The sequence below is a fragment of the Nitrospiraceae bacterium genome (genome assembly GCA_019637075.1).
Taxonomy (GTDB): Bacteria; Nitrospirota; Nitrospiria; order Nitrospirales; family Nitrospiraceae; genus JAHBWI01.
The window spans coordinates 399,979-513,486 of the sequence record JAHBWI010000002.1 but is presented as its reverse complement, the minus strand read 5'-3'; the positions used below and the strand labels follow the sequence as shown (position 1 = coordinate 513,486).

Genomic DNA, 113,508 nt, shown 5'->3' with positions numbered 1-113,508 from the left:
ATGAGCAATCCATCCTCGTTGCGTTTCGCGAGGTGGAGGACGCGCTGGTTGCGGTGCGCACGGCGCGGGATCAGCGTGGCGCGCAAGCGGTACAAGTCGAGGCCTTGCGGTCAGCCCTGCGGCTCGCGACGCTTCGTTATAAAGGTGGGCTGGCGAATTATCTGGATGTCCTGATCGCGCAGCGGAACCTGTTCGATGCGGAGCTCTCGCTGACGAGTACGCACCGGCTCCATCTTGTGTCGGTGATTCAGCTCTATAAGGCGTTGGGGGGCGGGTGGTCCCCGGAGGACGTCGCTCAGCAAAAGCCCGGGCGGTCGGTGGAGGTCGGCAAGGGGTGATGGTCTCGGTTCAGGCGAGGCAGAGCTGGTGTTGCCGGTGGAAGGGGCGAGATGAAGCCGAATGATTGCGCGATCGGAGTGCGATGGGACTGCCGGATGGATGGGAACTGGAATGAGGCATCTGTGCGCAAAACGTATGGCAGGCGTGCTGCGATGGATCGCCCTCGCTATCCTGCTGGTCAACGCCTCGCAGGTGACGTCGGCGCGCGCCGACGCCATCGCTCCCAGCGTGCATTGGGGCGCAATCGGCTATCCTGATTCGGAGCCGCATCTGCTGGGAGGGGCGACGTTCAATCGGTTCACCGAGCTGACGCACGACGGCAAGCGATTCGGGAACGCCAACGAAACGGCGGGATTCAATTTTGCCACGCTGATCTGGAATCAGCCGTTGCGCGCGGCAACCGACTGGGTCGCCAATTTCAGTGTCGGAGCCGGATCGACCTATCCGGAGCCGACGAGGTCGCTGCAGAACGGGTTCGCACATCCACTGCTCCGCAATGAATCTGTCCCGATTGGGAGACATCGCGAGGAGCCGGATTTCATGGTCGATGGCTCCTTGACCCGTTGGTTTACGCTGCTGGGTCAACCTTCCGCAGGCTTCGCGGGGCTGGGATTCTCGACGGGCTCTCTCTACCACGAAGCCTCAGCAGGGGTGGGCCTTCGCCGACTCTCGGCGGCACGAGCGTTGGAGCCGCTGGTCGGCAAGAGCGATCTGCTCGAGACGCTGTCCCGCTATGTGCGCTTCTCGGCGATGGGTCGGTACGGGCGGCTGTTCGGCGGAGCGGCCTATGGGGATGCCGTCATCGCGGACCATTCCTGGCTGGGACAGGCCTCGATTTCCTTCGCCGCCTATGGGGATGGGGCTGCAAGACCTGACTGGGAATTGGAGTTTGCCGCCACCATCGATTCGGGCCTGTTTACCACACTCGGGGGCCATGCGGTCGAGCGGCGTTTCGGCTCCATCGCCCTCCGCTTTCCCTACGGGGTCGTGGAAACCTGGAATGACTGGCTGGGCGGCACCGACAGCGGGCCGACCTTCGGCCTCCAGGTGATGTTCGATCTCGGCCGCCTCTATACCCTGGCGACGGCTCCATGAATCCTCCCCCAGGGACCTGGGACATTGGCGAGCTGCGGGGATTCCCACCTGGAAGGGTTGGCTGATCAAGAGCGAAAGACCGTCGGGCCGTAAGTCGGTGCGGTCGTCTGGCCTCCCAAGGGGGTGGTTATTTGCCCGTCCCCCCGGTACAATCTCCACTCACGAGGTGGCTATGATCTACACGGCGATGAATTTCGGCGACCATCGGCATTGTGAGGCCCTCTCGGGCTGCTTTCGCGGAAAACTCTGCGATCAACTCACGAACCGTCCAGGCCATCTGGTTGCCAAGGGTGAACTCGTCTACGGACTCGGCGAGTCGGCCCAAAGCGTGTTTTTTCTTCGGCAGGGCTTGGTAAAGCTGACGTCATTGACCGAAGACGGCCGCGAACTGATCCTGCGCCTCCATCAAGCCGGCGACGTGTTCGGCGAACTCTGCCACTGTACGGGCGAGCGGCGCGAGCAGGCCGTGGCGATGGAAGACTGCGACGTGGTGGAACTCGGCTTCGAGGAATTCATCGCGCATCTCCAGACCAACCGGCCGGCCTTCATGTTGTTTCTCTCCAACGTGGCGCAGCAGCTCTCCGCGGCGTACGAACAGATCCAGACTCTGTCGTTCGGCACGACCATGGATCGCCTGGCTCGAACCCTGGGCCGGTTGGCTGAAGACTTCGGGGAAGCCGAAGGCGAGTGGGTACGGTTGACCCATTACTTCCGTCAGGACGAGCTGGCGCAAATGATCGGGGCCCGGCGAGAGGTGGTTTCGACTCTGCTCAACCAGCTACGCGAACAGGGCGTGGTGTCCTACGACCGGAAGAACACGCTGCTCGTCAAGCGGGCCGGGTTGGAACGCATCACGGCGGCCTCCGACAAGACTCCCGCGCGCCTGTAGTCCTCAGGCCGGTCTTTTTCTTCCCTTGTTATCCCGCTAACAGACAATCCCGCACCCGTTCCCTATGCTTGCCGACCAGTGCAACAGTCGGCCTTGTGCCGACCCGATGAGCGCGCTCCTGCTTGCGGTCTTCCGCGTGAGGCAGGCGGAGCAGCCGTCGTTTTATTGGCTGTGTCGTTCAACCACAAGGGGTGTGTGCCATGCGTACTCAATTGCTCGTTGGGGCCCTGTCTCTGTTTGTGCTTTCCACGGCTGCCTGCTCGACCACCGGGGGAGCGTCGGCGTCTTCCGGAGCAGCGGCTGCTGCCAAATCCGCGAAGGTGACCGAAACCAAGGCGGCGCTGCGCGACCTTTGGCTGGGTCATATCGTCTCGATCCGAAACGTCGCGGTGGCGACGATGGACAAGAACGCATCGGCCCGTGAGGCGGCCGAACAGACGGTGGTGGCGAACGCCCAACAGATCGCCGGCTCCATCGAGCCGTTCTATGGAAAGCCTGCGTCGGACAAGCTCTTCACGCTGCTGGCCGGTCACTACGGCGCGGTCCGCGAGCACCTGGATGCGACCGCGGCAGGCGATGCGGCCGGGCAAGATCTTGCGGTGAAACACTTGACGTCGAACGCAGGAGAAATTTCCGCATTCTTGAGCGGTGCCAATCCGAACTGGCCCAAGGACACGGTCATGAGCCTGCTGACGGCCCATGCCGCCCATCACCTGACGCAGTTCCAGCAGCTGAAGGACGCGGATTATGTGCGGGAGGCGGAGACGTGGCGCGGCATGAAGTCCCACATCTATGTGGTGGCGGATGCGCTCACCGATGGTCTGGCCGCGCAGTTCCCGAATAAGTTCTGAGAAAAGGCGAGGCATAGCGGTCCCGAAGGTGGCCGGCATGCGCTCGATGCTCCGACGGCGATCGGAGGCCGGTAGTCGACAGCCGGGCGTCGCTTCTGCGCGCCCGGCTGTTCGGTTTTCTTCTCAGGGGATTGGGCGGAGCCGTTTCGGCTCGGGTCATCAGATGCGGCCGAGTCCGGCCTCGCTCAGCTTCTCTCAGACCGTCCGAAGATCCTGCCGCAGCGGGCCCATGATGGCAACGCGCCGGCCTATCGCGGCCGGTGCGCGGGCTGAGGTGAATCGGGTCGTGCCGGCTTCCGTGAGTCCGAAGATTCGTGTCATGAGACCGAGAGATCGTTCGGTGTGCTCTCCGGGCACGGAATTCACGCCGATGCTGTCGTTCCGTATGCGACATAGTCCCATCATGTGAGACGACGATCGGCAGGACTGCGATTCGACGGGGATGTCCATCGAATGGGAGACGTCAATGCCATGGCTGTATCGCTGTCGATAAGGTTTGTATTGCATGAGATTCAGCGGCAGGGAGGTTCCGCCCGGAGCGCGATGTATCCCACCATTTTGGTTCTGCCTCGTCCGTACTGACTTTCCCTGCGCCCCGTGCTATCCATGTGGCTTGTTCCTCGGACGAATGGCGTCTAGGGACTGAACGGGCACGTCGGCCTTTCTCCCCCTGCGAGAGGCAGTATCACATCATGAGCCAAGATCCCGCAGGCCAGGTGCGTGATCGTGTCGAAGCGATTTATCGTGAGGAATCGCGGCAAGTCCTCGCGACGCTGATTCGTCTGCTCGGCGATTTCGATGCGGCAGAAGAAGCGCTGCACGAGGCCTTTACGGTCGCCGTCGAGCAATGGGACAGGGACGGCATTCCGGCGAACCCCCGCGCCTGGCTGGTCTCCACCGGCCGTTTCAAAGCCATCGACGCCATGAGACGCCGTGCCCGCTTCGACGCTTCCCTAGAAGACCTTGCCAGGCAACTCGAATCCGCCACGGCCGGTTTCGACATGGAAGCTCCCGACGGGCCGTCGGTGGAAGACGACCGACTGCGGCTGATTTTTACCTGCTGCCACCCGGCCTTGACGCCGGAAGCGCAGATCGCGATGACCATGCGGGAGGTCTGCGGGCTCACGACCGAAGAGATCGCGCGGGCGTTCCTCACGAAACCGGCGACCATTGCCCAACGGATCGTGCGGGCCAAGGGCAAAATTCGCGACGCGCGCATCCCCTATGAAGTGCCTCCGCAAGAGGAGTTGCCGGGGCGATTGGACGCGGTCTTGCGCGTCGTCTACCTCGTCTTCAACGAGGGCTATTCGGCTTCCTCCGGGGACGCCCTGACCCGACACGATCTCTCAGGAGAGGCCATTCGCCTCGCACGGGTGCTGGTGCAACTCCTTCCGGATCCGGAGGCCATCGGATTGCTCGCCCTCCTGCTCCTGCAGGATTCGCGGCGCGATGCGCGTGCGTCCGAATCGGGTGACGTGATTCTGCTCGAGGACCAGGATCGAACGCGGTGGAATCGGGACCAAATCGCCGAGGGGACGGCGCTCGTGCAGCGGGCGCTGTCGATGGGAGAAGTGGGTCCCTACAGCATTCAATCGGCCATCGCCTCAACCCATGCCCAAGCGCCGACTGCTGCCGCCACGGATTGGGGGCGCATCGTCGGTCTGTATGATTTGCTCCTCCAGGCCGAGCCGTCTCCGATCGTCGAACTCAACCGCGCCGTGGCAGTCGCCATGCGTGACGGTCCTGCGGCCGGATTGGCCCTCATAGAGGGACTGCTCGCGCGAGGGGAACTGACGAGCTACCACCTGGCCCATGCGGCAAAGGCGGACCTGTGCCGACGGTTGGGACAGGTCGAGGAGGCCAGCCGCTCATACGAACGGGCCCTCAGCCTGACCCAACAGGAACCGGAGCGGCGGTTTCTCGAGCGCCGGCTGCTGGAACTGGCCGGCCGCCGTGCCTAATGCAGCTTGAGCGGTTGCATAACCTATTGAACAATCGAGGAAGACGATTATTTATCGAAAAATAATCGAGCCTTGTCGATTTCGGCCTTGGCCGACGACTATCTTGTGAAACGGGTGAGCATGCCAAGGAACGTCACGAGGTCATAACCGGGGGGAGGATGCCATGGCGAAGCCGAAGCAACAGCGAAAGAAACCGACCACAAAAATTCCGGCCAGTATCTGCTGGTTTGAGGTGCCGGCCGATGATATCGCGCGGGCCAAGAAATTTTACGGCGGGCTCTTCGGGTGGACCTTTGCGAAGATTCCGGCAGCGATCAATGATTACTGGCATATCGACACCGCAGGAAAGGATGCTTCGCCGGACGGCGGATTGATGCCGCGCATGCATCCGGGGCAAGGCATCACCAATTATGTGGCGGTGCCGTCGGTGAACCGGGCCGTGGCGAAAGTCGAGAAGCTCGGCGGCTCGGTGTGCAAGGCGAAGACTGAAGTGCCGGGCATGGGCTACTTCGCCGTCTGCGAGGACACGGAAGGCAATACCTTCGCCTTGTGGGAGCCGATGCAGCGGAAGGCCTAGGCAGGCTTCTAGTGTCCGTTCTGCAAGAGGGAGGGGAAAATGAAATACCTGTGCCTGGTGTATATGCAAGAAAAAGATCTGCAGGCCATGTCGGAGGCTGAACGGAAATTGCTGTCGGATGAGGCGATGGCCTATTGCGACGCGCTGGCGAAGCAGGGCGAAATGCTGTCGGCGTCGCCGTTGTATCCGGTAGAAACGGCAACCACCGTTCGTGTCCGCAACGGCAAGGTCTCGACGACCGACGGGCCGTTTGCTGAAACGAAGGAGCAACTCGGGGGGTATTTGCTGATCGATGTGCGAGATCTGAACGACGCCTTGCGGATCGCGGCGAAATTCCCCGGCGCGAAATACGGCAGCATCGAGGTCCGGCCCATCAAGGAAGATGGTTGCGCCTGATCGCTGATTCAGCCGAACGGCATGGGAGCCAACGATGAAATTTATCCTGTTGGTGCATCACGACGAAACGGTGTTTGAACAATTCGACGAGGGGCGAAAGCGCTCGTTGCTGTCGGACTCCATCGGGCTTTGCCACCAGTTGGATAAGCAGGGGCAGTATGTGCACGCCTCGCCGGTGCATCCGGCTGCGACGGCGACATTAGTCCGGGTGAAGGATGGCAAGGCGGTGGTCACGGACGGGCCGTTTATCGAAACGCGCGAGCAGATGGCGGGATACTTCTTGATCGAAGCGAAGGATCACGCAGAAGCCGTGTCGATCGCGGCCCGCGTGCCTGGAGCGACCATCGGAACAGTGGAAGTCCGGCCGGTGCGTGAAGTGACGGGTTTGCCATGAAGCGTGAAGAAAACTCGCTCACTGCCTCTTGGGAAACACGAGCTACGAATCTCGAACGACGAGATACGACTTCAAAGAGGAAGGAGCCTGATATGAGCGGCGTACGAGTGTTGGTGGGAACGAAAAAGGGAGCGTTCGTTTTGTCCTCGGATGGAACACGCAAGAAGTGGGACGTGCAGGGGCCCCTGTGGGGTGGGTGGGAAATTTATCACCTGACCGGTTCGCCCGCCGACCCCGATCGGCTCTATGCGTCCCAGACGAGTAGTTGGTTCGGGCAGGTGATTCAACGGTCGGACGACGGCGGGAAGACCTGGAATCCTCCGGGGACGAAACCCGAGGATCTGATGGGGCCAGACGGCATGCCGAAGGGCGAGAGCAACATGTTCCTCTACGACCAGTCCGCGGAAACCGGCAAGCCGCTCACGACGCACCAGCATTACGACGGCACACAGCGTCCCTGGGAGTTCAAACGTGTCTGGCACCTGGAGCCATCCCCCACGGAGCCCGACACGGTCTATGCCGGCGTCGAGGACGCGGCGCTGTTCAAATCGACGGACGGGGGGCGAACCTGGAAGGAACTGGCCGGGTTGCGCAGCGCCAAGGGAAAGCTCTGGCAGCCCGGCGCCGGCGGCATGTGTCTGCATACGATCCTGCTCGATCAACGGCAACCGAACCGCATGTTCGTGGCGATTTCGGCGGCCGGTACGTTTCGCAGCGAGGACGGCGGGCAGAGCTGGAAGCCGACGAACAAGGGTTTGCTCTCCAAATACGAGTTGCCGGACCCGGATGCGGAAGTCGGCCATTGCGTCCATCGCATCACCATGCATCCGTCCCGTCCGAATGTGCTGTTCATGCAGAAACATTGGGATGTCATGCGCAGCGACAACGGCGGCGATTCCTGGCACGAGGTCAGCGGGAATTTGCCGACCGATTTCGGATTTCCCGTCGCCGTGCATGCCCATGAGCCTGAGACGGTGTACGTCGTGCCGATCAAGAGCGACTCCGAGCATTATCCGCCGGACGGAAAGCTGCGCGTCTACCGCAGCAAGACCGGGGGCAACGAATGGGAGGCGCTGACCAAAGGCCTGCCGCAGGAACATTGCTACGTGAACATTCTCCGCGACGCGATGGCGGTGGATTCCTGCGATCCCTGCGGCATCTACTTCGGGACGACCGGGGGCCAGGTGTATGCGTCGGCAAATGGTGGCGACAGTTGGGCGCCGATTGTGGGTAATTTGCCGGGGGTTCTTTCCGTCGAGGTCCAAACCCTGTGACGGCTGCCGAAAATGGCCGCCAGCGGCGTTCTCAGTCGCGACTCTCACTGCGACGTACCCCAGAGGGTACGCCTCATTCGCGTCGCTCCCTGCGGCCTTGCTGAACAGCCATTTTGAGCAGCCTGTTCCGAAACGGACGCTGACGTTTCACCTGTGACTGTTAGATTTGTCCGTGAAGCGTGAAGAAAAGTCGCTCACTGCCTCTCGCGAAATTCGAGCGACGCTTCACGAGATACCTTTCTGATCCAATGAGATACGATCGACGTTTGGAGCCTACTTCATGGTGCGCGTGATTTTACCGCAACATTTGCGAACGCTGGCGAGGGTCGAGGGAGAGCTGTCGCTGGAGATGGTCGGGCCTGTGACGCAACGGTCGGTGCTCGATGCGCTGGAGGCGCGGTTTCCGATGCTGCGGGGTACCATCCGCGACCATGCAACCAAGCGGCGGCGGCCGTTCATCCGGTTCTTTGCCTGTGAACAGGATCTCTCCCACGAGCCGGACGACAAGCCGTTGCCCGATGCCGTGGCGCAGGGGCAGGAGCCGTTGCTGGTCGTCGGCGCGATGGCCGGCGGGTAACAGGCTGCTGAAAATGGCCGCCAGCTACGTTCTCAGTCGCGACTCTCCCTGCGGCCTTGCTGAACAGCCATTTTGAGCAGCCTGGCCCTACTATTCTGGACAATCAGCAGATAGCGTGAGGAGTGTCATGCAAAAGATTGCCACTTGTCTCTGGTTCGATGATCAAGCCGAAGAGGCGGCGAAGTTTTATGTCTCCCTGTTCAAGGACGGCAAGCTCGGCGCTGTGACCAGGTATGGAGAGGCCGGCGCGCAGGCGTCGGGCAGGCCGAAGGGGTCTGTGATGACCGTGGCGTTCGAAATCGCGGGGCAGGAATATCTCGCCCTCAACGGCGGCCCGATCTTCAAGTTCACCGAGGCGATGTCCTTGATGGTGAAATGCGAGACGCAGCAGGAGATCGACGAGATGTGGGCCTCGCTGTCTAAGGGTGGAGAAGAGGGCCCCTGCGGCTGGTTGAAGGATAAGTACGGTCTGTCATGGCAGATCATCGTTCCGGGCTGGGACGAGATGATTCGGGATCCGGACTCGGCTCGGTCCGAACGGGTGATGGCGGCCATCCTGTCCATGGGAAAGCCGGATTTGAACGCGATTCGACGGGCGTTCGACGGCCGTTAAGGCATGAGTCGGTCGTGATCGATTGTGAAAGAGGCCGGGAGCGCATGACGAGGCCGCTCGAAGGAACAGCGGCGCTGCCGGCAGGGGCCAAGGAGGATTGTCGACGGTTCGCAACCGGACTGTTGGCGGTATTTTCGCGAAGTGCATGATGCAGGAAGGCCGGCCGATGCGACCGGCTATCGTTGACCACGTCGGCGACCGATCCGGTTGCCGCTTCTGAGAAGGAGGTTCCCATGCGACGCTCATATGCCATGATCCTGTGCCTCTGTGCGTTGTTGATGGCGGCTCCCGCCACGGCCAAGGAGAAGAAGGGCGGCAAGGCCATGGATAAGGAGGCGATGATGGAACTGTGGAAGCAGATGGCCACGCCCGGCGAGCCGCACAAATTGCTGGCAAGCCTGGCTGGCAGTTGGACGACCAAAGCCAAGGAGTGGATGGAGCCGGGCAAGCCCGCGATGGAATCGGAGGGAACCGCCGAGATCAAGACCCTGATGGACGGCCGATTCATCTATCAGGAGTATCAGGGCCAGATGATGGGGCAGCCCTTCTCCGGTATCGGGATCGATGGCTACGACAACATGAAGAAGAAGTATGTCACTGCCTGGATGGACAGCATGGGCACGGGCCTCTTTATTATGGAAGGCACGGCCGGAGCCGACGGCAAAACCATCACGCTGAAGGGCTCGCATCCGGAACCGGGCGGAGGCCAGATGCATCATCGCGCGGTCTGGAAGATCGCGGACAACAACCAGACCTTCGAGATGTACGGCACGCACCATGGGCAGAAGGAATCGAAGGTGCTCGAGATCACCTACACGAGGAAGCCGTAACGGAACGAGCTATCGTCGTCACACCGGGGAGATGGCATCGCCATCTTTCCGGTGTGGCAGTAGCTCATGCCGCTACAGTCGGGTGCCACAGGTGATTCGATCCTCACCGTTCGCGGCCATTGTTGGATGCGGCAGAGCAAATGGTCACAGGAACCGCTGTGTTGTAAAGCCTGGTTGAGCCGCCCTTCTACACAATTCTCGCTCGATTCCCTCTCGCGGCAGTCTCCCCTCGCGGCATCCGACAAGTGACGTATTTGGTTCTGCCGGCGCCGGCGAAGATCCTGTCAGTGCACTTGGCGCTCACGTGGATACGCATTGAGGGACCTCGGTCTACTAGGAGCTTACTGCATCGCCAATTGCGCCTGACCGCGTACCGGAACTTGATGCACCGGGTAAGGGCGTTGGCGAGCGCCTCTCGCCTCCTGATAAGCGAGGTCGATGATGGCCCGTTTTGTGCCGTCATCAATCATGCCTAGCAGGTAGCGAAGATATCGGGCGAGCCGATTGCGGCGTCCCCTCCAATATCCGAGCAACCCCAACAGCGCAAGGATGGCGGATGAAAGGCCGATCATTTCTGAGAAGTTGCTCAAGGATTTCTCGCCGATGAGGCTCGCAAAATCCCCTTCAGACATGAGCAACAGCGTAAGACTATGTCCGACGAGATTCGAAATGAGGGCAATACCGAGCACAATGTATATTTCGTATTTGTCGGCTCTAGTTCCTACCCATGATCCGGTCAGAAACATACACGGATACACAATGGCAATCATCACGAACATTGTCTGAGCGAGCACTTGCTCGGGTGGAGGAACGGGCAAACCAGCGTTCATATTTCCGAACGCAAGAAACAATCCTGACAAACCGGCACTGAACTGCGTGATACATGTGACAATGAGCGTGCCATACATAATCATCCAATACCAGGGCAGTGCAAAGCCTTCGAGACTCACGACCTCTTTCGGTATGAAAGCCCAACCGGTTTTGTAATTTTTTTCCATATAGGAATGAACCCATGGCACAGCAACCCCAAAGATACCGGCGAGTTCGGTGGCACTCTTTACGTCCAATCCAACACTGCTTAAGCCAAAATAGGCAATGAGCACTGCCGTCAACACCACCAAGAATGCAATCAATAGTTTGGCCATGATTGGTTCCTCCTCGACGCCGAAGTCCAACATGAACGAGTGAGTCGGCCGAAATTTGAGAGGGCAAGGAGAATGCCAAGCGTAGGTTATTTTGTGTCGGCGATGTAACGTGGCGAATGTTCGCGTGGAAGAATCAGGTAATTGCGGGAAGTTACAAGGTGACGGGTTATCTCTGATGATACAACGTGTATCGTTTCCGATAATCAGCCCACACAGAGGAAACAGTGCGAGGTACCGTTATTTTTCCCTCGGCACTGACAGTCACTGCATTCTCCGCGTGACATACTTCGTTCCGCTGGCGCCGGTGAGGAGCAGGGTGCCGTCGTCGTTGAGTTCGTAGACCATCGAGCCGATCTGCCCCGATGCCTCGTCGTACAGCATGATCTGGCCCTGCGAGGGCTCTTCCCTGTTGCGGCGTCCACGTGGATTGCCTTGCAGGTAGGCCGTGCCCCGGATCGTGGCGCCATCCGGATTCGTGACCAAGCTGTACGTGGAGTCGCGGCCGATCGTGAGCGTGCGTTTCGACGCGGATGGATTGTCCGGAGCCATTTCCCATCGGCCCACTAGGCTCGGCACGACGGTCGCCAGCGGAGGAAGCCGCATCAGGGTGTGGCGAGCCAGATCCCGTTCGCGCTGTGCCTGCCGCTCTGCATTCCGTTCCATTTGCCTGCGGGCGTGCGCCTCTTGCTGTTGACGGAGCTGTCCCAGATAGTCCTGCTCTTCCTTCGGATTGGCATAGGGATCCGGGGTCGGCGTGGAAGGCAGTCGAGTCATCGCCTGGTTGATCGCGTTGATTTCCTTGCGCAGGTGGTCCGGCACCCCGTTGCCTGCCTCATACAACATGGCCCGCGCCCCTTCGACATCGCCTTTCGCAATCAATTCTTTCGCCAGGAGAATTTGAGCTTCTTGCGCCGGGGCTCCGGCGAGGCCGCTGTAATTCGTATCGCCCTTGGCGTTGCCGATCTTGGGCATGCCGGCCATCTTGAGCGGTCCGGCCATGGCGGCGCTACGGAGATGTTCGATGGCTTCTTCCCGTTTGCCCGTCGCGGCCAGGAGTTTTCCGCTCTGCAGATGAGCCTCGGCAATCAAGGTCGCCGCATTCTTGGGGACCGGCACCAGGGCTCCTCCCTCTGGTTGCTGGTCGGGCCAGAGCGCGGTGAACATTTGGCGTGACTCGAAGCCGCGGCCCAGACGCCGTTCGTAGCCGAGGATCGCTTGATAGTGGGCCAGCGCGTCTGCCTGATTGCCGGCTGCTGCCGTCAGCCTGGCAAGGTGCAATCGCGCTTGGATGGCCGCACCGAATTCCATGGCGTCCCGGCCAGGGTCGGCGCCCTTCTGACCGGACAGATCATCCAACTTGAGGCGCGCCTCTTCCAGCGCAAGTGCAACCCGATACTGTGCCCCCGCGTCGCTCGGTTTGTCGTCGCCTTCATGGACTACTCCCAGATAAGCCGGGATGCGCGCATCCACCGGGTCGATCGCGCCCGCTCGTGCGAGGTAGTTCTTGGCGCCCTGCCAGGCGGTCTTCTCGGTTCGGTTCCACGCCAGCCGAAGCAGCGGTGCCGCGGTGGTCTGGACCAGGTTCGCGGCGATCACTCGCTGTTCCTCGGCCTTCTCCATCTGCCCGGTCTGCGCGTAATGTTGGACCAGTCGATCCTGCGCTTCGAGAGACTTCGGATCGCGTTTGACCGCCTGTTCGAGATAGGCCTGCGCCTCGGCCGGCTTGCCGTCCCACAGCGCCAAGTCGGCCAGGATCATGTCGCCGTCGACCGTGCCCTTCGTGACCGCCGCGGCCTTTTCCAGTGCAGACCTGGCGCGCCGCCGCAGTTCGGTTGCGGTCGCTTCCAGTTGCGAGGCCCGTTGCAGGTCTGCTTGCGACGGCGGGTAACAGGTGGTGGAGGTGACGCGATAGACGCCGTCGCTGCGGGTTTCCTCGTGCGACGAACTGCTGCACCGTTCTTGCCTCAGCCCCCAGGCCTCGCTCGACATCTGGTTCGCGCGCATGGCTCGAAACTTCGCATAGAGCCGCAATGCGTCGGCGTTGTTCCCGGCCAGGTTCAAGGCTTGGTCGGCCAAGGTATCGGCCTGGTTGTATTGCTTCAGCGCGGTCAGGGCCACGGCTTTCTGCATCATCGCGCCGACGTGTTTGGCGTTGAGGGACAAGGCTCGATCCGCGAGTTGAATGGCCCGTTGCAATTCCTGCTCGCGCGAAGTCTGAAACCGGTAGGGCTGGATTTCCCGGCGAGGTTCGACCTTTTCGCCGCGATTGTCCGACTCGGAGACGAGATAGCCGGCCAGCTCGACCAGCCGGTCCGGGTGCTTGGGATTGTCGCGGACTGCGTCTTCCAACTCGCGAATGCGGTCTTGGTAGAGCTCGTCATAACGGCGCCGCTGCTCGCCCGCGACGCGGTGCAGGCGGGACGCAGTTTCAATCAAGACCTCCAGCGGTTTTCCCGCTTGCGCCTGCTCGTGCAGTTCCCGCAGGAGCGCCTCGCTCGAGCCTTTCGCCTTGTAGTTGCGCAGCTCGTCTTCCACCGCCGAGCGTGAGGATCTGGTGGAAAGCCAGCCGCCCTTCTTGTATACGGCCAGGTCCGCTTCCATCCTGGACTCGTCGCCCAGTCTCGCCGCGGCGGTGGCGCGCCCCAAGTAGGCGTCGGCCAGGTCGCTCTTGAACGTGAGCGCGATCGTGAATGCTTTCCTCGCGCTGGCGGGGCGGCCTGCCTCGAGCCAGGCCTTGGCTGCCTGGAGATGCGCGTCGGGATCGCCGGGGTTGGCCGCCAGGGCGCGCTCGATATGGGAGAGATTGCCCGTTGCCGCGACGGTTCCTTCCGATTTCTTCGCGCGCGCGACGTTGATCGAGCTCAGTTCGGGGCGGCGGTATTGCCGTTCGGCGAACAGCCGGCCCGCTTCACGCATGGCTTGCCGCATCTGCGGACTTTTCGTTCCTTCGGGATGCCCTGAGCCTCCGTAGTCCGCCGGCAGCCGATGTTTCTGATACTCCATGCCGAGGCGGTAGATGATGAAGGAGCCATACTCGGTCGAGTAGTCGTCCTGGCCTTGGGCAATGTGGCCGGGGATGCTCACCACTGCGGGGCGACCGGACGGCACTCCTCTCGGACCGCCCCCCAGCGCATGGTCCGGCACGGCAATGATGCCGCTCATGGCCTCGGTGACGTAGGTCCAGAGCTCCGGTTCGCGTCCGCGAGAGCCGAGGCGTTTGGCGCGCTCCAAGTCCTTCAATGCCCGGGGAAAATCTTCGGCCAGCGTTTCGGCCACTCCGCGGGCCAGCACGATATCGGGATCGTCCCCTGTCTGCTCCAATGCGCGTGAAAAGGCTCCCACCGCCTCGGGCCAGCGGCCGTCGGCGAGCGCATCCAACCCTTCCACATAGATGGGAGCAGTTTTCGGAGCGAGGGTTGCTGAGACCGGTGAAGGCCGGGCGGCGCAGATCAGCGCCAACAGCAGGAGCGCAAGACGCAGACATGAGGCCATGGACGACCTCCTCGGGTAAGTGTCGATGTCCGGAAGGCAATGTCGGGGGCTCTCCGGATCGGCGGCTTAGGGTACAGGGGCCCTCATGTTACGATCAAGGGGCCTTGTACAGGATGCGATGGGCGGGTAGGCTCACGGTCAGGAGGAGCCGGCAAGGCCATGTCGAACAAGCTGAGGGTGCAATGTTGCATCGCGGGCGGCGGACCGGCCGGGATGATGCTCGGCCTGTTGTTGGCGAGGGCGGGCGTCAACGTGTTGGTGCTGGAAAAGCACGCCGATTTCCTGCGCGACTTTCGCGGCGACACGATTCACCCCTCCACGCTCGAAATCCTGCACGAGCTCGGGCTGCTCGAGAAATTTCTGGCCCTGCCGCATCAGAAGGTTCCGCGCATCACCGGCCGGTTCGGCGATCTTGCCCTGACGGTGGCGGACTTCTCCACCCTCTCCACGCAATGCCGCTACATCGCCTTTATTCCCCAGTGGGATTTTCTGTCGTTCCTGGCGAGGGAGGCGGCGGGGTATCCGACCTTTGCCTTGAAGATGCAGGCCGAGGTGACGGATCTGATCATCGATGGAGAACGGGTGGCGGGTCTGCGCGCGATGACTGCGGAAGGCTCGCTGGTGGTTTGGGCGGATCTGGTCGTGGGGGCCGACGGCCGGCATTCGATCGTGCGCAGTAAAGCCGGGCTTTCAGTAGAGGAATTCGGCGCGCCGATGGACGTGCTCTGGTTCAGGCTCTCGCGGAAGACCGGTGATCCCGTCGATCCCGTGGGCCGTTTCGATCGGGGGCGCATTTTTATCCTGCTGAATCGGGGCGACTATTGGCAATGCGGCTTCGTTATCCCCAAAGGCACCAGGGCGCAGTTGGAAGCCAAGGGCATGGAGGCGTTTCGCGCGGATGTCGTCCGGTTGGCGCCGTATCTCTACGACCGAGTGGGAGAGCTCCGGGAGTGGGAGCCGATCAAGTTGCTCACGGTGCAGGTCGATCGGCTGCGCGAATGGTCGCGCGCGGGGCTGCTCTGTATCGGCGATGCCGCCCATGCCATGTCGCCCGTCGGCGGGGTCGGCATCAACCTGGCGATTCAAGATGCGGTGGCGACGGCCAATCTCTTGTCGGATTCACTCAGGGAAGATCGTCTCTCGCCGGATGAGTTGCGTCTTGTGCAGCAACGCCGGAGCTGGCCCACGCGGATGACTCAACGGATGCAGCTTGCGGTTCAGGATCGGGTGATCAAACGGGTGCTCGATGACCAGGCGCCGCTGGTGCCGCCGTTGGCGCTCACGCTGCTGGCCCGGTTCCCGTGGCTTCAGCGTATTCCCGCAAGGCTGATCGGCCTGGGGTTTCGCCCCGAGCACGTCCGGACCTCCACCGTCCCGCCGAGAAAAGCTCCTGCCCTGTAAGACGACCGTGCCCATCGTTCCTGTGCCTCAGCGTTTGGCGTTGGGCAACGTATCGATGTACGCGATCAGGTCCCAGATGTCCTCGTCCCGCAAGAGTTTCTTCGGGAACATGGCCGTGCCGGGGTGGCCGTACTTGATGCTGCGGAATCGCTCCAGGTCGTCGCTGGTCTTGAGCTGATCGAGATTGCGCAGGTCGGTGGGGGGCGGCTGCAGTCGCGCGAGTTCCTGGCGCAGTTTGTCGGAGAGCTTCGGTCGATTCGCAGGGTTTCCTTCCAGCCCATGGCAGATGTAGCAGCCGCCGAGTTCGTGGAACAGGCGCTGTCCGGATGCGATGTCGCCGGCGGGCGCACTGGCCGGCTTGGTCGGCGCCTCGTGTGTTCCATTCTGCCGGAGCGCGGCGAGGTAGGCCAGGAGCGACAGGATCTGTTCGTCGGACAGGGCCGCCTCGGAAATCGGGTGCATGGCGGTGCGGAGCCTGCCGTGCCGGATCACGTCGAAGCGCTGCTTATCGGTGGCGAGCGTGAGCCTTGACCGGTTCCGAAGGTCGGAAGGCGGGGGATTCATCGCCGCGACGGTTTTGCGCAGGTTCGGAGAAAGATCGGAGGGAAGCTGGTCGTGGACTGCGTCCAGGCCATGGCAAGTGGAGCAGCGCCCGACCCCGTTGAAGATGTTTCGCCCCGCTTCTGCCTGTGCCCCGAGCTGCGGCTTCTGCTCGGGGACTCCGGCATCGGTCGGCCCCGCGAGCGTCGGCCCACAGAGGATCAGCGAGAGAATCGATAGACGAGCGAATCGGCCGGCCGATCGTGCCATGGCTGCACCATCGAGGCAGCGAGAGTGTCAGCACCCCAGTCGCTTGTTCCGGGCCCCTTAGCTTCGCCGCAAAAATTCCGGTCGGTCGCGCGCGGCGGCCATCTTGACCAGATCGCGAATCGAAATGACGCCGACGATCTTTTGCTTATCCGTCACGGCCAGGTGCCGCACCTGCTGTTTGGTCATGACTTCGCAGGCGTCGCGGATGGAACGGTTCACGTCGATATCGAGCAGGGGATAGGTCAGCAGGGAACCGACCGTGACGGTCTTCGGATCGTTCTTTTCCGCCATGGCCCGGCGCACGATGTCGGTCTCGGTCAGAATGCCGACCAACTCGCCCGCTTCGCGCACGAACACGGAACCGATTTTGCGCGCCGCCATCACCTCGATGGCCGAGGCCAGCGAATCGCGCGTATCGATCGTCGCGATGTCCGTGCGCATGAGGATGCTCAAGGGGCGGTACACGTCGTTGAGTGCCTGCACGGGGCCGCTGTCGGCCTGCATGAAGTGCCGAACGAGGTCCCGCACCGAGACGATGCCGACGATGTCGTTCCCTTCGGTGACCGCCAGGTGGCGCACGTGACGCTGGTCCATCAGATGGCCGCTATCGAGCATGGGCCGATCCGCCGCGATGGTGAGGAGCGGGCTGCTCATGATCTGTCCGAGCGTGGTCGTCGAGGCGTCGAGTCCCTTCGCCATGACCTTCACGATGAGGTCGGTTTCGGTCACGATGCCGGTGATCCGGCAATCGCGTTGCGGGCGATTGAGCGACTCGACCAGCAGCGAGCCGATCCGTTGGTCCCGCATGCGGGCGGCCGCGACGGCGGCGGTGGTTTCCTCAGATAGGGTCTCCAATTGGCGGTGCATATACTCGCTGACACGCGGTCCCGATGGTCCCGTCATGACGACTCCTTTGCGACGCGAGGCCGGCCGGCTCGTGGCGCTTGCGATTGAACGGTAATAAGACGATATAGGTTTCAGAATAGTCGCGGTTCGAGAGTCAGTCAATAGGCGCAACTGCCGGCAGGCGCGCCGCGGGTCTCGCCCGCTTGTATTGACCGGCGGCCTGTGGCACAAGTGGGCGCATCGACCCGGCAAGGAGCCGGGGAAGGTACCGGACGTTACTGATGGAGGAGAGAACCGATGAGTCAGGATGTGGTGGCGCAGTTGGGGCCTTTGGCGGCCTTGGCCGGGGTGTGGGAAGGAACCAAGGGAGAGGACATCGCCCCGTCGGATGGTCGCGGGACGGAAGAGAACAAGTTTCGGGAACGCATGACGTTCGATCCGTTCGGGCCGGTGCGGAATCACGAACAGGTGCTCTATGGGTTGCGGTATGCGACGACCGCCTGGCGTGTCGGGGAAGACCAGCCGTTCCATGAGGAATTGGGCTATTGGCTCTGGGATCCGGCGGACAAGCAGGTGCTGCGCTGTTTCATGGTGCCGCGCGGCGTGACGATCCTTGCGGGAGGGACAGCCGAACCGACAGCCACTTCGTTCTCGCTGGCGGCGGACGTGGGCTCGCCGACGTACGGCATCTGTTCGAATAAGTTCTTGGATCGGGAATTTAAGACGGAACGTTATGAATTGACGGTTACGCTGCTCGACCGCGAGCGGATGCGGTATGAGGAAGATACGCAACTCCGCATGCCGGGCCGAAAAGAACTGTTCCACCATCGAGACAGCAACACGCTCACGCGGGTCAAGTCCTAGCCGGGTTCCTGGCGGTTGATAGGCCGGCGAAGGCGGGAAGCGCGCCGATTCTTGACCGGCGGGCTCTTGCCCGCTAGGCTCAGGTTGTGGAAGGGCGGGGACGGACCCGCATGGCAATCATGACCGTGAGGTAGCACTGCATGATTTTGGTGACAGGCGGAGCCGGCTATATCGGGTCGCACACCTGCGTGGAATTGCTCCAGGCAGGACATGCGGTCACGGTATTCGACAATTTTTCCAACAGCCATCCCGAAGCCCTGGCCCGGGTTGAGCGGATTACCGGCATGAAGGTCCGGCTGATTCGCGGCGATATCCGCCGGCGAGAGGCGCTGGTCGCAGCCTTGCGCGAAAGTCGCGCGACCGCCGTCATTCACTTCGCGGGGCTGAAGGCGGTCGGGGAATCGGTTCAACAACCCCTGGCCTATTACGATAACAACGTCGTCGGCACGCTGCGGCTGCTGGAGGCAATGCGCGAGTGCGGCGTGAAGACGCTCGTGTTCAGCTCGTCCGCCACGGTCTACGGCGAACCGCAGCGCCTGCCGCTGACGGAAGAGCACCCGCTGTCTGCCACCAATCCCTATGGCCGGACCAAGCTGATGATTGAAGAGATTTTGCGCGACCTGCACGGCAGCGACCAGTCGTGGCGATTGGCGATCCTCCGCTACTTCAATCCGGTCGGCGCTCATGCCAGCGGGTTGATCGGCGAGGACCCGCAGGGCGTCCCGAACAATCTGTTGCCCTTCGTGGCGCAGGTCGCGGTCGGGCGGCTGGAACGGTTGAACGTGTGGGGCGGCGACTATCCGACACCGGATGGGACCGGCGTACGCGACTTCATCCATGTGGTCGACCTGGCCTTGGGCCATCTGAAGGCGCTCGATGCGCTCGGGACGTTGCGGGAGCCTGATACCTGCCTGACGGTGAACCTCGGCACAGGCAAGGGCTACAGCGTGCTGGACATCGTGAAGGCGTTCGAGAAGGCCAGCGGCAAGTCCGTACCGTATCGCATTGCCGATCGTCGTCCCGGTGATGTGGCCTCGTGTTACGCCGACCCGGCTCGGGCCGCCGCGCGATTGCACTGGCGGGCGGAGCGCGAACTCGATGCCATGTGTGCCGATACCTGGCGCTGGCAGAGCATGAACCCGCAAGGCTATCGAGGCTCGGCGGCCTCGTGATCATGCCGATGCGGGAAGGCTGATCGTGTTCGGCGAACGGTGGCGGCGGTGGCACGAGCCGTTCCATCGCGAGCGGGACCGAATCCGAGCGGAAATTCTCTCCTGCCAGGGGCTCATGCCGCTGCTGATGAAGCAGCGAAACGGCGCGCCCTGGGCGTCCGAAGAGCGGGCGGAACTGGTCCGCCATCTCCGTCGGCTCACTTCGATCGGTCCCTATTTCCTGGCCCTGATTGCACCGGGGTCCTTTCTGCTGTTGCCGTTGCTTGCCTGGTGGCTCGATCGTCGCCGAGCGAAACGCCCCGCGCCGCCGCCCCCTGCCGCAAATCCCTGACGGGCATCTGCACAGCGACCGGCTCTCTATGGTATGGTGCGCGGATATGCCCACCGATACTTCGCTTTCGCAGACGGAATTGGCCACAGCCACGGCGAAGCGCCGCACGTTCGCCATCATCAGCCACCCCGACGCGGGTAAGACGACGTTGACGGAAAAGCTGCTGCTCTATTCCGGCATGATCCGGACGGCCGGCATGGTACGAGGCCGCAAGGGCGGCAAGGCCACGTCGTCTGACTGGATGGGGATGGAGCAGGAGCGCGGCATTTCCATTACCGCCTCCGCGATGCAATTTCCCTATAAAGACGCCGTGGTAAACCTGCTCGATACGCCCGGACACCAAGACTTTTCCGAAGACACCTACCGGACATTGACCGCCGCGGACAGCGCGATCATGGTGATCGACGCGGCCAAGGGCGTCGAAGCCCAGACCCTCAAGCTGTTTGCCGTGTGCCGCCTGCGCCGGATTCCGGTGTTGACGCTGGTCAACAAGATGGACCTGCCGGGACGTCCCCCGCTCGATTTGATGACCGAGGTGGAGCAGGCCCTGAACATCCATGCGAGCGCGGTGAATTGGCCGATCGGGTCGGGACAGGATTTTGCCGGCATCGTCAATCGCGCGGATAGTCTCGTGCATCTGTTCAGCCGCACCGCCCACGGCGGAGCCACGAAAGTCGGCGTGGATACGGTGCCGTTCGAGGAATTCGTCCGGAGCGTTCGCGTGCACCCCGAGATTCTCGATCAGGTCCGGCACGATTTGGAATTGCTCGAGATCGCCGGGAACCCGTTCGACCGCCACGAGTTCCTGAAGGGCGACGTGACCCCGGTGTTTTTTGCGTCGGCCCTGACGAATTTCGGTATCGAGAATTTCTTGGATGCCTTCGTGTCGCTCGCTCCCAGTCCCGGTCCGCGGTTGGCCGATCGCGACGACGGCAGCGAGGTCTCGGTCGATCCGATCGAAACGCCGTTCAGCGCCTATGTGTTCAAACTGCAGGCGAACATGAATCCCAAGCATCGCGACAGCACCGCCTTCCTGCGCGTCTGCTCGGGACGGTTCGAGCGCGACATGGTGGTGAAGCATCACCGGCTCGGCAAGGAGGTGCGGCTCTCGAGGCCCCACAGTCTCGTGGCGCAGGACCGCACCACGGTGGAAGAAGCCTATCCGGGCGACATCATCGGGATCATCAATCCCGGCCAGTTCGCGATCGGCGATACGATCTCGGTCACCGGCGGGTTCAACTTCAAGCCGCTCCCGCAGTTTCAGCCTGAGATCTTCGCGCGCATCCGTCCCACCGACGTCGGTAAACGCAAGACCTTCGACAAGGGCATGCTGCAGATGGCGCAGGAGGGTACCGTCCAGATCCTGCGGAGCCTCAACGAAACCGAGTCGATGGTGGCGGCGGTCGGACGGCTTCAGTTCGACGTGCTGCAGTACCGGCTCCGGACCGAGTACAAGGTCGAAACCGCGATGGACGTGCTCTCGTTTACCTGCAGCGCCTGGCTGGAGGGGGACCCCACGACGTTCAAGCCGCCGTCGGACTCGATGGTGGTGAAGGACCAGCGCGACCGCGTCGTCGTGCTCTTTAGCGATCTGCGCATGAAGGCGTTTGCCCGCAACCGCAATCCCGATCATGTGCTGCGGGATATGGGGTAGGCCGGGACCGTCCCACGCCATCCTCACCACTTCACACGGGGAGCATCGAACTCACGGTGTTCGGAACCTCCTGCATCATGTCTTTGAGCGTGATCCTGCTGTCGGCCGTCCTGATCGGCGGCTGCGGTGGTCGAGCGACCGTCGTCCCGCAAAGGTCCGGGGCCGTGGAAGACGCCAAAGTGGCCGTGGTCGATCTGCTTGCCGTCGCGGAACGGACGCAGGCCGGCGCGCGCTTGCTGGCCGGGCTGCGCGCTGAAGCCGACGAGTTCAACCTGAAGATGGCTGCATCTCGGCAGCAGCTCGATCAGCAACTCCAAGAGGGGCGGATCAGCCCCGAAGAGCGGGAGGCCGGCGAGCAGCGGTTGCGGCAGAACGCGAAAACCGTGCAATCGGAACTCCTCCAAAAACGCAAGCGAGTGTTGGCCACGTTGCACAACAAGGTCGCCTCGCTGGCGAAGGGCATGGCCGAGCAGCAGGGGTTCACCATGGTGCTCGTGAAGGGACGGCCCGAAGTCATGATGATTACCTGGCATGTGGCGCCCGAACTGGACTTGACCGATCGCATCATCGAGGAGATCAACCGGCTGTATCCGTGATGATGTCGCCTTGGATCGATCCATGACCGGAAGTATGAGCAGAACATTCCGTACCTGGTTGCGGCCGGCCGGCTGGTTGCTTCCCTTGTTGTTGTTCTGGGGATGCGGAGGCGTGCAGCCGCATGAAAAGCTCCATAGCGTCCTGTGGATGCAGCAATCGGCTGAGTATCGGGCTTCGACCCTGCAAGCTTACCGGACGGCCACGCAAAATCTGGCGCAGGCCTTGGCGGATCCGGCTGGCTGGCCGAGCGCCGTCGAGACTCAGGCTGCGTACGCCGCCAAACCTTTGGCCGTCATCGTGGATGTCGATGAGACCCTGCTCGACAACAGTCCCGCGGAGGTGGCGAACATCCTGGCGGATCGCCGCGAGTTCGATGTCGCTACTTGGAAGGAGTGGGAGCGGCGGGCCGAAGCGAAGGCGATCCAGGGAGCGGGGGCGTTCGCGCAGTGGGCTTCCTCCCACCAGGTTGCCGTGTTCTATGTCACCAATCGGTTCGACGAGGAGGCGGTGCGGAAGAATTTGATCAGCCGGCAATTCCCGATCGAGGACTCGGAGGATCGGGTCAGGCTTCCCGGGGAATGTGCCGGAGGCGACCGCTCGACGGACAAGGAATGTCGGCGGCAGGATATCGCGGCGAAGTATCACGTGGCGCTGTTGGTCGGGGATGATCTCGGGGATTTTTTCAGCGTGAAAGACCTCACGGTCGCGGCTCGTCTGGAGCGTGGCCGGGCCGCCGAGTCGCGATGGGGGCGGGAATGGATCGTCATTCCAAACCCGACCTACGGCTCGTGGGAGCGGGCTTTCTATGAACCGGGTCGAGACGACGGTGCCACGATCCTTCTGAAAAAGCGACAGGGGCTCGACGCCGGCGGGTCGCCGGCGGGTCAGCCGTGAAATCGCCACTTGCTTGGTGCCCTGTGTCTTCCGTACTAGAGTCGCACGGTGGAGACGCTCTATCCCTACCTGCTCTATTGGGCCGTCGGTCTGCTCTTCTTTTCGGCGGAGTGGCTCTATCCGGCGCGCGACGTGCCCTATCGCTCCGTCTTTTGGCGAGATCTGCTCGCGCTCGGCACCTACAACCTGTTTTTTCTCGTCGCCATTCGGATCACCGACCGGCTTCCCGTTCCACAATATGCTCCGGCCGCCCTCGTGGAGATGCCCACGCTCTTCAAGCTTATCCTGTTTTATGTGGTGGAGGATTTCGGTCTGTACTGGGTGCATCGGCTGATGCATACCCCTGCACTGTGGTCCGTGCACCGCTGGCACCATTCGCCGTCCTACATGTATTGGCTGGCCGGGATTCGCGCTACGCTGCCGCACGTGATCCTTTTCAACTGCACCTACGTCCTGGCGCTGCCCCTGCTCAAGAGTGCCTCCGGGTGGGCGTTCCAGGTCATCATGGTGGAGCACGTCATTCGCAACAATTGGATGCACATGAACGTGAGCTGGAATTCGTCGAAACTCGAATGGCTCATTGTGACCCCGCGGTACCACAGTATCCATCACAGCGCCGATCCGCTCCATCACAAGGCGAATCTGGGAGCCTTGTTCACCAGTTGGGATCGGCTCTTCGGCACCTATTACGATCCTGCCAAGGCGGCCATGCCGCTCACGTTCGGTTTCAACGAACAAGTCCCGACGGCACGGCTGGTCGCCGGCCTCTAGCACCCCGACGCGCCGACCGGCAGGAACGCTTGCCGAGGGCGCGCTCCATTTCATACTGGCCCATCCACATCCGACCCGGCTGCGGGGCTTTGGCTCGGCCGATGGGGCGACGCTCGCGCGAGGCCGCCTTCTGTTGTTCACGGGACATCGAGAGAAGGGAGGCGGCATGATTCGGCGAAAGCTGACGGACAGATCCTTCTGGGGCTATGCGTTGGCGGTGAGCGCCGCGGCATTGTGCGCGTTGATCGTCTCGCCGGCGTCGGGCCGCATCATCGAGGTGGTGCTCTCGGTGCAGAACGGAAAAGTGTCCGCCATTACCCCGACCAGCGGAACCAGGGAAATCAGTCTGGGCGTGGGCGAAACCGTCCTGAGCGCGACCGCGAGGGGCATGAACGGAATCGTCGTCAGTTCGAGCAGGCTGTTGGCCTTTTCCTCCGAAACCATGACCTGGAACGAGCAATCGCTCGACATCAGCGAGCAGGTGCTGGACCGTCGAGTTCACGGCACGTTCAGTCTCATACGGACGAATCAGCGGCTCCATGCCTTCCGCGCGACGTTGGGCCGGTGGGTGGAAGAGCGACTCGGCCCCAACGAGACCGTCAAGGCGACGAAGGGAGCCGGCCACTTGATTGCCGTGGTCACAAACGAGCGGGTGCTGGGGTTTTCCGCTTTTGCCGGGGGATTCTTCGCGAAAGACTTGTCGGGCGATGAAACGGTTTCTGCCATGGACGGGGAAACGGACGTAATCGTCCTCACGACCAGCCGACGGCGGCTGGTGTTGCGGGCTCAGCAAAACAGCTGGGAAGAATTGCAGTAATAGTCGGGGCTGTTCACCCGGCTGCGGGGCTGTCGAGCAGATATCCCTGGGGCGTTCCCTCGCTGGTCACGATGCGGCAAGGAGGAATGTCGGCCTGCAAGCGCTTGAGCAGGCGCGGGACGGTCATCGACGCGGGGTATTCGCACTGCCAAACGTGCATGCCGGAGTCCGGTTCGTCGAAATGGCGCCTGACTCGGAACCCCGGGTGTTCCATGAAATAGGCGGACAGAAATCCGGTGATGGCCTGCACGACCCACGGGTGTTCCTTCGCGTATCGGGCGCTCAGCCGCAGTTCCGCTTCCTTCAACCCATCCTGATCGGTCACGCGCGAGATCCTTTCGTACTTTCGGGCGCACACTCTACCAGGTTCATTCCCCCGAAGGAACATTGAGACTGATAGCTGGTTCTGTGTATGGTACGGCATTCAGGAGGGAAGCGCGATGCCTGAAAGCGAACACAAGACCGCCACGCCTTCGTTCATCTACGGTACGGCATGGAAAAAAGAAGCGACGACGGACCTGGTGCTGGCGGCGTTGGAGGCCGGCTTTCGCGCGATCGACACCGCCAACCAGTTGATCCATTACGATGAGGCGCGGGTCGGGGAGGCACTGCGCATTGCGGCCGGTCGAGGAATCGAACGGGCGCAGTTGTTTCTGCAGACCAAGTTTACCTCCATGAGCGGCCAGGATTCCCGGCTACCCTACGATTCGCAGGCTCCCCTGGCGGCGCAGGTCGCACAGTCGTTCGAGAGTTCCCTCGCCCATTTGCACACCGACTATCTGGATTCCTACGTGCTCCACGGGCCCCACTATCGGCGGGGGCTTGGGGAAGAAGATTGGGAGGTCTGGGGCGCGATCGAGGCCCTGTATGAGTCCGGTCGGACCAAGCAGATCGGGGTGAGCAACGTGTCGCTCGAACAGCTGATTGCGCTGTGCGAACAGGCCAGGCACAAACCCATGGTCGTGCAGAATCGCTGTTACGCGGCGTTCGGCTGGGATCAGGACGTTCGGCGCTATTGTCGCGAACAAGGCATCACCTACCAAGGGTTTTCGCTGCTCACTGCCAACCGTGAAGTGTTCGTGGAGCCGGATGTGCGGGCGATGGCGGAAAAATACGGGACCGGACTCGCGCAGATCGTGTTCCGATTCGCCATGCAGATCGGCATGGTGCCGCTCACCGGAACCGGCAATCCGCAGCATATGACGGCAGACTTGCACTGTGACCGCTTTTCCCTCTCCGAAGACGAACTCCGACGGATCGAATCGATTGGGTTGTAATGGCCCGCCACGCCGTAGTCATCAAACGGATCTATGAATCGCCGTCACGCGGCGACGGGATCCGCGTGCTGGTCGACCGTTTGTGGCCGCGCGGACTTTCCAAATCTCGTGCGAACGTGGATGTGTGGCTGCGGGATATTGCGCCGTCCACCGACCTGCGCGTCTGGTTCAACCATGACCCGGCCAAATGGAAGGAGTTTTGCGTTCGCTACCGGGCAGAGCTACGGCTGAAACGATCGCTCGTTGCCGACTTGCGCCGGCAGGTTGAACAGGGGCCGGTCACGCTCCTGTACGGCGCGCGGGACGAACGATTCAACCAGGCTGCCGTCCTTGCGCAACTGTTGAATCGTCCGAAGAGACCTCCTACCGGCGAGAAGGCTCGGAAGAAGCAGCCACCCGGCTCGTCAGGGGCGTGACGGTCATCACGACGGGATGCTTGGGGCGCAGGGTCATCAAGGCGTCCGGTTCGGTCGAGGCGCGGTCCGGAAGTTGTAAGCTTGTCCGCGACGCCAGCGTCGCCAGCACCAAGATTCCCTCGAGTTCGGCAAACGCTTCTCCCATGCAACGACGCCCGCCTCCGCCGAACGGCAGATAACTGAACGCCGGCCTGACTTGATCCGTCTGGGGCGCAAACCGCTCGGGGTCGAACCGTTCAGGATCGGGGAACCAACGCGGGTCACGGTGAATGCTCCAGGGGCTGATCAGCACGTAGGCCCCGGCCGGCAGCCGCACACCGGATGGCAGCGGATCCTCTGCCGCACTCACCCTCGTATGGAGCGACCAGGCTGGGGGGTAGAGACGGAGCGATTCGTCCCACAGCATCTTCGTATAGACCAAATGCGGGAGGTCGGCCGTCGAGGGAGCGCGGCCCTGCAGCACCGTGTTCAGTTCTGCATCCAGTTTCGCGCGGATTTCCGGCGACCGGGACAAGAGGATCCAGGTCCAGGTCAAGGCGTTGGCTGTGGTCTCATGTCCCGCCAGCATCAGCGTGACCAACTCGTCGCGAACGGCGTTTTCGGTGAGGGGATGTCCCTGTTCGTCCCGGGCGCGGCAGAGGAGCGAGAGGACGTCCTGTTGTTCACGGGGATCGGCGCGCCGTTCCCTGATTCGCTGCCGGATGAGTCCCTCCAGCGCGTCATGGAAACGGCCAAACCGCCGATGCAGTCTCGTCGGAATCCACAGCGGAGTAAGCTGTGCAAAGATGGAGTGATACTGTTTGTTGATCAGGCGATGGCCCACCTCGATGGAGGCGGCGACTCGCTCCGCTTCCTCTCCCAATTCTTGTCCGAAGAGCACCGGCCAGATGATCGAGAGTGTCAGACGACTCATAGCCTGTCCGACGTCGACCTGCTGTCCCTCCTGCCACCGTTCGACGACACGGGCGGTTTGCGTCACGATCGCCTCGGCGTAGGCGTGGATATGGGTGCCGTGAAAAAACGGCAACAGCAGCCGCCGGTGCGCATGGTGCGCGGCGCCTTCGAGATGGAGAAGTCCCTGTCCGAAGATCCTGCGTTCGACCGGCGGAACCGGACCCTTCACATAGTTGTGTTGATTGCCGACCAGCACGTGTTTGACATCGTCGGGGTGGTACAGGACATAGAGGGCCGGATCGGGCCGGCGAAGCAGCCACTCTCCCACTAGACCGACAGGCAGTTTCACCACGTCGCCGTAGCGGCGGCAGTCGACGAGGAAGCCGAGGACGTCCTTCCGAAAGTTGGGGAAAAAGCCGAACCATTTCGAGACGGGTGGGCTGTTGGGCGGTATGGTGCCTGAGGAAGCTGGGACCATCGATCGATTTTCCGTATAGTCACGGAGCATAGGGGCGGACGGAGAGCCTGTCAACGGTTGCCGGGATGGTTCCCGCCTTCGGTTGTGTTATGTTGCCGGGCGCGATGATTGCGGCGGCTGCCGACAGTCGCGCGGAAAGGTGAGGGGGGCGGATGCGGATTGCGATTATCGGGGGGGGGCCGGCGGGGCTGATGGCTGCCGAGTCGGCCTTGGCTGCCGGCGGCACAGTGGAATTGTTCGACGCGATGCCGTCTCTCGGCCGGAAGTTCCTGCTCGCCGGCAGGGGCGGATTGAATCTGACCCATTCGGAACCGACGGACGCCTTTCTGGCCCGTTATGGATCCCGGCGCAGACAGTTGGAGCCGCTGTTGACGGCATTCGGGCCAGAGCAAGTACGCGCATGGGCCGCGGGGCTGGGGATCGAGACCTTCGTCGGTTCGTCGTCCCGCATCTTCCCTGTCGACATGAAGGCTGCGCCGCTCTTGCGCGCATGGCTGCGGCGACTGCGCCAATCCGGCCTCACGGTCCAGGTGCGCCATCGCTGGGATGGATGGGAGGGCAACCAGTTGCGGTTCGTCACTCCCGATGGGGTTCGTTTGGTTCAGGCCGAGGCGATGGTGCTGGCGTTAGGCGGGGCTAGTTGGCCCAAGACCGGTTCGACCGGGGGGTGGGTGCCATTGCTACGCGACCGTGGGGTGGAGATTGCGCCGCTGAAGCCGGCCAACTGCGGATTTGATGTGGGTTGGAGCGAGTTCTTCCGCACAAAGTTCGCCGGCCAACCGGTGAAGACCGTCGGGCTTGTGGCAAAAGGGGTCGACGGCGAGGTGCTCAGGCGGCAGGGTGAATTCGTCATCACCGAGCGGGGCATCGAAGGCGGCGTGGTCTATGCGGTGGCGGCCTGTCTTCGTGACGTGATCGACGCCCACGGCAAGGCGACGCTTCGGCTGGACTTGGCGCCGGATCGGCAGTTGCCGCGGCTTATCGCGGACCTGGCGCAGCCGCGCGGCAAACGTACCGTTGCAACGCAATTGAAACGTCGCGCCCACATTGAAGGTGTCAAATCGGGACTCTTGCGGGAACTGTTGCCGAAGGATGTCTTCAACGATCCCCAACGGCTGGCCCCGGCGATTAAATCCTTACCGCTGACGCTCACGGCGGCGAGGCCGTTGGCGGAGGCGATCAGCACGGCGGGCGGCGTCCGGTTCGAAGCGCTGGATGAACGGCTCATGTGCCGGAAGCAGCCTGGTCTGTTTTTCGCCGGTGAGATGTTGGATTGGGAGGCCCCGACCGGCGGATATCTTCTGAATGCCTGTTTTGCCAGCGGCCGGATTGCCGGCGCCGGAGCCGCTGCGTGGGCCAACGAGCAAGCGGGGGCGTGATCGATGACAGGGGAATCGGTGCAGTGAGCATGGATTTGGTGTTTCCCGCCCTGATCGTGCCGGGGATCGGCAATTCCGGCGCTCGGCATTGGCAAACGCGGTGGGAGCGGCGGCATCCCTGGTGGCGGCGGGTACGCCAGCGGGACTGGGATCGTCCGGACCGGATGGACTGGGTCGGCGGTCTCGAACGGGCGCTCCGGGCCTGTGTGGCGCCGCCGGTTCTGATCGCCCATAGTCTCGGGTGCCTGACCGTCGCGCATTGGGCTGCCCAAGCCGATTGTCCCGTGAAGGCTGCGTTTCTGGTGGCTCCGCCTGATCCCAGCTCTCCGAGCTTTCCAAATCAAGCGCATGGTTTCCATCCGGTCCCGTCAATGCGCCTGCCTTTTCCCAGCTTGGTGGTCACCAGCAGCAACGATTCCTTGGGAAGCGCGACCTTTGCCCGTCGCTGTGCAAGCGCTTGGGGCAGCCTATTTTTCGATATCGGCGCCGCCGGCCATATCAATGCCGACAGCGACTTGGGGGATTGGCCGGAGGGCCTGCGTCTTCTCGCGCGCGTGGTCGCGACGGCTGACTCGGACCTCGAACCGTGACCGGACCATGGTTGATTCGGGACTGACAACCGAAATCTGCATCATCGGGGGCGGCGCCGCCGGTTTGGCTGCAGCCATCTTCGCGGCGGAACAGCCTGGGCACCCGTCCGTGCACGTACTCGACGGGGCCAAAAGTTTCGGCGCTAAGATCCTCGTCTCCGGCGGCGGCCGCTGCAACGTGACGCATGCATCGGTCTCGGCCGACGATTTTTTCGGCACCAGACATTTGGTGCGCAACGTGCTCGCATCATTTCCCGTGTCGCGGACGGTCGAGTGGTTCGCGTCGCTTGGGGTGGAACTCAAGCAAGAGGAAACAGGCAAACTGTTCCCCGTCACGAACAAGGCCCGCACGGTTGTCGAGGCGCTGCTGCGCCGTTGTCGCCAGGTGGGCGTCGTATTGCGGCCGGATCATCGCGTGCGGACGCTGACACGAACCTCGAGCAGCGGTGAGAGCGAGATGGACGACCTGCCCTCGTTCGTCGTCGGGCATAGGCATGGCGAGCTCCTTGCGAAGCGCGTCATTCTGGCAACCGGCGGACGGTCGCTCCCGCGCAGCGGCAGCGACGGGGCCGGTTATGATCTCGCGCGAAGACTCGGCCATCAGGTGACTCCCATCTCGCCGGCGCTGGTCGCGCTGACGCTCGAGGGCACGTTCTTTCACCGGTTGCTGTCCGGCTCCTCGCAGGAAACGGAATTGACGACGATGCTCGGCGGAAAGGTGTCGGATCGGCGGACCGGCAATCTCCTATGGACCCATTTCGGTGTGAGCGGCCCGGTCGTGATGGATGCGAGCCGCCTCTGGACCGAGGCCCATCGCGAGGGGCGTCAGGTTCAGGTGTCCGCCAACTTTCTTCCCGGTATGAATTTGGAGCAGGCGAGGGACTGGTTTTTGGCCGAGGCCGCGGCGCATCCCAAACGATCGCTGCTCAAGACATTGGCTTGTCTCTTGCCGGAGGGATTGGCTGAAGCGATCGCGCGGCGGGCGGGGTGCGATTTCCAGCAAGCCACGGCCCAGGTGCCTCGGCCGGCGCGGGAGCAGCTGCTTGCCTGGTTGACTCGTTGCCGGCTCCCGGTGACGGGCGACCGAGGATGGAATTTTGCCGAGGTCACGGCCGGCGGAATTCCGTTGGAGGAAATCGACTATCGCACCATGGAATCGAAGGTCGTGCCGGGGCTGCACCTGGTCGGCGAGATTCTCGATTGCGACGGGCGTATCGGCGGGTTCAATTTTCAGTGGGCCTGGGCGACCGGCTATTTGGCCGGCCGAGCGGCGGGCGTTGCGGTGGGGAAGACGTGAACTGACGTGAGACGGCAGACGGAGGATTTTCGAGGCTCTTTCGTTTCACCTCTCTCGTCTGCCGTCTCACGCCTGGTCTACGCCGCCATCGCCATGGCTTTGGGATAGATCAGGTTGAGCACGTCGCGCAGCTGGCTATGCACTGCCTCGATCGCTCCGCTCGCCTGTCCCAGCGTCAGGCGAATCGGCGCCACCGTGGCTTGGATGACGTCCTGATCTACTTCCTTATCGGCCGGCAGGTTTTCGAGATAATCCGACAGCGCGCCGCTCACCCCGATGACGCCTGCGATGCCCTCGTGCTCACCGGCTTCCGATGGGGTGAGTTGATGGCGGATCGCGGATTCGATCGATGCGGGCATGCCCCACTTCTTCAGCAACTCGCCGCCGACCTCCGTGTAATCGCACCCGATGTTCGATTGTTCTACTTCCGCGATCGACTGGCTCAGGTGGCCCGCTTCGACCAGCGCCGACTGTGCCCGGGCCGGGACGGTCTGGTACATGACCAAGTGGCCGACGTCGCGCAATAGGCCGATCACGAAAAGCCCTTCAGGATCCTCAAGGCGGGCGAGTTTACCGAGGCTGGTGGCGAGCAGCCCGCAGCGCACGCTTTTCCGCCAATAGGCCGTCACGTCCATCACAGAGGCCTCGATTCGAGGGAAGGCCTTGGCGACCGACGTGGCGAATACGATGTCTTGAATCGGTTGCATGCCGAGCAATCCCACCGCCTGGCTCAAGGTGCCGATTTTTTTCGGGAGTCCGTAGAGCGGGCTGTTGACCACTTGCAGGATGCGGGCGGTAATCGCGGGGTCAAGTGCCAACACCTTGGCAAGGTCATTCATCGATGAATCCGGATTGTCGACGACCTCGCGGACGCGGAGATATATTTCCGGCAATGAGACAAGACAATCGCAGGATTCGACGAGTTCTTGAGCCGATGGCATGAACGGGCCTCCTCGTGGCAGCGGTGGTCGGTCGACCTGGAAATGGAAGCTTGTGAAGTTCTTGTCGGTTGGTACAGATCGAATCTAAAGTGCCATCCATACATAGGCCGATTGGTCTCAGGCTGGCATCGAGGGTGGCATATATGGGGGATCTGACCAGAAGATCGGCTCTATATTGACAGTCGTCGGCCGAGCGGGTAGCGTGCGAAGGGCTACGCGCCGCGAGGAGTGGGATATGGCGACCCTGGGCCGTGTGTTGTTGGGAGCGGTGACTGGCTATCTGGTTGGATTCTTCGGGGGAATGCTGCTCATCCAGCTGCTTTCCTCCAATACCCACGACAAGTCGCTAGAGGCCGCGATGACCGGAGCCTTCGTGATCGGGCCGGCCTGCGCCCTGCTCTCCGGCATCATTGCCCTCATGGTGCGATCCGGACGCACCCACGCACCAGCCGGGCGGTCATGAGCAAACGGGCTGTTAAAATCGACCGGGTGCGTTGTGCCTGGGCCGGCGAAAAGCCGCACATGATCCGCTATCATGATGAGGAATGGGGACGGCCGGTCCATGACGATCGCACTCACTTTGAGATGCTGCTGCTCGAAGGGGCGCAAGCGGGATTGACGTGGGACACGATTCTTCGGCGTCGGGACGGCTACCGCCAAGCCTTCGCCGGATTCGATCCTCTTGAGGTGGCCCGGTTCGACGCCAAGAAGCAGGCGGCCTTGCTCCAGGACTCAGGCATCATCCGCAATCGGTTGAAGATCGATGCCGCGGTGACGAACGCCCAGGCATTCTTGGTGATCCAACGGGAGTTCGGTTCGTTCGACCGGTATGTCTGGACGTTCGTTGGAGGGCGGCCTCAGGTGAACCGCTGGAAGACAATGCGCGAAGTGCCGGTGACCACGCCCCAAAGCGACGCGCTTTCGAAGGACCTCAAAAAACGGGGCTTCCGTTTCGTCGGCAGCACGATCATTTATGCCTACATGCAGGCGATCGGCATGGTCGACGACCATACCAGAGACTGTTTCCGCGCCCGCCGCACGTAATGCCTCCGCCTATTCCGCCGTATGCGTGCCGTCGAATTGATCCAGCGCCTGGCCGAGCGCGGCGCGTAATTCTTTGAGATCGGCGGCGCTGTCCGAGCGGGCCTGTTCCTGCACCGCGCGGTTCAATTCTTTCAGCGGTGGGAGAATGCGCCGGTCGGGGGTACGGCCAAGGGCGCGGACGATCTCGATTTGCTCGACGATCGGCTCCTGGGGCAATCGGGCTAGGAGGACAGGCACGATGTCGCTGGTCGGGTACAGCGGAGCGAGCCGTCCCAAACCTTTGATGGCGGCCAGTCTGGTCTTGGGCTCCGTCGAGGTCAGCGAGTTCAACAACATCGGAATGCATTGTTCCTGGCCGATATTGCCGAGCGCGATCAACGCAGCCTGTGATACCTCCACGTGGGGACTCTGGGCTGCCTTGCCCAAGGCAGGAATGGCTTCGACGGCGGGCATGTTTCCGAGCAGGGTGGCGATGGCTGCTTGTCGCGGGGGTTCGGCCTTGCTGTCCAGCAGCACCGGGAGCAAGCGTGCTGCCTGCTGCCATTCAGCCGCCAACAGGTAGGGAAAATCATCCTCACGCAGTCGGGCTGCGAGGTTGGCTCCGGCCTGCTTGCCCCCGTCGGTGGCTCGCTCCGTACGGACCTCGTATCGCCAGTCGGCCCATTGTTGATTCAACCGATAGAGAAACTGGCAGGCCGGGCCTTTCCACAATCGCGACGCGGCATCCGGTTGATCCGCGTCGCCGCCGGACCGAATCGGTCCTTCCCAGGTCTTGCGTTCTTCGCACTTTATCTTCACGGTGAGGTCGATGGGTTGCGAGGAATCGCCGACGATCGTGTAGCCCAGGCTGCGCAAGCGCTGCGACAAGACGGCTTCAATGGCGGCGCGATCACTGTCCGCTTGCGAGGTGAGGACGATGGTTTCGAGGAACAGCCGATCGGCCTGCTGCAGCTTGGATTTTTGGTCGTTAGTCCAGACCTCCCGACGGGCCTCGGCAGGGGCTGCGATTATAAAGGGCAGGAGGCATAGACCAAGGGTGAGCAGCGCGGCGCTTCGGCGAATCGGTGTCATGGCGAGGGCGATCCTTTCGTTCGTTGGTCTGAGAACAGGCCGTTGAATCCGTATTATGGCACGTGTGCCCCGCCCGTTGAGCAACGATCATGAGGGGAGTTCTCACGATCGGATGAACGATCCTTCGCGTTGCTATGGTATGCTCAGCGCCGATCTTGTGACGGAGACGAGTGCGATCTGATTCGATGGCCATCGAGCTGCAATGGGCACGAGCGGAGGATGCGCCGGACATTGCCGCGTTGATTGCGGAATTGCTCGAGGAGATCATGGCCGTGATCGGGCAGCGCGCCTTCGATGTCGATCGTGCCCGGACGATTGAGTTGGCGCGCGAGGGGCTGGCCACCGGGCAATGCCGAATTCTGCTCGCCCGAGACGTGGGCGCCGGTGCAACGGTCGGGCTCCTCAGTCTCTGTGAGGGCTATGCGTTGTATGCAGGAGGAAGATTCGGGACCATGCCGGAGGTCTACGTGCGGCCGCTCTACCGCTCGCAAGGCGTGGGGGCGAGGCTGATTCGCGAGGCAGTCCGGTTCGGACGAGCGCGACAGTGGACAAGGTTGGAAGTGAATACGCCGCCGTTGCCCGCGTTCGAGCGCTCGCTTGTGTTTTATGAGCGGCAGGGGTTCAGCCCGTCCGGCGGACGAAAACTGAAGCTGAGTTTGTGATGCAGGCGGTGGTCCAGGAAGATCGAACCGGGTGCGGGATCGCGAGCGTGGCGGCGCTGACCGGACAGTCCTATCGCCGGGTGCGGAAGAAGGCGGCGCGGCTCGGGATCGCCGTGTCAGACGAGCGACTCTGGTCCGAGACAGGCCACGTTCGACGACTGCTGGCGTCTTATGGGCTTCATGCGGCCCGGTCGGAACGGCCCTTTCGCGACTGGACAACGTTACCGTCCGTGGCGCTACTGGCGATCAAGTGGCACCGCCGCGGTAACCGTGCCTTCTGGCATTGGGTCGTGTATTCTCAAGGTCCGGACGGGCCAAGAGTTTTAGATTCGGCATCCTCGATCCGGCGGCCGGTGCGAACGGATTTCGGGCGCATGCGCCCGAAATGGTACATCGAAATTCGAGCGGGTCGAGGGTCTTGCGGTTCGGTCACGGCGCGGCGATGAGCGTCAGGTGGAAAGGCGAGTCATGACAAGAGTGCCTCATGGCGGTTGGATGTGGATCGCTGCCTGTTGCGTCTCGGGGATGCTGACCGGTTGCGGTGGCGCCGCCAAGATTCTCCCGAACCTCAGCATCGAAGAGCTCAAGCCGGTTCCCGGCATCGTGCAGAGCGGCCGGCTGGTCAAGGGGACCATCGTCTCAATGAGCGGAGATCAGGTCTATGTCGACACCGGCGAACGGGCGCAGAGGATCCTCTCTCTGGAAGCGGGAGGCGACGAAGCCCGCGGGTTGGGGATCGGTCATCCGGTGGAGATTTTACTGAACAGCGCCGACGAGGTGGTCGCATACCAGAAACCTGCACCGACGCCGCCCACGAAGATCCTGCGCGCCTCGCTGGGCCGGAAATTTCAGGTGGACAAGGAGCGGGTGACGATTCGCCTCGAAACCGGCCGCGACGTGGGGTTTTATGCGCGGCGGGTCGTGATGGAGAAGTTGGCGAAGTTCGAGGTGGGGGAAACGGCCGATTTTGCGATTGACCGTTCGTACCTCATCGTCGATGCCCACTCGCAGGGCAAGCCGAGGGATCTGGCCTCCGGGACATCGCCGCAGGCGCCGCAACGTCGTTTGGAGGGGGCGTTCGTCGCGATCGGCGACGGACGGGTCCGACTCCGAACGAAGATCGACGAGATCCTCACCTTTCCCGTTCGCCCATTGCTCCAACCGGCGATCGAGCAACTCTCGCCAAACGAAGTGGTCTGGCTCTACCTTGACGGCCAAGGCCTCGTCATCGATATGACTCGTGTGCCGCAGACCTGATGCCCTCGATCATGCCAACCGTCCGAGCAGGCCGAGGAGCCAGGGCAGGGCCGGCAGCAAGAGCAGGCCGATGCCGATGGAGAGCGTGATCATCGCCGCGGCCAAGTCCTGATCTAACTCCTCTTCCGCCGCAAACACCAGCGTGTTGAGACCGACCGGCATGGCGGCGCTCAGCGTTACGATGGTGCGATCGAAATCCGACAGTCCCAAGAGCCCGCTCCACCACCAGCCCATCACGCCGCCGCCTCCCATGCGAAGCATCACGGCCGCTGCGGCAACGGCGACGCGTTGAGACAACGTCTGCATGTCGATGGACAATCCGAGGATCAGGCTGGCCAGCGGCATGGTCGTCAGGTGAAGCGGAAACAGAAGCCCGCGTCCCCAGTCGGGCAAATGGATCTCGCAGGCACGGAGCCCGGTGCTCACGATGATGGCCCAGAGGGGAGGCGAGCCGAGAAAACGCCCGATCGCGGCGGGAGGGGAAGTCGCGCGACCGCCGAACCGAACGGCGATGCCATAGATCAGCGTGAACACCAGCAGCCCGTGGCCCAGATCGAAGAAGAGGGCTCGTCCCAACCCCGCCTCGCCAAAAAGGCTTAGGACGACGGCATAGGCGAAGAAGGCCATGTTCATCACGCTGCTGCCGACCAGTACGGTGCCGGCGGCGGCGCGGGGCAAGTCGAGCCTGCGGCTCAAGAGCCAGGCACAGGGCAGGAGCGAGAGGATGACCAGCCAGGCGGTAACCGGGAGCCTCCACAAGTCCGATGCCACCGTCAGGCGATCGATGGAGACCAAGATGGTGGCGGGGAGGCTGATCCGGAATACCAGGTGGACCAGGCGTTCGAGATGGGATCGTGTCAGGATGCCGGCCCGCCTCAGGCCCGCTCCGAGCAGGGCGATCACCACCATGGCGAGGAGCTGCGGCGGCATAGGGGACCGGCCTCGTTACCGTCGGGGTGGGAGTTTGACGATCCGGGTGATCAGCCAATCGTTGAGCAGATCGGGCAGCAACGCCGCGAGGCGGGCGCGAATCTTGGCGTCCGACCCGACGAGGTATCGTGTGCGAGGAAATCGCGACCGCAAGGCATGGATGACGGCTTCCGCCACAAGGCCGGCCGGCTGCGCCCGCTCTCCCGCCTCTGTGGCTGTTTCTTTGACGAGGCTGAAGCCTTCCTGGTAGAGCGATTTGAGTTCAGGACTCCAGGATGTGTCCCATGCGTCGGTTTCTTTTCTCGTCTTTTTCCAGATCGGTGTCGCGATGGCGCCGGGCTCGATGATCGCGACGCGAATCCCCCACGGTTGCACTTCGATTCGAAGCGCGTCGGTCATCGCCTCCAGCGCATACTTGGACGCGGAGTACGGAGCCATGAAGGGCATGGCGGCTCGGCCTGCGATCGATCCCATGTTGACGATGCGTCCGCGTCCTTGCCGGATGAGCGGCAGGAAGGTTTGCGTGACGCGGATGAGGCCGAACAGATTGACCTCGAATTGCCGGCGCCAGTCGGCCAACGGCAGCGCTTCGATCGGACCGGCGACCCCGATTCCGGCATTGTTGACGAGTCCGGCCAAGCCTGCGTCTCCCATCATCGCGCGGATGGTGTGGCTGGCGGCGAGCATCGTCGTCTCGTCGGTGACGTCGAGACGCACCGGCATGAGCCGTGGGCCCGCCTTTTGTTGGAGCGCCTCACCGTCCGCGGATTTGCGGACGCCGGCGAAGACACGGTAGCCGATCTTGTCGAGGGCCAGGGCGCAGGCGGCGCCGATACCCGTGGAGGCGCCGGTGATCAACACGGCATCGGATCGGATAGCGGGGGAAAAGAGTCTGAACACGTCGGGTTCGTCCCTTCGGCAGCAATGCGGGCCGTACCCTACCATACTTTGCCGCTTCCCCCAATGTTTCTTGAGCCGAACCCGCCGCACCGTCTTTGGCCGCCCCGACATCGCTCACCGGTTCAACCGTGACAATTGGGTCGGTTGACAGAGTCGGGGGAACGGCATAGCCTGTGCGCGTTTTCCGGTCGTATCGGTTTCGTTCGGGCTTGGGGGGCAGTGGTGTCCGACACCGAGGGAGGTCCCATGACGCGAAGAGGTTTCGGGAACGTGCTGCTCGCTGCAACACTGCTGTGTCTGGCCGGTTGTGCGAAAACGGTTGCGGGTCCTCCCGGCCCTCCAGGGCCGACCGGCCCCGTCGGTCCTCCCGGCCCTCCCGGCGTCGCAGGGCAGACGGCGATCACGAATGCCGTCGAACGTCCGCTCTCAGCCGGACGCTATGAAATCGTCGCGGCGGGTTTGGTGCGTGGGGACGGAAATGCGCGACAACCGGTGTACAACGCCTTGCGTGCGAAGGCTGAACGGGACGGCGAAGTGCTGCTTACGTTTGCCGGCTATGCCCTCCCCCAGGGTTCGTCCTTCCAATACGTCGTGAAGGTCGTCGGTCTGGGCACGGCGGCCCGGACGGTGCTGGTGACGGTGGATCGTTTCGAACAACGCGGGATGGTGTTGCGAGTGACCAACTCCAGCAAAGGCTCTCCGGTCCAGAAGGAGATCTTGCTGAAGACGGAGTTCAGTGTGGAGATCAGCCGGTTCGAGTAGCGGATGGAGGCGGTGACTCACAGGACAAGGGGCTTGTCGTTCGGCGGTCATGCGGCCTTGACGCGATGCGTCGCAGGGGGACTGTTGATCGGCCGGTTGATGCTGGGCGGCATTCTTGCTCATGCAACCTCAGTCGATAGCAGCTCGGTTTCCAGCGGCGCTGGCGGCGCGAGCGCTCATGTCCATACGACCGTGAGGCCTCGGGAGGTCAGCGATCTCCTCTACAATCCTGGAATGGGGTTCGCCGATTTTCATTTCGGGTTCGGCCATCCGCCGTCCGCGGCGGAGTATCCAAAAACGACGGTCGCCTATTTCCGTTGGTCCTGGGCCGAACTGGAGCCGGAGGAGGGTCGGTATAACTTCGCGCTCGTCGATCGCGTGATCAGTGAAGCGAAGGCGAAGGGGGAATCCCTCGCCATTCGAATCGTTTCGGAGTACAAGACCGGCACCCCACAATGGCTGCTCGATAAAGGCGTGGCGAGCGTCAAGGAATCGGACGGGACCTTTCCCGACTACAACAACCCCACGTTTCTCGAATATCACCGGCGACTGCTCCGGGCGTTCGGTGAGCGATACGGTCAGACTGCGGTGCTCGACCATGTGGACATCGGTTCCGTGGGATGCTGGGGCGAGTGGAACACGGCCTGCTGTCCCGGCGAAACCCAACCGATCTGTCGCGACTATTTCCCAACCGAAGCCAATCAGCGCGCGATTATGGATTGGTACTTCGAGTATTTTTCGGGCACCCCGCTCGTGATGCTCCACAACGGGCCGTTACGGTATGCCGCGTCGCGTGGAGCCGGGTGGCGCGGGGACTGCTACGGGGATTACGGGTACTTCGGACCGGACTGGAACCATATGGAGCACGCCTATCCGCCCGCATTGGAAGATTCGATCGTGGCCGGCGCATGGAAACGCGGGCCTGTACAGTTCGAGGTGTGCGGTTACATCCAGGAGTGGTATGAGCGCGGGTTCGACCTCGACAAAATCTTACAGCGCGGCCTCGACTGGCACGTCTCGGTGCTGAACGCCAAGTCGAAACCGGTTCCTGCTGCCTGGCGATCCCGGTTCGAGGAGTTTCTGCGGAAAATGGGTTATCGATTGGTGCTTCGCAGCCTCACGCATGAGGCGCGCCTCACCGCCGGTCAGCCGTTTGTCCTGCAGTCTCGCTGGGAGAACATTGGCGTGGCGCCGGTGTACCAAGCCTGGCCGCTGGCCTATCGACTGCGCAACGAGTCGGGGGATGTGGTGGGACAGTGGGTGAGCCAGGCGCAGCTTCGGGATTGGTTGCCCGGCGGTCCGCATGAAGTGTCCGACCGGATCGAGCTTCCCGGGAGACTCCCGTCGGGTGAGTACAGCTTGGATATCGCAGTCTTGGACCGAGACGGCGGTGCGCCCCATCTGGACTTGGCGATCGAGGGGAAGCGGCTTGATCGTTGGTACGGTGTTTCGAAAGTGGTGCTGTCGAACTAGGCAGGTGTCAGGCAGCGAAGCATTTCGGCATACTTTCCAACCGCAGAACCGCCAGGACCTCGTTGCCCTTCCCGAGATACTCCAGTTGGTCGAAGCTCAGCTTGTTGGCCATCGCGATTCCCCTGCCGTGCGTGTCGCACGCCCGCTGGGGATCAAAGTCGAGAAAGCGGTGCCATTCGAAGCCCTCTCCCTCATCGAGAATCTGAAGACAGAGACGTCCGGCTTGGCGGGCAAACTGCGCCGTTGCCGTTCGAGACGCATAGCGCGGATCGGCCAGTCGGCGTGCGATCTCCTCGTCGAGACAGTCACAATTCAGGAGCCGGGATTTCTCCGCGTACCCGATTTCCAGGTTGCCATGTTCGATGGCGTTGAGCGCCAATTCCAGGATGCCCATCACCACGCGTTGCGGATCCGGATAGGCATGCGACAGCAACGTGGCCAGGTCCTTGGCTTCTTCCGGAGTGCGGAAATGAAAGGTCGCGGAATCGAGCAGTGCCATCGTGGCGTTGGTTCTGAGCAGGCTGCTCCTTACCTCCAGAAAGCCGGTGCGATCGCGAACGGCAGCGTCGACGATGGCTCGAAGCGTGTCCTTGTCGAACGGTTTGGTCAAAGAATAATAGGCCCCGGCCTGTAGGCCCTCCAGCATTTCTTGCGGTTCCCTCGACGCCGTTTGTATAAGCACCGGGACTTGGCAGAGCGTGGGGTGTTGCTTCATCTTGCGGAGAAGGTCGATGCCGCTCATGCCTGGCAGGACACGGTCGAGAAGGACCGCATAATAGCAATCCGGGTTCTGTTCGAGTAATTGCCAGGCCTGGGTTCCGCCCCGCGCCGTCACGAGCGCGTAGGGAGTGTCCTTTAGATAGTCCAACAGCAGGTCGAGGTTGACCTGCGAGTCGTCGACGAGGAGTAGGTGTATATCCGGCGATCGCATAAGGGCGAGCCTTTGTTCCGGACCGCGCCATCCCGGTCGTGAACATCGGCACGGGTGTATTCGTGGCTGTCGGCCTAGTCCGGCGCCATGAAATTTCCCGGCAGGGCAGGGTTGCCGCTGCCGGGAAATCAGATTCGTTCGGCTTTGACCATTTCGGAACGAGGCAGGAAAACCTTAAGTGTTCGATCACAGGGGAAAAACATCCGATGGCTGCGTCGGTGTTTATCCTACATCTTGGGAGGCTACTGTTTCGCGATTTCCAAGAGCTCTACTTCGAAGACCAGTGTAGAGCCTGGCTTGATGACCGGTGGCTGACCGCGATCGCCATAGGCGATACTGGAGGGGCATACCAGCCGGCTTTTCCCACCGACCTTAATCTGTTGCACGCCCTCAGTCCAGCACTTGATCACCTGATTCAGGGGGAAGGTCGCCGGTTCACCGCGTTTCACTGAGCTATCAAACACCGTCCCGTCGATCAGCGTGCCGTGGTAGTGCACCTTGACGGTATCGGTCGGTTTCGGCGTGGCGCCCTTTCCTTCCTTGATCGTCGTCACGATAGCGCCGGACTCGGTTTTCTTGGCTCCGGACTCCGCCGCGGCCTTCGCCACGAACGCTGCGCCTGCTTTCTTCTCAATGTCGGCCAGGGCGGTCATGCGGGATTGTCCCAATTGGTTGATCTTCGGGACGAACGCTTGAAGATCCACCTTCTGCGGCTTCTTGAGGACGCCGTCGGAGAGGCCGGCTTTCACGAATTCCAATTCTGCCTCGGTCAATGTGAAGGTGCCGAGCGACTGGCTCACGGCCAGGCCAAGGGCATACAAGGTTTTTTGGTCGTCGGTGGTCGGATCAGCCGATGAGGCTGGAGTGGCGGACGTCGCGAACAGCGTCAACAGGGCGAAGGCGGCAACGATGAGGCGCATGAAACATCCTTTCTGCTGGTGGCATAGCTAATCCACCATACGGCACCAACCACATACGGTACAAGACAAATTTCCGATCATCCGAGACGATCCCGCCCGTGCGGCGCGCTCAGGTCCTGAATGGGGCCCAGCGGCACGATGCGGGTCGGATTAATGTCGTCGTGGGTGACGTAGTAGTGCCGTTTGATGTGGTCGAAGTTGACCGTCTCGGCGATGTGGTTCGTTTGGTAGAGGTCGCGCAAGTAGCCGAACAGGTTGGGATAGTCCACGATACGCCGAAGATTGCATTTGAAGTGACCGTAGTAGACGGCATCGAAGCGTACCAGGGTCACGAACAGCCGCCAATCGGTCTCCACAAACTGATTGCCGAAAAGATAACGCCGGTCGGCGAGCCGGGCATCCAGGGCCTCCAGCGCTTCGAACAGGGGGCGAATCGCCTGCTCGTACGCGCGTTGAGAAGTGGCGAATCCCGCGCGGTAGACTCCGTTGTTGATGCGTTCATAGATGAAGTCGTTCAGTGCGTCGATCTCCGCTCGGAGCGCCGTGGGATAGAGATCGAGGTGGCTGTCGGTAAACCGGTCGAATTCGCTGTTGAACATGCGCATGAGGTCGTCATCCGAATTCGTGACGATGCGTCGGCTGACGGTGTCCCACAGGACCGGAACCGTCACGCGGCCTCGGTACGTCGGGTCGGTGGCCCGATAGGCTTCGCTGAGAAAATGAAATCCGTTGATGGGATCGGGAGAGTAGCCGGGTCCCTGACGGAACGCCCAGCCCCGTTCGTCCCTGATCGGATCGGTGACGGTCATGCCGATGGCAGGTTCCAGCCGCTTCAGCTTGCGCACGATGATGGTGCGATGGGCCCAGGGACAGGCGAGGGAGACGTACAGGTGGTACCGGCCCACGGCGGCCGGATAGCCGGATGAACCGTCGGCCGTCACCCAATCGCGAAACGCATCGGCTTGACGCTTGAACTCTCCGCCCTCCGTTTGTTCGTCGGGAAACTGTGCTGGAGGAATGCTGCTCATGTGTGCTCCATCTTCACCTTACTGAGAACCTTGCGAGCCCGTCAATGAAGCGGGGGTCCCGAGGATGATGATCGTGACGCTCCCTGCGGTGCCGCGGGGTCCCACCCTATGGAAAAGAGAACGAGGAGGCCGGCGGCGGTCGTGTGTTTAGTCCTAGCCGAACTTTCATGCGGAGGGAGCGGCTCGTTGGCAATCAGCCCGTCTCCGAGCACGCGGGCATCCAGGTCCAGGACGCCACCGAGGCCGAGATTGAAGCTGTAGTGATCGGCTGGGCTCGGGCGGTAGCCCAACATCAGCCCGAAACCGACCGCATCCACCACGCGCGATCCGGGCGCAAAGGCCAGAAAAGGCCCCCAGCTCCAACGTTGTTCGTCCCAACGGTCGAGCCACACGTGCAGCTCCGGCATGAACCGCACGAGGTCGTTTCGCTCCTCATCGATCCGGACGATACGATTGATGGTCGTGACCGATTCGATCCGTCGGGGACCAAGATTGTGCGTCCATCCGAGGCCGAGGCCGAACCCAACATTCCGGAACAGCCAGGGGCTCTGCGACGGTTCAGAAACGCGCGCTTCTTGCTGTAGGTCTCTTGGAACGGGCCGGGCCGATACTTCCGATGGCTCTGCAGATGCCACGGCTGCTGCACCGGTCGCTTGAGCGGTCTGAGTCGACTCTCGGTGACTAGGCGTGGGACGGTCGCGTTCCAACGCTGGTGCAGGTTGCTGTGGAAGCGGTTGCGAGGCGGTGGCCGGAACGGATTCTGCGAGCGCACTGGGTTCGATCGGCTCGGTCCGCTGAATCGCCGGGTCCCCTTGCTGTTCGGAACTCGCTGATTCAACCGACGACCGTTCCGGCTTCGAGGCAGCGGCCGGCACCGGAGGAGACAGAGGGAAGCTTCCGGATGAGGCGCCGAGCGTGGGGGCAGCCGAGGCCGGTGAGGAGAGGACCGGTCCCGGAGGGGCGGCCGGATCTGGACCGGACAAGGCTTGCTGGCTTTGTGCATCGGATCTGCTTTCCGTCTCGGTTGCCTGCGCTTGCGGGCCCGTATCGCTCGCGGTTGTCCTCGAGGCCTGTGTTGTGGCTCCCTTCGCTGACCGGTCGGCCAATGTCGCTGGTTCGATCGATGGAGGCATTGAGCTTGATGGCGCTGCCGGTGGTTGTTCCGAAGGAGCGGCAGCCGGAGGGATCGGACTAGTCGCCGCAGGCGGTTCCGGTTGCATGATTGGAGGGCTCTGCGCAGCGGCAGAGTCTTGAAGGACCGCCGGCTGAGGCTCTTGCCTGATAGGAGCTGTGGCGGATGTTCCGGCTCCTGAAGGAACCACGGCTGTTTCCAATCGATCTTGATTCGGCGCCGGGGCCTGACCGTTCCCTGAGAGCGACTCGGGCTGGTGGGATTCTACTGCCGGCTCGCGTGTGATCAAGCTCGCGCGCAGCGCGCCGTTGTTACTTTCCATTGCCAACGTAGCAGGCGTTCTGCCGGAGCCATCCTGCGAATCGAGGGACGCTCCCTGTTGAAGGAGGAGTGCGATGATGTCTCGTTGCCGGTGGAGGCGGTCTCGGTTGGTTTCGCCCGGCAATTCCCAGAATCGCCGGACGGCCTGGTGGAGCGGAGTAAACCCGAGTGTGTTTCGGCTGTCCGGTGGAGCTCCGGCCTGCAGCAAGGCGTCGACGCAATCGACGCATCCGGCCAAGCTGGACAGGTGGAGTGCGCTGTCGCCGTCCCTGTCGCGCGCATCGACCCGCGCCAGACGGCTCAGCAGCAGTCGAATCAATGTGATGTTGCCCCTGGCCGCGGCGGTGATGAGCGGAGTGGCTCCCGTGGCATCGCGCGCCTCGATGTTCGCACCATGCGCGAGTAGCTGGCCGACGCGGAGGAGGGGAGCTTCCGTGAGGGTCTTATGGAGTTCGGGCTCAGGGCGTTCTGTTGGAGCTGTCGAAGCGCGTGGTCGGTCCGATCGTGCCTCTGCCGCCAAGCTCAATCCCAGGACGAGGACCAGCTGCCATGCGATCAATCCGGTCTGGAACCAGGGGCGCCGCATCGGTATCCTATGTGAAAATTCAAGGCGTTGGCACTGAGTGTATGGTTTAGCATACGCCTTGGTCCGGCGTCACTGTTCTTTCAGAGATGCCCAGGTGAATCGGCTTGGAATTTTGCGGTGACTCCGCTAGATGGGTTGCCGGATTGTGGGAAAGTGGACGGCAAGAGGAAGGAGTCGAACATGGCGCAATTGATTCAGAAGCCAACGAGGATTGCAGCGGCCGGCAATAAGCCCAAGCTCATTGACGAATACATCGGCAAGGTCAACAGCGGGACCGAGGCCATCAGCATTGCACGGATGCAGAGTCCGTCCGGTTGGCAGGAGCCTGGTCAAACACCCGAGTTTGACGAGTACACGGTCGTGCTTCGCGGGATGCTGCGAGTGGAAACCAAGGCCGGTGTGATGGATGTGCAGGCTGGTCAGGCGGTAATCACGAGGCGAGGTGAGTGGATTCGTTACGGCACTCCCGGTCCCGAGGGGGCCGAGTACATTGCCGTCTGTCTCCCGGCTTTCACACCGGGCACCGTCCATCGGGATCCCGCCTAGCGTGCGTGCCCTCGGGACGCTGGATTACCAGCGGCGATGCCAGTGGCCGTAATAGGGGCGGTAATAGCGAGGCCCCCAGAAGTGCGGGCGAACGTAGAACGGGGCTCCGTACACCCAGGGACGACCGAAGTAGAGTTCCACGCCGGCGGGCGGATACAGGTAGAGCCCGGCTCCCGATGTCACGTAGTTGTAGGTGGTGGAGGAGGATTGGTCTGCCATCTGGCGCTGGAGGTCGGCCGTCGCGGAGGCCTGCCGATCGACCTGGTCTTTCAGCTGACCCATCCGGCCCTGCTGGAGCTGCACTTCCGCTTCGAGTTTCGAAATTTTCTCGCGTTGGATTTCGATGAACGCTTGGAGGCAGCGCGTATGGGCTTCGCCTTGGTAACCCGAGCATTCCCACGGGCCTGAGGTGTCGGCGGCTTGAGCAGGACCGGCGAGGCCACCTGTTGCGAGCGCGAATAAGAACGAAAGAGCGAGCCAGGTGTTCCGAGGGGATTCCATTCGATCGGTGGAATGACGCATCATGGTATTCCTCCCAGGCTAGCTATCGATAGCCTAACATGTTGGGGCGATGCAGACCAAGCTGGATTCACCCCCTAATCGAAACGCGTGAGGGGGCGCGTGGTTGACAGCCGGTGTGAGAGAAGGAGGAAACGCAGAAGATGGCACAGAAACAGGTCGTTGTAGTGGTGGGAGCAACGGGCATGCAGGGGAACGGGTTGGTACGGGCTATTCTGGCCGATCCGGCTTCCGGATTTTCGGTTCGGGCACTGACCAGGGACGTGAATGCCGACAAAGCCAAGGAGCTTGCGCGCCTCGGTGCGGAAGTCGTGGCGGCGGATGTGCATGATCCGGAGAGCCTGAAGCGGGCGTTTGCCGGGGCGTATGGGGCGTTCTGCGTGACGTTTTTCTGGGCGCACATGTCCCCTGAAAAGGAATTCAGCGAAGCCCAGGCGATGGCGCAGGCGGCGAAGTCTGCCGGATTGCAGCATGTCGTGTGGTCGACGCTCGAGGATTCCCGTCGGTGGGTGCCGCTCTCGGACAACCGGATGCCGACCCTTATGGGCAAATACAAGGTTCCTCATTTCGACGCAAAGGGCGAGGCGGACGGTGAATTCAAGCGTCTCGGGGTGCCGACGACCTGTTTCCTCACGTCATTTTATTGGGATAACTTGATTCATTTCGGGATGGGACCCAAGCCGGGGCCGGATGGGGTCTTGGCCTTCACTCTGCCCATGGGCGAGAAGAAGCTGCCGGGGATTGCCGCCGTGGATATCGGCAAGTGCGCGCTCGGTGTGTTCAAGCGGCGTGATGCCTATCTCGGGAAGACCGTGGGAGTGGCGGGGGAGCATCTCACCGGTGGGCAGATGGCCGCCGCGCTCACGCGACATCTCGGCCGTGAAGTGCGATACAACGCAGTGCCGCCGGAGGTCTACCGGACCTTCGGGTTTCCCGGTGCCGACGATCTGGGAAACATGTTTCAGTTCAAGCGAGACTTCAACGAGGTATTTTGCGGCAATCGCGACCTTGCGATCTCTCGGGCGCTCAACTCCTCTTTGCAGACCTTCGACCAGTGGCTCGGAGCCAACAAGCAGCTGATTGCCCTCTCGTGACGCGATCATGAAGCGCCTGGGCCATGGCATCACGGGGCGGCCGTGGCCCAGCCTGCCTCCGGATGAGGGGTGTCTCGATGTCTAGGCCGCGGCCCTGTGATGGGGCTTGGGACGAGCCAGGTGACAGGACGGCTTCGCCGGATTGCAGCGCCCGCGGTGGACCTTGACGACGCGGGGCAAGTCGATGTGCGCCACGGTTTTCACGGAGGTGCCCCGGTCTTCGCTCATGAACCCGCGAAGCGACGCGAGGATCGTGAAGACGCAAATCGACAGGACCGCGACGATCCAGGTGAGACAGATGGAGAGTCGCATACCAGGATTCGTAACATAGGGCTGTCAGAAGTCAACGAAACTTCGCCTCTTGCGCGGGCGCCGCGTCAACGCCTCGCACCGTCCCTTCGCAACGGGAATGCCGGTCCGCCGCTCATTCGACGTACCATAGCCCTGCACCTTGTCTCATGACCCACCATCTTGGTTCGTCGACGCATCGTTACGGCAGCAGCTTCTGGTGGAGACGGTCGAGATAGTTCTTCATATAGTGATCGGGAACGTCGTGGTCGGACATGTGTTGCCAGAATGACATCACCGACATGCGCTCGGCATCATGCCCGTTGTAGTAGCGGAATGCGGCGCCATCCTCCAGGACAACCTCCGGTCCGAGATGGCGGAAGGATCCCTCGTCCAGAATGGCGAACAGCTCGAGCGGAGGCAGGAGCGGAACCGGGTCCTTGTCGTTGATGACGCGGAGCAGCGGGAGTTCCTGATACTTGCGTACGCCTGCCCGGTTGGTCACCTTCGGCTGGCCGAACGTAACGGCTTGTCCGAGCGTCGCGCCGTCCTCTTTCAACAACATCAGCACAATCACCGCTGCGGCCCCGCCTAGGCTGTGACCCGTCACCCGTACCTCGTACCCCTGCTTGAGCCGCGGTTTCACAAACCGGTAGGCATCCATCGCCAGGTCCGCGAAGCCCTTGTGGAGGGGGATCCGCAGGCGTTCGTCGACCACCTTGTTATAGTCGACGTCGAGTTTGATGTTGTTGAGATTGGCCGTGCCGCGAACGGCGATCCACTGGAGATGTCGTGCATCGTCGGTTTCCAGGAAGACCTTGCCGCCCAATGCGTCGAGCGGACTGGTTTCGTAGCGGTGATCGGCGGTGTTGCGTGCTTCGATGGTCTCGGTGCTTTCGTAGACCAGTGCGGCGCGGTCGGCATATTCGATCGTGCGGGCGAAGTCGATCGGGGCCGGTGGTTTGCTGGGAAAGATGGAGGCGCCGCTGCAGGCTTGAAGCAGGCTGATGCAAGCGGCCAGCAACAGAATGGACGAAACAAGGTGACGGTTGCCTTGGCGTTGAGTCATGTGCATGCTCCGGTTCGTACGAAGTGTCTTCGGCTCACCTGGTTGCGCGGCGCGTTGTAGCCGGTCGCGGCAGCCAAGTCAATGCGTGCGGCGCTCTGCTGTTGCGTGGCGCGAAGCCGCTCGCTACAATCGCGCTCCGGGCCCGCCGATTCTTCCGTCACCGTCACCCGATCGTTGATCGCGGAATGCTGCTGACCTTCGTCATCCTCTACCTTGCGCTGTCGGTCGGTATCGGACTCTACGCGGCCATGCGCGTTCATACTGCCAAGGATTTTGCGGTGGCAGGGCGCTGCTTGCCCCTGCCGGTCGTGACGGCCACGGTGTTCGCCACCTGGTTCGGCGCCGAAACGGTCTTGGGCATCTCCGCCACGTTCGTGAAAGACGGCCTGCGGGCCGTAGTGGCAGATCCCTTCGGGTCGAGCCTTTGCCTCATCCTGGCCGGTCTGTTTTTCGCGAGCCGGTTCTATCGCCTCAACCTGCTGACGATCGGCGACTATTACCGCCTCCGCTACAACCGCAGCGTTGAGGTGCTCTGTACCCTCTGCATCGTCGCCTCCTACCTGGGGTGGGTCTCGGCACAGATCAAGGCGCTCGGCTTGGTTTTTTCGGTCGTGACGGACGGAGCGATCTCGCAACCGACGGGCATGGTCCTCGGCGCCGTCATTGTGCTCGCCTATACCGTCTTCGGGGGGATGTTCTCGGTCGCGATCCTCGATTTCGTGCAGATCACGATCATCATGGGAGGGATGTTGTATATCGCCTCGATCATCAGCGGGTTGGCCGGCGGCGTCGATCAGGTCATCGCGCACGCCTCCAGGGCGGGAAAACTGGATTTCTTTCCACCCGCGACCTTCGAGGCCTGGATTCCGTTTCTCGGGGCCTGGATGACGATGATGCTGGGCTCGATTCCCCAGCAAGACGTGTTTCAACGGATCACGTCCGCGCGGGATGAGCGGACGGCCGTCCGCGGATCCGTGCTCGGCGGATCGCTCTATTTCCTCTTTGCGTTCGTCCCCATGTTCCTTGCTTATTCCGCGACCTTGATCGATCCGGCCCACGTGGCCGGGTTGCTCGAACGCGATTCTCAGCTGGTGTTGCCCACGTTGATCCTCGAACATACGCCCTTGGCTGCACAGATCGTATTTTTCGGGGCCTTGCTCTCGGCGATCATGAGTTGTTCATCGGCCACGCTGCTGGCCCCGTCGGTGGCATTCAGCGAGAACGTGCTGAAAGCGTGGTTTCCCCGGATCGCAGACGACGAGTTTCTGCGGCTCATGCGGGTGGTGCTGGTCTGTTTTGCCGCGACCGTGCTCGGATTCGCCCTCAATTCAGAGGCATCAATCTTCAAGATGGTCGAAAATGCCTACAAAGTGACGCTGGTGGCGGCATTCGTACCGCTGGCCGCGGGACTGTTTTGGAAGCGAGCGACGACGCAGGGGGCGTTGCTGGCAATCGGTGCAGGATTGGTGACCTGGGTCGTGCTTGAAGCCTTCGGCGGGTCCGATTCGATCTGGCCGCCGCAGTTGGTCGGATTTTTGGCCGCAGCGGCAGGCATGTTCGTCGGCTCCCTCTCGCCGCCGTGGATCGGTGCATCCGTTCGAGCCGACGAGGCCGCGGGCTGATGGACCGCTACCGCTGAGGCGGGCTCAGCGCGGCGGGCGCCGCCGTCTGGAGGAGCTGGCGGATGGTGCGGATCAAGTCTTCCGGAGAAAAGGGCTTCGCTAAGAACGCAGATTGTCCATCCGCATCGTCTCCGACGATCGGGGCCGAATCGCTGTATCCGGACACGTAGACGGCCTTCAGCGGACCGAGCTTCCCGCGCAACCGTTTCGCCAATTCCTTCCCATTCATGCCGGGCATGACGAGATCGGTGACCAGGACGTCGACGTGTACCGGATGTTGCCGGATCAGGTCGAGGGCGTGGATACCGTCCGCCGCCTCGTACACCAGGAACCCGTGCATTCTGAGCACATGCTGCGTCAGGAGCCGTACGGATGGATCATCCTCCACCAACAGCACGGCTTCGGTGCCCGGTTTGGTATCCGGAGGGAGAACTGTGGCGGGCATCGGCGGACCGACCGGCGTCACTTGAGGGAGGCAGATCGTCATAGTCGTGCCGAGCCCCGGTTTACTGTCGACGCTGATCGTCCCGCCGCTTTGGTGTACGATTCCGTAGACCGTGGCAAGACCGAGACCGGTTCCTTGCCCTTGCGGTTTGGTCGTGAAAAACGGTTCGAAGACGCGCGCCTGGGTGTCCGCGTCCATGCCGATGCCGGTGTCATGCACGCGAAAGCGAACGTAGGGCCGATCCGTGCGGCTGCCGGTTCCCGCTCCGCGCACCTGAGAAAGGGGGATTTCGTCCGTTTCGATCGTCAAGGTGCCGCCTTGCGGCATCGCATCCCGGGCATTCACGGCCAGGTTGATGATCACCTGTTCCATTTGAACCGCATCCACCTTGACCCAGCGGGGAGTCGGGTCCAAGCGGAGCACGACGGTGATGTGTTCGCCAAGCAGGCTCCTGAGCAGGGACATCAGATCGCGAATGACTCGGTGGAGGTCGAGCGACACGGGGTGCAACATCTGCTTGCGGCTGAAGGCCAAGAGTTGACTGGTCAGGGCGGCGCATCGTTCACCAGCCCGCTGGATTTCCTGGACGAAATGGCGGGCGCTCGATTGCTGGCTCATTTCCTGGAGAAGAACGGCGCTGTAACCGAGAATGACGGTCATGACGTTGTTGAAGTCGTGGGCGACGCCCCCCGCCAGGCGGCCGACCGCTTCCATCTTTTGCGCCTCGCGCAGGCGTTGTTCCAACGCTCGGGACTCGGTGATGTCCTCGGTGATGCCGCTGATCTGGTCGACCGTCCCGTCGCTCTTATGGTGGAAGACCACGCGATCATGGATCCAGCGTACCGCCCCGTCGGGATGGACGATCCGGTAGAAGAGGGCGAGGTCTTTGGTGTCAGGCGCGGCCAGTGCCGCATCGTAGGCCTCGTTGACCGACGCGCGATCGTCCTGGTGCAGGCACTCCCGCCACAAGCGAGGGTTTTCGTAGAATCGATCGGCAGGAAGTCCCCAGATGCGTTCGAAGGCGGGATTCACATAGAGCACCTGCGGCGGTTCGACTTGCGCAAACCAGACGCCCTGGTTGAGGTTGTCGGTCAGGTGATTGAAGCGCTTCTCGCTCGAGAAGAGCGCCCGCTCGGTACGGCGCCGCTCTTCGACTTCCGTGAGCAGGCTCTCGTTGGCCTGCGCTAAATCCGTGGTGCGCTCGGCGATCCGGCGTTCCAGGTCGCCCTGAGTTTGCCGGAGTTCTTCTTCAACCAGCCGGCGTTCCTGAATCTCTTTCGTGACATCCCGGTTCAGCTGTTCTATCGCCGTCGATCGTTCGGTCAGCGAGGTGACCAGCGCCTGGTTTTGGAGCCTGAGCCGCAGGGAAGTCAGGACCGCATGGTTCAGGTTCCAGGCGGAATAGGTCGTGGCGGAGACGAATAGGATCGTCATGCCGGCCAGCGTCCAGTGGAACGGATCGCCGGCTGTGGCAAAGTGGTAGAGCAGGGGAATCGAGACCGTCGCGTTGAACAGCAGAAAGGCCGGCAGCACAAGTGCCAAGATTGGTACTGCCCCCGCGACCATTCCGGTCATCACGAACAGCAGAAGCAACTCATTTGCCCGGGGTACGTCCGGGCCCAAAAACCAGGTGCTGGCTCCCCAGGCCAGGCCGGTCGCCGTGACGCCGCGGAGCGCCCAGCGATACCAGTCGGCTGTGGTCCAGCCGGCCGGGGTGTGGTTCCAGTAGCCCCAGACGATGCCCGCGCGCAAGGCGGTGACGCTGCAGACTGTGCCCAGCCACCAGAGCAGCGGAGTTTGCGGAAAGACGTCCCATTCCAATACGACGATCAACGTCGCATTGATGACGGACACCAGCAGCCCGAAGGCGGCACTCCGATAGAGAACTTTCGTCTGTTCGTCTTGAAGCGAGGAGATGGGGGTTGCCTGCTGAGCCTGTGTCACGGGGGATCCCTCAGCCGAGCAATGAATCCCATCCCGTTTTGGCGGGATGGGTGGCGACTCGCAGCTTGTACGTACCTAGAACTGTAGCATGATCGGGGGGGCCATGGTCAAAAATTCATCCGAATATTCACCGATCCGACGTGCAGCGTCGTGCGGTAGGTTCCGTTGACGGTCGGGTTCACGTTCCCGGCCACTGTTCGATCTTCGTACAGCACGGCCTTGTAGGCCACATCCAATCCGAGGCCCTTTGGCCGGAAGGCCTTGTCCGATCCGCCGCAGGGGATCAGGCCGAGGAAATGCCCGTTGCCGGTGCACATGAAGCCCAGACCGCCAGCGATCGCATGTTGGTCGCCATCCGGAATGGCCGGGTTGAAGGTCAGGTCGGGGATGACCTTCGGCGAGTGCCAGTAGCCGGCTCGCACCGCGATGTCCCAGTCCGGCAGCGGTTCCGGTTTGAGCCACTTGTACTCCGTACCGATCATCACCGTGTATCCGCTGTTCCAATTGGCCGGCGTCGCGATCGTCACCCCGTTCGAGAGCGTGCTGTCGAGGTTGCGGACGGATTTCCAGCCTGTATAGTCGACGTCCAACTCCAGTTTCCACTCGCGACTCTTGTTGCGGACCGGCCAAAGCGCCACGCCTCCGGTGAAGACTTGGGGGACGACAAAGGTGGTGCGCGAGTCGGCAATCGGTGCGCCGTTGACCATGAATTGCCCGTTCAGGTGCAGCGTGGCTTGGCTCCGGTAGATCAATCCCACATTGACGAGCGGTAACCCGTCCTCGTTCCGGATCGGGGTATAAAGCATGCTGACGTTGAAGCCCGCGGCTGTATCGCGGCCGGTGAGCTCGATGCCGGAGCCGGCCGGGATCCCGAGCCCGCCGGGCCATCGAAGTTGCCGTTCAACTTGTCCCTCCCCGAGGAGGCCGGAAAACGTATAAATGTCGGCGCCGACGCCGATCGCAAAGTCAGGGTGGAGTTTGAGGGCGATCGACGGACGGATATCGAGCAATTCGAAGGCGGCTTTGGTCGTGGCGCTGGAGAACTGGCTGCTGTCGGGCCAGCGCGTGATCGTGCCGAACGGATTGAACGCGGCCAAGCCGACGACCAGGCCGTCGACCGATCCGATGCCGAGATCTTTGAGATTCGCCGTGGCGTAGAAACTGGATGGCGGCGGGAGGGCGACGCTGCCGCGCAAATCTCCCGGGGTCGTGGCGCCTCCGGCATTTTGGAATGAGAAGCCGCCGCCGATAAGGGTCGTGCCTGCCGACAATTGGACACCGTGGAGCTGGGTCATACCGGCCGGGTTGTAGTATGCGGCGGAGGCATCGTCGGCTTGCGCGGTGAAGGCGGAGGCCTGACCCGCCGCCGAGGCGCTGTGGTCGAATATCCGAAAGCTTCCGGCCCAGAGCATGTCCGGCACGGTAAGGAATCCCAACAGGATCACCAGGAGTCCGACCCCGCGCCCGATCGTACTGGACGATGTCTGGGGGCATGGTTGGCGGACAGGAAGGGAGGCGGGCATCATGTCCACGGAATTCTCCTTGTCGGTTGTGAATTACGTATCGCGTCCTAGGAATAGAGCAGTTGGGCGCCATCTAAGGGGACTGTCGCATTTTTGTCAAGCTGGTGGACGTACGAGTCGTGATGTGTTCGAGCCATCCGGCCGTATGATTTCCCCTGCAGGATCGCGTATGCTGCGCGCATGAGGAGCCGGTGGTAAGCGTACCGCTGCGTTGGGCCAAGCGGGCCTTCTTGCTGTTGACCGTCGCGATCATGCTCACGGTCGGCCTCGGCGTTGGATACGGGCTGTACTTGTCGGCCAGTTTGGCACTGCCGAAGGGAGACGAACACCGCCCGCGCCTGGTGTTCGGCGCTCCGTTTCTTCTGAAGCCCGACCTCGATGTGACTTCCTCCCGCTTGCTCGAGCGGCTGCAGCAACTTGGTTATAAGTCCGTCGAGCATCCGGTGCGCGCGCCCGGCGACTATCGCAGCACCTCCTCGGAATTGGACATCTATCTCCGTGAGGTGCCCGACCAGCATGTGCGGGCCTCAGCCGTGCGGCTCGTGCTGGAACAGGGCCAGGCTACCCGAGTCGTCTCGCTCGAGCATGGAGGGGACGTATTTCCCGTCTATCTGGAGCCGCAGTTGATCAGCGGACTGCGCGGTGATTCGAGGCAAGTGCGGGAATGGCTGCCCTATGCCAAGACACCGGCCCGCTTCGTCGACACCCTCTTAGCCATCGAGGATCGACGGTTCTTTAGCCATCCCGGCATCGATCCGGTGGCGGTCGGCCGGGCCCTGTGGCGAAACCTGGTCCGCGGCGACGTCGTTCAGGGGGGCAGCACGATCACGCAGCAACTGGCCAAGAACCTCTTCTATTCGCCGCGCCGCACCTTCACCAGAAAGTTGAAGGAGTCCGTCGCCGCACTGGTGTTGGAGGCCAAGTATCAGAAGAAGGAGATCCTCGAGAGCTACCTCAACGAGATCTATCTGGGGCAGATCGGGTCCGTGTCGATCTACGGGGTGGGGGAAGCGGCTCACCGGTATTTCGGGAAGCAGGTCGACGAACTGAATCTTCCGGAGATCGCCCTCCTGGTCGGGATGATCAAGGGACCGAACACCTATTCACCGCTCAAGAACCCCGCCTCCGCCAAGCAACGGCGCGATGTGGTGTTGGGGCGGCTTCGCGAGCAGGGATTCATCGCGGAGGAGGATTGGCGGGAGTCCGTCAATGCGAGGGTACAGGTGCTCTTGCCGCAGGAAACCTTGGCTGACGCGCCGTTCTTCGTCGATTACCTTCTGCGCCAAACCGAGGAAGCCGTGGGGGCGCCGCTGCCGGACGGTGTGAAGCTCTACACGACATTGGATCCGATGCTGCAACGTACGGCGACGGATGTCCTCGGTACCGGCCTCGCAAAATTGGAAGCGCAACATCCGGCATTGAATGCGCGGGACGAGACGCTCCAGGGCGCGATTGTCGTGCTGGATCCTTCGACGGGGGCTATCCTCGCCATGGCCGGAAGCCGGGACTACCGCGCGAGCCAGTTCAATCGGGCGGTGCAGGCCAAGCGCCAACCGGGGTCGCTCTTCAAGCCGCTGGTCTACTTGGCGGCGCTCGAGGCGAAGCGCGAACCGGGGAGCGGGCAACCGGTGACGGCGGCGACGCGCATGAAAGATGAGCCGGTCAGCTTCGAGTCTTCCACCGGTACCTGGTCGCCGCAAAACTATGACCGTCAATTCCATGGAACGGTGTCACTCCGCGCGGCGCTGGAGCAGTCCCTGAACGTTCCGGCCGTGAAATTGGCGCAGTCGGTGGGCACCAGGCGGATTCTTCAGACCGCGCAGAACCTCGGTATCCGGAGTCCCCTGGCGGACAATCTCTCCATTGCGCTCGGCACATCCTCCGTCTCGCTCCTCGAGATCACCTCGTCCTACGGCGTACTGGCCAACGGAGGCGTGGCGGTGACGCCGACGGCCTTGCAGTCGGTGCTGACCTCCGACGGAGATTCCTTGTGGCACCATACGCCGGAGCGGCGCCAGGCGGTCTCTCCCCAGGCGGCCTATGTGGTCACGAGTCTTTTAAAAGGCGTCGTCGAACGGGGCACGGCGGCCAAGGCCAAAGCGATGGGCGTCCGCAGCATCGTCGCCGGCAAGACCGGCACCACCGATGGGTATCGGGACGCCTGGTTCGTCGGCTACAGCACGGACTATGTCGTCGGGGTCTGGGTGGGATTCGACGATGAGGAGCCCCTGCGATTGACCGGCGCGCAGGCGGCGCTGCCTATCTGGGCGGACTTCATGCGGCAGACGTCATCGCCGGTCTTGAGGGATTTTCCGATTCCCCCCGGCATCGTCACGCGGGAGATAGATCCGAAGACCGGACAACTGGCGACGTCCCGTTGTCCCGAACGAATGGTCGAGGTGTTTATCGAGGGCACCGAGCCGACCGTCGCCTGCGAAGTGCACGGCGAAGGGCTCTGGGAGCGGCTCAAACGAAGTTTTGGTTTTTCCTAGGTGCCTGAAAAAACCTGGTGTAGGCTCAACTCATGTTTGGATGGTCCACCAGCCCAGCCCTCCATGAGAAGGAGCCTGCGATGAAGAAGAGCGGTTTCGTCGAAGATGACAACATCACGTTGCTTGCCCGGGGTGTGCTCCTCAAGGGCGAGATTCGCGTGGAAGGCACCGTGCGTATCGATGGGCGGCTGGAGGGGGACATCCAGACCAAGGGTACCGTGGTGATCGGCGAAGACGGGGTCGTGCAGGGCACGATCACGGCGGGCGTGATCATCAACAGCGGGAAGATCAAGGCGACGGTGACGGCAACGGAACGGTTGCAATTACTCAAGACCGGCATCCTGATCGGCGAAGTGCATACTCCGGCCCTGTCCATGGAAGACGGATCGAAATTCCAAGGCACGTCGGATATGGGCCTGTCCTCCTCATGGGGAGAGGAACCCAAGACGCTTCCCAACAATGTTCGTGAATTGCCCGCGCAGCGCCCCAAGTCGGTGGCCGTAGCAGGCGAGCATTCCTAAGCGCCGGGGCGCGGCCGCCGCTGCGCCCTCCGGCCGCTGTTTCCTCCGTGCCGCCCCTCTGACCATTCTCCGAGCCCGATCCTTGCGTGACATCAGCCGGCGTTTCTGTTATCACCGGGGTCGGGTGACGCACGGGGAATTGGTTTCAGGATGAATCGCCGCCAGGTCTTCTCACTCTGCTTCTTCGCTGTTTTCCTCTGGTTGCTGTATCAGATCGCCCTGATCTTCAAGCCGTTCTTCCTTCCGGTCCTGTGGGCGGCGATCCTCGCGCATCTCAGCTTTCCATTGCATGTGCGCCTGACTGCGTGGCTCGGCGGGAAGGAATCGCGGTCGGCCGCGCTGCTGACGTTGGGCGTCATGGCATTGGTCGTCGTGCCGTTGATCGTCTTGACCGTCATGTTTGTGAACGAGGCCGGTTCGGCGGAACAATCGATTCGCGCATGGATTGCGTCGGGAGGAGTGCAGCGACTGCCCGAGCATTTGTCCAAGCTGCCGGGAGGAGGACTGGTCCGGCAGTGGCTCGAACGTGTCAGCGGGCGTGAGAGCGATTTGGAGCAATTGGTGCTGTCGAGCGCCAAGACGTTCAGCCGCTACATCGTGGGAGAGCTCAGCGAGTTGGTCCGGGATGCCTTTCTGCTCGTGGCCGATTTTCTCGTCATGATCTTCACGTTGTTTTTCTTTTTCAAGGACGGCCGGGCATGGCTCCAGGCCCTCTACGCCCTCATTCCGCTCGAATCCTCGCACAAGGTGAAGATTCTGGCACGGTTGGATCAAACGATTCGCGCCGTCGTGAAGGGCGTCGTCTTGACGGCGCTGGTGCAGGGGCTTTTGGCCGGCGCCGCCTATGCCGTGCTCGGAGCACCGTTTCCATTGGTGCTGACGACGCTGACCATCCTGCTGGCGCCGCTGCCTCTCGGCGGGACGGCCCTGGTGTGGGGGCCGGTGGCTGTGTATTTGTTTTGGATCGGTCCGATCGGGAAGGGCGTCGCCATGTTGGCCTGGGGGGCCGGCGTTGTTTCGACGGTCGACCAGATCTTGAAGCCGCTCTTCATCGGTCAGGGGGCGCAGATCCCGGTCCTACTCCTGACATTCAGTGTGCTGGGTGGGTTGGCGCTCTACGGCATCATAGGACTTTTCCTTGGCCCGACGCTCGTCGGCCTCTTTCTCACGGCCGTTCAAATCTATCGAGACGAATACCAGCAACCGCCGCCGAATCTGCCTCCCATGATCCCGTGAACCTCACCCGTCAACTCCCGACGATTGTCTCGGCAGCGTTTGTCGTTCATCCCTCGTGATGCGTATCTCGCTATCCTGGGGAGGAGGGCGGTGACCATCGTTCGATTCGGCGGGAGACGAACTGCGAGATACGCTTCGCGTACACGACCGCGTGCTCAATCCAGCGGAATCGTAATCGCCATGCCGCCCATGATGTCGTTCACGGCGAAGTCACGCTTGGGGCTCAGCGGATGACTGTTGTGGCAGTTCACGCAGGCGGCTGAGATGGCGCGGTCCGGGTAGATGGCCTGAAAGTACTGTTTTCGTCCGCTGGTGACGATGCCGGTCAGCGGGCGATCCGGACTCTGCGCGAATCCCTCCAGCGCGCGGCGTTCAAGATCCGTCGCCGGAGCGTTGCGTTGGTAGATCGGCCACTGACTGATCAGGCGGTAACGGATGCCGCGCCCGGATTCCGCTACGAGCTTGCCGGAATGCTGGAGGAATTGGGCTGGGAGCGGTAAGGCATTCTCGTTCTCCCAATGTTCGGCAGCGGAGACAATCCCCTTGGCCTGCATGCGATTGACGACGTGGTTGGTATAGATCGTCCGATCGGCCTCAAGTACGGCATGCACGTAGTCGGCGACTTTCTCCGGCGCGATACCGGAAGGCGGCGGCGGGTCCTTGGCTTGGAGAGAGTAGGCCATGCCCGTGGCAAGCATCATCGCGAGCCAAAGCGAAAGCCGGTAGGGTCTCATGAGGTTGCGCATGACTCCTCCTTTCGCACCCCGGACTCCACGGTCGGCAATGTGATCGTGCAGGTGGTGCCCTGGCCTTCGATGCTCTCGATGCGGATGTCCCCGCCGAATTTTTTGATCAATCGCTGCGCGACCGTAAGGCCCAGACCCGAGCCTTCACCCTGCCCCTTCGTGGTGAAGAACGGATCGAAGACTTTGCCGAGATGTTGCTTGGCGATGCCCGGACCATTGTCGCGGATCGTGATCGTTACCGCTCCCGGCTGTTCCGCCGTACTGACCCAGAGATCCCCTTTGCTGTGCATGGCCTGTAAGGCATTCGTGATCACGTTGATGAAGACCAATCGGAGTTGGTCCGGCAACGCGCTCACCTGCGGCAGCGCGACGTAGTGCTTTCTCACGTTGAGCCCCAGGCAGTCCTGGGAGGTTTGCGCGATGGCCAGAGCCTGATCGAGTTGTGCGTTTACGTCGACGGGGACGCGTTGATCTTTGGATTCCCTGGTGGCGACGCCGGTGAAGTCGCGGATGATCGCTGCCATTCGGCGTCCATGTTCCAGGATATCGCGCGCATAGGCTTTGGCTCTCGTCAGGTCCGATTCTTCCTGGATGGCTTCGCCCAGGCCGAGAATGCCGAACAGCGGATTGTTCAGTTCATGACCGATGCCTGCCGTCAGCACGCCCAGGCTGCCGGACTTCTCCGCCTGGACCAGCTGGTCCTGAAGCCGGCTCTCGTCGGTGGTGTCGCGGAGTACGAGTCCGAAGCGACGGCCTTCGCCGCTTCGGGCTTGCAGCGAAAACCATTCGTAGCGGTAGAGGCGTCCCTCGATCGTCAATTCGCGTCGGGCATCGTGGGTCGGTTGTTTCAGCAAGGGAGCGAGCGGGTCCCTGGCTTCTTTGATCAGATCGTCCTCCGCGCGAGCGGGGCCTCGGAGCGAGGCACCGGTCTCGAGATCGAGTGCGTGTTCCAAGTGCTCCTGCTGCGCGTGGCTCAGATTCAGGAGCTCAAAAAGCGACGAGCCGGTCTTGCCCTGGCCGTCCGTTCCCAACAGCTCGCGGGATGCCTGGTTCATATACTGGATGTCCTGATGTTGGTCGATCAGCACGATCGGCGTCGGAACCGCATCGAGCACTTGGTCGGTCGCCTTTTGCAGGTACTGCACCTCTTGGGTTTTTTCTTCGACCTGCGTGGCCAGGCCGGCAAAGGCGGCTTCCAACTGTGTATTCATCCGGTTGAACTCGACGGCGAGTTCCTGCAGCTCGTCGCCGGTTTCGATTCGAATCGGTTCGCGCAGTTCGCCCCGCCCAACCAGTCTCGCTGCCTCCTGCAGTTTGCGAACCGGAGTCACGATGCGGCTGGCGGCGAAGTAGCCCAACGTGGCCAGCAAGCCCACTGCAACCAATGCAAGGATCGACATCCATTCCAATAAGTGTTCGATGGGAGCGAACAGTTCGGCGGATGACTGCCAGACGAACGTGTGCCACCCTCCCTGTTCCAGCGATCCATTCGTAGCACGGCTCGTTTCCGGCAGCGGAGCGAATCCGATGATGGCAGTGCCATGTCCCCCATGTCCGTCACTGGCGGCGCTGACCCAACCTGGCTGAAGGGGAGTGATCAGCGGAATCAACGAAGGATCCGACAACCGGACACCGGTCGGGAGGATGGGACAACTCATGACGACGCCGCGGCTATCGATGAGCATGACGTGGCCGGTTTTCCCGAATCGGATCGGATGGGTCGAGGGAGAGAAAAACTCTTTCGCATCGATGACCCGATGGATCACGCCGACGACCTCATACCGCAGGCTGTCCATGACGGGAATCGAAATGGTGAAGACATAGGAGTCGGCCGCCTTGTCGAAGGCCACATCCTCAATGAAGAGTTGTCCGACGCCCTTGTTGTAGGCGCCTTTCCACCAGATCCGGTCGGAGCTGTTGAAGGCCGGCCTGGTGGTCAAGGCTGCGACCAAATGCCCCTGCATATCCGTGACGAAGAGCATCTTGGTGGCGGCCCGGACGACTTGTGGAAGCAGTTGGTCCGGTTCGTTGTGCGACCCCGCGTAGTGCTCGCGGAGCAGGAGCGCAACCGAGTTTCCCGTAATGGCCTTGGTGCCGGCCGGATCCCCGTTGTCCCATCGCGTCCGTTCATCCTCCAACGATTTCTTGAGTGCGGCCGGCTCGCCGGTTTGCAGGTGATCTCGGCGTTTTTCCAGTTCGCGGATGATGATGGGGTTGATTGCGATGCGCGATGTGCGCGACACTTCTTCGGCGACCAACAGATCCAACTTCCTGGCCGCTTCGGTGGCCAGGGCCTTAAAGCTTTCTCCGCTGACTTCGTGAATTTCCTTCGAGCCTTGAAGAAATGCCAGGCCCAGTCCAAGCAGGAGAGGTACCACGCCCACCAGAAGCATCGAAACGATCAGCTTCCGTTTGAGCCCCCAGCCGAGTGCCTTGCCGAGCGCGGAGCCTTCAGTCGTCATATGGGCACATATTCAATCGGTTGACTCACCACGGGAAACTCGATCCGGAATGTCGATCCCTGGCCGACCGTGCTGTTGACGCAGATATGACCCTGCATCTTGGAAATGACCGACATGACATTATAAAGCCCCAGCCCCGTGCCTTTCCCCGGCGGCTTCGTCGTGAAGAGCGGCTCGAAGATCTTGGGGAGCGCTTCAGCGGGAATGCCGCAGCCGGTGTCGGTCACGCTCACCGCGACCGACTCATCCTCGTTCACCGATGTGCTCAAGGTCAGCGTCCCTCGATCACTCATGGCATGGACCGCGTTCGTGATGAGGTTCACGAACACATGCAGGAGTTCATCGGGATTTCCGCGGACCTGAGCCTGATCGGCATAGTCCCTCACGACCGTAATGTCCTGCAGGGTGACGGCATACCGGGCGATTCGGAGCGCTTCCTCCAGCTTGGTGTTGAGCGCGACCAGCATGTCTCCGTCGCCGCCGTCTCGCCGCGCGTAGCGAGTCAGGTCACGACAAATGGCGCTGGTGCGTTTGACGGCATTGACGATGTCATGGGCCTGTTCGTGGACGGCCTTGAGATCACCTTCTTCGGTCAGATTCTCCGCCAACCCCAAGATCAGCTGCAGGGGGTTGTTGATGTCATGGGCGATGCCGGCGGCGAAGGAGCCGAGCCCCGCGAGCTTTTCCGCGTGCAAGAGTTCCGCTTCCAGTTTCCGCTCGTGCTGCACGAGTGTCCACAGCAGCCGTGCGGTCGCGCCGCTGAGGACTTCAGCCTCGGGTCGTTTGTTGGCCCCGACCGTCTGCGCCATGTTCGGATCGCCCGTCACATCGACGATCAGGCTGGCCCCCGCATGGCGGATAAGATCGGGTACGTGGTCGGCGACCGGGACATTCAGCTCTCTTGCCCGTTTCAGCCCCGGTGCGGCCGGATCTTTGTCGGCGATGCCGACGATCGTGACGTCCGGCATCTGATGAAACAGCTCGAGCAGGACCGTGCCGCCTCGTCCCGCTCCCAGGATGGCGATATGCGTCGGCTTTCGTTCCATCTGCGTATCCTGTCTCCTCCCTCTTCTCCGTCCGGGAAAGCGGCTGTGCTTTCCCGAATCGGAGTCGAAGGGTCGGATGCTTCTCGCGATCAGAGGCGGGCCAACTCCCGCTGTTCCATGGCGCGAGCCACGGCCGACCGGAGCTTGTCACCTTCCACAGGCTTCACCAAGTAGTCTACGACGCCGCTCCGCAAAAAGGTCGTGGCCATGTCGGTGTCGGGGAAGCCCGTCAAGACGATGATCGGTACGCGGGGCCATTCTTTCTGGAAGTAGGCGATGGCTTCCACGCCGTTGATCTTGGGCATTCGGATGTCGCACACCACGACGTCGAGCAGGAGGCGGTTTTCACCGGAGTTGATGGCCTCGATGGCCTTTTCTCCGTTCTCTGCCTCGAGCACTTCGTAACCGGCCTTGGTCAGGGTCATCTTCACGACCTTGCGGATATCTGGTTCATCGTCCACGACGAGCACTCGACCGTTGCATTCCGACTCGCTCAGGAAGAATCCGGATTTGAACTCCATGGTGCCCTCCTTGTGGTTGTCGACCGCCGCGACTGGCGATGTCTTCTTGCCCAAAGAGAATGGCAACAGGCATGCCATGCAGGCGGCCTGGGGAAGCGACAGGATTTCAATCGGTTTGGTCGAGCAGGCTATGCGTGCCGCATCGAACGGTGGTTGAGAACCACCACCAGCGCGTGAATTCCACCACCACGAGAGACTGGGAAAGGGAGGCAGCCTGCGGCAGGGGATCTGTGAGCAGATCCCCTGCCGAATCGAGAGAAGTCGGTTACTTGGTTGGGGCGTTCCCGAAGAAGTGCAGGTCCTTATCACCTCGAATGTGCTCCGGGGTGATGACATATTCCCCGCCGAGAGTCGGGCCCCAGATTTTTCCGGCGGTGACCTTATCGCCACCAGTGAAGATAAACCCCATTCCCCCCGCAAGGGCTCCCATCACGGCCACGGCCATCTTGATGCCGCCGTAGGGCATGGTCAGGAAGTAACTGGCGAGGCCTTGGACGGCTTCCGTGCCAGGCCCGGCTGCAGAGGCGGGGCGTACAGAGGTGGCGCATTCGATGCCAAGGATAAGGCTTAGGGCGATGATGGTCGTTCGGGCAAAGTTCGTCATGCGGTTCGATGGTTCAGCAGACATTAGATCCTCCTTTGGTGTTTCGACCGCCCAAGCGTGATGGGCGGAGCACGTAGTCTAACGAGGGGAACATTTGAAATGCCAGACCCCGGCCAGGATTCGCCATGCCTTCCATGAGCCTGTCCGGGGGGAATTGCCTCACGGGCCTTTCCTGCGCTATGGTAGCTTCACGATTATGATTAGTGCGGAATCAGTCACGAGTATCGTCCGTGAAACCTTGCCGGATGCCGCTGTGACGGTGATCGATAAGACAGGCACGCAAGACCATTTGATCGTCCGCATCGTCTCGGACCGCTTCAAGGGGATGAATTTGCTCGACCGGCATCGGTTGGTCTATCAGTCCCTGGCAGCGCCCATGAAGGATGGGCGTATTCATGCGCTGGAGATAACGGCCAAGACAAAGGACGAAGCATAACGCAGGAGGATGCCATGGCGGATCCTATCGAAGAGGAAATCCACAAGGAAGTGAAAGCCCATAAAATCCTCATCTACGGGAAGGGCACCAAGACCATGCCCATGTGCGGCTTTACCCGTGAGACGATGCAGTTTTTCAATAAATACGGGTATCCGTATGAGGTGATCGACGTCCTCTCGCAGCCGGCGAAGCGGGAGGCCCTGACAAAGATGACGAATTGGCCCACCCTGCCGAAGGTCTTCATCGACGGGCAATTTTACGGCGATACGGACATCTTGGATCCGATGGAAGCCAAAGGAGAAGTGGAGCCGTTGCTGAAAAAGGCGTTCGGCGCCAGCTGAGTGGGTGAGGTGGGCTAAAGGCCCCAGGCGCCGCTGATCTGGATGTTGGCCCCGTTGACGTAGCGAGCCTCGTCGGAGAGCAGATACCGGACTGCGTGCACCGTGTCCTCTACCGTGCCCAAGTAGCCTGCCGGAATGCGTTTGACCACCCCTGCCAGTTCTTCAGCCGGAGCGCTGCCGGAATCAATGAAGCCAGGCGAGATGGCATTGACCGTGATGCCGTGCGGAGCCAGGAGCTTGGCAAGCGTGCGGGTCAGGATCAACACGCCCGCCTTCGCAATGTAATGCGCGGTGACATCCGGCTGGGAAACCATCTGGTCGGCGTTGGCCATGCTGAAATTGATGATGCGCCCACGTTTGCGTGCCTTCATCCCCGGTACGACCGCCTGTCCGAGATAAAAAATCGGATGCAGGTTTCCGTCGAACATCTCCCGCCAGCCTTCTACGCTTTCTTCGAACAGATTGATGCGATGATAGGGGCCTGCGCCGTTGATCAACGCGTCGATATGTCCCCATTCCTGTTCGACTCGTCGGACCAGTCCGCGCGCCGCTTCAGGATCGGACACGTCGCTTTGTAAGGAGAGGGCGCGGCCACCGCGGGCCACGATCGCCGCACTCGTCTCCGCCGCCGCATGCGCGCTTGTACGGTAGCAAATGGCGATGGACCACCCTTGCGCCGCCAGGTCGAGCGCGATCGCCCGTCCGATGCCCTTGGCACCTCCCGTGATCAAGGCGACATTTTGGTCCATGGTGGTGAGTCCTTTCTCTGTCCTACGTGCGTCGTTCGCGCAGGCGTTTGCCGGTCAACTCGAGTGCGCCCGCGGTCCGCGATGAAAAGAGTTGCTCCCCCTTGGGGCGTTTCCGGTCCGCTGCGGCGTCATCAATCAAGATGTTCAAGTCGTCGAGGGTATCGACATCCCTCCAGACCGGTACCCTGGCACGGCTGACGCCGGCTTCCGCAGCCTGTTGATCGCTGCGGGCAAGGACTTGATCCGTCGACCACGGAATCCCCCGGAACAACTGCGGCACCGGTTTTCGCAACCCCAAAAGGTAGTATCCGCCATCCTGCGCCGGACCGAAGACCACATCGTGCTGCTGCAGTAGGTCGAACGCCTGGCGATAATGTGTGAGCGGGAGGTTCGGCACATCCGTCCCGACCAGCACGATCCGTTGATAACCACGGGCGAAGAGGTCGGCAAATACCTGTTCCATGCGGGTGCCGAGGTCATCTCCCGTTTGGTCCAGTAGGCCGACGTTGTGCCGAGCCGAGAGGATCTTGAAGAACACGTGCGCGGACGAGGGGGAACAGGCGACGAAGCGGTCGACAGGCAGCTTGAATTTGGTGATGGCCGCCTTGGTCCGTTCCAGTTGATCGAGCACGAAACTCCCGTGCAAGGTCGCCGCCTCGTCCGAAGTCAAGGGCGGGCACAGCCGGGTCTTGACCTGACCGGGCACCGGTGCCTTGGCGAATACGACGAGGGCGTTTACGGCACGCGGGCCGGTCGGCGGACGGTGCGCGGACGAGGGTTGTGCGGTCATGTCAGCGAACTACCTGATACATTTTGTGAAGGGTGAAGGGATTGACGCCCAGCCAGTACAGGAGTCGGAGCGTCCACATCAAGAGAATGGTCCGGATCGGGCCTTGGGTTTGCCAGCGGCGGTAGGCCGTGACGACTTGGTCACGCAGCGCAGCCACGGTGCCGGCCCGCTTGAGGCGGCGCGAGAACTCGATATCTTCCATCAGCGGAATGTCCGCAAACCGCCCGAGTTCCTCAAACACCCGGCGGCGTACGAACAGAGCCTGATCTCCCGTGGAAATCCCGCTGAGCCTGGAGCGTAGGTTCATGAAGCGGGCGACGGTGCGGGCGATCGGGGTGTCCGTATCGAATCGGACGTCGAAGCGGCCGCCGACGCAGGCACGGTCGCCGAAGGTTTTTTCGACGACGTCGCGGGCGTTCTCCGGAAGCCGCGTGTCCGCATGCAGGAACAGGAGGACCTCGGAATCGGCGGACGCAGCCCCGGCGTTCAATTGTCTGGCCCGGCCTTGGGGGGCCGTCAGGAGACGAATCCTCTCGCCGGCCGGCACCATGGCTGATTCGACTATCTCGCGCGTCCGGTCGGTGCTGCCCCCATCGACGACGGTAATCGCATCGAATCCCAGCCGCCCCGTGTGCGAGAGCGTGCGGCCGATGACTCGTTCTTCATTGAGCGCTGGGATGATGACTGTGATCGTCATCGCGGTAGGGAAGCGGAGGCCGACATCCGTCAGGCCGGTTTCTTGGGTTCGTTGAACATGAAGTACATGACGACGACCACCGTACCCCAGAAGACCACCTGCTTATGCCAAAACAGCACCTCGCCGTAATGAGCCAAGGCCAGCCCAAGGAGCAGGGCAATGCCGATGACGGAGTAACGCATGGTGAGGTTTTCCACGACGGAGTTGGCCCAAATGGCGAGCCCGCCGAAGTAAATCAGAAACGGTACGACGTTGATTTCGAACCCGCCGCTGATCGACAGGAATATGTTGAGAAAGCCGATGAACATGAGGGCGGTGCCCACCATCATGCCGATGACGTTGGAGTGCCGCTCCCGCTGCCGCTCATCCTCTTCGGCATCTTGAGGATCGTTCTGCGGCGTCGGTCTTGTGGACGGATCGGGAAGATCGCTGGGTGGAGCCATTGCTTATGCCTTGAAATGTTTGCTTAGGGTGAGGGCCTGCCGTTGGTATGAAGAGCCCAGGCCGGATCCATAGACCTGCGTCGGGACATCCAGCATACGATCATACACGACTTTGAAGAAGGTTTGTCCGTCGTGAATGAGAAAGGGGACATCGTGCGGCCGAACTTCGAGCACGACCTGGGTGCCGCGCAGTTCCCCGGCCCCGTAGCCGAAGCCCGGATCGAAGAAGCCCGCATAGTGTGTGCGCAGTTCGCCGCAGGCGGCTTCGTAGGCCACCATTTCGGCGGCGTATCCCGGCGGCACGCGAATCCGCTCTTTCGAGGCCAGGATGTAGAACTCTTCCGGTTCGAGCAAGAGGCTGTCGTGCCGCTGCGGCTTCAAGGGCTCCCAAAAATCCTGTGCGGCGTAATGGCCGATCTTGGAGAGGTCGATGACGTGGCTGTTTTTCTTGGCCCGATAACCGATGACCCCGTCCTTCCGGTCCCCGCCGGTTAAATTGATTCGGAGGAACAGTCCGCGGTCGGTTCGAAAGTCCTTGGCCGCGACAGGCCTCGGGGGTGCGCTGTTGTGGTACAGCAACGGCGCGCCGGTATGGACCTTTTGCAGTGCGCCATCCGCCACCGCGGCATCGCCGCGCACGAATCGAATTTGGTTCAGGCAATAGCCGGTCTGCACCTTGATGGCAAACGAGCGGGGCACCACTTCCAAGAAGAGGGGGCCGCGATAGCCGGCACGGATTTCGTCGAACCCCGAGGTCAGGTCGGTCACGATTCGGGTAAACACATCCAGCCGTCCCGTCGTGCTCTTGGGGTTGGCCCGTGCGCGAACGGTTGCGGGAAGGTTCAAGGTTTCAAGCAGCGGAACCAAATAGACGTGGCCCTTCTCGAGGATGGCCCCCTTCGTCAGATCCATCTCGTACATGACGAGGTCGGACTGGTAGAAATCGAGCACGTTCAGGCGGCTGCTGATGGCGGAGAGTTCCGGGAGAAAGCTGCTGATGAGCCGGTACGCTTTGGCACCCAACCGAAGGTCGAGGCTGGCTGGTTGGATTTGCCGACTTTCGACGGGAGGGTCGGCCTTGATGGCGCCCTTCGCGATCAATTGCGTGATCTGCTGGTAGGGCAGAATGCCCTGCCCGCTGCGTGCGCGTGTCACAAGTCGTCCGGATCCCCGCCGCAGCTGTTTCCCCAGGCCGCATACCCGTCACGGTCTGGGTAGCTGTTTTCGCTCAGGGAGTCGTAGCTCGATCGGACCCCCACCATAGGCAACTCACGGCCGGTTCCCTGCTTCGGTTGAGGGTAATGATAGGTCTTGTTTTCGTAGTTGCGGAGTACCACGCTGTCTTCGTCCGCATGCACCAGGTAATCGGCCGGTAACAAAGGAATCTTGCCGCCTCCGCCGGGAGCGTCGATCACGAAGTGCGGCACGCCCATCCCGCTGGTATGCCCCTGAAGAGCCTTGATGATCTCGAGCCCCTTCTCGACCGGGGTTCGGAAGTGATTCGTTCCCTTGGTGAGATCCGCTTGGTAGAGGTAATAGGGTTTCACGCGGGCCAACAGCAGTTGATGCACGAGTCGTTTCATAGTGTCGGGATCGTCGTTAACTCCTTTGAGTAGCACAGTTTGCGCCCCCAGGGGAACCCCGGCGTCGGCCAACATGCCGCACGCCCGCTTTACGTCCGGCGTCAGCTCGTCCGGATGGTTGAAGTGCAGGTTCATATATAGGGGATGGTATTTCTTGATGATCTCGCACAGTTTCGGCGTGATTCGTTCCGGGAGCGTGCCTGGCACCCGTGAGCCGATGCGGATGAGTTCCAAATGGGGAATCGTGCGCAGGGCCTTGAGGATGCGCTCCAGGAGGTGATCGGGCAGAAGCAGCGGATCGCCGCCCGACAGAATGACGTCGCGAACTTCCTGGTGTTCGCGGAGATAGGCGATGGCGCGGTCCAATTCCCCCTTCTTAAGGAAACCGGGCTTTCCGACGAGGCGCTTTCTCGTGCAGAAGCGGCAATAGATGGGACATTGGTTGGTCACCATCAGCAGCACTCGATCCGGATACCGGTGGACCAGGTGCGGCACCGGGCTCATCAGGTCTTCTTCGAGAGGATCATCTTCCGCATCGGCATCGGCCATCTCGGCGCGGTCCGGCACGACCTGTTTCCAAATCGGGTCGTCCTTGTGTTTGATGGTCGCCAGCACCGTCGGCGTAATGCGCATGGGATAGTCGCCGACGATGTCTTCGACTTCCTTCGGATCCACACCGAGCCGTTCCGCCAAGTCCTTCGGCTTGACGACGCTGTCAGCCAGAATGCGTTTCCAGTCGTCCACGTCGATGTCCTTTCGCTTACGGAATCCTCAAGCCGGACACGCGAGGCCTCGGTTGCCGAACGGAAGGATTGTTCCGTTGTTCTTCGTCCAGTTGTCGGTCCGGGATCCCGTGGTCACGAGTCTGCCTTGGCGTAGTGGGTATCCAGGTGGGCAAGAATGTCGTGGGTTTCCGTCAGGATCGTATCGCCGTCTTTCAGCACGGGCACATAGTATTGGCCGGAAACTTCGTGCACCAGTTTCCGCATGGGACGGAAGTCCGGCACGATGATGCCTTCATAGGTGAGGTTCAATTCTTCGAGCCGATCGCGCACGACGGCACAATCGGGGCACCATTCGACATGATAGAGCGTCAAAGCCATGAGTACCACGTATCAAGAACTGGCGAAAAAGGCAAAGGTCGGGTCATCGCGTAAGGGCTAGACCTCAAGGGCGCAGGGCGCCATGATTGCGTCGACCATGCCGTGAATGATCTTCTTTTCGGCAGAGCACAGGGTAGCCAGCATGCCCCCGAGCTCGACCTTTTCTCCGACCACGAAATAATACGGCGAGAGGCGCGCTCGCGCCGACATCGAAGCGATCTGATCGGTCGCCTCGTCGTAGTATCGGCATTCGAACTGCCGGCCTTTGTGAAACTCTTGCAGCACGGAGGGGGTCGTCGAGAAACGCTCCAGCGCCTGGTCCAGCGCCTGCGCCCATTCCGACTGAGGGAGATCGTGGCCGATCGAGACCCCCCGGCTGCCCCAGGCCAGCTCGGAGAAGCCGGACGGCTTGATCACGAGGTGCCGCTCCTTCTGTGTTCCATCGGCCAATCGGCGGAAATCCGAAATGGCTTGGCCTCCCATCTGGAGGTGCGGGATCACGGCCGACGGGGGCACCGGACGCGGATCAAGGATCCATGTGCGGGGCAATAGTCGATGCAGGGTCGTATAGGCATCCTGATCCAAGGTCTTCTTCCAGAATGGTTCGAGCTCAGGATGGTGGAACAGCCCGAAGGCCAGCTTTTCCTCCAGGGCCGGTTTGTAGGGCGGCGTGACGGCAACCGTGTCTTTCTTGACGGCGTACATCGTCAGTTCGGACTTCGGGATATTTTTCAAATCGAACAGCTCGTAGAACCGGTAGATCAGCCCGATCGGGCGCACACCGGCTGGCCTTTCAAGCGATAAGCCCGCCTCCGAAAACCGCACCGCCTTCGGCTCGGCGCAGTACGCCTCGCACCCAATCTCGCGGAGCTGTTCCGCCATCCACTGCATCTCCGGCCGATAGTCCTTCGCCTCTTCGGACACGACGATGGCGATACAGCCTGGGTGGTCGGCTTGCTGCGAGCGGAGCATGGCGGCGAACTGTTGGATCATCCCGTCTGGGCCGGCCGGATTCGTCGAACGGGTTGCCGATGCCGTCTTGCCGCGCTGCTCATCATAGGCTGCCGTGAGGCAGGCCGTGAGCCCGATGCCGCCTGGGACGGAATCGAGTTCTGTGATGACCATTCCGTCGGCGGTGGGAATGATGTCGGGCCGGATGACGGCCGGGAGGTGGTTACGGAAGCGATTCATGCGGCTGTAGGCGATCAACGATTCCGGTTTGCCCTGGTCGAGGTAGGAGGCGACCCAGCTCGGTTGCAGGTTGCGTGTGCTGTCGACATAGAGCCGGTTCAACGCCCGATAGAATGAGAGGAGCAGCGGCCCGAGGTTTTGAAGAAACGTAAAGTCCGAGGCGGAGAGGGAAAAGGGGTCGGGCGCGATTCGGAAGCCGGCTGGACCACCGGTAGGCGCAGTCGCACCGGTCCCGGGAGGGTAGAGCCCCGCTCGGATCAAGGCGTCACGGATTGCCAGGCAGCGCCGACGGCTATCGGTGGAATGCAAGAATTCTTCGGAATGCTGTGCTGGTGTCAAAGCCATGCCCTCGACGCGAGTGGCTCGCCCGTGCGACCCGCGCGCGGTCCGACTCGAGGCGAAGGAAATCGTAACATGGGTTTTCGGGTGGGTACAAGAGCGGATGGGGTGTGCGCGATCCTCGGGTGAACAGGTCTGAGGGGAACCGGACGGTGACGTGCTCAGGTGCGGGACGACGGGGCTGTTCGTTCGGACGCTTCGGCGCAGACGCGCACGCAATTCCGTCCTGCGGCTTTGGCGGCATAGACCGCCCGGTCGGCGGCGATGATCAACTCGCCGGGCGACTTCGCGTGAAGCGGCAGGCCGGCGACGCCGATGCTTGCCGTCAGCGAAAACGCAGCGTCGGTCAACGTCGAAAACTCCGGGAGCAGCATCAAGGTGGCGATGCGGCGGAACAACCGCTCCGCCAGGATCACGGCGCCATCGATCGGCGTGTTGGGCAGGATGATCGCGAATTCGTCTCCGCCGTAACGAGCCGGGACGTCGGACGACCGCCCGATATGCGCGCCCGGCTCCAAGGTTTGACGGCTGTCAAGCAGCCACCCCATGCCCCGCAACACCTCGTCGCCGGCCTTGTGGCCATAGCGGTCGTTGATCTCTTTGAAGTTGTCCAAATCGATGAAGATCAACGAGAGCGGGCTGTTCGTGCGTTCCGCGGTCGCCGCCAGCTGCGCAATCGATTCTTGGAAGTAGCTATGGTTGTACAGGCCGGTGAGTCCGTCGCGAACGGACTTATCCCTGAGTTGCTCGTTCAGGTGTGTCAATTGTCGATTGGCTTCTTGCAGTTGGATGTTGAGCGAATTGGTCCGAGCCTGTTCCTGTTTCAGGGCGGTAATGTCCGTGATGGATTCGGCCAGGTGCACCTGCCCATCGCCGGTCGGCACGCAGCTCCATTGGATGAGCACCCAGGTGCCGTTGCGCAATTGCACTTCGTTGGAGGTTGTGTGTCCCGTCTGAAGCGCTGCAGGAGCCTTGCAGTAGGCGCAGGGGGTGGCGCAGCCGGCGATTTCCTGGTGGCACGTCCGGTCGATCATCCGGCCGAACCGAGCTTGCGAGGCGGAATTTTGATAGAGCACCCGATAGCTGGCCGGTTCAATGATGATGAGGCTGACCGGCTGGGCATTCAGTAGCGCCTGCGGATCGTACTGTGGGGAATCAGGCTGGTCGGGCACGCCCATGGATGACCTTTAAGGTAAATGCCTTAACGTTTTAAGTATCACAGCGATGCCGCAGGCGGTCAAGTGATTGGTCGTTTCGAGAGGGCATGGCGGAAATCCGCGCGGGCCGATAGGCGCGCTGAGCTTGTAGTGATACAATGTCGGCACATCTCATGGCTGGCACAACCGTTCCGGTCCCGCTCAGGCCGCCCGCAGAATCCATGGCTGGTTCACCGCTGCAAATCGTCCCAAGCCGGGTTTGTCTCCAGTGTGACGTGTGTTGCCGATTTCCCGAGCGGGACAGTTTTCTCCGTCCCTACTTCTCCGCAGAGGAACGATCGCAGGCGATTGCCGCCGGACTCTCAGCCGACGTGCTTCCCCATCAGGGCGGCGGACAGGTGGAATTGGTGCCGCATCCGCATGGAGAGGGATACCTCTGTCCCGCCTTCGATCCGACCACCGCCCACTGCAGGATTTATGAATCGCGTCCGCTCGACTGTCGGCTCTATCCCTTTGCGCTCATGTGGGATGCTGCCGGTAAGCGGGTCCTGTTGGGGTGGGATGCGAAGTGCCCGTACCTGCTGGACTCACCGCCTCCCGGGTTGGATCAAGCAGCGGAGCAATTGACCCGCTGGCTCGAAGAGGACACGCAGGTGGACCTGTTGGCGCGGAACCCTCGATTAGTTGGGAGATTTCAGGACGATATCGTCGGAATGCGAAAGCTTGATCGGGTGACGGAGCGATTGACCTCGCTTGGGAAATTCCACCGGTCTTGGCCCCTTCGGTTGCAGGATCGCGACCGCTTTGAGTCGGCCGCTCGACTTGCCTTGCGGGGCGTCGAGCAGCCACTTGCCGCCTATTCCTTTGCCTACCATTATATGTGGCGTCGAGCACTGGCCTATTCCTGGCGCGAGGTGAAGGAGCGGTTCTGTCTCTTTGGACATTCTCCTGACGGTCTGTTCCTCGCCCTGCCTCCTCTCGGGGAAGGGCCGATCGCGTCCTCGCTGGCTGAGGCTTTTCGAGGGATGAAGGAGGAGAACCAGGGTCGACCAGTGACACGGGTGGAACATCTCCCTGCGGAATTGGTTGCCGAGGTGCGCGCGCTGGGCTATCGCGTCACGGCGCTGGAGCCGGATTATGTGTACGAGGCGGCGGCGATGGCGGATTTATCCGGCGACGCCTACAAATCGCAGCGAGCAGCCTGCAATCGGTTTGTACGTGAGCAGGCCGGCCGCTTCGAGCGCTATCGATCCGACGATCGCCACGATTGTCTTGCGCTGTTCCGAGACTGGGTCGGACAAAAACATGCAGCTGGCGCCGACGACTACGGGCGCGCGCTCCTGGAGGATGCGGCGGGGGCCCATGAGGAAGCTCTGTCGGAACATGCTGCGCTTGGCTTGATCGGGGGTGTCGTGCGTGTCGGCGGCCGGATTTGCGCGTATACGCTCGGGACGTGGCTCACGCCGGCCGTGTTTTGCGTGCTGATCGAAGTAGCCGATCGGACGGTGACCGGTCTCGGTCCGTTCATATTTCGTGAATTCTGTCGCCAGGCGCGCGCGGATGGGGCACTCTGGGTGAATACGATGGATGACTCGGGGCTTCCGCATCTTGCCAAGTCTAAGCATTTGTATCATCCTACGCACCTTCTGCCCAATTATTGCGTGACGGAGTCGTGACGATGCCCACGCCTTCCTCCGGTGCCGCCGATCGCCGATCCTACGTCTGGCTTCCCGTTCTCATCGTGGGCATGACGATCGTCGCCTTCGTCATCGGTGCGGTGATGCTCCGATCGATCGAGGTGCGCCTGGTCGAGGCGACCGGAGAAAATCTCACCCTTGCATCCGCAGAAATCGCCGACAAGCTCGACCGGTTGATGTTTGAACGGTACGGCGACATCCAGATGATGGCCCGCGCTTTTTCCGGCCGCACGCTCGACAAGCGATTCATCGACGAATACCTTCGATGGATGAAGTCGACCTACTCGCCCATGTATATCTGGCTGGGCGTGACCGACAAAGATGGACGCCTCATCACAGCCACCGATTCCTCGATCATCGGTCAGGACCACGCCAAGAGCGGTTGGTTCGAGGCCGTGGTCCGCACCGGCAAGGTGCAGGTCAACGAGGTGGAGACGCACGAGCCTAACAATACGGTCGAAGCCATCGCGTTTACCGCACCACTGATAGGCCTGAAAGGCGAATTTCTCGGCGTGGTGACGTCGCGGATCGGTCTGGCGATGTTGGAAGACGTTTTGATCGAGACCGTGCGGGAAATCCAGAATACGGACAAGGCGGCAGGTCCCTTCGAGTATCAATTTCTGACCAAGGAAGGCATGGCCTTTGTCGACTCCGCGGTGCCGACCGTCGTGCGGGCTAACTTGAAGCGGGTCGGGCTCCCTTCGGCGCTCCTCAGTGACAGCGGCACGCCTGGCTATGTCGAGGAACAGCACGTGCGCCGCAGCGTGAATGTGGTGACGGGCTACTCCCAGACCAAAGGGTACAGCGACTATCCGGGATTGAACTGGACGATTCTTCTGCGCGTAGACCGGGACGTCATTTTGTTGCCGATCCGGGCGATGATGTGGAAATTGGGCATCGCGGCGGCAGTCGTCTGGCTGCCGATGCTCGGCTTGCTGCTCTGGGCGACAGGTCGCCTCCGGAGCGAGTATCAGCAGGCCCAGCAGGAGAGTGAATGGGCGCGGGCGGCTGAGGCCGCCTTGCTGCAAAGCCAAGAGCGTAACCGGGTGATCGTCGATACGGCGCTGGACGCTGTGATTTCCATGGATGCGTCAGGGATCATCACGGATTGGAACGCGCAGGCCGTCAACATTTTCGGTTGGCAGCGGGAGGAGGCGCTCGGTCGACGGGTGTCGGAGACCGTGGTGCCCGTTCGCGATCGTGACGCACATGAGCGCGGCCTGCAGCACTTTTTGGCAACGGGCGAAGGACCGATCCTGAACCGGCGTATCGAAATGACGGCCTGTCATCGCACCGGTTATGAGTTTCCGGTCGAGGTTGCGATATCTCCGGCCCGTTTGGGCGATGCCTATATCTTCAGCGCGTTCGTGCGGGACATCACATCACGGAAAAGATCCGAACGGCAATTGGCGTCGCAGTATGCCGTCACGCGGGTGCTTTCCGAATCGCGGACGCTCGAGGAAGCCGGGCCGATGATTCTGCAGGCGATCTGTGAAAGCTTGGAATGGGAACTGGGTGTCTTCTGGCGGCTTGATCGACAGGGGAGCGTATTGCGTTGTCTGGAGCTGTGGCAGTCGCCGGCGCTGAATGCGGACGAGTTCGTGTTGGCTACGTGGCAGCATGCCTTTCCGATCGGGGCGGGGCTGCCTGGGCGGGTCTGGCAGACCGGCCAGCCGGCGTGGATTACCGACGTGGTGCGCGAGCCAAACTTTCCGCGCTCCGCCGCTGCCGCCAAAGCCGGGTTGCACGGCGCGTTCGGGTTTCCCATTCGTGTGGGGACGGAAGTCGAAGGGGTGATCGAGCTGTACCGTCGAGAAATTCGGGAACCGGATGAGCAATTGCTCAAGATGGTCACCGACGTCGGTTTGAAGATCGGACAATTCGGCGAGCGAGCGCGTGCCGAGGAGGCACTGCGCAGGACGGAGGTCCAGCTCCAACAATCTCAAAAAATGGAAGCCGTGGGCCGATTGGCCGGCGGTGTCGCGCACGACTTCAACAACATGTTGACCGTCATTCGCGGGTACAGTGAGTTGGTTCTGAGTCGCCTGGCTCCGACCGATGCGTTCCGCAAGGAATTGGAGGAAGTGAAAAAGGCCGCCGACCGAGCCTCTGGGTTGACCGGCCAGCTGCTGGCCTTCAGCCGCAGGCAGTTCATCGCGCCCAAGGTTTTGGACATTAATGCGGTGGTCCACAACATGGAAGGGATGCTGCGCCGACTTCTGGGCGAAGACATCATCGAACTCTGTACCGTGCTCGATCAGGACGTCGGTCAGTTCAAGGCCGATCCGGGACAAATCGAGCAAGTCATCATGAATTTGGCGGTCAATGCGCGCGATGCCATGCCGAGCGGCGGACGGCTCACGGTCGAGACCGTGAATGCGCAGTTCGGATCGCGGCGCAATCGTCCCCCAATGGGAGCCGATCCCGGAGCCTATGTCGAGATTATCGTGCGCGATACCGGACACGGCATGGATGAGGAGACCCAGTCCCACATCTTCGAGCCGTTCTTTACGACCAAAGAGAAGGGAAAGGGCACCGGTCTCGGGCTGTCGACGGTCTATGGGATCGTCAAGCAGAGCGGCGGGTTCATCGAGGTAGAAAGCAAGCCGGGACGCGGGGCCACATTCAAGATTTTCTTCCCGCGAGTGGACGGAGTGACGCAGGGCCTCGAGCCGGCGAGCGGCGGAGTGGAGACCATCAAGGGACGAGAAACCGTCTTGCTCGTCGAGGACGAGCCGGGCGTGCGCCGGCTGGTCAATGAAACGTTGCGGTTGCACGGGTACACGGTGCTGGAAGCTCGGCACGGGATCGAAGCGCTGCTGACGGGCGCCAAGTACATGGGTCCCATTCACCTGCTGCTGACGGACGTCGTGATGCCGCAGATGAGCGGTCCGGAGGTGGCGGAAAAGTTGGCGTCGGTGCGACCCGAGGTCAAGGTGCTGTATATGTCCGGCTACCCGGACCACCCGGCCTTTTCGAAGGGCGGGTTGGATACGGAACGGTCCTTCCTTCAGAAGCCCTTCACCCCCACGGCGCTGGCGCAGAAAGTGCGCGAGGTGCTCGACGGCACTAAGGTGGCGTAGGCCCGGGGTGTCGCCTGCCGCGTCGAAGTCACAGGACGATTCGCTCGATACCTTGATCTTCCCGTTCGGTTCCGTTTATCGTGCCTGACCGTTGGGGGCGTCCATTTTTTGGGGTGAAGGTGTGATCATGAGCGAACAGGGTTCCTCGGCAGCGAAAGGACAGGAGCGCGAGATCGATCGGTATCGGATTGAGCGCGAGCCGTTTTACGCCGACGTCCGCGGCGAGGTCGGGTTGTTTACGATTGCGGCAAAGACCCGTATGCCGGTCATGCTCAAGGGGCCGACCGGTTGCGGCAAAACGCGCTTCGTCCAGCACATGGCGTTCCGCTTGGGACGTCCGCTGATCACGGTGGCCTGCCACGAAGATCTCACGGCCTCCGACCTGGTCGGACGCTATCTTTTGAAGGGGCAGGAGACGGTCTGGATGGACGGACCTCTGACGCTGGGGGTCAAACAGGGCGCGATCGTATACCTCGACGAGATTGTCGAAGCGAGAAAAGACACGACCGTGATCATCCACCCCCTGAGCGATGATCGACGACTCTTGCCGATCGAGAAGAAGGGACAGGTTGTCGAAGCGGTGGACGATTTCATGCTAGTGATCTCGTACAATCCCGGCTATCAAAGCATCTTGAAGGACCTCAAGCAAAGTACCAAACAGCGGTTCATGGCGATCGAGTTCGATTATCCGGCTCCGGACGTGGAGGCCCGCGTCGTGGCGCATGAGGCCGGCGTTGGCGCGGATGTCGCGCAGCGGCTGGTCAAGGTCGCGGGAAAGATCCGGAACCTCAAGAACCATGGCTTGGAGGAAGGCGTCAGCACGCGGCTGCTGATCTATGCCGGGACCTTGATCAGGCAGGGGGTGCCGCCGGATCAGGCCTGCGACGTGGCTCTTGCCAGACCGATCACCGATGATCCCGACATGTTGCGAAGCATCCTCGAGGTCGTAAAGGCCGTATTCTAGTCAAACGTGTTCAATGGGCAACGTGCACCATGGCCGGGCAGGGCTCCGACAGGGATTGGGCCTGTTGAACGGTCGATTCTGGATCGCCATCCGGCGGGAATCGTGTGAAGCCATCCAGTTTGCCTACTCCTAAGCCTACGTCTTCATCCGTCAATGTCATGCGGGACACGGCTCAGGGCGTGCTGCTCTCCGTGCACGTGCAGCCCCGGGCCTCATCCACCGGTTGCGTCGGTCTACATGGCGATGCCGTGAAAATTCGCGTGGCGGCACCGCCCAGCGACGGGGCGGCCAACGACGAACTGCGCCGCTTTCTCGCTCAGCGTTGTCGGGTTCCACTTGGGGCCGTCGAGTTGGTGGCCGGTGCCGGAAGTCGCCAGAAGCGCCTCATGATCCGCGGCGTGACCGCTGAACAACTTCGAGATCTGTTGTTGGAGTCGTGATAGCAACCGAACTGTGCTCGGCCGGTTCATGTTGTTGCGGAACCAAGGGCCTGAGCGGGGGAGCCGGACGGTGGGTCGATCGGAGGCAGTAGCGTGCTTGAGGTCGTACCGCAGGGAGAGAAAGAGGCCTGACGTGATGATGCATGCAGCCAATCGCAGAACCGGGCTTGTGTTCGTAATGACGTTCTGCAGCCTCATCGGCTGCGCCGGCCCTGAACCGGTCTTGAAGTCCAATCAGCAACTGCTCTTGCAGGGGAAGGATCAGGCTGAACGGGAAGTGGATCTCTGCCGCTACAAGGCCGAGCAGGCCGGGCTGCGTCACGGCACCAATCGAAGCAGCAACGCCGCCGCCGGCGCCGTCATTGGCCTCCTGGGTGGAGCCGGCGTGGGGGCGTCGAGCGGAATAGTCGGTGGCCCCGGCGGTGTGGCAATTGGGGCTGCGGCAGGAGGGGTCGTGGGCGGGGTTCTCGGTTTCTTTGCCGGGGCGTATAAGCCGGTCGATCCGCAACCGGACTATACCCAGTTCATTGAACGGTGTCTCAAGGAGAGGGGCTACGAGACGGTCGGTTGGCAATAGTTCATGATTCGATTCCTACCTGTATGTCGCAGCTAGAAGGTAAAGCAGCCTGAATAGTCGGCGAATAGGCACTGAAACCTGACCGAAATCCGTTCCAGCCGTTCCTGATTCTCGCTCGATGGCGTTAGGGCGTCGGGTGAATGAAGCCATTCCCGCTCTTCGTTCAACTTCCAGAGTGACCAGCGTGAGGTCCCGGGAATCAGGCTGCGTGGGTTCGTCGCGTCCGTAAGGATCGACCGGAAAGTCGCGATCTCATCCGCAAATTCGAGACCATTCGGATCGAACCGGTAAGGGGCATCGTCCAGGTCCATTGCGGCCAGGAGCCGGATCAGCCAGTCGACCGTCGCCGCCATCCGTTCGTAATGGAGCGTGTCCGCGCGGTCTTCCGTCGTGTGATAGCGAGGGGTGCGGGCGGTCGACAGAAACAAGAACGGCACCTGGCGGTTGCGGAAGACGTGGTAGTCGCTGAAGCTTTCGTGGCCTCGTCCGGGAATCTCCTCCACAAGGTGAATCCCAACCGGAAACACTCTGAGCGCCAAGTTCCGAGGTAAGGATTCCTTCAGTCGCCGGTAGAGGGTCGGGCTTTTTTCCGCCCCGATGGCGAAGACGGTGTCCTTCAGCGGCTCCCATTGGACTCCCCCCATCAGGTCCATGATGATGGCGGCCTGAATGCGGGTGGTGTCGCCGATTTCCGGCGGTAGGTGTTGAACAAACCACTCGGACCCCATCCGCGGGGTGTTGAAATAAGGCGGTTCCTCGCTGTTGAAGGCCAGCACGGCGACCGAGATGTGAGTGAGGGCCGCGATGCGCCGAGCGGTTTCGATGAGGATCGCTAGGGCTGAGGCATTGTCGTCTGCGCCGAGGAACCCCTTGCCGAGGTGATCGAAATGGGCGCCGAGCACGATCCATCGGCCGTTGGGTGAAGCGTCGGATGCCGGAAGCATGCCCACGACATTGTCGCCGATTTCGGGCCCGATGGGTTGGCGGTAACTGCCGAGAGAGGGAAAAACTTTTACGCCGACGGCTTGAAACTGTTGCTCGATATAGGCTGCCGCCAGAAGATTGCCGGTCGTGCCGGGTTGCCGTCCTTCCAGAGTCGGACTGGCGAGGGAGTGGACGTGACTCGAGAGCTGCTGGGCTTCGTGTGAGGTGACCGGTAGGAGGTCCGGCCGCACGGGCGTCATGGTCTGCAGGCAGCCCGGTAGACCGAGCAACAGTAGAAGGAGTGAGGAGCGGAGCCACGCAGAGCCGCGCCGAACTGTCAGCGGCGTCGTCACGCTCCCGTCACGATTTCTCGGATTGGTCTGTTCCGTCGCCGGGTGACGAGGCCTGCGGAGCCATCGGCAAGGGGGCCTTGTGGCGGAGTGCCCGTCCCTTGTCCGGTGTCGGGTCGGTGATCAGTCCGTAGCACTGGCGCCCTTCATGATCTTCCGGAAGGTACTCGGTGATCGGCATGCCGTCCTCACGAACAAACAACAGACAGTGGCAGTACTTGTAAATTTGCATTTCATCGCACGCGCACATCCAGCGGCGCAGCTTCGCTTCGGCCTGTTTGTCGGGATAGAAATTACAGGGACAGAGCGGCTTGCCTAGCTCATCGATATGAGCGGCCAGGCCCTTGACGACGGCCTCGCTTACCGCAGGGTTGGGATGCATGGCGGTGCCGCTCTTTTCGGCGAAGCCCTTCACGTATTTCCACATCTTCTCGAGCGATTCTTTGCTGGGTTCGGCCATCGGCGGCTCCTTGGGAATTCGGCGCTGTGACTCGGCGGCCGGTGCGGACGGGGAAACCGGCCGGCACCTGGGCGCACAGTTTACAAGCGAAATTGCGTCCTTTACAATCCACAACTTCCACTAAATCCGGCTCAATCGACGCATGGCCTCCCTAGCCGTACAGCAACGACTTCGCGCGCAACTGGCCGATGACCTCGGGTCGGCGGCGGACGGCCTCGTGCAGGAAATCGCACGGGTGGCCCCACGTCCCGATACGCTCGAAGGGCTGTCCCTGCTGTTGGACGAGTTGGCCGAGGATGCCCCGAAGGCTGCCAGGGGCGCGGTTGCCGCGCTCCCGGAATTGCAGCGCCGCGGTGTGTTGCGCGAGGCCCTGGCATGGATCGATTTCGGGGTCGCGCTTGCCGGATCATCGGGAGCGGTGGCCCTGCGCTATTTCAAAGAAAGTCCTGTGCTGCTGGGGGTGATGGATCAAGCGGCGCGGCCGACGGTGCTGGCAGCTGCGCTGGAATTGGCCGACCACGATGCCAATGTGGCCTGGGAATTTTTTCGTGTCTCCCCCGAGTTGGTTACGGTGCTCCCGCCCGAGGCCTGGCCGACCTGGATGGCAGTTGCCTCCGAGCTGGCCGAAACGGATTTTACGCTTGCGGTCGAGTATGTCCGGCAGCTTGCGGCGATCGCTCCCGTGCTCCCAGTCGAGGAGGTGCGCTCCTGGGCAGCCCTGGGTTTGAAGTTGATCACCCAGAACAGTTTGGGCAAGCCGGACTATCTTGGGGTGCTGGAATATTTCCGGACGAGTCCCGCCATCCTAGCTGATATCCCTGAGCCCTCGGTGCGACCAGCAGTCATTCGTTTGAGCGCGCAGGCGGCGCAACAGTCGCCCGAAGCCGGAATTGCCATTCTGGCCGAGGCTCCGGCGATCATCCGACGTCTTCCTACGACTGAGTGGCGCCAGGATGTCCTGCGGTATGGCGTCTTGGTTGCAGAACGGGATGCCGACGCCACTTTGGCGTATATGCGCCGCAGCCCGGAATTGGTGGCCTTGATCGGAGACGCACCAGGGGCGCGAGACAAATTCCAGGCCTGGTTTTCCGCTGGGATGGAAGTGCTTGAATACAGCAACGAAGCGGGGCGCGCCTACTTTGCCGTTGAGACGGAAAAGGCGTTGGGTGCGGTTTCGCAGGCCTTGAGCGGGGTACCGCTGCGCCAGGTGGCCCGACGGGTGAAGCTGTTTGTCGAGGCCCTCTGCGGCAGAGATGTTCGCATCCAGGAAGTCCCGGAATCACTGGAGCCCGCGACGCAGCTTACCAGGGCCACGATTACGGACGATGGCCATGGGATCGGACTGCCGTCTCTGGTCCGCCGGTATGAAACATACGACGAGAATGTCCGCCTCTACATGGTGATGGCAGCCCATGAGGCAGGTCATCTCGAATTCGGCAGCTTCGATCTCTCCACGGCGGTGTTGGAAGAATTGGCCCAGACACTTGCTGGGCGATATGCCAAGCCGACAACCGGGTCCTGCCTGCGCCTTGGCGAATTGTTCTCCCGTTATCCTCAGCCGGGATTGATCAAGGATCTCTGGACGGTCGTGGAGGACGCGCGGGTCGAGTTCCTCTTGCGGCAGGAATATCCGGGTCTTGCGCGCGACCTTGCCGCCGTGGCGAAGGATGCCGTGGCCACACGGTCGTTTTCTCACGGAGTCACGGTGCGGGAAATGGTGGTCGATCAGCTGCTGCTCCTCTCGACGAGCGGACCTGAGGCAGTCGCGGTGCCGGAGCCGGTCAAGGCCGAGGTCGAGCAATTGTGGTCATTGTTTCAGGAGATCTACAGTCCGTCGGCGACGGCCGAGTCGGCAGTGCGATTGGCGAATCGTCTATATGAGGAAATGGATCGCCTCTTGGCACGGCGGGTCGAGATGATTCAGGGCGAAGCCGAGTCCGACGATCGGAATGAGTCTCTGCCCGCGCCGCGAGCAGCCGAGGACCTGTCGGACACCTACAGGCCGATGGAGAATTGGGACTACCGCGGCGCAATGGATCCTGATCTCGTGCGCGACCGCAGCGACTCGGCTCCACAGCCTGCCACGTCCGGATCCCAGGGGGATGCGGAGAGTGGGGGTGGGTTGGCCGGGGCGTCGGGCGGCGGGCCGTCCGGCGCAGGGACTGCGCGGTCGCAGCAGGTTTCGAACGAGCAGTTGGCGCCGGGGCGCCGACAGCCTTCGTTGGTGGAAGAGGTGCTGGCCCTGGAAGGGGAACGGCCCCGCTCAGATGACCAGGCGCCGGCCGGGTCCCATGTGGTTCGGTATCGGGAATGGGATGCGGCGATCCAAGATTATCGCCTGAACTGGTGCCACGTTATTGAACGGGAGGCGGAGGAAGGCTCATCCGATTTCGTCGAACAGACCTTGGCCGATCAACGCGGGGTCGTTGGAATTCTGCGACGCTACTTTGAAAGTCTTCGTCCGCCAGGGCTTCGGCGTGTGCCGGGACAAGCCGATGGCGAAGAACTGGACATGGACGCGGCTGTGGGACGGGTGGCCGATCTTGCGGCGGGGATGGAACCTTCCGATCGTGTCTATGTTCGCCGCGAGAAACGCGAACGGGACGTGGCGGTGGCGTTTCTGGTCGATCTCAGCGGGTCGACGAGCCGCCAGATCGAGCAGGGGTGGCGGGTGATCGATGTGGAAAAGCAGGGCCTTGTGGTACTCTGCGAGGCGCTGACGGCGATCGGCGACCAGTTTGCCGTCTACGGCTACTCCGGGCAAGGGCGCCGCCAGGTGGACTTCATCGTCATCAAAGACTTCGATGAGGCCGTGACCGGGCGCGCCGGTGCGAAGTTGGGGGGCATCGCACCGCTCCACCAAAACCGGGACGGGGCCGCCATTCGCCACGCCGCTCACAAGCTGCTGGCGCGCCAGGCCAGGACGAGGCTGCTGATCGTCCTCAGTGACGGTCGGCCGTTGGACGACGGATACAAGGACGAGTATTCGCTCGAAGATACCAGGATGGCCCTCCGGGAAGCGCGCGCCCAGGGCATCGAGCCGGTGTGCATTACGGTGGATCGCGAGGCAGACCCCTATGTCCGGCGGATGTACGGAGATGTACGCTTCGTGGTGATCGACAGGCTGGAGGGCTTGCCGGAGAAGCTGCCGAGGATTTACCATCGGCTCACCGCGTAGGGATTCCGAATGGCGCACTGCTCGAGATCGTGGGTGCGAGAGATCGATATGGAGAAGCAAGTGGACAAACCGACCGTACCGCCGTGGCTGTACAAATTGTTTACCGGGCATCAGTACCCCTACGTCCGGCGCCAGGCGAAGTTCGCCAATCGCGATACCAAGCCGGGTGAGGAGCGGCCGGAACCGACGCGTGAGGAGATTGACGCCAAGTTCTGGGAGATCTATCCGCGCTGCACGGCCAAGATTCTCCAGGAAGTCAAAAGCGGGATGATCGTGGTGTTCCACGAGTTGGGTGATTACCCGCCCGGGGGGTTCCAGGAGCTGGTGGATACGCCGGAGGAGTTTCTGGCAAGGACGTACGGGAAGAAGAAGATCAAAGTGAATTTCTACGATGGAGAGAACTTCGTCTGCACGATCAATTTTAAGGTCGGCGGCTGGACGGGACACGATCACACGTAAGGGCGTGCCAGTGAGGCGTCTCGTCGACACGCTTCACGTTTGGCGCTTCACGTTTCACGAGGTGGGATGATGGGACGACCGAAGATTACGGTAGTAGGTGCGGGCAATGTAGGCGGAACGGCTGCTCAGCGGCTGGCGGAGAAGAACGCGTATGAGGTCGTCCTGGTCGACATCGTCCCGGGGGTGCCGCAGGGGAAGGCGTTGGACATCACCCAAGCCGGTCCGGTTTGTGGCTACAGCACCCGCGTCGTCGGCACCAACGGCTATGATGAAACAGCCGGCTCGTCGGTGGCGGTGATCACCTCTGGTATCCCTCGCAAGCCCGGCATGAGTCGTGACGAGCTGCTGGCCACCAACGCCAAGATCGTGCAGTCAGTGGTCCGCGAGTTGGTGTCGCGCTCTCCCGATGTCATCCTCATCCTGGTCACCAACCCGCTGGATGCGATGGTGCATGTGGCGAGACAAATCAGCGGGCTGCCCAAGTCCCGTGTGCTCGGCATGGCCGGAGTGTTGGATTCGGCTCGGTTGCGGTCCTTCGTTGCTGAGGAATTGAACGTGCCGGGAACCGACGTCGAAGCGATGGTGTTGGGGGGCCATGGCGATACGATGGTGCCCTTGGTCCGCCAGACAACCGTTGCGGGCAAGCCGATCACGGAGCGACTGTCTGCGGAGCGACTGCAGGCCTTGATCAAGCGTACCCAGGACGGGGGCGCCGAAATCGTCGGACTGCTCAAGACCGGCAGCGCGTTTTATGCGCCCTCCGCTTCGGCCGTGGATATGGTTGAGGCGATCATGAAGGACCAAAAGCGCGTCCTCCCCTGCGCAATGCTGTGTGAGGGAGAATATGGATTGAAAGATGTTATCGTCGGCGTACCGGTCCGTCTCGGGCGGAAGGGCGGCGAGGCGATCATGGAATATGACCTGACGGCCGAAGAGCGGAAGGCGCTGGAGACTTCGGCGGGTGCGGTGCGGGACCTGTGCGCCGTAGTGGATCGCTTGCTGAAGGCTTAGCGGGAATTGCCCACCGCCATTTTCAACATCCTGACCGCGAAGCTCGGGCGGCTCGCTTGACAAGCTCGTCGGGGCTACAGTAGACAACGCGGTTACGCAATAAACCAATAGAGTTGGGGGAGAGCCATGAAATTTCTCGAAGATCCGATGCAGACAATGGGCGCGGGGTTCGCGCTTGCTGTCGTATTGATACTGGTGTTCCTGGGTATGGGCGGCGTAGGGGCCGGTGACGTGGATTGGCTTGGCATGATCGTCCGCTGGGTCCACTTCCTCGCCGGCATCACGTGGATCGGGTTGCTCTATTTCTTCAACCTGATCAATGCCGGTTTCCTGAAGAGTCTGGATGGACCGACGAAGAACATCGTCATCCCGAAGCTGATGCCGGCGGCGTTGAACTGGTTCCGCCACGGGGCCACCGTGACGGTTCTGGCCGGGATCATCCTCTACTTCTATCTCTATGCGAAGGGGGGAACGGGGGCAATTGCGTTGGGGATCGGCGGGCTGCTCGGTATCATCATGATGGGGAATGTGCACGGCGTGATTTGGCCGAATCAGAAGAAGATCATTGCCGCTGTCTCGGCAGCAGCCCAAGGTACCCCGGCACCGGCCGAAATGGCACAGTGGGGCAAAACTGCGTTGATCGCCTCGCGCATCAACTTCCTGTTGTCCATTCCCATGTTGTTTTTCATGGGAGCTGGCAGCCACTTCAAGTAAACATCAGATCCCGAATTCGGCTCGAGGCGGTCTCCCAGACTGAAGGGGGACCGCCTCGGTCATTTTGGGCTGGCGTGACCCTGTGGTGCGAGGCGACTGACCACACGAGTCTTTGGGCCGATATCAGCTAGGTCTATCAGGCCTAACTCTTTGAGATTCAGCCCTAATCTCGCCTACTTGGCTTGACGGCTTCCGGCGGGCCGCCTTATAGTAAGCGCCTGTTAACCTGGGGGTGTTGCCCCCGAAAGGGAACCTATCGTGACCCTACCTCAACCACGGGTATTGCAGAAGCTTGACGGGGCACCCTGGGACATCGAGCCCTATTTGAAGGCGGGCGGCTATGAGGCCTGGCGGAAGTGTTTGAAAGAACTGACGCCGGAAGACATCGTCGGCGAAATCAAGAAGGCCGGCCTGCGGGGGCGTGGCGGCGCCGGGTTTCCCACCGGAACGAAGTGGGACAAGGTGCTCAACCACCGTGTGAAGGAACGGTACTTCGTCTGCAACGCCGGCGAGCACGAGCCGGGAACGTTCAAGGACCGTGAACTGTTGAAGTATATTCCGCACCAACTGATCGAAGGTTGTCTGATCGCGTCCCGCACCGTCAACGCCAAGGCCTCCTACATATACGTCAATCATGAATATGAGTCGGAGGAAGCCAACCTCCGCAAGGCCATTCAACAGGCCCGAGAGCGCGGGTTGCTCGGGAAAGATATCCTCGGGACTGGGATCGATCTGGACCTGGAAGTGTTTTCCGGGCACGGCAGCTACGTGGCTGGTGAAGAGACGGCGATGCTGGAATCGATGCAGGGTCGTCCTGCGATGCCTCGCCAGAAGCCCCCGTTCTACCCGACCGACTTCGGCCTGTACGGCAAACCCACTTTGGTGAACAACGTCGAGACGTTGTGCAATATCCCGAAGATCCTGCGAAACGGCGCAGCCTGGTTTACGCAGGTGGGCACGGAAAAGTGCCCCGGCACGATGTTGTTCTCGCTCAGCGGTGCGGTGAATCGCCCCGGCGTATATGAAATGCCGATGGGAGTCACGATTAAGGACTTGATCGAGCAGGCGGGTGGCGGCGTGCCGAATGGACGTAAGATCAAGGCAGTCTTTCCGGGAGGGCCCGCCTTCTCGATGGTGACCGCCGATCAGCTTGACCTGCCGATGGACTTCGATTCCCTCAAGAAGGCCGGAACCGGATTAGGGTCAGCCGGTACGATCGTCATCGACGATGCGACCTGCATGGTCGCGGCTACCCTTAAGTTTTCGAACTTCTTCAAAGGCGAAAGTTGCGGGCAATGTCCGCCTTGCCGAATGGGCACGCTCAACCTGGCGACGATCATGGATAAGATCGAGCGCGGGCAGGGGACCGAAAAAGACCTGGAGTCTCTGTTGCAGCTCTGCGGCTTCGTCAAGGGAACCGGCTATTGCACGCTGGTAACCGGCGCGGCGGTGCTGGTGCAGAGCAGCCTGAAGTTGTTCCGGCATGAATTCGAAGAGCATATCCGCCTGCAACGCTGTCCCTATCAGCCGGCGAAAGCTGAAGCGGGCGCCAACGCGTAGAGGTATCGGATGCCGCGTGTGAGTTTCTTGCATTCGCAGGGGAAATGCGGCGAGGTGGACGCGAACCTCACGTTGTTGGATGCGGCAAAAGCTCTGGGCTTTCCGCTGAACCACGACTGCGGCGGCAATGCGTCTTGCACGACCTGTCGGGTCGAAGTTCAGATCGGCGGAGAGAATCTGTCCGAGATCGATTTCGACGAGCAAGACCTGTTGGACCGCGAGGCGCTGTCGGAGCCCTGGCATCGGCTCGGTTGTCAGGCGAGGGTGTTGGGCGATGTGGTCGTCCGAGTTCCGGAGACCAAGTGGGCGGAGCCGACCACGGCTGCGCCGGGCGAGGCCGGGAAAAAGGAAGTCGGGCTTCCGTAAGGCCGGAAGAGGTGGTAGACTAACTCAACGTGCCGAACACGTAGACTGGAGGAGGAGATACGATGATTACGATTACTCAAGTGGCCGAGCAGAAGATACGGGAACTCATGGCCGAAGAAAAAGATGTGGTCGGGCTGCGGATTTACGTTCGTGGCGGCGGCTGCCACGGCTATCAATACGGCATGGCGTTCGAGTCCAAGATGGCCGATGACGACACCGTCATTGAGAAGGGCGAAGTGAAGGTCATCATGGATTCGCAGAGTGCGCCGTTGCTGCAGGGCGCCGAAGTCGATTACGTCGACAGCCTGCAAGGATCCGGGTTCTCGATCAAGAATCCCCAAGCGAAGACCACTTGCGGATGCGGCAGCTCATTCAGTGCGTAACGTGAGCCTGATCGAGCCGCGTTCCCTCGTGAGATAAGAGCACAGGCCGGGAAGGGGTCCAGAGGGGCCTTTCCCGGCTTGTTCGTTTTGAGAAAACCACCAATCCGATTTCGATGACAGCACAGGCTTCCATCACCCGCCGCTACCGATTTTGCGCCGCGCATCGGCTTCATACCGAGCAACTTACGGCGGAAGAAAACTGGGCTGCGTTCGGGAAGTGCAACAATCCCAACGGGCACGGGCACAACTACGTCGTCTATGTGACGGTCATTGGTCCCATCGATCCAGCCACACATCGCGGGATTGACGTCGGGCACCTTGATGCGGTGGTGGAACGGGCCATTGTGCGGCGTTTCGATCATCACGATTTGAACCTCGATCCGGAGTTTGCCGAACGGACCACCACCGGAGAAAACCTGGTGCTCCTGATTTGGGATTTGCTCGTGAAAGAGATTCCCGAAGGTCGGCTTGAGAAGGTCGGCGTAATCGAAACGAGGGACAATTATTTTGAGTATTCGGGGCCGTCGACCGGAACGGCGATGACCAGGAAGGCGGAGCATGGCTAAGCAGTCGAGGGGCGGGCGGCGGAAGTCGGTCGAGGATGTCAACGGCAGTGGGCGCCCGCCGGATATCGACGTGCTCCAGTCCCTCGTGACGGAAATGCTGCTGGCTCTCGGTGAAAAGCCTGGGCGGAACGGGCTACTCAAGACCCCGGAACGCGTTGCCAAGGCGCTGGCCTTCATGACGCAGGGCTATCACCGAGACATCGATCATCTCCTAAACGGTGCGCTGTTTCCCATCGAGTATGACGAGATGGTTATCGTGAAGGATATCGATTTCTTCAGCATGTGCGAACATCACCTGTTGCCGTTCTTCGGGAAGGTCCACGTTGGCTATTTGCCCAATAAGAAGGTCGTCGGGCTCAGCAAGATTCCGCGCATCGTCGATGTGTTTGCCAGACGACTCCAAGTGCAGGAGCGGCTGACCGTTCAAATCGCTGAAACGCTCAAGTCGAAACTCAACGCGCACGGGGTGGGTGTCGTGGTCGAAGCCAGGCACCTATGTATGATGATGCGAGGCGTGGAGAAGCAAAATACGGTGGCCGTCAGCAGTTCGATGCTCGGTGCCTTTCGCAGCCAGCAACAGACCCGCTTGGAATTCTTGAAGCTGATCCGTCGAGGCAGCGTCGGCGACTCCGACTAAATGCTCGCCTCGGAAACCCACCTGTCATATCCGCATTCCATCCTGCCGGACCGAGGTTTCGCTCGCGCGTTCCCTGCTGCCATGATCCATCCCTGAATCGGTTTGCGTGCGCAACCTGGAGGTTTCACCCTGCCAGGGATTGAAGGAATTCGCGCAGGACCCGGTTAAACGTTGTCGGCTGTTCGACGTTGCTCAAGTGTCCGGCTCCGGGAATGATCGCCAGCTTGGCCCCGGGTATCCTCTCTGCCATCAGCGTTGCATCAGCCAGCGGTGTCGTATGGTCTTCGTCACCGATGATCACGAGCGTCGGTGAAGCGATGGTCCCAAGCAGGGGAGTCGAATCCGGTCTTGCCGCCATGGCCATGAGGTCCACTACGATGCCGTTCACCGGATTGGAGAGGACCATCCGGCGCACGCGCTCCACCACCTCGGATCTTGTCTGAATTGATGTAGCCCCCAGCAGTTTGGGCACCATCATGTCTGCTACTGCGGCGGCTCCCTGCTTACTGGCCGCTTGTGCCAGGTTGAAGCGCCCGGCTCTCCCCTCGGGACTGTCGGCTTGAGCTCGGGTGTCGCAGAGTACGAGCCCCTTCACGCGTTGCGGATATTTCCGGCAAAAGGCGAAGCCGACGTAGCCCCCCATTGAGAGTCCGATCAATACCGCTTGTGGAATCTGCAGGCGGTCGAGCAGGGCTCGGACGTCATCGGCATAGTCGTCGAGCGAATACGACCAGAGCGGGGCGTCCGATTCCCCATGGCCGCGGAGATCGATGGCGATGGTCCTAAACTGCGACGATAGGTCGGTTATCTGATCCCGCCACATCGTGCGATTGACCGGGAACGCGTGCAGAAACACCAACGGAAGTCCCGCGCCCTGGTCCTCATAGCCAAGTCGAATGCCTTGATGATCGAAGTGCATGGTTGTCTCCCAAGAATGACACGAATGGTCCTCGTAGCATCCTCGGCGCGGGGAATCAAGCCGGGAGCCCAATCTCAAATCTCGTTACCCGCGTTTGCGGTGTTTCCGGTTCGGCGTATAGAATGCATCTTTACCGAGGTGTCCGCATGGGGCCGTCCCGCGAGTCGACCGGCGATCTGTTCAGCCTCCCCGTTGGAGAGTCACGACCGGCCAAGGTGCCGTTGGCGGAACGGATGCGTCCTCGCACCTTTGACGACCTAGTGGGGCAGGACGACATCATCGGGTTGGGCCGGCCGCTCAGGCAGGCCATCGAGCGGGACGAGCTCTCTTCCGTCATATTCTGGGGACCGCCTGGCTGCGGGAAAACGACGCTCGCCAGCCTCGTCGCCTGCCATACCAAGTCCGAGTTCGTGCCCTTCTCTGCCGTGACAGGCGGCATTCCGGAGCTACGCGAGATTATCAAGGCCGCCGAGCATCGGCGGGCCATGGGGCGTTCGACGATTTTGTTCGTCGACGAAATCCATCGCTTCAACAAGGCGCAACAGGATGCCTTTCTCCCGCATGTCGAGCGTGGGACCGTGGTGCTCATCGGGGCAACCACGGAGAATCCCTCGTTCGAGGTCATCAGTCCGCTGCTATCCCGCTCGATTGTGATTGTCCTGAATCCGCTCACGGACGAGGCGCTCGATCAGATTCTGGAACGCGTGCTCCGCGATGCGGAGCGGGGACTGGGGCGGCTCAAGATCAGCATCGAGCCCGAGGCTCGTCGCAGGCTGGTCGCATTTGCGAACGGCGATGCACGCAGCCTCCTGACGGCATTGGAATTCGTGGCCGGCCAGGCAGCGGTCGCACAGGACGGCACGCGAACCATCGATGCGGACGGGTTAGAGGCGGCGCTGATCAGGAAGTCCCTCCGATACGACAAGACCGGGGAGGAGCATTACAACCTCATCTCCGCGTACATCAAGAGTCTGCGTGATTCGGATCCCAACGGCGCGCTCTACTGGCTGGCTCGCATGCTCGAAGGGGGGGAGACGCCCAGGTTCATTGCCCGTCGAATGGTGATTTTTGCATCGGAGGATATTGGAAATGCGGATCCCATGGCACTGGTCGTCGCCAATGCCGTGGCCCAGGCCGTTGAATTCGTCGGCTTACCTGAAGCCCAGATCAACCTGGCCCATGGAACCACCTACTTGGCCTCACGCCCCAAGGACAACGCCTCCTACGTCGGTCTGATGGAGGCTCGCGAGGACGCGCGGAAGCATGGGAATCTGGGGGTGCCGCTTCACCTGCGGAATGCCGTCACCTCGCTGATGCAGGGTTGGGGCTATGGCAAAGGCTATCGGTACGTGCACGACGACCCCACGGCTTCCGGGGACCAACAGCACCTGCCGGACCAACTCAAGAACCGGCGGTACTACCGTCCGAAAAACACCTAAATTTCCCTCATTTTCTTGAAGAAAGGGTATGGACAAACCGGTGTAAATCTTTATACTTACGAGAGAGGCTATGGAATGAGTAAACCCTCCTCGGCAGAAAGTGCCAACGAGCGGCGCAAGTTCGTACGAGCGACGCTGGTAGGGTCGGCTTTGGTGATTCCCAAGAGCGGGACCAAGGGGTTCACGGCCGTCCTCGACAACGTCAACAAGATCGGCGCGGGCCTCCATTCGAAGGAAAAGTTGCCGGTCGGGGAGAAAATCACCGTCTCTCTGGCCTTTCTGGATCCGGACAAGGTCGAGCAACAGGAGAAGCTCGGCGCGACTGTGGCCTGGGTCAAGCCCTGGGAAAAGGGATTTCTACTCGGGGTAGTCTGGGACGATCTGGTGACGAAAGAGACGAACCGCTGGCTGTACTACTATCTGGAAGAGACGCTGAAGTCGACGGTTTAACCTGTCTGGGCCAATTTCCCCCTGACTTCCTCCAATTCCGCAGACAGTGATTCCCATCGCGCGTTCATGCGTTCGAGATCGCGCTTCCATTGCTCCTGTTCCACATGGAGTGCGTTCCAGCGCGGAAAATCTTGGTACAGCACCGGGTCCGCCAATTCCTGTTCCCGGCCCTTGAGCTTGCTTTCCAACTCGGCGATTTCTCCCTCGGCGCGTGAGACCTGCTTCTCCAGGCGGGCCTGGGTTTTGGTCAACTCGCGGCGTTCGCCGCCGGAGGGCTTCTGCTGCTGAGTTTGCGAAGCCATGGCCTTGGTCGGTCCCGCACCCTTGGCTGCGGCGGCAAGTTCCTCGGTGTTTTCCTTAATCGACTCGAACTCCTGGGCCTTCTTCCACAGGAAGTATTCATAATCGCCGAAGAAGTTCTTGGCCTGCCCGTCGTCGATCTCAACCACACGGGTCGCGACCCGTGTCAGGAAGGTCGGATCGTGCGAAATGAAGATGATCGTGCCGGGAAAATCTGTGAGCGCGTCCGTGAGCATGTCGACGGAGGCGGGGTCCAGGTGGTTCGTGGGCTCATCGAGCAGAAGCGTATTGGCCGGTTCCACCAGCATACGGGCCAGTGCCACTCGGTTCCGCTCGCCGCCGCTCAGGGCCTTGATTGGCTTTTTTTGATCTTCTCCCGAAAAGAGGAATGCGCCGGCAATGCCGCGCAGAAAGTTCGTCTCCGCCGTCGCCGACACTTCCGCCAAGGATTCGAGAATCGTGTCCTCGGGGTTCAGGGATTCCGCCTGATGTTGGGCGAAGTAATGGAGCGTCGCGCCGTGGCCGACGTGTCTTGTGCCCTTGTCGAAAGGGAGAACCCCGGCCAGCATCTTCAGTAGCGTACTCTTACCCGCACCGTTTTCACCGACCAGGGCGATCCGCTGGCCCCGCTCGACGGAGAAGTCCAGGTGCCGATAAATTACTTTTTCCCCATAGGCTTTCGCGACGCCCTTCAAGTCGAGGACATGGCGACCGCTGGCAGCCGGCAGGGGGAACTTGAAGCGCACACGTTTGCTGTCTCGTTGCCGCTCGATCAGTTTGACCTTCTCAAGCTGTTTGATGCGCGACTGCACCTGCCGAGCCTTGTTGGCCTGGTAGCGGAAGCGGTCGATGAAATTCTGGACGCGAGCCACCTCTTTGGCCTGCCGATTGGCCGCCGATTCGACCTGCGCATCGCGCGCGGCGCGCAGTTCCTGAAACTTCGTGTAGTTTCCGCGGAATTCCTGGATCGTGCGGTCGCGGATTTCCCAGATATGCGTGGCGATCTGGTCCAAAAACTTGGTGTCGTGGCTGATGACCAACAGCGTGAGGTTCGAGTCGAGCAGGAACCGCTCGAACCAGCGCTGGGTGGGCTTGTCGAGGTGGTTGGTCGGCTCGTCGAGCATCAGCACGTCGGGATTCGAAAGCAGCAAGTGCGCCAACGCTACGCGCATGCGATAGCCGCCCGAGAGGTTCTCGATGGGGCGTGAGAAATCGGCAACCGAAAAGCCCAGGCCCATCAGAATGCGTTCGGCCTCGTGCTCGGGGTAGATGTCCCGATGGACGGCGTCCAGCACCGTCTTGCCCACAATGGTCTCGAGTTCCTGGGGCAGATACCCCACCCGCAGCCGCGGCCGTTTCCGGATGTTGCCCTTATCGGGGGAGTCTTCCCCTAGGATCATGCGGAACAGCGTGGTTTTTCCGACGCCGTTCGGTCCCACGAGCCCCACGCGTGTGCCGGGGCGGAGGTGGGCCGTGGCCCCTTCGAGCAAGACCTTGGTCGAGAACTGTTTATGGACGGATTCGAGTTGCAGCATGGTGCGATGTTAGGAGGTGTGACACGGTGCCGTTGCGCAGGTGTCGCTTCAACCTGATCGAGGTGGTACTCCGCGGAGCGTTGTTACGAGTCTCTGACAGCTGACACCGGCGCCGCGTATCGCCTGAGCACGGATTCTCGCTACGACGGTGAATCGCTCGGGTCAACCGAAGGTTGGGTTGGTGGAGCTGGCCGGGATTGAACCGGCGACCTCGTGAATGCCATTCACGCGCGCTCCCAACTGCGCTACAGCCCCACTCCAGACACAATCCAACTGATCAAATGCAAAAGGAAAAAAACAAAACGGAGTGAACGTAATTGTGCAATGTAGCACGGCGGGATTTTGTCCGTCAAGAAAAGGGTGGGATAGTCCGGTCCCCATGCGACTTCCTTGCTTGCAGAGCGCGCACGATCAGAATGTGCCCGCTGCGTTGCGCGCAGTGAACGCCTCATAGGAGCCGGCTGTGTGGGGTAAAATACTGAATCTCACCGGGGCTGCTCCTTGGAATCGAGAGCAGGAAGAGAGTGCTGCTTGGTGAGGGGCTGGACCGTGATCGTTGCCTGAAAAGCTTGCTTGACAAACAAAGGGGCTCCCCATACCATGATGCCCCCACAGCTCTGATCAGTGAGAGGTCAGGGCTGTTTTTTTTCGGGCTGAACAGGAGTTGATGCGGAGACTATGGCGAATCTGGTCATCATCGGTACCCAGTGGGGTGACGAAGGAAAAGGGAAGATCGTCGACATCCTGGCGAAGGATGCGGATGTCGTGGTGCGTTATCAGGGTGGATCTAATGCGGGACACACTGTCATCAACGCCAAGGACACCTTTATTTTCCACTTGATCCCGTCCGGTATCCTCTATCGTGGCACGCTCTGCCTCATCGGCAACGGCGTGGTGGTCGACCCCGGCGCTCTCATTGAGGAAATGGATCATCTGCAGGGGCAAGGGGTGAAAATTGCCAAGAACTTCGCCGTAAGCGATCGGGCGCATCTGATCCTGCCGTATCACAAGGCGATCGATAAGGCTTCCGAACAATCCAAAGGTGTGCGTCGGATCGGCACCACCGGCCGCGGCATCGGGCCGGCCTATGTCGACAAAATGGCGCGTATCGGCATCCGCATGGGCGATTTGCTGAATCCGGCCTTGTTCAAGCAAAAACTGGAAGAGAATCTGGTCGATATCAATTGGTTGCTCGAGCAGTTGCATAAGGTCGATTGCTTCGAATTGGAGAAGGTCTATCAGCAGTATATGGGGTACGCCGATCGGTTGAAGAGCTACATCACCGATACCACCGTGATCGTGAACAAGGCTATCGACCGTGGCAAGACCGTATTGTTCGAAGGGGCGCAGGGTACGCATCTCGACGTGGATTTCGGAACGTACCCCTATGTCACGTCCTCCAGTTCTGCGGCCGGCGGCGCCTGCACCGGCACCGGAGTGGGGCCGACAAAGATCGACGGGGTCATGGGGATTACGAAGGCCTACACGACGAGAGTCGGAAGCGGGCCGTTCCCGACGGAATTGACCGACGAAGTCGGCGAAGGTTTGCAGGAGCGGGGCAAGGAGTTCGGTGCGACTACCGGCCGAGCCCGGCGCTGCGGCTGGTTCGATAGCGTCCTGGTGCGGCATGCGACGCGTGTGAACGGGTTGACCTCGCTCGCCGTGACCAAGTTGGACGTGCTCGATGGATGCAAGGAACTCAAAGTCTGCACCGGCTATCGCGTGAACGGGAAGGTCCACCGGGACATGCCGTCCGATCTGGAGTCGCTCACGAAGTGCGAACCGGTCTACGAACGCCTGCGTGGCTGGAATGCGCCGACGACGGGTGTAACGAACTACAAGCAACTGCCGGCGGAAGCGAAGCGGTACCTTGCACGCGTGGAAGAGTTGACTGAGTGCCGCATCGACATGATTTCCACCGGTTCCAAGCGGGACGAAACCATCATCCTCCGCAATCCGCTGAAGCCAGGCAGTCGAAAACGGCGGTAGATCTCTCCTCCGCCCCCTCGTCAATCTCAACTTCGCAGTGGTAAGATTGGCGCCGTCGGCGGGGTCGATCAATGGCTCCAGTCAGGTAGCGCTAGATAGTCTAGCCTCAGGTGAGTCGGTAGCTCAGTCGGTAGAGCATCGCCCTTTTAAGGCGAGGGTCCTGGGTTCGAATCCCAGCCGACTCACCATCTCTCTGTACACAGGTGCGGAAGCTAAGGCTCTACGGAATACACCTAGGGAGCGCTCTGCACCAGCTTGTAACTGTCTCAGGGGGCTCTTCCTGAGCGAGGTTCTTTCTCTCCTCTCAATCTCTTTCGAAGGCCGTGGCTGAATCATGCTGCGGTGCGTTTTGTGGCAGCGTCGAGTCGCGCGCCACACTCTTTTCTCCTAGCTTGCAGAAACATATTGGGTCCGCCCGGGGTTGTGGTGCACATGACCATGCAGGCCTGTAATGCTCGAGCGGATACCTGTCGGTTCTTGCCTGTTATGCGCAAATGGGCGTGAGGACCTGCCCCAGGGAGAACAGAAACTGCTGTCACTGAACGGTCAACCGTACACAGGCGGGCATGGGGACTACTATTCCTGGATGGAACAAGGACTAAGCGGTTGGAAAAGTTAATGATCTCCGATCTTCTGGGGCAGGTCTCTGGTATTCCGGTTGCTCATGTTATCCACAGCAAGGAATGGAGGTGCCGCCACGCTTCGACAGCTGCTGTTGGGATGTGCCGTGATGGGGTTGATGGGGCTTGTGCCTGCTCCCACTAGTTGGGCTGTCGACGCGAGTCCTTCGGGTCTCAGTTTCTCGGCGATTCAGGGCGGGCCGAGCCCCGCGGCTCAGAGCACAGTTATTTCCAAAAGCACGAGGCGCAGTACTGGCTGAAGAGGTGGGGACAATGCCTCATGGCTGAGCATTTCTCCGGCTTCCGGAGTGCTGTACGGAAGCAGCTGGATTAGCGTGCAGGTGAACCAAACCGGCCTGGCCGCCGGTACCTATTCCGCGGTGGTCACCGTTTCGATCAGCAAGGAAGGAACAATTTCCATTCCAGTGACGTTGACGGTCTCGCCTGTGAGCGCAGCGCTCACGACATCAAGCGGGACTGTTGCGACCCTCTCGTGGGCCCCCAACGCAGAGATTGATCTGGCCGGTTATCGGTTGTACGTCGGGACAACTTCCGGCGTCTATGGTGCGCCGATCTCCGTCGGCAATGTCACGACCTACACGGTCGCGAATCTTCAATTGGGCCGCACGTACTATTTTGCGGTCTCCGCCGTCGATACTGCCGGGAACGAGAGCCAAAAATTCGGTGAGTTGACCAAAAGCATCTATTGAATAACAGACCCGATGCGGTGCTTCCTTGTGTTGCATGCCGCTGGTTCACTTTTTCTCTCCCACCGCCTGTGAGGGGCGCTGATCATCCGCGAGCATGATCGAGCCCCTCGTCCTACTGTTTTCTTCTCAGTCTTGTCGCCGCCCTGCATCATCAATACGTGGATTTAAATGGATTGACGGCCGTGTGCGCTTCAGGCACCGTGGGGCCATGTTCCTTGCGCGCGAACGGCCCTGAATAGATGGTGCCGAACATGGAGGTGTGACGATGCCTGATGCGAAGAAGTCCTGGACCGTCATGGTGTATCTCGCAGGCGACAACAATCTGGATGAGAACGGGGTGGATGATCTCAAGGAGATGAAGAAGGTTGGGACGACCTCAGGTGTGAACGTGGTGGCGCAGTTTGATCGAGCCGGCGCAGGTCAGGACACGACGCGATACTGTCTCCGCAAAGGTACCACGATGGAAGCCGATGCGGTCGAGACGTTGGGCGAAACCGACACGGGTGACCCGGCAACGCTGATCGATTTCATCGACTGGGCGGTCGGGAGCTATCCGGCGGATCACTACCTCTTGGTGCTCTGGAACCACGGACAGGGCTGGGATGACACCGATATCTATGCGGGCGAGCGGGCTCGTGGGGTCAGGCGTGGCCGCCCACGGCAAATTCGGCACGCGCTGTTCAGAACGTCCGTAGTGGGCGCTGCCAAATTGTCCGCACGGAACGGGAAGGTTTCGCGGGCGATCCTCCTCGACGACAATGCCAAGGACTTTCTCGACAACCTCGAGATGAAGAAAGTCGTGGCTGCAGGAAAGAAGCGCCTGGGTCGGAAAATCGACATCCTTGGAATGGACGCCTGCTTGATGAGCATGGCCGAAGTCAGCTTTCAACTGCGGGACAGCGTGCAGTACACGGTCGGTTCCGAACAAACCGAGCCCGTTGATGGCTGGCCCTATGACAAGATATTGAAAGCCCTCTCGAGCACTCCTGACATGGATCCTCCGGCATTGGCTCAGCTCATCGTGAAACAGTACCTGGCATCGTACAAAGGGTCGGATGAGGCGGTGACGCAATCGGCGATCGATCTGTCGAAGGCTTCCGTTCTGGCAGGGGAGTGCAAGGCCTTGGCATCGGCGCTCAAGGGAGCCGTTGCCGACAAGGCTGCACGTGCGGCCGTCGTCGATGCGCGCAACCGAGTTCAAGAGTACGAGGTGCAGGACAACGTTGATCTGGTGGATCTGTGCCGTTTGCTGAAAGGGGCAGCGGTTCCTTCGGCCGTGAAGCAAGCTTGCGGCCGCGTGATCGCAGCGGTAGAGGGGCAGTCGAAATTCGTGATGGCGGCAGGCTATTACGGTTCGCCCATGAAGGGCTCGCATGGCTTGGCGATCTACTTTCCGACTCGGGCGGTCTCGCCCTTGTATGCCAAACTGGATTTCGTGAAAAAGACTGGGTGGGGTGCGTTTCTCACGAAGTACCTCGATGCAACCAGGGCACGGTAAGCAGCTTGAAGGGCGGAGACTGATTGCTCGGGAATGTGACGCGAGGACGGAAGGTTGCCGGATCGGCTGACGGTTCCGAGACTAGCCGAACGCCAGGATCTCCTGTGGCACGGCGTCCAGCGCGATTTCCCGTTCCGTCGCCCCGCGTTTCATCGCTTCTTTCGGCATGCCGTAGACGATGCAGGTGGACTCGTTCTGTCCCAAGGTCCTCGCGCCCGCGCGGCGCATCTCCAACAAGCCCGCGGCGCCGTCATCGCCCATACCGGTCATGATGATGCCGAGCGCATTACGGCCGGCGAACTTGGCGGTCGAGCGGAAGAGGACGTCCACCGAGGGGCGGTGACGGTTCACCAGCGGGCCGTCCACGACTTCGACGTGGTACTGCGCGCCGCTCCGTTTGAGCATCATGTGCCGCCCCCCTGGGGCGACGAGGGCCCGTCCGGGAATGACGCGGTCTCCGGTTTTCGCTTCGAGTACTTCTATCTGGCAAATGCTGTTCAACCGTTCGGCGAACGCCGCCGTGAACTTTTCCGGCATGTGCTGGACGATGACAATGCCGGGGCAGACCCGCGGCAGTCTGGTCAGCACGGCTTCGAGTGCTTGGGTGCCGCCGGTCGAGGTGCCGATGGCGACGATCCGGTCGGTCGTGGCGGCCATGGCGCTGGTGCTGGCGGTGAGGATCACATCCGCGGTCAACTTCTGCGTCACGGTCGGCGGCGGCACGGTGACGGTCTTCACGCATTTCATGTTCGCCCGAGCTGCGGCTTTGACCGCATCCACCAGCTGAGCGGCCGATTCCTCCAGAAACGCCTTCACGCCCATCTTGGGTTTCGTGATAATGCTCACCGCGCCGGCCGATAGCGCTTGCATGGTGGTTTCCGTAGCCTTTTCCGTGAGCGAAGAACAAAGCACGACAGGGGTGGGGTGCGTCGACATGAGATGTCTGAGGAACGAGATGCCGTCCATACGGGGCATTTCCACATCGAGCGTGATGACGTCCGGCCACTGCTTCTTCATGTGTTCCATCGCGAAGATGGGGTCGGAGGCCGCCCCGATCACCCGAATTTCCGGGTCCTTCTTGAGTAGGTCCGACATCACTTGCCGGACTGTGGCGGAGTCGTCGACGACTAGCACGTTGATAGGTTTCATTCTACACCGGTCCTTTGCCGTCCTGTGGCCTGAGGCCGACGAGCCGTTGATGCTTGACCCAGACGTCCCCGCTCCAGACATCGAAAATGATGTGCCGATGGCCGGCATCTCCCACGTGTTGCGCGGTTACGGTGGCGCCTAACTCCACCAGCGCTTTGCGGGCCAATTCGATGTTGCGGGTTCCGATTTCCAGCGCCGTCCCCTTCTTTCCGAGCGAGGGAAACATGTTGCCGCCGCCGAACACCTTCACTTCGTATTCGTGAATCTTGGTGGCGCGCCGCCCCATCTCGTATTGGAACAATTGCAGGGCTTCGTTGCCGTAACGGCCGTCCCGTTCGCTGGCCCCGCCTTTCTCCCGAGTCGGCAAGAGGTAGTGGCACATCCCTCCGACGCGCAGCATCGGGTGCCACATCGTGATCGCCACGCAAGAGCCGAGGATCGTTTTGATACGGGTGTTCGCATGGCCGAAGTGAAAGTCGCCCGGCTGTAGAAACACCTCAACGACGTTGGCAGGCTGCGCCATGGCTCAAGCCTTACGGTAAATGGATGAGCGAACCGCCTTGAGTTGATCGGTCACCCCGTGCAGGGTCTCCGAGTGGCTGACGATGAAGTGTCCGTTCGGCTTCAACACGTTCAGGAGCCGCGCGACCACCTGCTGCTTCGTCTCCATGTTGAAATAGATCAGGACGTTGCGCAGGAAGATCACGTCGAAGGGGCCGATCTGCGGCAACGTGGCGTTGAGATTGATCGAGGTGAACTGGATTTTGTTGCGGAGCGCCTGGTCGATGAGGAAGGTCCCGTGCTGCGGTCCGATCCCCTTCAGGCAATAGGCCTTCAAGTACTGCTGAGGAATGCGCTCAGCCCGCTCCATGCTGTAATGACCGGTCTGGGCTTTGGCCAAGACGCGCGAACTGATGTCCGATGCGAGCAGCTCCCACGACCTTGTCCCAAGCGTGTCGGCAAGAACCATGGCCAATGTGTACGGCTCCTCGCCGCTCGAGCAGGCGGCGCTCCAGATGCGGACCAGTTCGCCGGGCTTGCAAGCCGGCAGGATGGACGTCCGAAGGTACTCGAAGTGTTGCGGTTCCCGGAAAAAATACGTCTCGTTGGTCGTGAGCAGGTCGAGCGCGGTTTGCAGTTCTTTGGGTTGTTCGCCGCTCGTCATCAGGTGGAAATAGTCGCGATAGGACGTCAGCTGGTAGTGGCGCAGGCGCTTGAGGAGTCGACCGGAGACCAGCGCCTTCTTCGTGGGGGACAAACTGATACCGGCCGTTTGATAGACGAAATCCCGGAACGACTGAAATTCCTTCTCGGAGAGGGGAATCTCGGCGGATTGGCTATCGGGTTCGACGAGGTGCATGATTATATCGATGACGCCGGCATCGCTCTTGGCTCAACCGGTCCGTTCCTTTATGTTATGCAGCCGCTAGGTTGTGCGACGGCGCTGGTTCGTTTCGGTCCAATGTATTCAGGCCTCTTTGATGCAGTCGCGTATGCGTAGCTGGCGAGGCGGAGCCGGACCTATGCCGAGTGGTGCTGAAGAAGGCGATGGCTTGCCGGAGTTGTTGGGCCTGACCGCTCATCTCCTCCGACGTTGCCGCCAATTGTTCCGAGGCCGATGCGTTTTGTTGGGTGGTCTGGCTGAGCTGCGTCATGGCCGTGTTGATTTGCGAGACGCTCGACGCCTGCTCGCTGGAAGCCGAGGCGATTTCCTGGACGAGGTCCGATGTCTTCTGGATCGCCGGCACCATCTCCTGAAGCAATTGGCCCGCGCGTTCGGCCATGCCGACGCTGTCGCCGGCGAGGCTGCCGATCTCGTGCGCCGCGACCTGGCTACGCTCAGCCAGTTTCCGCACTTCGGCCGCGACGACCGCAAAGCCCTTGCCGTGGGCCCCGGCCCGCGCGGCTTCGATGGCGGCGTTCAAAGCCAGAAGGTTGGTCTGGTAGGCGATATCGTCGATGATACCGATCTTGCTGGCGATCTGCTTCATGGCGATGACGGTGTCCTGAACGGCCTGGCCCCCATCGGTCGCTTCCTTGGAGGCTTGGGTCGCCATCCTGTTGGTGACCTTGGCATGTTCGCTGTTCTGGTTGATGGAGGCCGTCATCTGCTCGATGGAGGCGGAGGATTCTTCCACGCTCGAGGCCTGCTCGCTGGAGCCTTGGCTCAAGGACTGTGCCGTGGCGCTGACTTCCTCGGAAGCCCCGGCCAGCGCATCGGCCGACTGCCGAACCTGCGAGATGACCTGGCTCAGGTTACCGGCCATGGTTTTCAAGGCCAGTAGGAGGCTGCCTTGATCGTGGCCCTGTGTCCGGATCTCGACGGTCAAATCGCCCTCCGCAATGCGTTTGACGCAAGCCGCCGCATAGGCCGGCTCTCCCCCGAGCTCTGCGAGTAAGTTGGAGATGATGCTCCAGGCGAAAAGAATGAGCAGGCAGACCCCTGCAGCGATCGACCCGATCGCGAGCCAGCGAGCCTGGGCTGTTGTCGCTTCCGATCGATCGTAGTCCTGCTTGGCGACCCTCAATTGGAGGTCAATCAGTTGGGCAAAGAGGTCGGAGAGCGGGTCGATGGTCTGGTAGAGCTCTCCCACCGCAAATGCGTCCAGCGCCGAGGCATTCTGCGCGTCCACGATGTGCTGAAGCCGGTTCAGCGCCGGCTCGGCCTTGTCCATCAGACCGGTTGCACGATCTGCAAACAGGCGCTCCTCTTCTACCAAAGTCGTGGCGAGGTAGGCGTGCCATGTTTGCGCGATTGATTCTCGAGCTTGCCGGACATGGTCCCGCCCCTCGCTCCAGGACAGACCATGATTGCGGACCTTGTGGGTGGTATCGACGATATCGACGGCATAGGCATCGGCAATTCGTTTGAGGTCGCGTAACGGCACGACACGGTCGTGATAGACCCCTTGCAGCGCTCCCAGCACGGTCTGTTGATTGTACAGGCCGATCCCGCCGACCAGGAGTAACAGCAGGGCGGCGATGCCCACCAACAGCAAGAGTTTGAGGCGAATCGGCATGTCTTTCAGTATGCTCACGGTGTCTCCCATTCAGCGCAGGCTTCCACCACTCTGTAGTCTTCGGGCCGTCGGTGTCGGGGGCCGACTACGTCTTGGCGATGCCGCTGGTTGGGGCCTCGGGAGTGGAGGTGACTACCTGTGCCATTTCGTCGATCGAGAGCACGCGGCCGATTTCGAGAATGATGACGAATCGACCATCGACCCTCCCCATGCTTTGGATGAATTCGCCGCGCAGGTTGGCGCCGAACGCAGGCGCGGGCTCGATATCCGCAGGGAGAATTTCGATCACCTGGTTCACCGCGTCGACGATGATCCCGATATCCCGATGGTCGCCTTCGGACGAGACTTCCACGATCACGATGCAGGTCCGTCGTCCCGGCTCGGTCAACGGCCGTCCGAATCGAACGGCCAGATCGACCACGGGAACGACTCGCCCACGCAGGTTGATGACGCCGCGCACACAGGCGGGCATCATCGGCACGGCGGTCAAGGCTCCGAATTCGATGATTTCCTTCACGCGAAGAATACCGATCGCGAAGGTTTCCTTGGCCAATAGAAACGTGAGGTACTGGTGCTGTTCTTCCGCCGTTTGGTCCTGTTCGGCCGTTTCCGGCCTCTGTAGGGTGTTTCCCATGGCGTCCTCCTAGAACCGCACGAATTGGGCAGGATCTGGTTGCCCGATGACCTCGTTGGATGCAGCGGAGGCCGATGTGGGCGGCGGGGCCGATTCCTTCCGGCCCGTCGGCTTGACGGTCGAGCGGTGCTTGTCCTTACCCACTGCGTGGGCAGGGGGCATGGACTCCTGCATGCCGACCTTGAAGAAGGCGATGGCTTGCTGGAGCTGTTGGGCCTGGCCGCTCATCTCCTCCGACGTTGCCGCCAATTGTTCCGAGGCCGATGCGTTTTGTTGGGTGGTCTGGCTGAGCTGCGTCATGGCCGTGTTGATTTGCGAGACGCCCGACGCCTGCTCGCTGGAAGCCGAGGCGATTTCCTGGACGAGGTCCGATGTCTTCTGGATCGCCGGCACCATCTCCTGAAGCAATTGGCCCGCGCGTTCGGCCATGCCGACGCTGTTGCCCGCGAGGCTGCCGATCTCTTGCGCCGCGACCTGGCTACGCTCAGCCAGTTTCCGCACTTCGGCCGCGACGACCGCAAAGCCCTTGCCGTGGGCCCCGGCCCGCGCGGCTTCGATGGCGGCGTTCAAAGCCAGAAGGTTGGTCTGGTAGGCGATATCGTCGATGATACCGATCTTGCTGGCGATCTGCTTCATCGCCGTCACGGTCTCCTGTACCGCCTGCCCGCCGTCGGCCGCTTCTTTTGAGGATTGGGTCGCCATGTTGTTGGTGACCTTGGCATGTTCGCTGTTCTGGTTGATGGAGGCCGTCATCTGCTCGATGGAGGCGGAGGATTCTTCCACGCTCGAGGCCTGCTCGCTGGAGCCTTGGCTCAAGGACTGTGCCGTGGCGCTGACTTCCTCGGAAGCCCCGGCCAGCGCATCGGCTGACTGCCGGATCTGCGAGATGACCTGGGTCAAACTCCCCACCATCGCTTTCAACTCGGTCAGCAGGCTGGCCTTGTGGGATTCGTTCACGGCAATGTCGATCGTGAGGTCACCCTCTGCGATCCGCTTGACGCAATCCCTGGCGTACGCTGGCTCGCCGCCCAAATCCTTCAGGATCGAGCGCGTGATCAAGAGTGCCATGGCGGCGCCCAGGAAGAGTGCGAGCACCGTGGCGCCGATCAACATCGTACGGGCATTCTGATAGTCGACTTCGGTCTGTTTGGCCTGCTGGTCCATGACCTCTTGCTGGAACTTGGCCATGGCTTCCAAAGATTCCCAGAAGGCGTTGTTGGCGGGAGAGAAATCCGTCTTGATATATGCCGCCAGCTTGGTCCGGTCATTGGCCTTGATCAGCTTTTCCGTTTCTGCGTATTTGGTGCCCAGGAAGTTGCGTTTGTCCATGATGTCCTTGTAGAGCTCACGGCCTCGCGGCAACGACAACATCTTCTCCAACTTGTCGAGGTTCTCTCCGTTTTTCTGCCGGTTGGCCGTCATCTTCTTGAAGAGCATCTCAACCTCATCCTGGCTGGTGGCCAGGGCGATGCTGCGGACGGATCGGCCGTTGTCCAAGGTGTTCTTGATCGTATTGTTGACGAGCACGATCTTGGGCACGCCCCAGTAGACGATTTTCGTCATCTGCTCGTTGAATGCGCTGAGGTTCATGATGCCGATACCACTGGCCACCAGCATCAGAACCAGTATGGCTCCGAAGCCCAGCCCCAACCGCATCGCCAATGTCATCTGCTTGCCCATGACCCGCCTCCTGTAGAAGTACAGCTCACGCTGCTTGTTGATACTCGGTGTCCGCCGAAGGGCCCACGGCCCCGACGGCGGAATTGCTTTCTGCTCGCACGACGGAATGAATCAGGGCCGGCACGTCGAGGATCAGCGCGACTTCGCCGCTTCCCAAGATCGTGAAACCTCCGAAGCCCTTGAGTTGGGCAAACAGCTTGCCCAAGGGTTTGATGACGGTTTGGAATTCTCCGAGCAGCGAGTCGACCACCAGGCCGATCTTCTGCCCGCCGTATTGCACCACCACGATATTCTCGCGGAGGCCTGCCTCTCCCCCGAGGTCGAACAGCTGGCGGAGCCGCAGGTATGGCAACACCTGACCGCGCAGGCTGATGTGGCCTTCTCGGGCCGACGCCTGACGTTCGGAGTGAGGCAGTTCAACGCATTCGAGGACCAGATCGAGAGGAATCACATAGCGATTGTGCCCGACGCCGACCAGGAAGCCGTCGATGATCGCCAGTGTGAGCGGGAGGCGAATCTGCACGGTGGTGCCGACGGACTCCTTGCTGATCAGGTCGACGGTGCCCCGCAACGCTTCGATGTTCCGTTTCACCACGTCCATGCCGACGCCGCGTCCGGACAAGTTGGAGATCTGCTGCGCGGTCGAGAAGCCCGGTTCGAAAATGAGATTGTGGGTCTCGCGATCGCTGAGGACCTGCGAGTCGCCGATCAGCCCACGTTCGCGAGCCTTCTTGAGGATCCGCTCGCGATTCAAGCCGCCGCCGTCGTCGGTCACTTCGATAACGATGCTGCCGGAGTCATGGTAGGCGTTCAGGGTGATGCGGGCCTTGGCGGTTTTCCCCCGTTGGAGCCGGACTTCGCGCGGTTCGATCCCATGGTCCATTGAATTGCGCACGAGGTGCATCAACGGATCGCCGATGCGCTCCACGACGGATTTATCGAGTTCGGTATCCCCGCCGGTGATGACCAGCTCGATCTCCTTGCCGAGTTCCTGGCTGACGTCGCGCACGACCCGTTGGAACCGCTGGAAGGTGGCACCGATCTGCACCATGCGCAATCCGAGGGCATGGTTTCGGACCTCTTCCAAGAGCCGGCAGACGGTCGAGGCCGATTCCAAGACGTCGCCTTCTCCGCTCCGTTTGGCCAGCAGGTGTGTGCCGGCGCCGGCGATCACCAATTCGCCCACCAAGTTGATGAGTTGATCGAGTTTCTCCGCTTCGACGCGGATGAATCGGCTTTCCTGGGATTTGTGTTCCTTGACCAGTTGTTGTTTGTCCAACGCGGCATGGACCACCGTGGAGTTCACGACGCCTTCCCTCACCAAATGGTTGCCGAGTTGGGTGCTGCCTGGCGGAGCGGTGTCCAGCACATTCGCGTGATCGTCTCCGTGCTGTGCGCGTAGGCTTCGCTCCAGTTCCGCCCGAGTCAGGGCGCCGCTCTTGACCAGAATTTCACCCAGTCGCATCGTGTCTTCCGGCAATTCCTGAATGAGCTTGATGTATTCCGAATGTTTGCTCCGCGGGGGGAGTATGCGCAGGCTGCAGTCATCCTTGACGAACTCAAACACGTTTTCGATGGTCGTCTTGTCTGCTTGGGTGCGCAGCCTGATCTCAAAGCCGAGGTAGCAGCTCTCCGCATCCATGTCTTCGGCAGTGGGGATCGCGTCGGCAATCGTGGTGACATGCAGCACGTCGCCGATAGTGCGGAGATAGCGGATGAAGGAAAGCGGATCCATGCCGTTGCGCAGCACATCGCGGGTGAACCGCAGCGAGAGATGCCAAGCATAGTCGGCTGTGTTCCGTTCCGATTCCGCCTCCTCGGGGCTCGATGTGGCGAGGGCCGTGGTATCCGGCATCGCGTGGTCCGGTTGAGAGGACGGTGAGAGTCCCAGGTGTACGTCCAGGCGAGCCGAGAGCGTGCTCCAGGTGGCCTTCGCATCGGCGCTCAAGGGTTCGTTGCCGGCGATATTTTCGATCAACGTACGGGTATGGTCGCAGCTTGCCAGAAGCAGGGCGATGCAGTCGGCATCAAGGCCCATCTGCTTGTCCCTCAGCCGGTCGAGGAGGTTTTCCACCTTGTGGGTGAATCGGACGATGTCATCGAAGCCGAACAGTCCGGCCGAGCCCTTGATCGTATGGGCGGCCCGGAAAATGGCGTTGATGTCGCCGTCCGCTCCGGGGTTGGATTCCAGATGGAGAAGTTGCTCCTCCATACTATCGAGCAGTTCACGACTTTCCGCCAGGAACGTTTGTACCGCAGCATCCAAATTCATAGGTGATCCGTCATGTGTGCGCTAAAGATGGTCCAGTTGTTCGTTGAGGAAGCATTGCCCCAGGGCTTCGCGCAGGGACTGACTGGGTGTCATGAGACTGAGCTGTTTTCCTGCTCCCGCCGCTTCGCGCTTGGCCAGCAGCAGCAGCTGGATGCCGGCCGTATCGACTTCCGTGACGTTCCCCGCGTGGATCTCCAGCGCGCTTTTCTGCGCCAGGGCCCCCAACAGGCGGGGTTTCAGTTCAAGTGCGGAGTAAATCGTCAGCTCCCCCGCGATGTGCAGGCGGTGAACGGTTCCAGCGGTGTCTTCACGCAGTTCCATGGTCGGTTCCTCGCGTACGGCCAGTGGCTAGGGGAGAATCAATTTGGAGACCGCCATCAGCATGGTTTCAGGCTTGAACGGCTTGACCACCCAAGCCTTCACGCCGGCTTCCTGCCCTTCGGCCTTCTTCGACTCCTGCGATTCCGTGGTCAACATGATGATCGGGGTGAACTTATAATTGGGCAGCTTCTTGACTTCTTTGACGAAGGTGATGCCGTCCATATTTGGCATGTTGACGTCGCTGATGATCAGGTGCACCTTCTGCCCCGTGAGTTTGGACAAGGCATCCTTGCCGTCCGCGCCCTCGATGATGTCATAGCCGGCCCCCTTAAGCGCGATCGATACGACCTGTCGAAGTGATGCCGAGTCGTCGACTATGAGAATGGTCTTGGCCATGATTCCCCCTAGAAAAAAGTGATTTCCGCCGATTTATTCTGCGCCGCCTGGCCTGACCCGTGCCTGCTGTGTTCTTCTTCCATCGTGTACGAACTCTTCAGCGCCTGTGCGAGCGCGGCCACATCCGACGCTCGCAGGGCTCCCTCGAGCGTCACCAGTTTTCCACAGAGTTGGTCGATGTTGCTTTGGACGTGCATGAGGATCTGATTGACTCGATCCTGCACCTGCAGTTGGACCAAGGCTTCCGACACCTCCAATGTGATGCTTTGGCTCTCTCGCTGCAGCAGCCCCATCGAGTCCTCGAGGCCCTTGGCGGCGGAACCGAACTCGTCCAGCACCTCGCGGATCTTCCCCATCGAGAATTCGAGCGAGCGGGAGTCCCGCTGCACTGAGGTTTCCACCATCGTCGTCGACGACAAGATGGCACTGTTGATCACTTGAACCTTGCTGTTCATGCGTTTTCCGTTTTCACCCGCACGGGTCGAGAGTTTGCGGACTTCGTCGGCGACGACGGCAAACCCTCGGCCGGCCTCTCCGGCCCGCGCCGACTCGATCGCGGCATTCAGCGCGAGCAAATTCGTCTGGTCGGCGATGCTCTCCACTTCTTCCGCCATCAGCTTCAGTTCTTCGACGACCTTTACCATCTTTCTGGATTCCGTGAGCAGGTGTTCCTTGTCCTGCCGTGCTTCATTCAGCGCCGACACGATCGTGTTGAGCCGGCGTTCGCTGCTCGCCAGCATGGTCACCATTCCATTGGCGGACCCGTTGGTGGTTCCCGCACCGACCGCTTTCTGCGAGGCAGTCACCGCGTCGTTGAGCCGGTTGACGATCTCCGAGAACCTCGAGGTGAGCGCCACGAAGGCATCCTCCATGCGCTTGCGCGAGCCCTCGATGTGCTGGCTCCAGACAGACAGGACTTGCGAGGTCAAGGCGTGCAAGCCGGTGCGGAGTTCCTGCGTGGCGGTTGCGCGATCCTCGGCCGACAGCGCCGTGCGCTGTTGCTCGATCGCCGCAATGGCCGCGGCATGATCGGCGGAGAGTTTCCAGCCGGTGGCCGAGCCGAGTGCGACCATCACGGCACCGGAAAGCATAACGGGCCAGTGCAAGCCGCCGTGAGTCAACAGCAGTGCTGTCCCGATTACGCTTGAACCAAGCGGCAGTATCTTATCGAGCGACTGATTCGACATCATGGTGATTCCTGGTGAGCATCCTGGTCCTCCCGCAACGCGTGAGGTGCCTGAGTCTTATCGGAAGAGGTCCCTAAAACTTTATCGGCCAATACGTACGTCGTAATAGATCTGGTAGTGGTACGGAAGTATGCGGCTGACGGCGTTTCTTGATATCGTCGCCATCTGTCGGGATACGGATGACAAACAAGAGGCGTTGTCGTGGGGAATATGGCAACGACCGCTGCCTGCGGGGGATTGCGATGCCTGACCGATCGAACAGTCTGACGGAGTCACGTGAAGGGTGTGGCGAATGTCTAGAAGCTAAGGCGCAATGGTACCGCCCATCTGACGGATCGATATCCCGCGGTCTGTGACCCAGGTCACGAGTGCAATCGCTATGCGTGTGCCTCCCGAACCGCTCGTGATGATCGCGGATCGATGCTGATCAACCAGACGAGGGGTGGCTCCATTGCAGCGATCTGACGGGCTGGAAAGGCCGAGAAAAATCGGAGTGTTACGGACACCAAAACCATGCTATACGGATCGGATCCGCCTGCATGAGTCGGAGGCGTCGGAGGGGTGAAATGGTCGACTTGCCGGCCGTGTGAAGAGCCTGGCTCAGCAACGGTACGAAGCCTCCTCTATATGGAACGGTTGTTCAGCTAGTCGTATGGGTATCTCAGTTGATATTCGCAGTCTGGATCTGTCCATGAGGATCCCGCGTCTCGTTATCGCCGGCACCGGGAGCAGCGTCGGCAAAACCACGGTGACTTTGGCGCTGCTCTCCGCGTTGGCCGCCAAGGGGCGGGTGGTACAGCCATTCAAGGCTGGGCCGGATTTCATCGATCCCGCCCACCACACGGCGGTAACCGGTCGCCCGTCGAGGAACTTGGATGGGTGGATGCTCGATGCGGAGATGAATAGGGCCATCCTTACCCATGCGTCGATGGGGGCGGACCTCGCGCTTATTGAAGGGATGATGGGCTTATTCGACGGCATCGGTTCAACGAACGATGAGGGAAGCACTGCCGAACTGGCCAAGCAGTTGGGTGCGCCGGTGCTGCTGGTGGTGGACGGGGGGGCGATGGCCAGGTCTGCGGCCGCCCTTGTTGAGGGGTTCGCGCGGTTCGATCCGGACCTCGCCATCGCCGGGGTCCTCTTCAACCGTGTCAACAGCCCAGGCCACTACCGGTTGCTCAAGAACGCGGTCGAGCAGCGGATGAGCATCCCTGCCGTGGGGTACCTTCGGCAGGATGAGGTGGTCATTTCTGAACGTCACCTGGGATTGGTCGGGGCCGGCGAGGGGAGTTGGTGCGAACTGTATCGCCGGTTGGGCGCATCTGCCGAGGCGACGGTCGATCTTGACCTGTTGGAGCGCGTGGCAGCTACGGCCGCTCCCATCGAGAGGCCCCATCCGTCCCCCGTGCAACCGACTCCCAGCCGAACAGTGCGGATTGGTGTTGCACGTGATCCCGCCTTCTGCTTTTATTACGCGGACAATCTGCAGTTGCTTGAGTCACAGGGGGGCGAACTCGTCTATTTTTCTCCTATTTTGGATGCAGCGTTACCCCACGTAGACATGCTATATCTTGGCGGGGGTTACCCTGAATTGCATGCCGCGGCCCTCTCGGAAAATCGCAGCATGCGCCGGACTGTTGCGGCCTTTTCCGAACGGGGCGGGACGATATTCGCTGAATGTGGAGGAATGATGTACTTGACGGACGGTATTCGCGATTTCGAAGGGCGGGTGCATGAGATGGCGGGGGTCTTTCCGGCCCTGGCGGTCATGCGAAAGACGGGACTGACGCTGGGCTATCGTCGGCTTGAGTTGTCCCGCCCATGCATTCTGGGAGAAGCGGGGACGGTTGCGCGCGGACACGAATTTCACTATTCCGTCCTGGAACCGACCGGGGCATTGGCCTATGCCTATCAGGTCGCCGATGCCAGGGGTGAGCGCAAAGGGACGGATGGGCTTGTCACGAAAAATACGTTGGCCGGATATACACACCTTCACTTTGGGAGCCAGCCGTCGATGATCAGCGAGCTACTGCAGTCTGCTGGTAGGGGCGTGCAGGACAGTGTGACGCATGACTGAAGACAATCTCAAGCCATCAACCAAGAGTGCCCTGCAACAATGGGACAACCTGCCGTTTCTGGCGATTCACCTCATGTGTCTCGGTGCCCTGTTCACGGGCGTCACGTGGGAGTGGGTGCTGTTGGCGGTAGTCAGTTACTACATCCGAATGGTCGGGGTCACCGCCGGGTACCACCGGTATTTTTCCCATCGTTCCTATAAGACCGGGCGTGTGTTCCAATTCCTCCTGGCCTGTCTGGCCATGACGAGCGCGCAGAAGGGCGTGCTCTGGTGGGCCGCCCATCACCGGCATCACCATCGTCATTCCGATCGGCAGCGGGATCTCCATTCACCGGCGCAGCAGGGGTTTTGGTATTCCCATGTGGGTTGGATTCTCAACCCCAGTTCGACGGCGACGCAGTTCCATCTCGTGAAGGATTTGGCGCGCTATCCGGAACTGATGTGGCTGAACCGCTTCTATGTCGTGCCGCCGTTCCTGTATGCCGCCCTCATGTACGGGCTCTGGGGCATGCCGGGTCTCATCTGGGGATTTTTCATCTCCACCACCGCCCTGTATCACGGCACCTTCTTCATCAATTCCCTTTCCCACCTGATCGGCCGCGTGCGTTATAACTCGGGCGACGACAGCCGCAATAGCGCGCTTCTCGCCATCTTGTGCTGTGGGGAAGGGTGGCACAACAACCACCATCACTATCAGCTGGCGGTCAACCAGGGGTGGTTTTGGTGGGAGGTGGACCTGTCCTATTACATTTTGCGGGCGTTATCATGGACGGGGGTGGTCTGGGACCTCCGGATGCCCCCTGAATCCGTCAAACAGCAGACGATCGCGGCCAGTAGCCTTCGAAATTAAGCCGCGACCATTGACAGCGCGTCATGTTCGATCCCTCCGGGGGGAAAGGACGGCTTGGCGATGGATCACAAGCAAGCGGTGCTGCAGCTTCTCAACCGTGCCCATGTTCACGTCGGAGGGGATGAGCCGGGAGACATCCGAGTTCACAATGATGCGTTTTATGACCGGGTACTCTCAGACGGCTCGTTGGGGCTCGGCGAGTCTTACATGGAAGGCTGGTGGGACGCCGCCCAGTTGGATGAGTTTTTTGACAAGGTCCATCAGGTGCAGTTAGACGAAGCGATTCTGGACAAGAACCTGATCCTGAATGCGCTCAAGGCGAAGTTCTTCAATATGCAGAACAGGCGGCTCTCGAGGAGAGTCGCTGAGCAGCATTACGACCTGGACGAAGAGTTCTATCGTGCGATGCTGGGCCCCACCATGCAATATACCTGCGCCTACTGGAAGCGCGCTTCCAGCTTGGATGAAGCCCAGGAACACAAGTTGGACCTGATCTGCCGAAAGTTGCAACTGAAGCCGGGAGATCGGGTGCTGGAATTGGGTTGCGGGTGGGGTGGGTTTGCCCGTTATGCGGCTTTGCACTATGGCTGTTCGGTCGTGGCCTACAATATTTCGGACAAGCAGGTGGCGTTTGCCCGCCGCTGGTGTGCGGGATTGCCCGTCGAAGTCATTCAGGGAGACTATCGTGAGGCCACAGGGGAGTTCGA

At 61.3% G+C, this 113,508-nt stretch carries 109 protein-coding genes, 2 tRNA genes and 1 pseudogene (2 of these 112 cut by a window edge); 64 read left to right on the top strand and 48 right to left on the bottom strand.

Going from position 1 to position 113,508, the window contains the following annotated elements; translation table 11 throughout:
* The 12 genes from KF814_06685 to KF814_06630 form a co-directional block, all read left to right on the top strand.
* A protein-coding gene (locus KF814_06685) for an efflux transporter outer membrane subunit (GenBank protein MBX3235819.1) crosses the window boundary here: on the top strand, positions 1–338 show its 3' end. The gene continues 1,114 nt to the left of window position 1, outside the view; 338 of the gene's 1,452 nt are visible here — the last part of the coding sequence; the start codon falls outside the window, past its left edge; the stop codon is at positions 336–338.
* A 112-nt stretch (positions 339–450) separates the two neighbouring features.
* Positions 451–1,434: a hypothetical protein gene (locus tag KF814_06680; protein MBX3235818.1), complete on the top strand. Its 984-nt coding sequence runs from the start codon at positions 451–453 to the stop codon at positions 1,432–1,434.
* Positions 1,435–1,606: 172 nt separating this feature from the next.
* Entirely contained in the window at positions 1,607–2,323 is a 717-nt protein-coding gene (locus tag KF814_06675) for a Crp/Fnr family transcriptional regulator (GenBank protein ID MBX3235817.1), read from the top strand.
* A gap of 200 nt (positions 2,324–2,523) precedes the next feature.
* Positions 2,524–3,174: a hypothetical protein gene (locus tag KF814_06670; protein ID MBX3235816.1), complete on the top strand. Its 651-nt coding sequence runs from the start codon at positions 2,524–2,526 to the stop codon at positions 3,172–3,174.
* Between the two features lie 692 nt (positions 3,175–3,866).
* Complete coding sequence (locus KF814_06665; GenBank protein MBX3235815.1) at positions 3,867–5,135, top strand: RNA polymerase sigma factor; 1,269 nt, start codon at positions 3,867–3,869, stop codon at positions 5,133–5,135.
* Positions 5,136–5,298: 163 nt separating this feature from the next.
* Complete coding sequence (locus KF814_06660) at positions 5,299–5,712, top strand: VOC family protein (GenBank protein MBX3235814.1); 414 nt, start codon at positions 5,299–5,301, stop codon at positions 5,710–5,712.
* Positions 5,713–5,751: 39 nt separating this feature from the next.
* Positions 5,752–6,108 (top strand): YciI family protein, encoded by a 357-nt coding sequence (locus tag KF814_06655; protein ID MBX3235813.1) that lies wholly within the window; start codon positions 5,752–5,754, stop codon positions 6,106–6,108.
* Positions 6,109–6,142: 34 nt separating this feature from the next.
* Positions 6,143–6,502 (top strand): YciI family protein, encoded by a 360-nt coding sequence (locus KF814_06650; GenBank protein MBX3235812.1) that lies wholly within the window; start codon positions 6,143–6,145, stop codon positions 6,500–6,502.
* Positions 6,503–6,594: 92 nt separating this feature from the next.
* Complete coding sequence (locus tag KF814_06645) at positions 6,595–7,776, top strand: exo-alpha-sialidase (protein MBX3235811.1); 1,182 nt, start codon at positions 6,595–6,597, stop codon at positions 7,774–7,776.
* A 280-nt stretch (positions 7,777–8,056) separates the two neighbouring features.
* On the top strand, positions 8,057–8,353 hold the full coding sequence (locus KF814_06640; protein ID MBX3235810.1) for a MoaD/ThiS family protein: 297 nt from the start codon (positions 8,057–8,059) through the stop codon (positions 8,351–8,353).
* Between the two features lie 127 nt (positions 8,354–8,480).
* Positions 8,481–8,966 carry a VOC family protein gene (locus tag KF814_06635; protein ID MBX3235809.1) on the top strand — a complete coding sequence of 162 codons (486 nt, stop codon included), beginning with the start codon at positions 8,481–8,483 and terminating at the stop codon, positions 8,964–8,966.
* A gap of 233 nt (positions 8,967–9,199) precedes the next feature.
* Positions 9,200–9,796 (top strand): DUF1579 domain-containing protein, encoded by a 597-nt coding sequence (locus KF814_06630; GenBank protein ID MBX3235808.1) that lies wholly within the window; start codon positions 9,200–9,202, stop codon positions 9,794–9,796.
* A gap of 341 nt (positions 9,797–10,137) precedes the next feature.
* Here the strand turns inward: KF814_06630 and KF814_06625 are convergent, their stop codons facing one another.
* Positions 10,138–10,941, bottom strand: a complete 804-nt coding sequence (locus KF814_06625; GenBank protein MBX3235807.1) for a hypothetical protein — start codon at positions 10,939–10,941, stop codon at positions 10,138–10,140.
* 261 nt (positions 10,942–11,202) lie between these two features.
* The gene (locus KF814_06620) at positions 11,203–14,433 is read right to left on the bottom strand and encodes a tetratricopeptide repeat protein (protein MBX3235806.1); all 3,231 of its coding nucleotides are present in this window, start codon (positions 14,431–14,433) and stop codon (positions 11,203–11,205) included.
* 159 nt (positions 14,434–14,592) lie between these two features.
* On the opposite strand from KF814_06620, the gene KF814_06615 reads away from it, so the two are divergent.
* Positions 14,593–15,834: an FAD-dependent oxidoreductase gene (locus tag KF814_06615; protein ID MBX3235805.1), complete on the top strand. Its 1,242-nt coding sequence runs from the start codon at positions 14,593–14,595 to the stop codon at positions 15,832–15,834.
* A gap of 27 nt (positions 15,835–15,861) precedes the next feature.
* Here KF814_06615 and KF814_06610 read toward each other — a convergent pair whose 3' ends face one another.
* Both KF814_06610 and KF814_06605 read right to left on the bottom strand, forming a co-directional pair.
* Positions 15,862–16,644, bottom strand: coding sequence for a cytochrome c (locus KF814_06610; GenBank protein ID MBX3235804.1), 783 nt, complete (start codon positions 16,642–16,644; stop codon positions 15,862–15,864).
* A gap of 57 nt (positions 16,645–16,701) precedes the next feature.
* Positions 16,702–17,547 carry a CBS domain-containing protein gene (locus KF814_06605; protein MBX3235803.1) on the bottom strand — a complete coding sequence of 282 codons (846 nt, stop codon included), beginning with the start codon at positions 17,545–17,547 and terminating at the stop codon, positions 16,702–16,704.
* 240 nt (positions 17,548–17,787) lie between these two features.
* Between KF814_06605 and KF814_06600 the strand changes: the two genes are divergently transcribed.
* From KF814_06600 to KF814_06565, 8 genes are all read left to right on the top strand, one after another.
* On the top strand, positions 17,788–18,354 hold the full coding sequence (locus KF814_06600) for an FABP family protein (GenBank protein MBX3235802.1): 567 nt from the start codon (positions 17,788–17,790) through the stop codon (positions 18,352–18,354).
* A gap of 140 nt (positions 18,355–18,494) precedes the next feature.
* Positions 18,495–19,526 (top strand): UDP-glucose 4-epimerase GalE, encoded by a 1,032-nt coding sequence (gene galE / locus KF814_06595; protein MBX3235801.1) that lies wholly within the window; start codon positions 18,495–18,497, stop codon positions 19,524–19,526.
* Between the two features lie 25 nt (positions 19,527–19,551).
* Positions 19,552–19,857: a hypothetical protein gene (locus KF814_06590; GenBank protein ID MBX3235800.1), complete on the top strand. Its 306-nt coding sequence runs from the start codon at positions 19,552–19,554 to the stop codon at positions 19,855–19,857.
* A gap of 46 nt (positions 19,858–19,903) precedes the next feature.
* A complete protein-coding gene (locus tag KF814_06585; protein MBX3235799.1) occupies positions 19,904–21,511 on the top strand; it encodes a peptide chain release factor 3 in 1,608 nt (535 codons plus the stop codon).
* Positions 21,512–21,588: 77 nt separating this feature from the next.
* The gene (locus tag KF814_06580; GenBank protein MBX3235798.1) at positions 21,589–22,107 is read left to right on the top strand and encodes an OmpH family outer membrane protein; all 519 of its coding nucleotides are present in this window, start codon (positions 21,589–21,591) and stop codon (positions 22,105–22,107) included.
* Positions 22,108–22,141: 34 nt separating this feature from the next.
* Positions 22,142–23,002: a hypothetical protein gene (locus KF814_06575; protein ID MBX3235797.1), complete on the top strand. Its 861-nt coding sequence runs from the start codon at positions 22,142–22,144 to the stop codon at positions 23,000–23,002.
* 48 nt (positions 23,003–23,050) lie between these two features.
* The gene (locus KF814_06570; GenBank protein ID MBX3235796.1) at positions 23,051–23,773 is read left to right on the top strand and encodes a sterol desaturase family protein; all 723 of its coding nucleotides are present in this window, start codon (positions 23,051–23,053) and stop codon (positions 23,771–23,773) included.
* Between the two features lie 166 nt (positions 23,774–23,939).
* The gene (locus KF814_06565) at positions 23,940–24,590 is read left to right on the top strand and encodes a hypothetical protein (protein MBX3235795.1); all 651 of its coding nucleotides are present in this window, start codon (positions 23,940–23,942) and stop codon (positions 24,588–24,590) included.
* 13 nt (positions 24,591–24,603) lie between these two features.
* Here KF814_06565 and KF814_06560 read toward each other — a convergent pair whose 3' ends face one another.
* Positions 24,604–24,915, bottom strand: a complete 312-nt coding sequence (locus tag KF814_06560) for a hypothetical protein (GenBank protein MBX3235794.1) — start codon at positions 24,913–24,915, stop codon at positions 24,604–24,606.
* A 115-nt stretch (positions 24,916–25,030) separates the two neighbouring features.
* On the opposite strand from KF814_06560, the gene KF814_06555 reads away from it, so the two are divergent.
* Both KF814_06555 and KF814_06550 read left to right on the top strand, forming a co-directional pair.
* Positions 25,031–25,867, top strand: a complete 837-nt coding sequence (locus KF814_06555) for an aldo/keto reductase (protein ID MBX3235793.1) — start codon at positions 25,031–25,033, stop codon at positions 25,865–25,867.
* Positions 25,867–26,283 carry a DUF488 domain-containing protein gene (locus KF814_06550; GenBank protein ID MBX3235792.1) on the top strand — a complete coding sequence of 139 codons (417 nt, stop codon included), beginning with the start codon at positions 25,867–25,869 and terminating at the stop codon, positions 26,281–26,283. The genes KF814_06555 and KF814_06550 overlap by 1 nt, the downstream gene beginning before the upstream one ends.
* On the opposite strand, the gene KF814_06545 is transcribed toward KF814_06550, so the two are convergent.
* Positions 26,231–27,655, bottom strand: coding sequence for a cytochrome P450 (locus KF814_06545; protein ID MBX3235791.1), 1,425 nt, complete (start codon positions 27,653–27,655; stop codon positions 26,231–26,233). The genes KF814_06550 and KF814_06545 overlap by 53 nt on opposite strands.
* A 152-nt stretch (positions 27,656–27,807) precedes the next feature.
* On the opposite strand from KF814_06545, the gene KF814_06540 reads away from it, so the two are divergent.
* From KF814_06540 to KF814_06530, 3 genes are read left to right on the top strand one after another with little or no spacing between them, the layout of a single operon-like run.
* The gene (locus KF814_06540; GenBank protein MBX3235790.1) at positions 27,808–29,034 is read left to right on the top strand and encodes a TIGR03862 family flavoprotein; all 1,227 of its coding nucleotides are present in this window, start codon (positions 27,808–27,810) and stop codon (positions 29,032–29,034) included.
* Between the two features lie 29 nt (positions 29,035–29,063).
* Entirely contained in the window at positions 29,064–29,624 is a 561-nt protein-coding gene (locus KF814_06535; protein ID MBX3235789.1) for an alpha/beta hydrolase, read from the top strand.
* A 7-nt stretch (positions 29,625–29,631) separates the two neighbouring features.
* A complete protein-coding gene (locus KF814_06530) occupies positions 29,632–30,921 on the top strand; it encodes an NAD(P)/FAD-dependent oxidoreductase (GenBank protein MBX3235788.1) in 1,290 nt (429 codons plus the stop codon).
* A 77-nt stretch (positions 30,922–30,998) separates the two neighbouring features.
* On the opposite strand, the gene KF814_06525 is transcribed toward KF814_06530, so the two are convergent.
* Positions 30,999–31,862, bottom strand: a complete 864-nt coding sequence (locus tag KF814_06525; protein MBX3235787.1) for an HDOD domain-containing protein — start codon at positions 31,860–31,862, stop codon at positions 30,999–31,001.
* Positions 31,863–32,097: 235 nt separating this feature from the next.
* On the opposite strand from KF814_06525, the gene KF814_06520 reads away from it, so the two are divergent.
* Both KF814_06520 and KF814_06515 read left to right on the top strand, forming a co-directional pair.
* A complete protein-coding gene (locus tag KF814_06520) occupies positions 32,098–32,325 on the top strand; it encodes a hypothetical protein (GenBank protein ID MBX3235786.1) in 228 nt (75 codons plus the stop codon).
* On the top strand, positions 32,322–32,906 hold the full coding sequence (locus KF814_06515) for a DNA-3-methyladenine glycosylase I (GenBank protein ID MBX3235785.1): 585 nt from the start codon (positions 32,322–32,324) through the stop codon (positions 32,904–32,906). Before KF814_06520 ends, KF814_06515 begins: the two co-directional genes overlap by 4 nt.
* Positions 32,907–32,915: 9 nt before the next feature.
* Here the strand turns inward: KF814_06515 and KF814_06510 are convergent, their stop codons facing one another.
* Entirely contained in the window at positions 32,916–33,977 is a 1,062-nt protein-coding gene (locus tag KF814_06510) for a HEAT repeat domain-containing protein (GenBank protein MBX3235784.1), read from the bottom strand.
* 185 nt (positions 33,978–34,162) lie between these two features.
* On the opposite strand from KF814_06510, the gene KF814_06505 reads away from it, so the two are divergent.
* Genes KF814_06505 through KF814_06495 form a run of 3 tightly spaced genes read left to right on the top strand, consistent with a single transcriptional unit; the run spans position 34,163 to position 35,896 of the window.
* Entirely contained in the window at positions 34,163–34,639 is a 477-nt protein-coding gene (locus KF814_06505; protein ID MBX3235783.1) for a GNAT family N-acetyltransferase, read from the top strand.
* Positions 34,636–35,085 (top strand): hypothetical protein, encoded by a 450-nt coding sequence (locus tag KF814_06500; GenBank protein MBX3235782.1) that lies wholly within the window; start codon positions 34,636–34,638, stop codon positions 35,083–35,085. The genes KF814_06505 and KF814_06500 overlap by 4 nt, the downstream gene beginning before the upstream one ends.
* Positions 35,086–35,107: 22 nt before the next feature.
* Positions 35,108–35,896 carry a hypothetical protein gene (locus KF814_06495; GenBank protein ID MBX3235781.1) on the top strand — a complete coding sequence of 263 codons (789 nt, stop codon included), beginning with the start codon at positions 35,108–35,110 and terminating at the stop codon, positions 35,894–35,896.
* Between the two features lie 9 nt (positions 35,897–35,905).
* On the opposite strand, the gene KF814_06490 is transcribed toward KF814_06495, so the two are convergent.
* Complete coding sequence (locus tag KF814_06490; GenBank protein MBX3235780.1) at positions 35,906–36,826, bottom strand: AEC family transporter; 921 nt, start codon at positions 36,824–36,826, stop codon at positions 35,906–35,908.
* A gap of 15 nt (positions 36,827–36,841) precedes the next feature.
* Positions 36,842–37,771 carry an SDR family oxidoreductase gene (locus KF814_06485; protein ID MBX3235779.1) on the bottom strand — a complete coding sequence of 310 codons (930 nt, stop codon included), beginning with the start codon at positions 37,769–37,771 and terminating at the stop codon, positions 36,842–36,844.
* 201 nt (positions 37,772–37,972) lie between these two features.
* On the opposite strand from KF814_06485, the gene KF814_06480 reads away from it, so the two are divergent.
* Together KF814_06480 and KF814_06475 are read left to right on the top strand one after the other, a co-directional pair.
* Entirely contained in the window at positions 37,973–38,488 is a 516-nt protein-coding gene (locus KF814_06480; GenBank protein MBX3235778.1) for a hypothetical protein, read from the top strand.
* A gap of 12 nt (positions 38,489–38,500) precedes the next feature.
* Entirely contained in the window at positions 38,501–39,961 is a 1,461-nt protein-coding gene (locus tag KF814_06475) for a DUF4832 domain-containing protein (GenBank protein MBX3235777.1), read from the top strand.
* 7 nt (positions 39,962–39,968) lie between these two features.
* Here KF814_06475 and KF814_06470 read toward each other — a convergent pair whose 3' ends face one another.
* The 4 genes from KF814_06470 to KF814_06455 all read right to left on the bottom strand — a co-directional run bounded on the left by KF814_06470 (position 39,969) and on the right by KF814_06455 (position 44,879).
* Positions 39,969–40,892 (bottom strand): response regulator, encoded by a 924-nt coding sequence (locus tag KF814_06470; GenBank protein ID MBX3235776.1) that lies wholly within the window; start codon positions 40,890–40,892, stop codon positions 39,969–39,971.
* A 242-nt stretch (positions 40,893–41,134) separates the two neighbouring features.
* Positions 41,135–41,812, bottom strand: a complete 678-nt coding sequence (locus tag KF814_06465; GenBank protein MBX3235775.1) for an FKBP-type peptidyl-prolyl cis-trans isomerase — start codon at positions 41,810–41,812, stop codon at positions 41,135–41,137.
* Between the two features lie 77 nt (positions 41,813–41,889).
* Positions 41,890–42,840 (bottom strand): glutathione S-transferase family protein, encoded by a 951-nt coding sequence (locus KF814_06460; protein MBX3235774.1) that lies wholly within the window; start codon positions 42,838–42,840, stop codon positions 41,890–41,892.
* A gap of 41 nt (positions 42,841–42,881) precedes the next feature.
* Complete coding sequence (locus KF814_06455; protein MBX3235773.1) at positions 42,882–44,879, bottom strand: ankyrin repeat domain-containing protein; 1,998 nt, start codon at positions 44,877–44,879, stop codon at positions 42,882–42,884.
* A gap of 180 nt (positions 44,880–45,059) precedes the next feature.
* Between KF814_06455 and KF814_06450 the strand changes: the two genes are divergently transcribed.
* Positions 45,060–45,425, top strand: a complete 366-nt coding sequence (locus KF814_06450; GenBank protein ID MBX3235772.1) for a hypothetical protein — start codon at positions 45,060–45,062, stop codon at positions 45,423–45,425.
* A gap of 24 nt (positions 45,426–45,449) precedes the next feature.
* Here the strand turns inward: KF814_06450 and KF814_06445 are convergent, their stop codons facing one another.
* Positions 45,450–45,950 carry a hypothetical protein gene (locus KF814_06445; protein MBX3235771.1) on the bottom strand — a complete coding sequence of 167 codons (501 nt, stop codon included), beginning with the start codon at positions 45,948–45,950 and terminating at the stop codon, positions 45,450–45,452.
* A gap of 137 nt (positions 45,951–46,087) precedes the next feature.
* Here KF814_06445 and KF814_06440 point away from each other — a divergent pair, with 137 nt between their 5' ends.
* Entirely contained in the window at positions 46,088–47,038 is a 951-nt protein-coding gene (locus KF814_06440) for an NmrA/HSCARG family protein (GenBank protein ID MBX3235770.1), read from the top strand.
* 81 nt (positions 47,039–47,119) lie between these two features.
* Here KF814_06440 and KF814_06435 read toward each other — a convergent pair whose 3' ends face one another.
* Both KF814_06435 and KF814_06430 read right to left on the bottom strand, forming a co-directional pair.
* Positions 47,120–47,350, bottom strand: a complete 231-nt coding sequence (locus tag KF814_06435; protein MBX3235769.1) for a hypothetical protein — start codon at positions 47,348–47,350, stop codon at positions 47,120–47,122.
* Positions 47,351–47,528: 178 nt separating this feature from the next.
* Positions 47,529–48,395 (bottom strand): lipase family protein, encoded by an 867-nt coding sequence (locus tag KF814_06430; GenBank protein MBX3235768.1) that lies wholly within the window; start codon positions 48,393–48,395, stop codon positions 47,529–47,531.
* A 185-nt stretch (positions 48,396–48,580) separates the two neighbouring features.
* Between KF814_06430 and KF814_06425 the strand changes: the two genes are divergently transcribed.
* Entirely contained in the window at positions 48,581–50,017 is a 1,437-nt protein-coding gene (locus tag KF814_06425) for a sodium:solute symporter family protein (GenBank protein MBX3235767.1), read from the top strand.
* Positions 50,018–50,024: 7 nt separating this feature from the next.
* On the opposite strand, the gene KF814_06420 is transcribed toward KF814_06425, so the two are convergent.
* Together KF814_06420 and KF814_06415 are read right to left on the bottom strand one after the other, a co-directional pair.
* Positions 50,025–52,406 carry a PAS domain-containing protein gene (locus tag KF814_06420; GenBank protein MBX3235766.1) on the bottom strand — a complete coding sequence of 794 codons (2,382 nt, stop codon included), beginning with the start codon at positions 52,404–52,406 and terminating at the stop codon, positions 50,025–50,027.
* A gap of 107 nt (positions 52,407–52,513) precedes the next feature.
* A complete protein-coding gene (locus tag KF814_06415; protein MBX3235765.1) occupies positions 52,514–53,818 on the bottom strand; it encodes an outer membrane protein transport protein in 1,305 nt (434 codons plus the stop codon).
* 302 nt (positions 53,819–54,120) lie between these two features.
* Here KF814_06415 and KF814_06410 point away from each other — a divergent pair, with 302 nt between their 5' ends.
* The 3 genes from KF814_06410 (at position 54,121) to KF814_06400 (ending at position 58,178) form a co-directional block, all read left to right on the top strand.
* Positions 54,121–56,421: a PBP1A family penicillin-binding protein gene (locus tag KF814_06410; GenBank protein ID MBX3235764.1), complete on the top strand. Its 2,301-nt coding sequence runs from the start codon at positions 54,121–54,123 to the stop codon at positions 56,419–56,421.
* An 80-nt stretch (positions 56,422–56,501) separates the two neighbouring features.
* Complete coding sequence (locus KF814_06405) at positions 56,502–56,942, top strand: polymer-forming cytoskeletal protein (protein MBX3235763.1); 441 nt, start codon at positions 56,502–56,504, stop codon at positions 56,940–56,942.
* A 150-nt stretch (positions 56,943–57,092) separates the two neighbouring features.
* On the top strand, positions 57,093–58,178 hold the full coding sequence (locus tag KF814_06400) for an AI-2E family transporter (GenBank protein ID MBX3235762.1): 1,086 nt from the start codon (positions 57,093–57,095) through the stop codon (positions 58,176–58,178).
* A 155-nt stretch (positions 58,179–58,333) separates the two neighbouring features.
* Here KF814_06400 and KF814_06395 read toward each other — a convergent pair whose 3' ends face one another.
* The 5 genes from KF814_06395 to KF814_06375 form a co-directional block, all read right to left on the bottom strand.
* Positions 58,334–58,924, bottom strand: a complete 591-nt coding sequence (locus KF814_06395; GenBank protein ID MBX3235761.1) for a DUF3365 domain-containing protein — start codon at positions 58,922–58,924, stop codon at positions 58,334–58,336.
* Positions 58,909–61,386 (bottom strand): HAMP domain-containing protein, encoded by a 2,478-nt coding sequence (locus KF814_06390; GenBank protein ID MBX3235760.1) that lies wholly within the window; start codon positions 61,384–61,386, stop codon positions 58,909–58,911. Before KF814_06390 ends, KF814_06395 begins: the two co-directional genes overlap by 16 nt.
* Positions 61,383–62,432, bottom strand: a complete 1,050-nt coding sequence (locus tag KF814_06385) for a hypothetical protein (GenBank protein ID MBX3235759.1) — start codon at positions 62,430–62,432, stop codon at positions 61,383–61,385. Before KF814_06385 ends, KF814_06390 begins: the two co-directional genes overlap by 4 nt.
* A gap of 89 nt (positions 62,433–62,521) precedes the next feature.
* Entirely contained in the window at positions 62,522–62,953 is a 432-nt protein-coding gene (locus tag KF814_06380; protein ID MBX3235758.1) for a response regulator, read from the bottom strand.
* A gap of 265 nt (positions 62,954–63,218) precedes the next feature.
* Positions 63,219–63,581, bottom strand: a complete 363-nt coding sequence (locus KF814_06375) for a hypothetical protein (protein ID MBX3235757.1) — start codon at positions 63,579–63,581, stop codon at positions 63,219–63,221.
* A 172-nt stretch (positions 63,582–63,753) separates the two neighbouring features.
* On the opposite strand from KF814_06375, the gene KF814_06370 reads away from it, so the two are divergent.
* Both KF814_06370 and KF814_06365 read left to right on the top strand, forming a co-directional pair.
* Complete coding sequence (locus tag KF814_06370) at positions 63,754–63,993, top strand: BolA family transcriptional regulator (protein MBX3235756.1); 240 nt, start codon at positions 63,754–63,756, stop codon at positions 63,991–63,993.
* A 14-nt stretch (positions 63,994–64,007) separates the two neighbouring features.
* Positions 64,008–64,334: a glutaredoxin gene (locus KF814_06365; protein MBX3235755.1), complete on the top strand. Its 327-nt coding sequence runs from the start codon at positions 64,008–64,010 to the stop codon at positions 64,332–64,334.
* A gap of 14 nt (positions 64,335–64,348) precedes the next feature.
* Here KF814_06365 and KF814_06360 read toward each other — a convergent pair whose 3' ends face one another.
* From KF814_06360 to KF814_06320, 9 genes and pseudogenes are all read right to left on the bottom strand, one after another.
* Complete coding sequence (locus KF814_06360) at positions 64,349–65,083, bottom strand: SDR family oxidoreductase (GenBank protein MBX3235754.1); 735 nt, start codon at positions 65,081–65,083, stop codon at positions 64,349–64,351.
* 22 nt (positions 65,084–65,105) lie between these two features.
* Positions 65,106–65,873 carry a TIGR04282 family arsenosugar biosynthesis glycosyltransferase gene (locus tag KF814_06355; GenBank protein MBX3235753.1) on the bottom strand — a complete coding sequence of 256 codons (768 nt, stop codon included), beginning with the start codon at positions 65,871–65,873 and terminating at the stop codon, positions 65,106–65,108.
* 1 nt (position 65,874) lies between these two features.
* Positions 65,875–66,570: a TIGR04283 family arsenosugar biosynthesis glycosyltransferase gene (locus tag KF814_06350; GenBank protein ID MBX3235752.1), complete on the bottom strand. Its 696-nt coding sequence runs from the start codon at positions 66,568–66,570 to the stop codon at positions 65,875–65,877.
* A gap of 29 nt (positions 66,571–66,599) precedes the next feature.
* Positions 66,600–67,013, bottom strand: coding sequence for a hypothetical protein (locus tag KF814_06345; protein MBX3235751.1), 414 nt, complete (start codon positions 67,011–67,013; stop codon positions 66,600–66,602).
* Between the two features lie 3 nt (positions 67,014–67,016).
* The gene (locus KF814_06340) at positions 67,017–68,168 is read right to left on the bottom strand and encodes a 2'-deoxycytidine 5'-triphosphate deaminase (GenBank protein MBX3235750.1); all 1,152 of its coding nucleotides are present in this window, start codon (positions 68,166–68,168) and stop codon (positions 67,017–67,019) included.
* A 98-nt stretch (positions 68,169–68,266) separates the two neighbouring features.
* Positions 68,267–69,340: pseudogene (locus KF814_06335) on the bottom strand (KamA family radical SAM protein).
* Between the two features lie 113 nt (positions 69,341–69,453).
* The gene (locus KF814_06330; protein ID MBX3235749.1) at positions 69,454–69,699 is read right to left on the bottom strand and encodes a glutathione S-transferase N-terminal domain-containing protein; all 246 of its coding nucleotides are present in this window, start codon (positions 69,697–69,699) and stop codon (positions 69,454–69,456) included.
* 57 nt (positions 69,700–69,756) lie between these two features.
* Positions 69,757–71,235: a hypothetical protein gene (locus tag KF814_06325; GenBank protein MBX3235748.1), complete on the bottom strand. Its 1,479-nt coding sequence runs from the start codon at positions 71,233–71,235 to the stop codon at positions 69,757–69,759.
* 155 nt (positions 71,236–71,390) lie between these two features.
* Positions 71,391–72,407, bottom strand: coding sequence for a diguanylate cyclase (locus KF814_06320; GenBank protein ID MBX3235747.1), 1,017 nt, complete (start codon positions 72,405–72,407; stop codon positions 71,391–71,393).
* A 200-nt stretch (positions 72,408–72,607) separates the two neighbouring features.
* On the opposite strand from KF814_06320, the gene KF814_06315 reads away from it, so the two are divergent.
* The 5 genes from KF814_06315 to KF814_06295 all read left to right on the top strand — a co-directional run bounded on the left by KF814_06315 (position 72,608) and on the right by KF814_06295 (position 79,147).
* Entirely contained in the window at positions 72,608–74,062 is a 1,455-nt protein-coding gene (locus KF814_06315; protein ID MBX3235746.1) for a DUF2156 domain-containing protein, read from the top strand.
* Between the two features lie 2 nt (positions 74,063–74,064).
* Positions 74,065–77,166, top strand: coding sequence for a PAS domain S-box protein (locus KF814_06310; GenBank protein ID MBX3235745.1), 3,102 nt, complete (start codon positions 74,065–74,067; stop codon positions 77,164–77,166).
* A 127-nt stretch (positions 77,167–77,293) separates the two neighbouring features.
* Positions 77,294–78,130 (top strand): CbbQ/NirQ/NorQ/GpvN family protein, encoded by an 837-nt coding sequence (locus tag KF814_06305; GenBank protein MBX3235744.1) that lies wholly within the window; start codon positions 77,294–77,296, stop codon positions 78,128–78,130.
* A gap of 158 nt (positions 78,131–78,288) precedes the next feature.
* Entirely contained in the window at positions 78,289–78,570 is a 282-nt protein-coding gene (locus tag KF814_06300) for a YggU family protein (protein ID MBX3235743.1), read from the top strand.
* Between the two features lie 133 nt (positions 78,571–78,703).
* Positions 78,704–79,147, top strand: a complete 444-nt coding sequence (locus KF814_06295) for a hypothetical protein (protein MBX3235742.1) — start codon at positions 78,704–78,706, stop codon at positions 79,145–79,147.
* Between the two features lie 32 nt (positions 79,148–79,179).
* On the opposite strand, the gene KF814_06290 is transcribed toward KF814_06295, so the two are convergent.
* Positions 79,180–80,424, bottom strand: coding sequence for a M28 family peptidase (locus KF814_06290; protein ID MBX3235741.1), 1,245 nt, complete (start codon positions 80,422–80,424; stop codon positions 79,180–79,182).
* Between the two features lie 7 nt (positions 80,425–80,431).
* Positions 80,432–80,881, bottom strand: a complete 450-nt coding sequence (locus tag KF814_06285) for a ferredoxin:thioredoxin reductase (protein ID MBX3235740.1) — start codon at positions 80,879–80,881, stop codon at positions 80,432–80,434.
* A 142-nt stretch (positions 80,882–81,023) separates the two neighbouring features.
* On the opposite strand from KF814_06285, the gene KF814_06280 reads away from it, so the two are divergent.
* The 9 genes from KF814_06280 (at position 81,024) to folE (ending at position 89,755) form a co-directional block, all read left to right on the top strand.
* Positions 81,024–84,059 (top strand): VWA domain-containing protein, encoded by a 3,036-nt coding sequence (locus KF814_06280; GenBank protein MBX3235739.1) that lies wholly within the window; start codon positions 81,024–81,026, stop codon positions 84,057–84,059.
* A 48-nt stretch (positions 84,060–84,107) separates the two neighbouring features.
* Entirely contained in the window at positions 84,108–84,518 is a 411-nt protein-coding gene (locus KF814_06275) for a hypothetical protein (protein MBX3235738.1), read from the top strand.
* 69 nt (positions 84,519–84,587) lie between these two features.
* Entirely contained in the window at positions 84,588–85,529 is a 942-nt protein-coding gene (gene mdh, locus KF814_06270; GenBank protein ID MBX3235737.1) for a malate dehydrogenase, read from the top strand.
* A gap of 246 nt (positions 85,530–85,775) precedes the next feature.
* Entirely contained in the window at positions 85,776–86,243 is a 468-nt protein-coding gene (locus KF814_06265) for a urate hydroxylase PuuD (protein ID MBX3235736.1), read from the top strand.
* 258 nt (positions 86,244–86,501) lie between these two features.
* Entirely contained in the window at positions 86,502–87,803 is a 1,302-nt protein-coding gene (gene nuoF, locus KF814_06260) for an NADH-quinone oxidoreductase subunit NuoF (protein MBX3235735.1), read from the top strand.
* Positions 87,804–87,812: 9 nt separating this feature from the next.
* Positions 87,813–88,169 (top strand): (2Fe-2S)-binding protein, encoded by a 357-nt coding sequence (locus tag KF814_06255; protein ID MBX3235734.1) that lies wholly within the window; start codon positions 87,813–87,815, stop codon positions 88,167–88,169.
* A 62-nt stretch (positions 88,170–88,231) separates the two neighbouring features.
* Entirely contained in the window at positions 88,232–88,552 is a 321-nt protein-coding gene (gene erpA / locus KF814_06250; protein MBX3235733.1) for an iron-sulfur cluster insertion protein ErpA, read from the top strand.
* A gap of 113 nt (positions 88,553–88,665) precedes the next feature.
* On the top strand, positions 88,666–89,118 hold the full coding sequence (locus tag KF814_06245) for a 6-carboxytetrahydropterin synthase (protein ID MBX3235732.1): 453 nt from the start codon (positions 88,666–88,668) through the stop codon (positions 89,116–89,118).
* Entirely contained in the window at positions 89,111–89,755 is a 645-nt protein-coding gene (gene folE / locus KF814_06240) for a GTP cyclohydrolase I FolE (protein ID MBX3235731.1), read from the top strand. The genes KF814_06245 and folE overlap by 8 nt, the downstream gene beginning before the upstream one ends.
* 124 nt (positions 89,756–89,879) lie before the next feature.
* On the opposite strand, the gene KF814_06235 is transcribed toward folE, so the two are convergent.
* Positions 89,880–90,674, bottom strand: a complete 795-nt coding sequence (locus tag KF814_06235) for an alpha/beta fold hydrolase (protein MBX3235730.1) — start codon at positions 90,672–90,674, stop codon at positions 89,880–89,882.
* A gap of 146 nt (positions 90,675–90,820) precedes the next feature.
* Between KF814_06235 and KF814_06230 the strand changes: the two genes are divergently transcribed.
* Positions 90,821–92,113 carry a replication-associated recombination protein A gene (locus tag KF814_06230; protein MBX3235729.1) on the top strand — a complete coding sequence of 431 codons (1,293 nt, stop codon included), beginning with the start codon at positions 90,821–90,823 and terminating at the stop codon, positions 92,111–92,113.
* A gap of 75 nt (positions 92,114–92,188) precedes the next feature.
* Positions 92,189–92,563 carry a PilZ domain-containing protein gene (locus KF814_06225; GenBank protein ID MBX3235728.1) on the top strand — a complete coding sequence of 125 codons (375 nt, stop codon included), beginning with the start codon at positions 92,189–92,191 and terminating at the stop codon, positions 92,561–92,563.
* Here the strand turns inward: KF814_06225 and KF814_06220 are convergent.
* Together KF814_06220 and KF814_06215 are read right to left on the bottom strand one after the other, a co-directional pair.
* Positions 92,560–94,398 carry an ATP-binding cassette domain-containing protein gene (locus tag KF814_06220; GenBank protein MBX3235727.1) on the bottom strand — a complete coding sequence of 613 codons (1,839 nt, stop codon included), beginning with the start codon at positions 94,396–94,398 and terminating at the stop codon, positions 92,560–92,562. The two genes, KF814_06225 and KF814_06220, sit on opposite strands and share 4 nt — an antisense overlap.
* 179 nt (positions 94,399–94,577) lie before the next feature.
* Positions 94,578–94,653 (bottom strand) — tRNA-Ala (locus tag KF814_06215).
* 423 nt (positions 94,654–95,076) lie between these two features.
* Here KF814_06215 and KF814_06210 point away from each other — a divergent pair.
* The 4 genes from KF814_06210 to KF814_06195 all read left to right on the top strand — a co-directional run bounded on the left by KF814_06210 (position 95,077) and on the right by KF814_06195 (position 99,215).
* Positions 95,077–96,387, top strand: coding sequence for an adenylosuccinate synthase (locus KF814_06210; GenBank protein MBX3235726.1), 1,311 nt, complete (start codon positions 95,077–95,079; stop codon positions 96,385–96,387).
* 112 nt (positions 96,388–96,499) lie between these two features.
* Positions 96,500–96,575 (top strand) — tRNA-Lys (locus tag KF814_06205).
* Positions 96,576–97,348: 773 nt separating this feature from the next.
* A complete protein-coding gene (locus KF814_06200) occupies positions 97,349–97,717 on the top strand; it encodes a fibronectin type III domain-containing protein (protein MBX3235725.1) in 369 nt (122 codons plus the stop codon).
* A 265-nt stretch (positions 97,718–97,982) separates the two neighbouring features.
* Entirely contained in the window at positions 97,983–99,215 is a 1,233-nt protein-coding gene (locus KF814_06195) for a hypothetical protein (protein ID MBX3235724.1), read from the top strand.
* 81 nt (positions 99,216–99,296) lie between these two features.
* Here KF814_06195 and KF814_06190 read toward each other — a convergent pair whose 3' ends face one another.
* From KF814_06190 to KF814_06145, 10 genes are all read right to left on the bottom strand, one after another.
* Positions 99,297–100,364 (bottom strand): chemotaxis response regulator protein-glutamate methylesterase, encoded by a 1,068-nt coding sequence (locus tag KF814_06190; protein ID MBX3235723.1) that lies wholly within the window; start codon positions 100,362–100,364, stop codon positions 99,297–99,299.
* 1 nt (position 100,365) lies between these two features.
* A complete protein-coding gene (locus KF814_06185) occupies positions 100,366–100,887 on the bottom strand; it encodes a hypothetical protein (GenBank protein ID MBX3235722.1) in 522 nt (173 codons plus the stop codon).
* A 3-nt stretch (positions 100,888–100,890) separates the two neighbouring features.
* Positions 100,891–101,724: a protein-glutamate O-methyltransferase CheR gene (locus tag KF814_06180; protein ID MBX3235721.1), complete on the bottom strand. Its 834-nt coding sequence runs from the start codon at positions 101,722–101,724 to the stop codon at positions 100,891–100,893.
* 55 nt (positions 101,725–101,779) lie between these two features.
* The gene (locus tag KF814_06175; GenBank protein ID MBX3235720.1) at positions 101,780–103,402 is read right to left on the bottom strand and encodes a methyl-accepting chemotaxis protein; all 1,623 of its coding nucleotides are present in this window, start codon (positions 103,400–103,402) and stop codon (positions 101,780–101,782) included.
* Between the two features lie 67 nt (positions 103,403–103,469).
* Positions 103,470–104,018 carry a purine-binding chemotaxis protein CheW gene (locus KF814_06170; GenBank protein MBX3235719.1) on the bottom strand — a complete coding sequence of 183 codons (549 nt, stop codon included), beginning with the start codon at positions 104,016–104,018 and terminating at the stop codon, positions 103,470–103,472.
* A 9-nt stretch (positions 104,019–104,027) separates the two neighbouring features.
* Positions 104,028–105,698, bottom strand: coding sequence for an MCP four helix bundle domain-containing protein (locus KF814_06165; GenBank protein ID MBX3235718.1), 1,671 nt, complete (start codon positions 105,696–105,698; stop codon positions 104,028–104,030).
* A 25-nt stretch (positions 105,699–105,723) separates the two neighbouring features.
* Positions 105,724–107,970: a chemotaxis protein CheA gene (locus KF814_06160; protein ID MBX3235717.1), complete on the bottom strand. Its 2,247-nt coding sequence runs from the start codon at positions 107,968–107,970 to the stop codon at positions 105,724–105,726.
* A 21-nt stretch (positions 107,971–107,991) separates the two neighbouring features.
* The gene (locus tag KF814_06155; GenBank protein ID MBX3235716.1) at positions 107,992–108,291 is read right to left on the bottom strand and encodes an STAS domain-containing protein; all 300 of its coding nucleotides are present in this window, start codon (positions 108,289–108,291) and stop codon (positions 107,992–107,994) included.
* A 27-nt stretch (positions 108,292–108,318) separates the two neighbouring features.
* On the bottom strand, positions 108,319–108,687 hold the full coding sequence (locus KF814_06150; GenBank protein MBX3235715.1) for a response regulator: 369 nt from the start codon (positions 108,685–108,687) through the stop codon (positions 108,319–108,321).
* A gap of 8 nt (positions 108,688–108,695) precedes the next feature.
* Positions 108,696–109,877, bottom strand: coding sequence for a hypothetical protein (locus tag KF814_06145; protein MBX3235714.1), 1,182 nt, complete (start codon positions 109,875–109,877; stop codon positions 108,696–108,698).
* A gap of 688 nt (positions 109,878–110,565) precedes the next feature.
* Between KF814_06145 and KF814_06140 the strand changes: the two genes are divergently transcribed.
* The 3 genes in view from KF814_06140 to cfa are tightly spaced (at most 60 nt apart) and all read left to right on the top strand, a layout consistent with a single transcriptional unit that may run on beyond the window.
* Complete coding sequence (locus KF814_06140; GenBank protein ID MBX3235713.1) at positions 110,566–111,951, top strand: cobyrinate a,c-diamide synthase; 1,386 nt, start codon at positions 110,566–110,568, stop codon at positions 111,949–111,951.
* On the top strand, positions 111,944–112,801 hold the full coding sequence (locus KF814_06135; protein ID MBX3235712.1) for a fatty acid desaturase: 858 nt from the start codon (positions 111,944–111,946) through the stop codon (positions 112,799–112,801). Before KF814_06140 ends, KF814_06135 begins: the two co-directional genes overlap by 8 nt.
* Positions 112,802–112,861: 60 nt before the next feature.
* Positions 112,862–113,508 carry the 5' portion of a cyclopropane fatty acyl phospholipid synthase gene (gene cfa / locus KF814_06130; GenBank protein MBX3235711.1) on the top strand. Its footprint extends 463 nt past the window's final position, so the window shows 647 of its 1,110 coding nt (coding positions 1–647); its start codon is at positions 112,862–112,864; the stop codon falls past the right edge of the window.

What these genes read in the sequence shown, in the direction of transcription:
- KF814_06680 (MBX3235818.1), top strand. Translation starts at nt 451, where the DNA reads ATGAGGCATCTGTGCGCAAAACGTATGGCAGGCGTGCTGCGATGGATC.
- KF814_06675 (MBX3235817.1), top strand. Translation starts at nt 1,607, where the DNA reads ATGATCTACACGGCGATGAATTTCGGCGACCATCGGCATTGTGAGGCC.
- KF814_06670 (MBX3235816.1), top strand. Translation starts at nt 2,524, where the DNA reads ATGCGTACTCAATTGCTCGTTGGGGCCCTGTCTCTGTTTGTGCTTTCC.
- KF814_06665 (MBX3235815.1), top strand. Translation starts at nt 3,867, where the DNA reads ATGAGCCAAGATCCCGCAGGCCAGGTGCGTGATCGTGTCGAAGCGATT.
- KF814_06660 (MBX3235814.1), top strand. Translation starts at nt 5,299, where the DNA reads ATGGCGAAGCCGAAGCAACAGCGAAAGAAACCGACCACAAAAATTCCG.
- KF814_06655 (MBX3235813.1), top strand. Translation starts at nt 5,752, where the DNA reads ATGAAATACCTGTGCCTGGTGTATATGCAAGAAAAAGATCTGCAGGCC.
- KF814_06650 (MBX3235812.1), top strand. Translation starts at nt 6,143, where the DNA reads ATGAAATTTATCCTGTTGGTGCATCACGACGAAACGGTGTTTGAACAA.
- KF814_06645 (MBX3235811.1), top strand. Translation starts at nt 6,595, where the DNA reads ATGAGCGGCGTACGAGTGTTGGTGGGAACGAAAAAGGGAGCGTTCGTT.
- KF814_06640 (MBX3235810.1), top strand. Translation starts at nt 8,057, where the DNA reads ATGGTGCGCGTGATTTTACCGCAACATTTGCGAACGCTGGCGAGGGTC.
- KF814_06635 (MBX3235809.1), top strand. Translation starts at nt 8,481, where the DNA reads ATGCAAAAGATTGCCACTTGTCTCTGGTTCGATGATCAAGCCGAAGAG.
- KF814_06630 (MBX3235808.1), top strand. Translation starts at nt 9,200, where the DNA reads ATGCGACGCTCATATGCCATGATCCTGTGCCTCTGTGCGTTGTTGATG.
- KF814_06625 (MBX3235807.1), bottom strand. Translation starts at nt 10,941, where the DNA reads ATGGCCAAACTATTGATTGCATTCTTGGTGGTGTTGACGGCAGTGCTC.
- KF814_06620 (MBX3235806.1), bottom strand. Translation starts at nt 14,433, where the DNA reads ATGGCCTCATGTCTGCGTCTTGCGCTCCTGCTGTTGGCGCTGATCTGC.
- KF814_06615 (MBX3235805.1), top strand. Translation starts at nt 14,593, where the DNA reads ATGTCGAACAAGCTGAGGGTGCAATGTTGCATCGCGGGCGGCGGACCG.
- KF814_06610 (MBX3235804.1), bottom strand. Translation starts at nt 16,644, where the DNA reads ATGGCACGATCGGCCGGCCGATTCGCTCGTCTATCGATTCTCTCGCTG.
- KF814_06605 (MBX3235803.1), bottom strand. Translation starts at nt 17,547, where the DNA reads ATGACGGGACCATCGGGACCGCGTGTCAGCGAGTATATGCACCGCCAA.
- KF814_06600 (MBX3235802.1), top strand. Translation starts at nt 17,788, where the DNA reads ATGAGTCAGGATGTGGTGGCGCAGTTGGGGCCTTTGGCGGCCTTGGCC.
- galE (MBX3235801.1), top strand. Translation starts at nt 18,495, where the DNA reads ATGATTTTGGTGACAGGCGGAGCCGGCTATATCGGGTCGCACACCTGC.
- KF814_06585 (MBX3235799.1), top strand. Translation starts at nt 19,904, where the DNA reads ATGCCCACCGATACTTCGCTTTCGCAGACGGAATTGGCCACAGCCACG.
- KF814_06580 (MBX3235798.1), top strand. Translation starts at nt 21,589, where the DNA reads ATGTCTTTGAGCGTGATCCTGCTGTCGGCCGTCCTGATCGGCGGCTGC.
- KF814_06575 (MBX3235797.1), top strand. Translation starts at nt 22,142, where the DNA reads ATGAGCAGAACATTCCGTACCTGGTTGCGGCCGGCCGGCTGGTTGCTT.
- KF814_06565 (MBX3235795.1), top strand. Translation starts at nt 23,940, where the DNA reads ATGATTCGGCGAAAGCTGACGGACAGATCCTTCTGGGGCTATGCGTTG.
- KF814_06555 (MBX3235793.1), top strand. Translation starts at nt 25,031, where the DNA reads ATGCCTGAAAGCGAACACAAGACCGCCACGCCTTCGTTCATCTACGGT.
- KF814_06550 (MBX3235792.1), top strand. Translation starts at nt 25,867, where the DNA reads ATGGCCCGCCACGCCGTAGTCATCAAACGGATCTATGAATCGCCGTCA.
- KF814_06545 (MBX3235791.1), bottom strand. Translation starts at nt 27,655, where the DNA reads ATGGTCCCAGCTTCCTCAGGCACCATACCGCCCAACAGCCCACCCGTC.
- KF814_06540 (MBX3235790.1), top strand. Translation starts at nt 27,808, where the DNA reads ATGCGGATTGCGATTATCGGGGGGGGGCCGGCGGGGCTGATGGCTGCC.
- KF814_06535 (MBX3235789.1), top strand. Translation starts at nt 29,064, where the DNA reads ATGGATTTGGTGTTTCCCGCCCTGATCGTGCCGGGGATCGGCAATTCC.
- KF814_06530 (MBX3235788.1), top strand. Translation starts at nt 29,632, where the DNA reads ATGGTTGATTCGGGACTGACAACCGAAATCTGCATCATCGGGGGCGGC.
- KF814_06525 (MBX3235787.1), bottom strand. Translation starts at nt 31,862, where the DNA reads ATGCCATCGGCTCAAGAACTCGTCGAATCCTGCGATTGTCTTGTCTCA.
- KF814_06520 (MBX3235786.1), top strand. Translation starts at nt 32,098, where the DNA reads ATGGCGACCCTGGGCCGTGTGTTGTTGGGAGCGGTGACTGGCTATCTG.
- KF814_06515 (MBX3235785.1), top strand. Translation starts at nt 32,322, where the DNA reads ATGAGCAAACGGGCTGTTAAAATCGACCGGGTGCGTTGTGCCTGGGCC.
- KF814_06510 (MBX3235784.1), bottom strand. Translation starts at nt 33,977, where the DNA reads ATGACACCGATTCGCCGAAGCGCCGCGCTGCTCACCCTTGGTCTATGC.
- KF814_06505 (MBX3235783.1), top strand. Translation starts at nt 34,163, where the DNA reads ATGGCCATCGAGCTGCAATGGGCACGAGCGGAGGATGCGCCGGACATT.
- KF814_06495 (MBX3235781.1), top strand. Translation starts at nt 35,108, where the DNA reads ATGACAAGAGTGCCTCATGGCGGTTGGATGTGGATCGCTGCCTGTTGC.
- KF814_06490 (MBX3235780.1), bottom strand. Translation starts at nt 36,826, where the DNA reads ATGCCGCCGCAGCTCCTCGCCATGGTGGTGATCGCCCTGCTCGGAGCG.
- KF814_06485 (MBX3235779.1), bottom strand. Translation starts at nt 37,771, where the DNA reads ATGGTAGGGTACGGCCCGCATTGCTGCCGAAGGGACGAACCCGACGTG.
- KF814_06480 (MBX3235778.1), top strand. Translation starts at nt 37,973, where the DNA reads ATGACGCGAAGAGGTTTCGGGAACGTGCTGCTCGCTGCAACACTGCTG.
- KF814_06470 (MBX3235776.1), bottom strand. Translation starts at nt 40,892, where the DNA reads ATGCGATCGCCGGATATACACCTACTCCTCGTCGACGACTCGCAGGTC.
- KF814_06465 (MBX3235775.1), bottom strand. Translation starts at nt 41,812, where the DNA reads ATGCGCCTCATCGTTGCCGCCTTCGCCCTGTTGACGCTGTTCGCGACG.
- KF814_06460 (MBX3235774.1), bottom strand. Translation starts at nt 42,840, where the DNA reads ATGAGCAGCATTCCTCCAGCACAGTTTCCCGACGAACAAACGGAGGGC.
- KF814_06455 (MBX3235773.1), bottom strand. Translation starts at nt 44,879, where the DNA reads ATGCGGCGCCCCTGGTTCCAGACCGGATTGATCGCATGGCAGCTGGTC.
- KF814_06450 (MBX3235772.1), top strand. Translation starts at nt 45,060, where the DNA reads ATGGCGCAATTGATTCAGAAGCCAACGAGGATTGCAGCGGCCGGCAAT.
- KF814_06445 (MBX3235771.1), bottom strand. Translation starts at nt 45,950, where the DNA reads ATGATGCGTCATTCCACCGATCGAATGGAATCCCCTCGGAACACCTGG.
- KF814_06440 (MBX3235770.1), top strand. Translation starts at nt 46,088, where the DNA reads ATGGCACAGAAACAGGTCGTTGTAGTGGTGGGAGCAACGGGCATGCAG.
- KF814_06435 (MBX3235769.1), bottom strand. Translation starts at nt 47,350, where the DNA reads ATGCGACTCTCCATCTGTCTCACCTGGATCGTCGCGGTCCTGTCGATT.
- KF814_06430 (MBX3235768.1), bottom strand. Translation starts at nt 48,395, where the DNA reads ATGACTCAACGCCAAGGCAACCGTCACCTTGTTTCGTCCATTCTGTTG.
- KF814_06425 (MBX3235767.1), top strand. Translation starts at nt 48,581, where the DNA reads ATGCTGCTGACCTTCGTCATCCTCTACCTTGCGCTGTCGGTCGGTATC.
- KF814_06415 (MBX3235765.1), bottom strand. Translation starts at nt 53,818, where the DNA reads ATGCTCTGGGCCGGAAGCTTTCGGATATTCGACCACAGCGCCTCGGCG.
- KF814_06405 (MBX3235763.1), top strand. Translation starts at nt 56,502, where the DNA reads ATGAAGAAGAGCGGTTTCGTCGAAGATGACAACATCACGTTGCTTGCC.
- KF814_06400 (MBX3235762.1), top strand. Translation starts at nt 57,093, where the DNA reads ATGAATCGCCGCCAGGTCTTCTCACTCTGCTTCTTCGCTGTTTTCCTC.
- KF814_06395 (MBX3235761.1), bottom strand. Translation starts at nt 58,924, where the DNA reads ATGCGCAACCTCATGAGACCCTACCGGCTTTCGCTTTGGCTCGCGATG.
- KF814_06390 (MBX3235760.1), bottom strand. Translation starts at nt 61,386, where the DNA reads ATGACGACTGAAGGCTCCGCGCTCGGCAAGGCACTCGGCTGGGGGCTC.
- KF814_06385 (MBX3235759.1), bottom strand. Translation starts at nt 62,432, where the DNA reads ATGGAACGAAAGCCGACGCATATCGCCATCCTGGGAGCGGGACGAGGC.
- KF814_06380 (MBX3235758.1), bottom strand. Translation starts at nt 62,953, where the DNA reads ATGGAGTTCAAATCCGGATTCTTCCTGAGCGAGTCGGAATGCAACGGT.
- KF814_06375 (MBX3235757.1), bottom strand. Translation starts at nt 63,581, where the DNA reads ATGTCTGCTGAACCATCGAACCGCATGACGAACTTTGCCCGAACGACC.
- KF814_06370 (MBX3235756.1), top strand. Translation starts at nt 63,754, where the DNA reads ATGATTAGTGCGGAATCAGTCACGAGTATCGTCCGTGAAACCTTGCCG.
- KF814_06365 (MBX3235755.1), top strand. Translation starts at nt 64,008, where the DNA reads ATGGCGGATCCTATCGAAGAGGAAATCCACAAGGAAGTGAAAGCCCAT.
- KF814_06360 (MBX3235754.1), bottom strand. Translation starts at nt 65,083, where the DNA reads ATGGACCAAAATGTCGCCTTGATCACGGGAGGTGCCAAGGGCATCGGA.
- KF814_06355 (MBX3235753.1), bottom strand. Translation starts at nt 65,873, where the DNA reads ATGACCGCACAACCCTCGTCCGCGCACCGTCCGCCGACCGGCCCGCGT.
- KF814_06350 (MBX3235752.1), bottom strand. Translation starts at nt 66,570, where the DNA reads ATGACGATCACAGTCATCATCCCAGCGCTCAATGAAGAACGAGTCATC.
- KF814_06345 (MBX3235751.1), bottom strand. Translation starts at nt 67,013, where the DNA reads ATGGCTCCACCCAGCGATCTTCCCGATCCGTCCACAAGACCGACGCCG.
- KF814_06330 (MBX3235749.1), bottom strand. Translation starts at nt 69,699, where the DNA reads ATGGCTTTGACGCTCTATCATGTCGAATGGTGCCCCGATTGTGCCGTC.
- KF814_06325 (MBX3235748.1), bottom strand. Translation starts at nt 71,235, where the DNA reads ATGGCTTTGACACCAGCACAGCATTCCGAAGAATTCTTGCATTCCACC.
- KF814_06320 (MBX3235747.1), bottom strand. Translation starts at nt 72,407, where the DNA reads ATGGGCGTGCCCGACCAGCCTGATTCCCCACAGTACGATCCGCAGGCG.
- KF814_06315 (MBX3235746.1), top strand. Translation starts at nt 72,608, where the DNA reads ATGGCTGGTTCACCGCTGCAAATCGTCCCAAGCCGGGTTTGTCTCCAG.
- KF814_06310 (MBX3235745.1), top strand. Translation starts at nt 74,065, where the DNA reads ATGCCCACGCCTTCCTCCGGTGCCGCCGATCGCCGATCCTACGTCTGG.
- KF814_06305 (MBX3235744.1), top strand. Translation starts at nt 77,294, where the DNA reads ATGAGCGAACAGGGTTCCTCGGCAGCGAAAGGACAGGAGCGCGAGATC.
- KF814_06300 (MBX3235743.1), top strand. Translation starts at nt 78,289, where the DNA reads ATGCGGGACACGGCTCAGGGCGTGCTGCTCTCCGTGCACGTGCAGCCC.
- KF814_06285 (MBX3235740.1), bottom strand. Translation starts at nt 80,881, where the DNA reads ATGGCCGAACCCAGCAAAGAATCGCTCGAGAAGATGTGGAAATACGTG.
- KF814_06280 (MBX3235739.1), top strand. Translation starts at nt 81,024, where the DNA reads ATGGCCTCCCTAGCCGTACAGCAACGACTTCGCGCGCAACTGGCCGAT.
- KF814_06275 (MBX3235738.1), top strand. Translation starts at nt 84,108, where the DNA reads ATGGAGAAGCAAGTGGACAAACCGACCGTACCGCCGTGGCTGTACAAA.
- mdh (MBX3235737.1), top strand. Translation starts at nt 84,588, where the DNA reads ATGGGACGACCGAAGATTACGGTAGTAGGTGCGGGCAATGTAGGCGGA.
- KF814_06265 (MBX3235736.1), top strand. Translation starts at nt 85,776, where the DNA reads ATGATCGTCCGCTGGGTCCACTTCCTCGCCGGCATCACGTGGATCGGG.
- KF814_06255 (MBX3235734.1), top strand. Translation starts at nt 87,813, where the DNA reads ATGCCGCGTGTGAGTTTCTTGCATTCGCAGGGGAAATGCGGCGAGGTG.
- erpA (MBX3235733.1), top strand. Translation starts at nt 88,232, where the DNA reads ATGATTACGATTACTCAAGTGGCCGAGCAGAAGATACGGGAACTCATG.
- KF814_06245 (MBX3235732.1), top strand. Translation starts at nt 88,666, where the DNA reads ATGACAGCACAGGCTTCCATCACCCGCCGCTACCGATTTTGCGCCGCG.
- folE (MBX3235731.1), top strand. Translation starts at nt 89,111, where the DNA reads ATGGCTAAGCAGTCGAGGGGCGGGCGGCGGAAGTCGGTCGAGGATGTC.
- KF814_06235 (MBX3235730.1), bottom strand. Translation starts at nt 90,674, where the DNA reads ATGCACTTCGATCATCAAGGCATTCGACTTGGCTATGAGGACCAGGGC.
- KF814_06230 (MBX3235729.1), top strand. Translation starts at nt 90,821, where the DNA reads ATGGGGCCGTCCCGCGAGTCGACCGGCGATCTGTTCAGCCTCCCCGTT.
- KF814_06225 (MBX3235728.1), top strand. Translation starts at nt 92,189, where the DNA reads ATGAGTAAACCCTCCTCGGCAGAAAGTGCCAACGAGCGGCGCAAGTTC.
- KF814_06220 (MBX3235727.1), bottom strand. Translation starts at nt 94,398, where the DNA reads ATGCTGCAACTCGAATCCGTCCATAAACAGTTCTCGACCAAGGTCTTG.
- KF814_06210 (MBX3235726.1), top strand. Translation starts at nt 95,077, where the DNA reads ATGGCGAATCTGGTCATCATCGGTACCCAGTGGGGTGACGAAGGAAAA.
- KF814_06195 (MBX3235724.1), top strand. Translation starts at nt 97,983, where the DNA reads ATGCCTGATGCGAAGAAGTCCTGGACCGTCATGGTGTATCTCGCAGGC.
- KF814_06190 (MBX3235723.1), bottom strand. Translation starts at nt 100,364, where the DNA reads ATGAAACCTATCAACGTGCTAGTCGTCGACGACTCCGCCACAGTCCGG.
- KF814_06185 (MBX3235722.1), bottom strand. Translation starts at nt 100,887, where the DNA reads ATGGCGCAGCCTGCCAACGTCGTTGAGGTGTTTCTACAGCCGGGCGAC.
- KF814_06180 (MBX3235721.1), bottom strand. Translation starts at nt 101,724, where the DNA reads ATGCACCTCGTCGAACCCGATAGCCAATCCGCCGAGATTCCCCTCTCC.
- KF814_06170 (MBX3235719.1), bottom strand. Translation starts at nt 104,018, where the DNA reads ATGGGAAACACCCTACAGAGGCCGGAAACGGCCGAACAGGACCAAACG.
- KF814_06165 (MBX3235718.1), bottom strand. Translation starts at nt 105,698, where the DNA reads ATGGGCAAGCAGATGACATTGGCGATGCGGTTGGGGCTGGGCTTCGGA.
- KF814_06160 (MBX3235717.1), bottom strand. Translation starts at nt 107,970, where the DNA reads ATGAATTTGGATGCTGCGGTACAAACGTTCCTGGCGGAAAGTCGTGAA.
- KF814_06155 (MBX3235716.1), bottom strand. Translation starts at nt 108,291, where the DNA reads ATGGAACTGCGTGAAGACACCGCTGGAACCGTTCACCGCCTGCACATC.
- KF814_06150 (MBX3235715.1), bottom strand. Translation starts at nt 108,687, where the DNA reads ATGGCCAAGACCATTCTCATAGTCGACGACTCGGCATCACTTCGACAG.
- KF814_06145 (MBX3235714.1), bottom strand. Translation starts at nt 109,877, where the DNA reads ATGATGTCGAATCAGTCGCTCGATAAGATACTGCCGCTTGGTTCAAGC.
- KF814_06140 (MBX3235713.1), top strand. Translation starts at nt 110,566, where the DNA reads ATGAGGATCCCGCGTCTCGTTATCGCCGGCACCGGGAGCAGCGTCGGC.
- KF814_06135 (MBX3235712.1), top strand. Translation starts at nt 111,944, where the DNA reads ATGACTGAAGACAATCTCAAGCCATCAACCAAGAGTGCCCTGCAACAA.